Origin of the sequence: Rhizobium sp. SEMIA4064, assembly GCF_003025035.1 — a bacterium.
GTDB lineage: Bacteria > Pseudomonadota > Alphaproteobacteria > Rhizobiales > Rhizobiaceae > Rhizobium > Rhizobium paranaense.
The window spans coordinates 187,501-301,333 of the sequence record NZ_PYJN01000001.1 but is presented as its reverse complement, the minus strand read 5'-3'; the positions used below and the strand labels follow the sequence as shown (position 1 = coordinate 301,333).

Genomic DNA, 113,833 nt, shown 5'->3' with positions numbered 1-113,833 from the left:
TGACCTGATAGCATTGCTGAACTTCCGGCGCCTCCAGGAAGCTGCGCTTTATCGCATTGACAAGGTCATAACGCTCGTTTGCGATATGGACCTCGACGATGATGGTAATCGGCAAACCCACGGCTGCCGGATCGACAACGACGATGTCAGCCTGAATGACGCCACTCGCCTGCATGCGCTTGATGCGCCGCTGCACGGCAGGCGCAGACAGATTGACCAGTTCACCAATCTTGCGCTGCGGAACAGCGTTGTCCTTTTGGAGGATTTCGAGAATCGCCAGGTCGAATTCATCGAGATCGACGGGTTTGCGCATTTCAAAACATCCTTACCGCAAAGAAGAAACAAAATTGCATGAAAACCATCAAAATGGAGCCAAATCCTCTTTCCGCCTGTATTAGCTTTGCGCCACAAATTACCTGACTTGCAAAGGCACGAGAATGTCACAACCGGACACTGAATACGATATGCGCGCCGCAGATCTTGGCGAGACGGCGAATGCAAACCACTCTGCCGCCGGCAAGGCAGGTTCCGACGGCTCGAAAGAGTTCTTTTTCGGCGTCGTGGCGATGCTCCTTGCGGCGCTCGCCATGAGCATCTCCCCAAGCCTCGTCCGTCTGGCCGACGTCGGACCTTTCGCCAGCGCATTCTGGCGTGTCTTCCTGGCCTTGCCGATCCTTTGGATCTGGATGCGATATGCGGAGGTTGCGGACGTCACGGCGCCTCGCGCCAGCTTTACGATACCGACCATTCTCGCCGCCATCGCCTTTACGGGTGACCTGCTCTTCTGGCACCTCGCCATCATGCAGACGACCATTGCCAATGCGACGTTCTTCGCAACCATGGCGCCGCTGTGGGTCGTCATTTTCGGCTGGCTTCTACTGCGGCAGAGGGTTGATCGTGCCACGCTTGTTGGCCTTCTGGTCTGCCTTGCAGGCGGTGCGGCGCTTGTGGCGCAAAGCCTTGCATTCAATCCAAGCCGCGCCGTCGGCGATGCGCTGGCTATCATTACCGGCGCCTTTTTCGGCCTCTATTTTCTGGCGGTCGGCACGGCGCGTCCAAACACAAATGCCGCGCGCGTCACCTTCGAGCTCAGCATCATGACCTCGGCGATCCTATTCCTCGCCGCCTTCTTCTTCGAACCGCGGATATTGCCGCAGTCGATCTCGGGATGGTGCGTGCTTCTGGCGCTCGGCCTTATCAGCCATGCCGGCGGACAGGGGCTGCTCTCGGTGGCGCTTGGAAAGCTGCCAACCGTCTTTTCCTCGCTCGTCATTTTCCTGGAATCGATCGCAGCCGCGCTTTTCGCCTGGTTCCTGTTCAGCGAAAACGTCACGCTGATACAGGCCCTCGGCGGTATCGTCATTATCGCCGGGATCTGGATCGCGCGGCCACGCACACCCTAAAAATACCTATTCGAAGCGAGCTGAGGGTGCCATCGCCTACCGGGTGGTGGCATCCTTTTCGGGCATGTCGGCATTGAGATCGCGCAGCGCCTTTTCGATGACGCGTAGGTCGTCCTGAAGGCCATCATCTATGCTCATCATGCGTTTGCTGCCGGCACGCTGGATGCAGCACGCTTCGCTTTGCAGCTCACGGAGCCGATCGATCTTGCGACTATGCCTCAGATGAGCGTCGCGCAGGATATCCCTGACCACCTGTTCCATCGCCGTAATTGGCATGATGCTTCTCCTCTCGAACAAGACGGGTGTTCAATCGAGGAAATAACGGTTTAGATTCAGGCTGGTTCCGGCCGGCTCTCAACCCGCCAGGCGGCGGTAGCCTGTCGGCTGCTCATAGAGCCAGCCGATGCGCTCGACGGCGGCGGCAAAATCTTCACGCGCCGTGGTCATGGTATGGCCGTTGGCATGCACGATGGTTTTCTCGTCTTCCATGATGGCGACATGGCCTTTCCAGAAGACGAAATCGCCGCGGCGCAATTCCTCGCGGCTGATCGGTTCGCCGAGGCCAGCCGCCTGCATGTCCGTATCGCGCAGCGAGGCGCGGCCCGTCATCAGCAATGCGAGCTGCACCAGTGCGGAGCAATCGATGCCGAGGCCGGACCGACCGCCCCAGAGATAGGGGGTTTCCAGGAACCGCAAGGCGACATCGACATAATCGCCGCCGTCATTGTAACCGATCGGCTGTACATGCTTGGCGAAGATGGCCGTGCCGTCTTCGAGGACGACATAGTGGTTCCCCCGCGTCTCGGCCGTGCCGGTGACGCGCACACGGCTGCCCATGGACAGGATATCGGTATGGGGCTTGCGCAGCTCCGGCTCGGGATAGAGAAACGTCCGCTGTGTCACAACGACATGAGTGGGTGGCGCCTGTTCACTCCGGATCGTATTTTCGGGAAGATAGCCGACATAACCATCCGACAACGCTTTCACCCAGCACCAGCCATCCTTTCGCTCGAAGACATCGACCTCTTCGCCAAACAAGAGTTCGGTATCGATGCCGCGCGCCAGATCCGGCTGCTGGCGAAGCGCGACGACGGGAGCGACGACCTGCGCCCTGGTACCCTCGACAAAACGGTCGGCCTCGACCTTGCCCCGCAGAGAGGCTTCGGCAAGATCGGGCCGAAAGGCGTTGAGGCGGCGGTCGAGCATCATGAGCATGGTCCTCTAGAGCAATTCCAGGAAAAGTGCGTGAGCCGCTTTCCGTCCGTAATTGCGTGAAAACAAAGAGATAGAGCAGTTCAGCGATTCCGTGAAGCGCTGAACTGCTCTAGACTGATAGTTTGCGGCCTTGCTCGATGACGAGATCACCGAGCTTTTCCAGATAGAGCGCGCCTGAGACAGTACGCTTGATGATGACATTGCGGCGATCACGCTCGTCGCGGACGCGGTCGACCAGCCCCATCTCACCCATCGTGTCCAGGGCACGGGTGATGACCGGCTTGGTTACGCCAAGCGTTGCGGCGAGCCCCCGCACCGTATGCGGTGGCGGCACGAGATAGATCTGCAGGAGGATCGCCATCTGCCGAAGCGTCAGATCATGACCCTCGCGACGCACCTGCTCGAGCGCCACGCCTTGCCAGAGGCCAAGAGCCTGCGAGGCAGAGAGTTCAAGCGGCAAGGGCAACCTCGGAGATCGTTACGCTACCGTTTCAGTCTCGGCCAAGATCATGGCGGTTTCAAGGGGAATTCGCCAACCTTCGCCCCGCGATGCGGGGAGAAGGTGGGACCGAGACATAGAGCGGAGCGAAAGGTCGAGGGCTCGGATGAGGGGCTTTCTCGAAAGCAACCCCAAAACGGGAATCTCCGTCTTTTCGGACCGGTTATCGGTGATGGTCAGGCCAGTCCGCCGTTGTCGTGCTTTTGTGCCTGGCCCCTCACCCTAACCCTCTCCCCGCGATGCGGGGAGAGGGGACTATAGGCCTCTACCGCACACTCTGCCGGATATGATGATACAGCGCCCGGATCGCCTGCGCCTCGCCGCCGCCCGGCGAATGCGGGCGTTCGCTCTGTGCCCAGCCGAAGATGTCGAAATGCGCCCAGCTCGGCGTTTTCGTCACGAAGCGCTTGAGGAACAGGGCAGCGGTGATCGAGCCTGCCATGCCACCGGCGGGGGCGTTGGTGATATCGGCGAATTTGGCACGGATATCCTTGTCGTAGCCCATATAGAGCGGCATGCGCCACAGCGGGTCGTCGGTCTCGAGGCTCGCTTCGGTGAGATCGCGGGCGAGATCGTCATCATCCGTAAAGAAGGGTGGCAGGTCCGGGCCAAGCGCGACACGGGCTGCACCGGTCAGCGTCGCCATGTCGATCAACAGATCGGGCACTTCTTCGTCGGCATAGGACAGTGCGTCGGCGAGGATCAGACGGCCTTCGGCGTCGGTATTGTCGATCTGCACGGTCAGGCCCTTGCGGCTCTTGTAGATGTCGCCGGGACGGAAGGCATTGGACGAAATCGAGTTTTCGACGACCGGAATGATGACGCGCAGATCGACCTTCAGCTTGGCGTCCATGATCATCAGCGCCAGGCCCATGACGTTGGCGGCGCCGCCCATATCCTTTTTCATCAGCAGCATGGAAGATGCAGGCTTGATATCGAGGCCGCCGGTGTCGAAGCAGACGCCCTTGCCGACTAAGGTAATGCGGCGATGACCCTTTTTGCCCCAGCGCAGCTCCAGCAGGCGCGGCGCATCGGCGCTGGCGCGGCCGACTGTATGAACCAGCGGGAAATTCTCCTTCAGGAGGTCATCGCCGACGATGACGGACACATCCGCCTTATAATGTGCGGCGAGTGCCCGGAAGGCTGCTTCTAGCTGTTCCGGCCCCATATCGTTCGTCGGCGTATTGATGAGGTCGCGGGCAAGGAAGACGCCGGCGAGCTGGCGCTTGATGTCGGTCGCGTCCGTGTCGCGCGGGATCATCAGCGTCGGCGGAGTTGCCTTTTCCGATTTGTAACGCTCGAACCGGTAGCTGCCGAGGCCGAAGCCGAGCGAAAGCCGGTTTGCCGTGAGCGGTGCGGTCTCGATATGCCAATCGCCGGCCGGCAGGTTGCGCGCCAGCCTGCCAGTCAGGAAGGGCTGTTCCGAAGGGTTGGAGCCAAGGCCGAACAATGCGCCGCCGAGATGGCCTTCCTCGGTCGGAATCAATAGCAACGAACCGCTATCGGCCTTGTAGCCGGCCTTACGCGCCCAATCGAGCGCGATGGGATCGATGGTGCCGGTCTCGATATGCGCCGGAGTGACGGCAAAGATCGGCAACGTCGCACCGCCCTTCGAGTTGAAGGGACTTGCACGCTCGATGAATTGATAGGGGGCCATAACTATCCTTTGGCAATGATTTCCGAGAATCGCAGATTAACTGTCTGTTAGGGTTAACAGATTATTGCTGGAGCGAACATTGCGTCAAACCTTTCCCTGTTCCGATTTGAGGCCAGGCGCAGGACTCAAGCATTCCGGGAATAGGCGCCATGGCCACTTCGTCAACCTCGTCTACATTCAAGACCTTCCTGCTCCACAGTGCTTCGGCAGCGCTCGTGGCGCTTGCCCTCGCCGGCTGCTCGACGACCGGCAAAGACAAAATGACGACCGGCTCCATCCCGACGATGTCGAAGAAGCCAGTCGAAGAGATGAACGGCTCGGATCTCGCGCAGGCGACCCTTAGCCTTGGCAAAGCCTATGACGCCAATCCGAAAGACCGCGATACCGGCGTCAACTACGCCAACGCGCTGCGCATGAGCGGCCGCAACGATCAGGCGCTCGCGGTCATGCAGCAGGTGGCGATCGCACATCCGAATGATCGTGGCGTGCTGGCTGCCTACGGCAAGGCCCAAGCCGCCGCCGGGCAGCTCCAGGACGCGCTCGCGACCATCGATCGCGCGCAGACGCCGGACCGGCCGGATTGGCGGCTGGTTTCGGCCGAAGGCGCGATCCTCGATCAGCTCGGGCGCTCGACCGAGGCGCGCGGCAAATATCGCGACGCCCTGGTGTTGCAGCCGAACGAGCCGTCGATCCTTTCCAATCTCGGCATGTCCTACGTGCTGACCGGCGATCTGAAGTCCGCCGAGACCTATCTTCGCTCCGCCGTCGCTCAGCCGGCGGCCGACAGCCGCGTCCGCCAGAACCTGGCTCTCGTGGTCGGGCTGCAGGGCCGCTTCGCCGAAGCCGAGCAGATCGCCCGCCAGGAACTGACAGCGCAGCAGGCCAACGCCAATGTCGCTTATCTGCGCTCCATGCTGGCGCAGCAGAATTCCTGGCAGAAGCTCGCTGCCGGCGACGCCAAGAAAGCGGTCAACTAAACCTTTTAGCGCCAGATGTGACGCGGCAGGCCTTCCGTGACTAGCCGGGCGCCGAGCGCTCCCATGACGGCGCCTGCGACCCTGTCGATCCAGAGCTTCGCCCCGAGATAGAGCGCGCGTGGACGGTTCGATGAAAAGGCGATGGTCACCACCGTGTACCAGCCCACCTCGATGGCGAAGACGGCCGGCGGCAAAGCGAAAATCAGCCATGCAACGGGCTGCGCGGGGAGAAGCGCGGCAAAGATGCTGCCGTAGAAGATGGCCGTCTTCGGATTGCTGAGCTGCGTTCCAAGCGCGAACCAGAAATTGCGCCGGATACTCCCGCCGCTCGGGGTGGCAGGGGTGTCGATAGCGACGTCATGTGCCGCGCCGCGCCAAATGCGAATGCCGATATAGATCAGATACAGGCCGCCGGCGACCTTCAGCGAGAGATACAGCCATTCGACTTGCATCAGAAGCGCATTCAAGCCGAACAAGGCCAAGGTCGCGAAGGTAACACTGCCCACGCCCATGCCGAGAGCGGCGGCAAGGCCCGCCTTGCGCGACCGGGAAACGGCGATGCGGGAAACGAGAACGAAACTCGGGCCGGGACTGACCGCCCCAATGAAAACCGCAGCGATGATGCTGAAAAAGATGGCTATGGACGACATGCAAATCCTCCCGGACTAGCGTCCGGGCGAGCGGCGCTTTCCTCCCGCGCCGATACCATCCATCTCATCGCCCGTGACGCAGGATTGGAAACTAGTCACGTCCTACGCCGGCGGCAAGTTTGTATGTCAGAATTTATCCATCACCTGGATAGCCGCCGGGCCGAGGATAACGGCCATGAGGACGGGCAGGAAGAAGACGATCATCGGCACGGTCAGCTTTGGCGGCAGGGCGGCCGCCTTCTTTTCCGCTTCGTTCATGCGTTCGTCGCGGCCTTCCTGCGCCAGCACGCGCAGCGCCTGCGAGATGGGCGTGCCGTAACGCTCGGCCTGGATCAGAGCCTGCGTCACCGATTTGACGATTTCGATCTGCGTACGGCTGGCGAGGTTGTCGAAGGCGCTACGGCGATCCTGCAGGAACGAGAGTTCCGCCGTGGTCAACACCATTTCTTCGGCGAGCGGTGCCGACTGCTCCGCCATTTCCTCGGAGACGCGACGCATGCCTGCTTCGATGGAAATGCCCGATTCCACGCAGATCAGCATCAGGTCGAGCCCATCCGGCCAGGCGCGCTTGATGGATTTCTGCCGTTTGGTCATGCGATTGGAAATATAGATATTCGGCGCATAAAAGCCGAGATAGGCGGTGCCGATGACGCCAAGAAGGCGAAACGCGAACGGCTTGGCAGCGAAGTAGCCAAGGACGAAAACGAAAATGACGGCAACCATCAAAAACAGGAACGGCAGCAGAAAACGCGCCACCAGGAATATGTTCAACGCATTTTCCGAGCGCAGACCGGCCGCCCGCAACCGATTGACCGTGTTGGTATCGACCAAGGCCGTGCGGAGATTGAAGCGCTCGACGATCTGACGGACATTGCGGTTGTTCTGGCTGCGCAGCGACGCCTTGCCGCCGTCGGCCGTCAAGCGGGCGCGTTCCCGGGCGCGGATTTGTTCGCGCTCGGTGGAAACGGCCTTCATGCGCTTGTTGAGATCACCGCGCTCCAGGAAGGGCACGGCGATCGTGTAGAAGGTAGCAAAGACCGCAATCGCGACGAAAACGGCAAGAATCATGCCGGGATCGGTCAATTTACTGGCTAAATCGGAGGACATGGCTCGGCGTCTCCTTCCGGTTAAATCTCGAAATTGACCATGTTGCGCATGATATAGATGCCGACCGACATCCAGATGCCGGCGCCCCCCAGGATCAAATGGCCGCGCGGATCGGTGAAAAGGATGATCATGTATTGCGGCGAGGTCAGATAGACGAGCGTCGCGACAATGAAGGGCAGCGAGCCGATGATGACGGCCGAGGCTTTTGCTTCCATCGATAGCGCGGTGACTTTCGCCTTCATCTTCTTACGTTCGCGCAGCACGCGCGCAAGGTTGCCCAGCGCTTCGGACAGGTTGCCGCCGGCCTGCGCCTGGATGGAGATGACGATGGAGAAAAAGTTCACCTCCTGCAACGGCATATGGTTCCTCATGCGCGCGCAGGCGTCGGGCATGCTGAGGCCGACTTGTTGGGCTTCGACGACGCGACGGAATTCGGACCTCACCGGCTCGCGAGCCTCGCTCGCCACGAGCCGTACGGCGTCATTGAGCGGCAGGCCCGAGCGGATCGAACGGGTGATGAGATCCAGCGCATTGGGGAATTCATCCAGAAACTTGTTCTGCCGGCGCTTGATGAGGAAACCGATGACCCAACGCGGCAGGCCGAAGGCCGCGGCGAAGGGAAGGCCGAGTATGACGGCGAGCGGCGCGCCGACCAAGAGGACGACAAGCATGACGAAGAAGCCGAACAGGACGCTGAAGAGATAGAAACGCCCTGGCGTCACGGAGAGGCCGGCTTGCCCGAGGCGCATTTTCAGCGACTGCTTCTGTTTGGTGTTCTCCAACTGGCGCTTTTCCAGCTCCTTCAGCGAATCCTGCATCGATTTGCGCCGTTTCGACAATTCCTGTACGCGGTCGCGCGCCGCCTTGACCTTCGCGCGGTCGGTCTCGGCCGATTTGATGCGGTTGACGCGACCGTCGGTTTTCTTCTGCACCTCGATCCGGGAATAGAGAATGCCGTAACAGACAGCCGCCGCGGAGACGGCTGCAAGCACCACAATCAGAAGCACCATCGGATCGACACCGAACATCGGGAAAGTCCTATTTCGACTTGTTTTCCATTTCGTCGAGGGCAGTCGCCAGGCGCTTTTCCTCGTTGTAATAGCGGGCGCGGTCCCAGAAATTCGGCTTGCCGATGCCGGTCGACATATGCCGTCCGATGATGCGGCCGCTCGCATCTTCGCCTTCGATTTCGTACCGCATCAGATCCTGCGTGATAATCACATCGCCTTCCATGCCCATCACCTCGGTGATCTGGGTAATGCGGCGCGAACCGTCGCGCAGGCGGGCAGCCTGGATGACGACGTCGACGGAAGTTGAGATGATCTCGCGCACCGTCTTTGCCGGCAGGCTGAAGCCGCCCATGGCGATCATCGATTCCATACGGCTCAGGCACTCGCGCGGCGTGTTGGCGTGGATCGTGCCCATCGAACCGTCATGGCCGGTATTCATCGCCTGCAACAGGTCGAAGACTTCCGGTCCGCGCACTTCGCCGACGATGATGCGTTCAGGGCGCATACGCAGGCAGTTCTTGACGAGATCGCGCATGGTGATCTCGCCCTCGCCTTCGATGTTTGGCGGGCGCGTTTCGAGGCGGACGACATGCGGCTGCTGCAGTTGCAATTCGGCCGTGTCTTCGCAGGTGATGACGCGCTCGTCGCGATCGATGTAGTTGGTGAGGCAGTTCAAAAGCGTCGTCTTGCCCGAACCCGTACCGCCGGAAATGACGACATTGCAACGAACGCGGCCGATGATCTGCAGCAGCGTAGCGCCCTCCGGCGTGATGGCGCCGAAGCGGACGAGCTGGTCGAGCGTCAGCTTGTCCTTCTTGAATTTACGAATGGTGAGCGCCGGGCCGTCGATCGACAGCGGCGGGGCGATGACGTTGACGCGCGATCCGTCCGGCAAGCGGGCGTCGCAGATCGGGCTGGATTCGTCGACGCGGCGGCCGACCTGGCTGACGATGCGCTGGCAGATGGAAAGGAGCTGGGCATTGTCTCGGAAGCGGATTTCCGATTCCACCGTCTTGCCGCCGACTTCGATGAATGTCTGGCCTGCGCCATTGACCATGATGTCGGCGATATCGTCGCGGGCAAGCAGCGGCTCGAGCGGACCGTAACCGAGCACGTCGTTGCAGATGTCATCGAGCAGTTCCTCCTGCTCGGAAATCGACATCGCGAAATTCTTGATGGTGATGATGTCATTGACGATGTCGCGGATTTCCTCGCGCGCTGCCTCGGCATCGAGCTTGGCGAGCTGCGACAGGTCGATCGTATCGATCAGCGCGGAAAAGACCTGCGACTTGGTATCGTAATATTCTTCGGTGCGCGCCGGCCGGCGGCGGGTCGGCGTCTGCATCGAAGGCGGCGCCACTTGCTGGCGTTGTTGCGACCCCTCGCGCGCCGGCTCTACCAGCACGGTCGATGCCGCAGGCGCAGCCGCGGACGGTGCACGCGGCGGCGACGGCGGGGGCGTTACGCCGCCGCTTTTTGCAGGACCTTCATTTCCGCGTCTGCCAAACATGCCGTCGATCCAATTCTACGCTAGAGCATGATCTCAAAAATCCGAACCGGCCTTCGAACAAGATCATGCGACATCAAACGATTACTTCCGCTTCAGGAGGCCGAGCAGGCCGCCCTTCTTCGTCTTCTTCAGCGCAACGCGCCCGGTAACGATGTGCGATATCTGCGAGAAGGTCTCGGCGACCGGTGATCTCGGGTCGGTCTCCGAAATCATGCGGCCGCTGTTGGCGGCGTTGCCGAACAGATTGATATCGAAGGGAATGATGGCGATCGGATCGGTCTCCAGCGGCTCGCAGAACTCGGAGGGACCGATTTCCGGACGCTTCGGCATGCCGACCTGATTGAGGATGAGATGCGGTGCCTTGTCATTGGGGCGGAGCTTCCGCAGCGCATCCAGCATGTTCTTGGCGTTGCGCAGATTGGCAAGGTCGGGAGCCGCGCAAATCACGACTTCGTCGACGGCCGACAGCACAGAGCGGGTCCATTCCGTCCAGAGATGCGGCAGGTCGAGCACACTCACCGGCGCGCTGCGCTGCAGGACGTCGAGCACGGGCAAAAATGCCTGCCCGTCGAAATCATAGGCGCGGTCGAGCATGGAGGGAGCAGCGAGCAACGACAGGTGCTGCGAACATTTGGTCAAAAGACGATCGAGGAAAACCTCGTCGAGACGCTCCGGCGCATAGACAGCTTCTGCGATGCCTTGGGCCGGATCCTGGTCGAAATCGATATTGGCAGTGCCGTACGGCAGGTCGAGATCGGCGAGAATGGTCTCGGTCGAAAACAGGCTGGAGATGCCGAAAGCGCAATTATGCGCGATGGTGGACGCCCCTACCCCACCCTTGGCGCCGATGAAGGCAACGCTGCGGCCAATCGGTTCGGCATCGGGATCGACGAAGATGGCCGTCATCGCCGCCATGACATCGACCATGGCAACCGGCTGGACCATATATTCGGAAATACCGTTGCGGATAAGTTCGCGATAAAGGCCGATATCATTGTGATAGCCGACGATCACCACCTTTGTGCTGGGATCGCAGACGGCAGCAAGCGGCGCGAGCTCTGCCAGCAGATTACTCGGATTGGCCCGGGTTTCCAGGATGATCAGATTGGGCGTCGGTGTCGAGGCGAACATGTTTGCCGCCGCCGCCGTGCTGCCGCTGGTGATCCTGAGGCTGACCTTGGACATGCGCCGGTCATTGGCGCATCGGTCCATCACCTGCTGCATCTGCTCGCTTTCGCAAAAGGCGTGCACGGAGATGCGCGGCAATGGCCGCATGTTTTCGAGATCGCCCGCGCGGGGCGCATCTTCGGCCTCCACCTCGGTCTTTCTGATATCGTAATTGATAGCGCTCATGATTCTATCCTGTTCCGCCGGCCAGTTATCCTCATGCTCAGGAACCGCTAAAGCCGCCGATCGTAGCCGTGCTCGTTGGGGTAGTGCCGCTGCGGTAGCTGTCGATCACCTTGCTGCGCTGGTCGGCATCGATCGGCGTCATGGCGCGCGGCGCGATGAGGTCGGTCGGATTGGCGACCTGTGCTGCGAGGTTGTTTTGAGTGGCGCAGCCGAAATTGTAGTAGTTCTGATTGTCGAAGGCATTGGCGGACAGATCTTCCGGCCACTGGCCACAGGCATTGGTGGTCGCCGTCGTTGCCAAGAAGCGGAGCCTGATCGGGGCTGCATCGCCCGGGCCGCTGGTTTGGTAATAACTGTCGACGATGCGCGCCGACGGAATGCCGCTTGCGACAAGCTCCTGCCGGATCTGCCGGCGGAACGCAGAAACCCCAGGCGAATTGGCCGAACCGCTGGGCGCCAGGACTTCGATAGTGCCGGAAGCATGAGCTCTATAATCCTGCACGAAACCGCGAACCGTGTCGCGGGCGCCGGTCGTGATACGGCGATCACCCGCAACGACAGGAATGTCGACGTGATGCTCCTTTTCGGTCAGCACGATAGGATGACGCTGACGATAGTCGTCGGAAATCGCACTGGTCGTCATACCATCCGGCGAACCGGCACATCCGCTGACGGCGGCAGCCATCATGATCAGGGCCAGGGCTGCAAATCGCGGCTTGGTGATGCGGGGCGCATTGCGATCGAGGCTGGCCATTTTTCGGTCTCTCGTTGTTCCGGTTGAAGAGGGGTGCGTCATTGTCCGTCTCCCCTCACTTGTAGATAAAGCCGACGGTGCCGTGGAAATCGGCATCCGCAACCGGCGGCCCATCCCTGTGCCCGTAGATCTTGTTGACACGGTTCATGAAGAAGGCGGCGACATCGTTGCTCGGTGAGAAATTGTCGTCGGGACGAGCGAGTTGAGGACGCGCTACCGGCCGCACCAGATAAGGCGTCGCGATGATCACAAGTTCGCTTTCGTCGCGTTCAAAACTTTTTTGGCGGAAGAGTGCGCCGAGGATCGGGATCTTAGAGGCACCGGGGGTGCCGTTCGTGGTTTGCTGAACGCTATCACTGAGAAGGCCGGCCAGCGCAATGGAACCGCCGGAGGGCAACTCGACCGAGGTATCGGCCGCACGCTGGTTATACGTCGCGGTTCCCGCCGTGCCGACCGGATTCGACACCTGAGTCTGGATATGCAAGCTGATGCGTCCCGCCGAGAGAACCACCGGCGTGAAGGCCAAGCTTACGCCGTAGGTATAGGGCGTGATCGTTACAGTGCCGTCGCTGTTGGTCGTGGAGTAAAGCTGCTGACCACCGGAATTGAAGGTCGCGGCCTGCCCGGAGATTGCCGTCAACGTCGGTTCCGCCAATGTGCGTACCGCGCCGGCCTGCTCCATGGCAGTGAGATAGCTGCTGATATTGTATTTGCCGATCGCACTCTTGAAAAGGGCTGCGATACCACCACCGGCCGTGGCCGTGGCCGCATCACTGCTGACACTACCGAGTTGAGCGACGGTCAGGCCGGAGGAATTACTGACGAGATTGTCGAAGCCGATTTGCTTCAGCACGCTGCGCTTGATTTCGGCAACAGTGACCTTCAGCGTCACTTGATCCTCGCCCTCGATCTGCAGAAGGTTGACGATCTGCGACGTCTGGCGTGCTTCGGCAAAAAGCGCGACGGAATTGTCGCCGCCGCTAGCGCTTGCGGTTTCGTTACGGGTCGTCGCCTCACCGCCCTTGAGGAAGGCTTCGGCGAGCTGTTCGGCGCGCGACGAATCCTGCGGCGTACGAACTGTGCCAGTCATGACGATGTTATCAGAGACGATCTCGACGTTGATGTCGGAGTCCGGAATGAAGCGCTTGATATTGGCCTGAAGACTGGAAATGTCGCGCTCGATCTGGAGGTCGAGGCTGACGATCTCCTTCCCATCGGGGCCGAAGACGAAAATATTGGTCTGGCCGACCGTCTTGCCGAAGAGATAGATGCGACGCGAGGTACGCGTGACCGCATCGGCCATCTTCGGATCGGAGACGAGAATATCGTGGGCGTCCGCCGGCAGGTCGACCACCAGCGCCTTGTTGAGGCCGAGCTTCAGGGTGCGCTTGGTGCCGAGGCCGGCGATGGTGACGATGCTATCGGAACCGTCGGCCTTGGCCGTCGCCATGCGCAGGAAGGCCGGCGCCTCTGTGAAAGGCAGGCCGCCGAAAGCGACAGAAAAGGAGAGAGCCGCAAGCGAGAGGAGGCCGATCGATTTACTGGTCTTGAACATGATCCCGCCCCTTCTCATGGCGTCTTGGCTGCGGCTGTGCCGTTGGTGACGATCGAGCCTGATTTGATGACCTGAACGACGGCAGCGCCGTTATCTCCGGTCAGCAAGTAATCGGCGGCGACCGTATCCGGCTGCTGGGCATCGGCAACGGAGCGCAACGCCAGCGTCAGCCGGTCGGCCAACTGCTGAGCAACCGCAAGCACCTTGGATTGATCCGGCGTCAGCTCAAGCGTTGCGGTCGTGCCGACCACGGCCTTGGTGCCATCCTGCTTTTCCTCGACCTGCTGATCTATGGCGAGCACGCGGACATTGCTGAGCACCGTCTCGGTGACGAATTTCTGGGTATCGCCCTTGCGCACCATGATCACGTCGACCCGGTCATTGGGGAGAATGAAGCCGCCAGCGCCGGTGGCGACGGAAATTTCGGTGGCAACCGCACGTTTCCCCGACGGCAGCAGCGAGGACAGAATGTGGCTATTGGAATCGGCGACCTTCTCGTCGCGAATCGGTTCGCCTTCAAAGATCGGCAGACGGACGACTGCACCGCTGAGGTCCTTCAGTGCATCGGGACGTTCGGTTTCTGTGATGAAACCTTTGACGACGCCGCCCTGCGGCCAGGCCATCCAGTGGATCGACTTCTCATTCAGGCGCGCGCCGACCGGAAGATTGGCTTCGGCGACGAGCACATTGACCGTCGCTTCCTTCTCTACCACCGCTTCGATCTGCGGCACGACATTACGTGAGCCGGCCAGATGCATCGCCAGCAGTCCGGCAAGGCCTGCCGCGACAACTGCTACCGCGAGTATCATTAAGCGAGCGGGTTTCATGATCATTCCTTAGGGAATACGACTCTTCGCCCCGCAGAATGCTCAGGAATTGGTGTAATTATGGTTAATGGTATATTACATTTACAGTTATTTAATAATAACTATTAAAGTGATCTAAAATATAAAATTGGCAATACGCCGTTAACACTTAGAATTATCTAATTTAGATAATGTGCGAAGATGCTGCCGCGACCATAGGCGACGAGGGAAAAGCCAGGAAGCCGCCAATGGCGATGGCAATACCATAAGGGATCTTTTTGGCTACCAGCAGCGAGTTCGGCAGCGGCAGGCCTATGGCCATGATAGAACTCGAATGCGAGCGTATCACCAGAATGGCTATCGTCACCATGCCTCCGAGGAAGGCGACATAGACAAGGAAAGAAAGAAGCGACGGATCGAAGCCGAACCAGAGCGCCGATGCCGCCAGCAGCTTGGCATCGCCACCGCCCATGACGTTCAACGCAAAGAGCGCAAAGCAGACACAAAACACAATGGCCCCGCCGGCGAAATGCATGCCGATGTCAGCCCATGCCAGGCCGAGCAAGGGCGCAAGCACGATAAATGAGCCGAGCAGGATGAGTGACACCCGATTTGGTATCGTCATCGTAAACAGGTCGGAAAAGGCCGCGACCGCAAGGCAGAGCGGGAAGATCAGCAATGTTGCAGCTTCAAGCATCGGATGTCCCCAGCTTAACCTATAAAAGTCAAAAACCGCTCACGATATGGAGCGGTTTTCGAATATCTTACATCACTATACTTCCGCACGATTAATGCGCAGTGGAAGCGTTGTTCATCTTGTCGGAAATGCCATTGAACGTGGTGCTGAGCGTGTTGCCCAGGGTCGTTGCACCGGCAATGATGGCGACGGAGATCAACGCTGCGATGAGGCCGTATTCAATTGCGGTCGCACCGGATTCGTCTTTCAGGAAACGCGAAAAAAGCTTGGTCATAAGGTAGCTCCGCTCACTTAGTTGGCAGCACGCCAGCCAACTGTGCCGTTTTCGATCCAAACATGCCGCCGAGGCGCCGCAATCAATTAGTGTGCGGTAGAAGCGGCGTTCATTTTGGTGGAAATATTATTGAACACGGTGCTGAGCGTGTTGCCCAGGGTCGTTGCGCCAGCGATGATGGCGACGGAGATCAGCGCTGCGATCAGGCCGTATTCAATTGCGGTCGCACCGGATTCGTCTTTCAGGAAACGCGAAAAAAGCTTGGTCATAGGTAAACTCCACTCACTTTGTTGACAGCACGTCCGCCAACTGTTTGCCGTTGATCGGATGAGCTACACGCTAGCGATTGGCCGTTTCCATCGCTTTAAGGAAGTGGGTTAACAGATCGGAAAAACTAAAACCCAAATAGACTAGTTAACGTCAATTCATGTCTTTCCGCGCATTTTTAAAGAAAATCTTCAGCCTCCCGGCAATGATTAGGAGCTTGTATATTAGGATGGCATACGAATTGTTCCGATATATTACAACTCCCGTAGGGAAATCCCAAAATGGGAGAGGCCGAGATGCCGCTGCATCGGAATTGAACGAAAAGCCCTTCTCTTAATTGTTCATTCACCAATCTTTCTCATTCTATTTGGCAATCATTTTCGCCATCAGCTTTACGAGGCCCAGAGACCATGCCAACCCGCGGCAAAATAGCATTCTTTGCCTGCGTCGCCGCAACAGTGGGCCTAGTGCCGCAGTTTTCCCAGGCTGCGGATAACGGCATGCTGCGAGTCTATATGGACCATGCGCGCGTCTTGAAGCTCGATCGTCCTGTCAGCAAGGTCATTGTCGGCAACTCGCAAGTTGCAGACGCCACTGTCGCCGATCCAAAGACCATCGTGCTGACCGGCCGCAGTTTCGGCACGACGAACATCGTCCTGCTCGATTCCGACGGCAATGCCATCGTCGACGAACGTGTCCTTGTCTCGATCGACGAGGGCAATACGGTCCGCGTCTACCGCCAGACCGACCGCTCGGTGCTGTCCTGCACACCCAATTGCGAACAGCATGCCCAACAGAACAGCACTGCAGCCGCCGCATCCACCAGCCAATAGCGGCGATGCCTTCGGACTCACTTACATTCAGTTATACTTAAACAAAGCTCGGCTTTCTTAAATAAATCAAGCATCCCTTCAATATGAAGAGAGATGCGAAACGGATTATCAAGAAACCAGCTCTAGCTTAGCCCCAATTAAATCGCCACGGATTCCGGTATGATGCCAGATGACGATATTCTTGGGGGCAAGACTTTTGCACGGCGCCGTGCAGGTGGACGCGTGCGCGAATTGGTGTGCTCTCGCGACGGCACTGCCGCCATCGAATTCGCGCTGCTGGCGATCCCCTATTTCCTGATCATCTTCGCAATTCTGGAAACCTTCGTCGCCTTCACCGCCGAACAAGTTGTTTCCAACGCCGTCGACACGGTGTCGCGCGAACTCAGAACCGGGCAAATCACCTATAATCACAACGCGACGACCGATATGACCGCGGCGCAGTTCCGCCAGGCCTTCTGCAACGAGATCTCTGTGATCATCGTCTGTTCGGCGGCCGAGTTGGCGACGCCGACCAATCTCTATCTCGACGTCGAAAGCTACGCGACCTTCGCCGCTATGCCGACAACCGTGCCGCGCATGTCGTCAGACCCCTATTCTGATCTGAAGACGACGGGCTTCAGTTTTGCACCCGGCGGCGCCCAGTCGAAGAACATGGTGCGTGCCTACTATCGCTGGCAGGTGATGACCGACCTGCTGCGGCCCTATCTCACCACTATTCGGCCATCCGACGGTTCGATGCCGACGACCTATCTCATCGTCGCGACGGCGGCCTTCCAAAACGAGAATTATCCGTGAGGAAGGTTGCGATGGGTCTAAAAGAGCTGAGAGCTAAGCTTTGCGCTCCCCTGCGGCGCTTTGTTCGCGACGAGAAGGGCGTCGGCGCGATCGAATTCGCCATTCTCTTCCCCGTGCTGCTGATGCTTTATCTTGGCGCCTTCGAGCTCACCATAGCGCTCAGCGTCGAAAAGCGCGCCAGCCGGTCGGCCGGATCGATCGCCGATATCGTGACGCAGCAATCCAGCGTCAGCAAGACAGTGCTCGCCACTATGCCTTCGGTTGCCAGCGCTATTTTCACGCCCTACGACGCGACCGGCCTGACACTGAAGATCACCGGTATTCAGCTCGATGCAAGCGGCAACGCCACCGTTGCCTGGTCTTGGGCGCAGGACGGCAGCAAGCCCTATTCGACCGGCAGCGCCGTCACCGTTCCCAGCGATATCGATCTGCCAAGCACGTTTCTGGTGCGCACCGAACTCGCCATTCCCTATCAGCTCATCAGCTTCGGCTCGGATTTCCTGCCCGCCGGCAGCAGCCAGATCACCATCAGCCGCGAGTATTTCTATCGCCCACGCACCGACACTTCGGTCACCTGCAGCGATTGTTGAACAGTATCGTTGTGAATCCCTGCTATATTCTCCAGATGAACTGGAAATTGCCAAGTTGACGTCGCCGTTATATGGGTGACGTCCAATGCGCTTGACGCTGGACGTCGCGCATTGAGCAATCCTATCGGGTGGACCATGGCGCGCGCCTTTCTCTTCGTTCTTGATTCCTTTGGTGTCGGCGGCAGCCCGGATGCGGCCGCCTATGGCGATGAGGGTGCCGATACGCTCGGCCATATCGCCGAATTCTGCGCGGCTGGCGCCGCAGACCGCGAGGGCCTGCGTTCCGGCCCCTTGTCGCTGCCGAACATGTCAGGCCTCGGCTTGCTGGAGATCGCCAAGGCGGCGACAGGCCGCTATCCGGACGGCATGCCACGGCCGGAGAAGCTCTATGGTCTCTACGGCTGCGCCAATGAGGTGTCGCGCGGTAAGGATACGCCGTCCGGTCATTGGGAAATCGCCGGCACGCCCGTCATGTTCGACTGGGGTTATTTTTCCACCGAGGGCGACGCGTTTCCGCCGGAGCTGGTCGCGGCCATCTGCGAGGCGGCCGATCTCCCCGGCATTCTCGGCAACTGCCACGCATCCGGCACCGAGATCATCGCCAAATATGGCGAGGAACATATCCGCAGCGGCAAGCCGATCTGCTACACCTCATCAGACTCCGTCTTCCAGATTGCCGCACATGAACGTCATTTCGGCCTGGAACGGTTGATCTCTCTCTGCCAGATCGTCCGCACCCTACTTGATCCCTACAATATCGGCCGCGTGATCGCCCGGCCGTTCATCGGCGAGACGCAGGCGACATTCGAACGCACCGGCAATCGCCGCGATTTCTCCGTGCTGCCGCCAGAACCGACCCTGCTCGACCGTCTGGTCCAAGCCGAACGCACCGTGCATGCGGTCGGCAAGATCGGCGATATCTTTGCCCATCAGGGCATCTCCAAGGTTATCAAGGCCAACGGCAACATGAAGCTGATGGATGCGACGCTCAGAACCATGGACGAGGCAGCCGATGGCGATCTCGTCTTTACGAATTTCGTCGATTTCGACATGGTTTATGGTCATCGCCGCGATGTGGCCGGCTATGCGGCCGCGCTTGAAGCCTTCGATGCAAGGCTGCCGGAGGTGCACGAGAAGCTGAAGCCCGGCGATCTCGTCATCCTGACCGCCGATCACGGCTGCGACCCGACCTGGCGCGGCACCGACCACACGCGCGAGCGCGTGCCTGTGATCGCCTATGGACCGGGCGTTCGCTCGCGCTCGATCGGCGTCCGCCAGACCTATGCCGATATCGGCGAAACCGTTGCACGCCATTTGGGAATAGCGGCAGGGCCGCATGGAAGGAGTTTTCTGTGACATCGCATTTGAAGAAGGTCGAGCTGCACTGCCATCTGGAAGGTGCTGCTCCTCCGGCGCTGACGCTCGCGCAGGCACGGAAATACAACGTCGACACCAGCGCCTTCATGCGTGACGGTATCTACCTCTGGAAAGATTTCACCGAATTCCTCGTCTGCTACGACAAGGTCTCCGAGGTCTATCGTACCGAGGAAGATTACGCGCTGCTGACTGAGACCTATCTCGAAGAGCTTGCGGGCATCGGCACGATCTATAGCGAGCTGATCGTCTCGCCGGACCATGGCGACCGTATCGGCCTTGGCGCGGATGCCTATATGGCCGGCGTCTCGGCCGGCATTCGTGCGGCACAAGAAAAGAGCGGCATCGTCGCCCGGCTGCTCGTTACCGGCGAACGCCATTTCGGGCCGGAGCGCGTCATCAAGGCCGCCGAATATGCCGCCGGAAGCGACAACCCGCTGATTACAGGCTTCAATATGGCGGGTGAGGAGCGCATGGGCCGCGTTGCCGATTACGCGCGTGCCTTCGACATTGCCCGCGAAGCCGGCCTCGGCCTCACCATCCATGCCGGCGAAGTCTGCGGCGCCTTCAGCGTCGCCGATGCGGTCGAGCTGGTCCGCCCATCGCGCATCGGCCATGGCGTGCGCGCCATCGAGGATGCCGACCTCGTCAAGCGTCTCGCCGATCTCGGCACGGTGCTGGAAGTCTGCCCCGGCTCGAATGTGGCGTTGAATGTCTTTCCGGATTTCCCGTCGCATCCGCTGCGCAAGCTGCGCGACGCGGGCGTGCGCGTCACCATCAATTCCGACGATCCACCCTTCTTCCACACCTCGCTGAAACGCGAATACGAGCTGGCATCCACGTCCTTCGGCTTCAGCGATGACGAGATCAATGCCATGACCCGCACTGCGGTCGAGGCGGCATTTGTGGACGACGCCACGCGGGCATCCCTGCTCGCCAGATTATGACCGCATTATTTTTAGGTCGCCGACTGGGGATGACGTTCCAAAATGCGGCCTATTTTCTTGCACAAGAGGCGATTTCCGTGAAAGAAACATCCGATATCACGGAATTATTGGAAGGCTGAAACCATGGACGGCGTCACTGTCATCGATCACCCGCTCGTGCAGCATAAATTGACCATCATGCGTAAGAAGGAGACGTCGACGGGAAGCTTTCGCCGGCTTCTGCGCGAGATTTCGACGCTGCTTTGCTACGAAGTGACGCGCGACCTCGAACTGACGATCGAGACCATCGAGACGCCGTTGCAGCCGATGGACGCGCCGATCCTGGAAGGCAAGAAGCTGGTCTTCGCCTCGATCCTGCGCGCCGGCAACGGCCTGCTGGAAGGCATGCTCGACCTCGTGCCCTCGGCCCGCGTCTCGCATATCGGCGTCTATCGCGATCATGAGACGCTGCAGCCGGTCGAATATTACTTCAAAGCACCGGACGACATATCCGAGCGCCTGATCATCGTCGTCGACCCGATGCTGGCAACCGGCAATTCCTCGATCGCCGCGATCGACAAGCTGAAGGAGCGCGGCGCCCATAATATCCGCTTCCTCTGCCTGCTCGCCGCCCCGGAAGGCATCGCCAATTTCTGCAAGGCGCATCCGGACGTCCCCGTCTTCACGGCGGCGATCGACAGCCATTTGAATGAAAAGGGCTATATCGTTCCCGGCCTCGGCGACGCCGGCGACCGGATGTACGGCACGAAGTAAATCCCGCCGTCATATCTGCTTTTTTTGCCTGGCAGCCCCCAACTGCCGGGCTTTTTATTGATCTGTTTAGCGGCCTGTCAGCGAAGCAGTCTTAAACTGGCTGGATCGATGGGCTCGACATGGCGAAGCCCATGGGAAGGATCTCGCCGATGCTCGTTCGCGTTCTTGTGTTTGCCGGTATCATTGCCGCTGCGGCTACGCAGGTTCCCGCGTTGCTCGGCACGCAAACGGCAAGCAACGAAAGCTCGGCGCCCGCAGTCAAGGTTGCCGTGCCGCAGCAGCCTGCCGCGACGCCGGCGGCATATGGGAGCGTGTTGTTGCCCGCAGGCGCCGGTGGTCACTACGAGGGCGACTTCAAAGTCAATGGCCGGCCGGTGCATGGCATGATCGATACGGGCGCAACCTATGTGGCGATCAATGAGAGCACGGCCCGCCGGCTCGGCATCAGCGGCAGCGATCTCGATTATCGCTACACCACGCAGACGGCCAACGGCCCGTCCAAGGTGGCTCTCGTCAAACTCGACCGTCTCGAGATCGGCACGATCAAGGTCCGCGATGTCGACGCCGTGGTTGCGAAAGACAGCGCATTGAGCACGACATTGATCGGCATGAGCTTTCTGAAAAAGCTCAATTCCTATAGTGCCGAAAACGGCTCACTGCGTTTGACGCAATAATTGCCGGTTAAATCCGCGCAACGATCACCGGCGGCAGAACAGGTGCGGCGTCGCCGATCCGATAGTTTGCGCTGAGATCGGCTACGGCTTTTTCAGCGCTCGTCTCGTCGGCAGCATGAACGGTTGCGATGCGATCGCCTTTGCTGACCTTTGTTCCGAGCGGCAGGATATCGCTAAAGCCGACGCGATGGTCGATCTTGTCCTGTGGATGACGGCGACCACCGCCGAGATCGATGACGCTCATGCCGATGGCGCGGGCATCGCAGGCGACAAGCCAACCGTCCGAAGACGCAAGAACAGGCTTCTGCACCGGCGCGGCCGTCAAATATTTGTCCGGGTGATCCAGCAGATCGGCAGGGCCGCCGAGGGCTTGGACCATGCGAGCGAAAAGCTCGGCCGCCTTGCCGGAAGAGAGTGCTTTATGCGCTTTTGCCTCCGCCTCGAGCAATGTCTTTGCGATCCCGGCTTGCGTCAGCATCTCGGCAGCGAAGGCCAGCACGACCGTCTCCAGCCGCGTGTTCGCCTTACCACCCCTGAGGAAATCCAGGCAATTGCGGAGTTCGACGACATTGCCGGCGGCATCTGCCAGCGGCTGATTCATGTCGGTGATCAAAGCCGAGGTCTTGACGCCGGCGCCATTCGCCACCTCGACTAGCGATCGGGCCAGCGTCTCGGCCTCCTCCAGCGAGGTCATGAAGGCGCCATTGCCGATCTTGACGTCCAGCACCAGCGTTTCGAGGCCGGCGGCCAGCTTTTTCGACAGGATCGAAGCAGTGATCAGCGGCACGGAATCGACCGTGGACGTGACATCGCGCACGGCATACAGCTTGCCGTCGGCAGGCGCCAAGGTTCCCGTCTGGCCGATAATGGCGCACCCCACCTCGTCCACCACCTTGCGGAAGTGGCTCGCATGCGGGGTGATGCCGTAGCCTGGGATCGATTCCAGCTTATCCAGCGTGCCGCCGGTGTGGCCGAGGCCGCGGCCGGAAATCATCGGTACGGCGAGGCCGCAGGCAGCGGCGATTGGCGCCAGCATCAGCGACACATTATCGCCGATGCCACCCGTCGAGTGCTTGTCGGCGATCGGCCTGTCGATGCCGGACCAGGAGAGCATATCGCCGGAGCGGGCCATGGCCAGCGTCAGCGCCACGGTTTCCTCACGCGTCATGCCGCTGTACCAGACGGCCATGGCGAAAGCACCAATCTGGCTTTCGGCCAGCTCATCGCGGGCAAGGGCCGCAATGAAGGCGTCGATATCGCTGACGTGAAGCGTGCCGCCGTCCCGCTTCCGCCGGATGATCTCCTGCGGAATCATCGCTCAGTAGCCGGATGCCGCCGCGGTGGACTGCCCGCCGCCGAGCACATTGAGGATATCGTCGAGCAGGCTCGATGCGCCGAAACGGAACGTCGAGGGCATGGCCCAATCCGGCGCCATGATGGTCTCAGCAAGGCTCAGATAGAGAGCCGCATCGGCGACGGAGCCGATGCCGCCGGCCGGCTTGAAACCAACCTTGCGGCCGCTCTGGCGGATCGCCCGCAGCATAATGTCGGCGGCTTCCAGCGTCGCGTTGACGGTGACCTTGCCGGTGGAGGTCTTGATGAAATCGGAGCCGGCCTCGATTGCCAGTTCGGAAGCACGGCGGATCAGCGCCACGTCCTTGAGTTCGCCGGTTTCGAGAATGGTCTTCAGTAGCACCGGCCCCGTGCATTCGGCCTTAACTGCGGCAACCATGTCGGTGACGGCCTGCTCGTTGCCGGCCAGCAGTGCACGATAGGGAATGACGAGATCGATCTCATCGGCACCATCGGCGATCGCCTCGCGCGCTTCGGCGGCGACGTCGGCCACTTCCATATCGCCGGCCGGGAAATTCACCACGGTCGCGATCCTCACCGCATGGTCGGTTCCGAGAATGCCGCGTGCCTGGGCGACGAAACGCGGCCAGATGCAGATAGCGGCGGTGTTGCCATAGGGCGACTGAGCGCGTGCACAGAGCGTCTCGATCTGCGCCGGCGTGCAATCGTCCTTAAGGTTGGTGAGATCGAGAAGGGAAAGCGCAACGGCCGCCGTTTCTCTGAGGGAATGGCTCGTCATTGGTCGTTTCCTCCGTCCGCAATCATTTCTTTTAAGATGGCGGCAAGGCGAGCGCCGCCGACCGGGGCCATGTCCTTCGTCTCTTCATGCGTGAGCTCGGCGCCGGTCATGCCAGCCCCATAATTAGTAATGACGGAGGCCGCTGCAACCCTCAGGCCGAAAAGACGCGCAAGAATAACTTCCGGCACCGTCGACATGCCGACGGCATCGGCGCCCAGAATGCGGGACATGCGGATTTCCGCCGGGGTTTCGAAGCTCGGGCCGGAGAACCACATATAGACGCCATGCGACAGCTTGATCTCGGCCTTTTCCGCCGCCTTGCGCATGCGCATGATCAGGTCGGTATCATAGGCATTGGTCATGCCGACGAAACGCTTGTCGCTTTCTTCGCCGATCAGCGGGTTCATGCCGGAATAATTGATGTGGTCGGTGATCTGCATCACCGATCCCGGCGGCATTTCTTCGCGCAGCGATCCGGCCGAATTGGTGAGGATCAGTGTCTCGACGCCGAGAGCCTTCAGCGTCTCGATCGGCACGCGCATGGCGTTGGCGTCGCCCTTTTCATAATAATGCACACGGCCGGACAGCATGAGGACCGGCACATCGCCGAGATAACCGGCGACCAGCGTGCCGGCATGACCAGAGACGGCACTGACGGGGAAATCGGGAAGATCGGCATAGGGAATGCGCACGGCATCCCTGACCTGATCGACCAGGGAACCAAGGCCGGAGCCGAGGACGACGCCGTAGCGCGGCTGAAGATCACCGAGCTTTGCGGCCAAGAGGTCGGCGGCGGCGGTCATCCGAGTATCTCGGTTTCGAAGCTGAAGGGCAGCATCTCGTCCATGGTCATGGTCTTCTTCACCCCGGTTTCGTCGCAGAGATAGATGCGCGTTTCCTTGCTGGCAAATTCGGCGATCTTCTGCCGGCACCCGCCACAGGGCGGGCAGAGCGGCAGCTTTTCGGCGATGACGGCCATTTCGACGATCTTCTTGGCGCCGGCCATGATCATATGGCTGATCGCGGTCGGCTCGGCGCACCAGCCCTGCGGAAAGGACAGGTTCTCGATATTGGCGCCGGTGTAGACCTTGCCGTCCTCGGCACGGATCGCCGCGCCGACAGGGAATTTCGAATAGGGGGCATGGGCAAACGCCATCGCTCCGCGAGCGGCCTCGAACAGATCATGCGACATGGATCAGCGCTCCTTGGTGTAGGGCACGCCGCCCGCCTTTGGCGGTTTGGCGACGCCGATGAAGCCTGCGAGCAGGATACAGGTCAAGATATAGGGCAACGCCTGGAAAATCTGCACCGGCACTTCACCGATGCCAGGCACCGCCTTGCCCTGCATGAAATTGGCGAAAGCATCGAGAAAGCCGAAGAGCAGGCAGGTGAACATGACCGGCACCGGCTTCCATTTGGCGAAGATCAGCGCCGCGAGCGCGATATAGCCCTTGCCCGCCGACATGTTGTTGATGAAGGCAGCCGATTGGGCAATGGCAAGATAGGTGCCGGAGAAGCCGCAGAGAATGCCGGCGACGATCAGCGACCGATAGCGCAGCCACTCGACGGAGATGCCGGCCGTATCGACGGCGCCCGGATTTTCGCCGACGGCGCGCAGGCGAAGGCCGAAACGGGTGCGATAGAGGATCCACCAGGAAATCGGCACAGCAAGGAAGGCGAGATAGGTGAGGATATTGTTGCCGGAGATGACGTTGGCATAGAGCGGCCCGATGAAGGGCACGTCATGAATGGCGGCGGCGCCCGGCAGCGTGATCGAAGCGAAACGCGCCTCGGCCGGCAGCGTCGGCGTGCGCCCGCCCTGGCCGAACCAGGCCTGGCCAAGCACGATGGTCAGGCCGGCGGTCAGGAAGTTGATTGCAACACCGGAGACGATCTGGTTGCCGCGATTGGTGATCGAGGCGAAGCCATGCAGCAGGCCAAAGGCGACCGATATGACAATGCCGGCGCCGAGACCAGCCCAGGCCGAACCGGAGACGGAGGCGACACAGGCGGCGGCGAAGGCGGATGCCAGCATCTTGCCTTCGAGGCCGATGTCGAAAATGCCGGCGCGCTCGGAAAACAGGCCGGCAAGAGCCGTGAAGATCAACGGAATCGACAGGCGGATGGTCGAGCCAAGTATGCTGATGAGGAGATCATAATATTCCATCGTCCGATCCTCACGTCGTGGCGAATTTTTGATAGGTGCGCACCAGCGCGGGCCGGAACATATATTCGAGGGCGCCGGCGAAGAGGATGACCAGACCCTGGATGACCACGATCATGTCGCGCGTAATGTTGGGCATGTCGAAGGAAAGCGCATCGCCACCCTGATAGAGAATGCCGAACAGGATCGCCGCCAGGATGATGCCGACCGGATGGTTGCGGCCCATCAGCGAGACGGCGATGCCGACGAAACCGGCGCCGAGCACGAACTCGACCTGCAGGCGCGCCGAAGCGCCCATCACCGGATTGAGCGCCATCATGCCGGCCAAACCGCCCGAGAGCAGCATGGCGATGATGACCGTGCGGGCATAGGGAATGCCGGCATAGACGGCAGCCGTTGGGCTCAAGCCCAGCGTGCGCATTTCATAGCCGAGCTTGGTACGCCAGACGAGCAACCAGACGAGGAAGCACATGACCAGCGCGATCAGGAAGGAAACGTTAAGGGGCGCCGCACCGATCGTCGAACCGAAGATGCCCATCAGCCAGTCCAGCTTCGGAAGCTGGCCGCCCGCGAGGAAAGTGCGGGTTTCCGGCGCCATCTTGCCGGGCACGATCAGCACATGCACCAGGATGAAATTCATCATCGCCGAGGCGATGAAGTTGAACATGATGGTGGTGATGACCACATGGCTGCCGCGCTTGGCTTGGAGCCAGGCGGGAATAAGAGCCCAGAGCGCGCCGAAAATGGCTGAACCGATGACCGCGAAAGGCATCGTCACGTACCAGGGCACATACTTATCGAGCGTCAGCGCCACCAGCGCGCAGCCGAGGCCGCCGACGTAGGCCTGACCTTCGGAGCCGATGTTGAACAGGCCGGCATGGATGGCCACGGCCACCGACAGACCGGTGAAAATGAAACTCGTGGCATAGAACAGCGTGAAGCCGATGCCCTCGCCGCTCCCGAGCGCGCCCTGCAGCAGCAGGTTCAGCGCATCCAGCGGGCTTTCACCGATGAACCAGACCACGAGGCCGGAAATCAGGAAGGCGATAATGAGGTTGATGACCGGGATCAGGCCATAATTGATCCAATTGGGAAGCGGAACGGAAGCAGTGCTCATCAAGGCCTCATGCGGCAATGCCGGCCATCATCAGGCCGAGTGTCTGTTCACCGGCGTCAGCCGTTTTCTCGCCGACGATGTGGCCGGCGAACATGACGAGGATGCGGTCCGAAAGCGCGCGGATCTCATCCAGCTCCACCGATACCAGCAGGATCGCCTTGCCGGCATCGCGCATTTCGATGATGCGGCGATGGATGAATTCGATGGCGCCGATATCGACGCCGCGTGTCGGTTGGCCGATCAGCAGGGCCTTCGGATCGCGCTCGATCTCGCGGGCAACGACGATCTTCTGCTGGTTGCCGCCCGAAAAATTGGCTGTTTTCAGCCGGGCGTTCGGCGGGCGAATGTCGTATTTCTCGATCTTCTCCAGCGCATCCTTGCGCATGGCGTCGAGATCGAGCATGCCGCCGCGCCCATATTTGGTGTCGCGGTGATAGCCGAGAATGGAATTTTCATATTCCTCAAACTTGAGGACGAGGCCCATGTGATGGCGGTCTTCCGGGATATGGGCAAGGCCAAGCTCACGCAGCGCTGCCGGGTCGGCGATACCGATCGGCTCGCCATGCAGGTAGATTTCGCCGGACGCCGGCTTACGGATGCCGGCGATCGCCTCCAACAGTTCCGACTGGCCGTTGCCGGCAACGCCGGCGATACCGACGATCTCGCCGGCTCGGACATCGAAGGAAACATTGTCGACCATGGTCACGCCACGGCCATCCTTGACGGTCAGGTTGCGAACGGAAAGCACGACCTCTCCGGGATGGGCGGAGCCTTTTTCGACGCGCAGCAACACGCGACGGCCGACCATCAGCTCGGCGAGCTCTTCGACGGTGGTTTCCGCCGTCTTGCGCGTGGCGACCATTTCGCCGCGGCGCATGACCGATACCGTATCGGTGATCGCCATGATTTCGCGCAGCTTATGGGTGATGAGGATGATGGTCTTGCCCTGGTCGCGCAACACGCGGAGGATTCGGAACAGATTGTCGGCTTCGGCTGGCGTCAAAACGCCGGTCGGCTCGTCCAGGATCAGGATCTCGGCGCCACGATACATGGCCTTCAGGATCTCGACGCGCTGCTGCTGACCGACGGGAAGCTCCTCGATCAAGGCGTCCGGATCGACATCGAGGCCGTAATCCGTCTCCAGGCGCCTCAGTTCGGCGCGGGCGGCCGTGACACCCTTCGCCAACAAGGCGCCGCCCTCGGCGCCGAGCATGACGTTTTCCAGCACGGAGAAATTGTCGACCAGCATGAAATGCTGGTGCACCATGCCGATCCCAGCGGCAATCGCCGTCTGGCTGTCGCGGATGGCGATAGGATTGCCGTTGATGCGAATCTCGCCACTGTCGGCATGATAGAAGCCGTAGATGATCGACATCAGAGTCGACTTCCCGGCACCGTTCTCACCGATGATCCCGTGGATCGAGCCCTTGGCGACGGTCAGGTTGATATCTTTGTTGGCATGAACAGCACCGAACTTCTTGTCGATGCCCACGAGTTCGATGGCAGGCGTTTGGCTCACTACGCAGCTCCAGAAATCAGACTTCCGGATAAGAAAAGGGCGTATGACGTTTTGGATACGTCATACGCCCTTATTTCATATCAGCTCTTCGGGCAGGCGTTGTCGGTCGTGTAGTCGTGGACCTTGATCTTGCCGGCAATGATATCGGCGGTCGCCTTGTCGACGGCAGCCTTCATTTCCGGCGTGACGAGCGGCTTGTTGTTGTCGTCCATGGCCGCGCCGACGCCCTCTTCCTTGAGGCCGAGCTCCTGCGTGCCGGCGGTGAACTTGCCGTTCTTGGAGTCGGTGAAGGCGTTATAGACGGCGAGGTCGACGCGCTTGACGACGGAAGTCAGGACCGAACCCGGATGCAGATAGTTCTGGTTGCTATCGACGCCGACCGAGAGCTTCTTGTTGTCGGCGGCCGTCTGCAGCACGCCGAGGCCGGTCGCGCCGGCAGCCGCGTAAACAACGTCGGCACCCTGGTCGATCTGGTTCTTGGTGAGCTCGCCGCCGCGAACCGGGTCGTTCCAGGCAGCACCGGTCGTGCCGGTCATGTTCTGGAAGACTTCGATCTTCGGATTGGCAGCGCGGGCGCCCTGCTCATAGCCACATTCGAACTTGCGGATCAGCGGAATGTCCATGCCGCCGACGAAGCCGATCTTGCCGGACTTCGAAGCCATGGCAGCCATGACGCCAGCCAGGTAGGAACCTTCGTTTTCCTTGAACTTGACGGAGCGAACGTTCGGCAGATCGAGGCTGTCGTCGATCAGAACGAACTGGGTCTTCGGATATTCAGCGGCAACCTTCTGCAGAGCGGACGTCCAGGCGAAGGAGACGGCGATAACTGGATTGAAGCCCTTGCTGGCGAAGTTGCGCAGTGCCTGTTCGCCCTGGGTGTCGCCCGTCGGCTCGAAGTCGCGATAGGCGACGCCGGTTTCCTTCTTGAACCTTTCGGCGCCGTTATAGGCAGCTTCGTTGAAGGACTTGTCGAACTTGCCGCCGGTGCCATAAACGATCGCCGGCTTGATGTCGGCCGCAAGCGCCGTTGCCGACATGGCAGCCAAGGCGAAAAGGGTCAAAAGGGATTTTTTCATGAGTTGCAGCCCTATTGTTGCTATCTTGTTGGGTCCTCCCGCAAGCCCGTTGACCGGACATGTCTGCGGAACCGCCGGCCTCCCCCGAGGCCAAGCTGGCGCGCATCCTTGCATGGCTGCAGGAAAAATTCACGAGAAATTTTTCAGTTGGTAAAGATTTGTGGGAATTGCCAAAAACCCGCTCAAAGGAGCTGATTTCTGAACATTTTCGCCCTCAAACTGCAATTTTATTAGTCAAGCGAGGGCCGACAACAGATGTCGCAGGAACGACCTCGAAGGTTTACCACGCTCGCGATCAGTTGTCTTGATACCCTCGCGATCTATATCAGCGCGATTGCCTGAAACATGACTCGATCGCTCGATCTTCGGCCGTCGTGTCGAGATCCCAATTCCCAGATCAGAGATTTTTCGTCATCGAAGCCAGAACCTCTTGCAGGCTGGTTCGGCCTCGTCTTACGTCTCCAACCCCTGGCTCGACATCGATCCGCCCGGCATTGTGGGCGTCATACAGTTGACCGGCGCTCCCATATGAATTCCAAGCCGATGAAACGGTGTCGCGGGCAAGTATGTAAGGCCGGCAGTGAAATTCCGGCGCTCTGCCTTTATGCCGAAGGGGCCGAGGTCGTGGTCAAGCAAGTTCCTTCTCCCCTCTCCGGCGCCTGGTTGACTGAATTCAACGCGTCAGCGAAGTCTCAGACGCTGAAGCGGCCTGCGACAGGCGGCTTCTTGTAGGCGATCATCCACAGAAGCAGCGAGATCACCAGGAACACCGCGAACGTCGGCTGGAACAACAGCCACTGCACGGCCAGATCATAAAGGCGCGGATGGATGTAATAGGAAATCAGCGATTGGACGGTTGCAAGCGAGGATGGGCTGACATCGTTCCAAGCGTCCTCCATCGGCGTCACCACGACGGCGGAGGCAGCAACCGATTGAATGGAATCGATAGTTCCGGCGATCACCGCAACGACCAGCGCGACAAGGCTGGCAAAACGCAACAAAAAGCGCATCGTATCCTCCGCATACTCATTACTCCATCGGCCATAAACGACTGGCCGACCGCACTCTGCGCCATCCTTCTTCTTAGATAAGTTGAGAGCCAGACAAGCGCAATGGACCAAAGGTCTGGAGTTTTCTGTCGGGAAGTCAAAAATCTGTCAGATTCGGGTTGATCCTAAGAAATTCATCGGTATATATCGCGGCCGTTCCGACGATTTGCCTCCTGACCGGTTGCGAAACGCCAAAGGACAGGTGGCCGAGTGGTTTAAGGCGCACGCCTGGAACGCGTGTGTACGTGAAAGCGTACCGAGGGTTCGAATCCCTCCCTGTCCGCCATCAAATCAACAAGCGGTTGATTTTTCATCTTATTGTCCTTTCGTTTGTGCAACTTTCCCGCTTTGGTTGGACAGATTTCATGCTGACAGCGATGTCGGCGGCCGCGGCAATGCCCGCCGAAACGTTCCTCAAAATCCCCAGCCTCTGCTCGTCAGACCAAACGCGTTGGCGTTCCTGGCCGGTCAAAATCTCCATGCGTGCCAAAGCTCACCTTCATTACGGAATTAATTCCGTGACTTCGCTGCTTTGCACCCGCTCGAAAAGAAGCGCTCGGGTTTAACAAGCGATCCATTGTGACCAAGCAGACAACCGGTCGAAGTCAGTTCTTATCGGAAGCTCGCTGCCTCTGTGCTTCACCAAAACAAGCGTTGAATCGCTTCTGGTGGTCAACTTGTGAGAAGCACGAGGCTAGTTTTTCGCAATAAGCCGCATCCTCATTAATTTCCGCCTGAACATCGCGGGCATTCATCGAAGCAATAATACTTGCGAACTCCGCTGGATTTTGAGTGCTACTTGGCAATTTTTCTAAGACGTTAACACTCTCGTTGGCGCGCTGCGCATCGGCAGCAATCGTCTGCTTGAATATCTCGGCGGCGGCGTTGACGCAAAGTTGTTCGCTAGCTGACAGCTTCTGCTGGGAGGGCGTAGGGTCCTCCTTGAAGAGAAAATTTGCGCCGACAAGTAACGCTATGATTATAACAGCGCTTAGCGCACCCCCTTTAAGGGCCATGGGCCGTTCCTCTATGTATTTGTCTTTGGTGTAGGTGTCGAAACCGCCCCTACGAACCGAGTGCCTCGGAGAGTTTCATTCCTCCAAGCAATTCGGGTGTCCAATCAAGGAGCCCCCGAAGATCGTGAGCAAAGCCAAATTCTTCGATCCGAAGCCGCTGCTCGGTGAATTTGTGTCCGTTGTCATCTACTTCAGAAAGCTCATGCTCTACGATCCGGGAACCGAACGAGCCAACGCCCACTCCGATAACATTTCCATCGAGTGTATAAACAGGGCAGCCACTCATGCCCGGACTTAACAGAAAGCTAAGTTCGAAACCGTCAGGATGAGATGAGATCATGTCCCGAGGAAGAGTGAGACGTTGAACCTGTCCATTTTGCCCCCTCAAATTGAGCCAGAGGGCATCACCGTCCTTTACATGCACAGATGAAGGATACCCTAGGGATCGGACTTCCTCGAAGATACCAACATGTGCGCTTTTCGCGAACAAAGGCGTGCCCGGAAAGTAGTCCAAACGACCTATCGCGATGTCATAGGGATGGGCAGCGAACTCCCAGAGTGAAAGAGGGTAGATAACGCTATCGACAGATTGCCCGTTATCCGCTTTTGCGCACAAACCAATTAGCCAACCTTCTTTTTCGGCTTCGGCGGTGGCCTGATCCATTACGTGTCGCGCGGTTAAAAAACATCCCTTTGAACCACAAAAGAAAGCACTACCGACCAGCCTCCGCAGACCGGCCTTTCTGCCCTCTTCAGCGTAGAGGCAGACGGGAACGACGTAGGATTGCAGGACATGGTTGATCACTCTCGGAACTCCAGTTTAGTGACTCCACCGTCCTTACCCGGTCGGAAATCGCATTGCTTAAAATGGCGACCTTGGGCTGAAACTTTAGGGCGAACCTAAGTAAGAAGCGATCAAGTTATACTTGATTTCCGACGGAGACGCAGCGATTTTGTTGCCGACGACTCATGGAACTCGCCTAGGCTGTCGTACATCTCAAACAATAGGCGTGCAGTCGCGGCCAACTCATATATCCACGTACTGATATCGAGAAATTTTCAACTTCAAAGATAGGGAGCAATTCCTGCGTATACCCGCTCCGAGCTGCGGTAAGGAGCCAAGAGGCATTTTGCTAAAGGCAGTTCCTGGCAAATTGCCGTATAGACCACCCATCCAAGCCAAGGGATACGATCTAGGATAAATGCTCCAAGCCAATATCTTGAGATCCAACATCGTCTACGATATTCGTGGACTTGTGCCGTAGCCGTGGAAATGGGTTCGAATGCCGCTAAAATCAGAGGTTATTCCAAATCTCGGAGCCGCACCGACGGCGTCCGACATCATCCTTAAGTTCATTCGCGAGTCGATTATCGACGGCACTTTGGACGAGGGCGAGCCCATCCGCCAAGATGACGTCGCGCGGATGTTCAACGTCTCGAAAATTCCGGTGCGGGAGGCTTTGAAGCGGCTTGAAGCGGAAGGGCTCGTCGCATTCCAGCGGAACAAGGGCGCCGTTGTAACGTCTGTTTCCGAACCCGAAATCGTTCAGATTTTCGAGGTCCGCGCAATATTGGAATCCAGCGCAATCCGGTTTTCGATCCCGAATATGACCGAGGCTACGTTCGAGCGAGCGCAAGCCTACTGCGATGCCTTCGCGCTGGAAACCAACGTCGCAAGGTGGGCCGAACTCAACTGGCAATTCCATTCCTGCCTCTACGAGGATGCCGATCGCCCATATCTACTAAGCATGATCAGATCCGTGAATGACCGGATCGAGCGGTATCTGAGGGTCCAGCTTTCCCTCTCAAGCGGACAGGAAACTGCGGACCGAGAGCACAGGCAGATTCTGGACCTATGCCGCAAACGTAACGTCGATGAGGCGGCTGCGCTGGTTCATGCCCACATCATGCGGGCCTGCGAATCTCTGCTGGCGCATCGACCCAAAGCGACCGATAAATCGTAAACCTCCGCTGTCGAGGTGATAGCGGAGTACGACTAAGCCAAGGCGACAGTCGACCGTAGGGGGAGACCCCTACGCTGAGAAAAAGCCGCAAATCGCCTCGAATACGCTGCGAGGCATCTTCAGCCCCTGTGACGACGGCGGAGGGTATGGAATGCCGTCCACACCCGGAATGAACACGCCGTGATCCTGCAGGCGGAGGGCTTGCTTATGCGCGCGGCCAACGCGATCATCACCATCAGGGCCTGGCATGACGGCAATGACCGTCAATCCTACTGCCGGAGATGCGTCGCCCGACCTGAAGTCTGGCGTGTCCAACGACCACGGCCCTCCCGAAAGGCCCGCGGAGAGCATTTCCACCAGCAATGCTACATTCGCGCCTTTGCGGCCGCCGAAAGGCAATAGGGCTCCGGTCAGTGCCTTGGCGGGATCGCGGGTATCCATTCCATTTTCGTCCACCGCCCATCCTTCCGGGATCGGCCGGCCCTCGTTAGCCGCAGCGACGATGTTGACGTAAGCCGTCGCGCTCGAAGCCTGGTCGATGATCAATGGCAGCGATCGATCCCCCAGCGGAAATCCAAACGCCATCGGATTTGTGCTGTAGACGGCCGGGCCACCCGCCTTTGCAACCACCATAGCGTTTGCATTCGTCGCCGCGAGCCCAACGATCCCCTCTTCGGCAAGCCTGCGGACGTAATAACCTAGTTCTCCCGCCGTGTAGCTATTGGTTTGGGTGAAGACGGCAATTCCAAAATTTCGCGCCGCTTCGATTAAACCCTGGAATGCGAGGTCGAAGCCGAGTTGCGCTATGCCCTTGTCGGCGTCGGAGACAAAGAATGCAGGGAAGGGACGCGTTAGGGTGGGCGTTGGATCGCACTTGATGCGCCCTTCACGAAAGCTGTTGAGGTAGTCCACCATATGCGGAAAACCGAGCGTGGCTGGACCGTAGAGTGCGGCGGACAATGTCGCGTTCACAAGCGAGCGGGTACTTGATGGGTCGGCACCGGCTGCGAGACATGCTCGTGTCGCCAGCTCTTCGGCTTCCGCTTGAGTGAGTTCTACCTCTTCATTCATGTCAAATATCCAATTCCGTTTTGTCCGGCTGGCTAGAATCTGTAGCAGCCTTGGCGTTGTGCCAGCACCCCATTTGGTGCGCTGGCATCCAGTTCGGATAGAATGAAATATCAGCTTCCAGCCTGGAGACTAGGCCCAGGTATCTCCGACTGTGAAACCCTCGGTGAACGGATCATCATTGTCCAATACAATTGTATTCAATCCGTAGATCCAGCTCGTACCGGAGACGGTCGGGACGACGGCGCGCTTGTCCCCGATTGTTGCCTCTTCGACAAGGCGACCGGTATAAATGTTGCCCAGAATGCCTTGATGTCGAAACGCCTGATTAAGCGGCAATTCACCTTTTGCATGCAGCACGGCCATTTTTGCGCAGGTGCCAGTGCCACAGGGGCAGCGATCAAGTGCTCCGGTCCAGGTGGCGGGATTGTCCCAGGAAAAATCTCCCGAGGCCATCGTCACCGCATTTTTCCAGTCGGCATTCGGGTCGTCTGTCGGCCCGGAAAGCTGCGAGATCGTGATGCCCACGCCCGGATAGTCCGGATGCATGACCGGCAACTGTTCGATGGCTGCCTGCCTGATCATCGATGAAACGCGCGCAATCTCTCTGCCGTACTCCGGTATCAATTCAAGACCAGGGAACTGGCGGACATCCGCGATGGCATAGAACATCCCGCCCCAGCCAACATCGACAGTGACCTTACCGAGATGTGGCACATCGATTACAGCGTCGAGGTGGGCTGCAAATGCCGGAACATTCTTGAACGTGACGTTCTTGACCTTGCCGTCTTTGCATTCCGCCTTGACGCGGATCAGTCCGGCGGGAGCCTCGAGAACCAGCTCGGTGACGGGCTCTTTCATGGGAAGCATGCCCATTTCCAGCAATACGGTCACCACCGAAATGGTATTGCCGCCAGACATCACGGGATATTCGATCTGCTCCATGATCACATAGCCAGCATCCGCTTCAGGATGGGAGGGCGGCACGATGATATTGCAGCAATGCGCCGAATAGCCGCGCGGCTCACGCAATAGCAGCTTGCGTAGCTGATCGTCGTTGCTTTCAAGCCATTTCATCTTCTCGTAGACCGAGTTCCCAGGGATGTGCGGAATGCCCCCAGTGACAACGCGCATTGGCGTGCCGGCGTGCGTATCAACAGCGTGAATTGTTCTTTTGAACCCCATATCGACCGATCCCTGTGCTTGAGTGTTCATTTGATTTCGTGGGGAACGAGTGCCTGTAGCGCGATGGGCGCAGGGCATTCTTTTCGTTCCCCCCGGGCGTCAACTATCGATATCGTATACGATATCCTTATGTGAATAACGTATACGATCTTCGATCGAGGTCAAGTGGTATTCTCAATTAGGGACCCATTCCGCATTGCGTGCGGCCTGCAGACTTGGCACAACTGGCGGCATGTTCGATCATTCCTCCTGGCTGATCCTCGCCACCGCCTTGACCTTTTTTCTCGCCGGCATCGTCAAGGGCGTCACCGGCATGGGCTTGCCGACGGTTGCCATGGGGTTGCTTGGCACCATCATGCCGCCGGTTGCGGCAGCGGCCCTGCTGATCGTGCCGTCCTTCGTCTCCAATATCTGGCAATTATTCGCCGGACCGCGTTTTGCTGCACTCGCCGGCAGGCTTTGGGCCATGCTGCTCGGTATCCTGATCAGCACGGTTGCCACCTCCTCGCTTCTGGCGAGCGGTAATACTCGCTGGACCACGATGGCGCTCGGGACCGCCCTGATGATCTATGCCGGCTATACCCTATTTGCCCGGCAATTGGCCGTGCCGAAGCGGGCGGAGCCCTGGCTATCGCCCCTGATCGGGCTGATGACCGGCGCTGTCACCGGGGGCACCGGTGTCCTCGTCATTCCCGCCGTTCCCTATCTGCAGGCTCTCGGATTGGGCAAGGACGATCTGATCCAGGCTCTCGGGCTTTCCTTCACGGTTTCGACCATCGCGCTTGCGATCGGCTTGGCCTCGCGCGGTGCTTTTCAGCTCGACAATCTGGCGATGTCCTCTCTCGCTGTCGCGCCGGCGCTGCTCGGAATGTGGCTGGGACAGGCGATCCGGCGGAGGGTCAGCCCCGCAACGTTTCGCCGATGGTTCCTGATAGCCCTCATCCTGCTCGGTGCGGAGCTGGCCCTGCGCCCGTTCTTCTAGCGCAACATCGGCCGGCAAAGCCGCTCTTCCGGGTTTCGAGTTCACGGCGTCATGCGATATAAGGGCGGTGTCAGGGAGGCGGATCAGCATGGAATTCCAGGACGACGATCTCGAAAAATTTGCCGCAGATGGCGCGGCGGCGCTGCCGGCCGCGGATGTCCAGGGTTATGTCGAACACGACGGCGCCCGCATCTGGTATGCGGCCTATGGCGCGGGCATGCCGGTGATCCTGCTGCATGGCGGTCTCGGGAACAGCGGCAATTGGGGGTACCAGGTTCCGGCCTTGATCGAAGCCGGCTACCGGGCAGTCGTCATCGACAGCCGCGGCCATGGGCGCAGCACGCGCGATGTGCGGCCCTATAGCTATGAACTGATGGCGTCGGACGTCTTGGCGGTGATGGACAGGCTGCGCATCGAAAAGGCAGCCGTCGTCGGATGGAGCGATGGGGCGTGCACCGGTTTGATCCTCGCGAGGACCAATCCGGCGCGCATTGCCGGCGTTTTCTATTTCGCATGCAACATGGACCCCAGCGGCACGAAGGGATTCGTGCCAACGCCGATCATCGACCGCTGCTTTTCCCGGCATGTGAAGGATTATGCCGCCTTGTCGGCGACGCCGGATCAGTTCGACGCCTTCGTTCAGGCGGTCGGCCTGATGCAGCGGACGGAGCCGAACTATTCCGCCTCCGATCTCGCGGAGATCGACGTACCCGTCGCAATCGTCCACAGCGAACACGACGAATTCATCAAGCGCGAGCATGCCGACCATCTCGCCCGCAGCATCCCCGGTGCCGAGTTCATCCTGCTTTCCGGCGTCAGCCATTTCGCGCCGCTGCAGCGGCCGGCACAGTTCAACGATACGATATTGGCTTTCCTTCGCAAGATTGCGGCGTAGCCTCCGGCAGCGTTCGTCACCATCGAGTCTTGTTTGCGCGGGATTTGGTTGCGCGCGTCCGATTGTTCGGATAAATGATGATCATCATATTTCGAATGTTCCCCCGACCGAACCGCCGCTGATCGGCCCGTCCGCCCAGGGAGCAAAATCCGCTCCAGGCAGGAGATTTCATGACAGCTACCTTATTTTCGCCGCTCGCCGTCGGTCCTTACGAACTGGCGCATCGCGTCGTCATGGCGCCGTTGACGCGCATGCGGGCAAGCCAGCCGGGCAATGTGCCTTCCGCCATGAACGCCGAATATTATGCGCAGCGCGCCTCGCCTGGTGGGTTGATCATTTCCGAAGGCTCGCAGATTTCGCCGAGCGGACAGGGCATGCCGGCAACGCCGGGCATCCATACGCCGGAGCAGATCGCCGGCTGGAAAGCGGTCACCGATGCGGTTCATGCCAAGCGCGGCCGAATATTCCTCCAGCTCTGGCATGTCGGCCGCATTTCCCATTCCTCGCATCAGCCCGGTGGCCTTCCGCCATGCGCCCCCTCGGCGATCGCGGCTTCCGGAAATGCTTTCACGGCATCATTCGAACGCGTGCCCTTTGAGACACCGCAGGCGATCGATACCGATCTGATGCCGCTACTGATCGACGTCTATGGCCAGGCCGCGGCCAATGCGAAGGAGGCCGGTTTCGACGGCGTCGAAATCCATGGCGCCAACGGCTATCTAATCGAACAATTCCTGCAGGCCCGTTCGAACCACCGCACCGACCAATATGGCGGATCGATCGAGAACCGGACACGCCTGCTGCTCGAAGTGATCGAAGAAGTATCCAGGCTCTGGGGTTCGGATCGCGTCGGTGTCCGCCTCTCTCCCTTCGGCATTGCCAACGACAGCGGCGAGGACGATCCACTGCGGCTCTACGGTCATGTCATTCGAGAGCTCGACCGTCTGCATCTTGCCTATCTGCATCTGATCGAGCCGCGCGCCAGCGGTGCAGGCCAAGCCGAAGTCGACCACAAGAACGTACCGTCGGCAGCCGAGCTCTTCCGCCCCGCCTGGTCGGGAACCTTGATCGCCGCCGGCAATTTCAAGCCCGAAACCGCCGAGGCGGCCCTTGCCGCCGGCCATGCCGATGCCATCGCCTTCGGCCGCCTGTTCATAGCCAATCCCGATCTGCCGGAACGCATTCGCCGCGGCGCGGGCCTCAACTCCTATCACCGCCCGACCTTTTACGGCGGCGGCACGGAGGGCTATACGGATTATCCGACACTGGACGCCAGGGAGGCAGCGGAATGAGCACGCCAAGCGCCATCATCGTTGGAGTGGGAGCGGAACAAGGTCTCGGTGCCGCCCTCTGCCGGCTGCTCGCCGACAAAGGCTACCACGTCTTCATCGCCAGCCGGACGCTGGAAAAGATCACCAAGATCGCCGACGCCATCAACGCCTCCGGCGGCAGCGCCGAAGCCATAGAAACCGATGCGACCGACGAGGCGGCAGTAAAGCGGCTGTTCGAGCATGCCTTTGCGCCGCAGGACGACATTGATCCGCCCGACTTCATCGTTTTCAACGCCGGCATTAACCGCCACATCGGCTTTCGCGGTGTCACCGCCGCCGAGTTCGAGGAATTCTGGCGCATCTGCTGCTTCGGCGGCTTCCTCGTCGGGCGCGAGGCGGCCCGGCATCTCGTCCCCCTCGGACGCGGCACGGTGATCTTTACCGGCGCCTCGGCGAGCCTGCGCGGCAAGGCCGGATTTGCGCAGTTCGCCGCCGCCAAGGCAGGCTTGAGGATGATCAGCCAGAGCATGGCACGGGAATTCGGGCCGCTCGGCCTGCATGTCGCCCACACCATCATCGATGGCGGCATCGACGGCGAAAGATTGCGATCAAGGCGGCCGGACGTGCAGGCCGACACGCTGCTCAACATCGATGCCATCGCTGAGACCTACTGGCATATCCACCGCCAGCATCCCTCCGCCTGGACGCAGGAGATCGACCTGCGCCCCTATAAGGAGACCTTCTGAGGCCGACTGCTAGAGCGGGCTAGCGTTTCACGAAATCGCTTGCCCGCTCTCTTTTCCTGGAATTGCTCTAGCCCGCCTGTTGTTCGCCTTCGATGCCTGCGGTCCGCATCTCGATCACCTGGCGGGCAGCCGCGGCGGCCGCATCCTTCTCGCTTGCAACCTGCACAGTCGGGAACGCAAAATGGATGTCGTTTTCATCGAAGGCCTGCTTGATCATCGCCAGGGCGTTGCGGCGGATGACGGAAACTTCGCCGGGCTTGGTGGTGATCGCCAGCCTGATCTCGATCGCGAAATCGCCGAACTGCTCGACGCCCTTCATCTTCAGTGTCTGGATGATGTTGGGTGCCAGTTCCGGATCGTCGAGCAACCGCTGGCCGATCTCCTTGATGATGCGCTTGGTCTTCGCGAGATCGGTGTCGTAGGTGACCTTCAGGATGATCTTGTCGATCGCCCAGTCGCGGTTCATGTTGTTGACCGCTCCGAGCGCACCGAAGGGAACCGTCGCCAGCGGACCGCGCTGATGGCGAAGTTTCACGGAGCGAAGACTGAAGGATTCCACCACGCCCTTGTGATTGCCGCTTTCGATATATTCGCCGATGCGGAAGGCATCGTCCCAGAGATAGAAGATGCCGCTGATGACATCCTTGACAATGGTCTGCGCGCCGAAACCGACAGCGACGCCAACCACGCCGGCACCGGCGATCAGCGGCCCGATCTCGATGCCGAGACCCGACAGCACCATCATGATGGCGATGATGCCGATGACAACGGCAAGGATATTGCGGAAGATCGGCAGCAGCGTGTGCAGCCGGGCGCGCCGGGCCCTCATCTCCTCGCTGTCGTTGACGAGCGGCGCGGATGCCGACAGTTTGCCGTTGATGTAGGTTTTCGATAGATGCCAGAGCAAATCGGCGGCCAGCAGAATGACGATGCCGCCGAGGATGCCGCGGGCCACGCGGTCGATCGTGGATTCAGGCTGCCTCATCATCATGGCTGCCTCGACACCGAGCATGTGTCCGAGCCAGAGGGCGGCAAGCGCGATGATGACCGCACGGACGCCGCGGTCCAGCATCACCGTCGCAAGCTTGCCGGCACCAAGAACGCCGCTGGCCGCATCATGCAGCGCCTCCACCGCCCGCGAGGACACAGAGAGCGCGCGCGGCAGCAGAATGGCGTAGATGCCAAGCCAGAGCAGGCCATTAAAGCCGGTCACCCACAGGCACCAAAGCGCGGCGAAATAGATCGTCAACAGCCATGAGATGACCTTTCTGCCGTTCGCTCCAGGATGCGCAGGGCGCGCCCAGACTGCCTCGACGGCAATCAGGAACAGGCCGATGCCAAGCGTATAGCCGACAAGAGCGCGGGCGCCATCGGAGAAGCCAAGCGGCAGCATGGCCTGGATCACCGCCCAGCCGCAGGCAAAATAGATGACGAACAGCGTGCCTCGCCTATACCAGTATTTCGCAACCCGCCGCCGCTCGGCGATACGCGCGGCGCCGCCATCCTCGTCGAGAACATCGCTCGCCCGACGCATCGCGATCAACTCCATCAACAATCTACCGAGCGAAACCGCCAGCCGCATGGAGACAATCGCGATCACGCAGGCGATCGCAAAACTTTCGATGATCGGCGGCCAGTCGAAGATGAGCAGCGGAACCAGCATAGCCACGCCGTGGACGATGGCCGGCACCACGCCGCCCATGAACTGAAAGCGCGCCGCCTGCAATTCGGTCTCGACCCCAGCCGCCCTTTCGGTAAGCTGCATATGCTTGGCGTTGATCAGGCGCGCCACCACCAGTTCGGCCACCAGACCGAAGAAAAACAGCACCAGTGCCTGGATGCCGATGCGCAGCCGGCCGGCCGCCTCACCTTCGTTTTCAAGCTTCATAGTGGCCGTCATCACCTCGGAAGGCAACGTCATCGCTGCACCAGACACTAGCTCCAAGTGCCGCCGCGTATGGCCAAGGGTATCCGACAATTCCGACATCTGACCGCCGCCGGAGGCAGGCTTGTCCGCGGAAGCAGGCTTGGCATTGAGCTGCGACGTAAGCCACTGCTTGACGTCAGGCTCATTCATCAACTGAATGAGTTCTCGGACCTTTTCCGGGGGCGGCGCGGCAACCGATGGCTCAGCCGCGCTTTGCGCGTGGACCACGGCCGGTACTGAAAAAGCAATAAGACATAGAAGCAGCGCGCCAATCGACCGTCTGCCACCCCCGACAATACTCATATGCGCTGCCCCTCTCGCAATCGGCCCGTTTTTGCAAACTATACGCCATTTTAGTGCGGAAAAGCAGTCGCTTACGCAAGTCATGCAATCAATTAGATGCTGGCATTGCGCATGAGCCGGGGGCACGCTAGGCTTGCAGCGATACCGTTTGGGGATGTTCGCGTGTTCAACTTCCTGAAAAAGCTCTTCGGCGGAGCCAAACGACCGGACGCGCAGATTGAGCCGCCAGCCCCACAGCCCGCCGGGACGTCGGCGATCAAGAGCCTCGATCTCAACATCCCAGACGAAGCGCTGCAAGACGAGGCCCGCTTTGCCGCCTACCTGCAAGAGCGCCTGCCATTTTTCGGCGAAGTGGTCAAAGTCGACTATGATCCCGGCGCCGGCAGCCTGACGCTGCATAGCCGCAACGGCGACACAATGACGAAATTCTTGAGCAACGCGCTATTGGCGCTGCGTGAAAAGAAGGGACAAGCGCGTGCTCAGGCTCTGCTCAACTATCTGAACATGACCGAAGCCCTGGAAGGCGGCGATGAGCTCGACAAGGTGCTGCCGGTGCTGAAATCGCGCAGCTTCGTCGACGTCGCACGGCGGCAGATGATACAGGCAGTCAAGGACGAACCCGATCCGCCGCAATTCGTCTATCTCGATGAAGCCGAGAATCTTGTCAGGCTTTTTGTCGTCAATGGCGAGACCGCGGTCAGCTATGTGATGACCAACGCATTGGACGACTGGGGCATCGACGTCGGCGAACTGGCGGAGACGGCGCAGGCCAATCTCCATAAATTTCTCACTAAGACCGGCGTACAGGTCGCCAAACGCAGTCGGTTTCAATATGTCGAGATCGACGGCCAGTTTGAATCCAGCGTCGCCTTCCTGCCAAAATTCTGGGCCCAGATACAGGACCAATCCGGCGGTGCAGCACCGATCGCGGCCTTCCTGTCACGGGACAAGGTCTTCTTCACTCACGAAAACGACGTTCAAGGACTGCAACTCCTCGAACTGATCAGCGCCGATCTCAGCGACGTGCCCTATGTGATCTCGCCGGATCAATATCGCTGGGAGGGCGGCAAGTGGTCGCTGTTCAAACGGGTGGGGCGGAGTGTGCAGTAGCATGTGATTTGCCCCCTGGGGCGAACAAATACCGACCAGCGTCAACAGACGCCCACTTGTACGAATGCCTCCACACCAGATTCAATTTTTGGAAGAAAATGGTAGGTTGATTGGCTTGACCGCTTCGGAAGGGCTGTCCTTAGCTGCAGATGACGCTTCTGTATCCGTCGCCCTGCGATACCAGTAAGCCGACGCCGACGCATCAGCGGGATGTGCACGCTCCGCATAGACGGCACTAAGACGCTTTTGCGCCCCTGGGTCGCCTTGTTCCGCAGCCTTCGTAAGCCACTTAATCGCCATGTCGCTATCCTTGCGATCGTATTGCGCATAAGTGTAGATCTCGCCAAGGCAGAGTTGGGCGCCTAGATCGCCTTGCTCCGCAGCCTTTGAGAGCCAGATAATTGCCTGATCTACGTCTCGGCTTACACCTTGACCGTTAAGATACATTTGGCCGAGCCAGTATTGGGCCGAGGTTGTTCCCTGCTCTGCCTGCTCGCGGAAACTACCCATCGCCTTCTGAAACCAGAAGTTCGCCTTCGCGGCATCTGGCTCCGCGCCTTCGCCGTCAGAATACATACCGCCAAGCAAATATTGAGCCATGACATCGCCGTCCTCGGCTACCTTGCTCAAGCCAGCTACTGCCTTCTGAAACCAGATATTCGCCTGTTCAGGGTCCGGAGCTACATCGTCTTCGCCAACCGAATAAACGAGACCCAAGCGACGTTCAGCGTAGGGATTGTTTTGATCGGCCGCCTTGCGGAACCAGAAAATGCCTTGCTTAGAGTCTGGCGGTACACCTAGTCCAAAGAAATAAAGGCGCCCCAGGCCGTACTGAGCCGTTGCGTCACCCTGATCCGCCCGTGGCTGCCAATTCAGCAGTGCCGATCTATAGTCACGCTTTGCGAATGCGGCTGTTCCGTCATCCGTTTGCGCGTAAGCGGGTTGCGAGAGGACAAGGCACAATAACAATCCGTAGCCATAATGATTTCGTACCACGGCTGATCCTTGAGTCGAAACGGTAGTGGGGTCCTAGCTTTACAACAATCGGTAGAGCCGTCACATGCTCTATCGAAAACAAGATGATTACACCAGCACCTCTTGATCCACCCGATCCTCGGCGCCGAAGAACTTCAAATAGCGCTCGACCTCGGCGGGTTCGCCCGTTGCCTTCTGCGGATTGTCCGAGAGTTTGACGGCCGGGCGGCCATTGGCTTCGATCACCTTGCAGACGATCGAGATCGGGTTGAGGCCATGGATTTCGGTGGGCGCGCAGCCTGCAAAATCATTGGTGAGGTTGGTGCCCCAACCGAAGCCCATGCGGACCCGGCCCTCGAAATGCTTGTAGGTGGCGATGATGGCGTCGACATCCAGACCGTCGGAGAAGATCAGAAGTTTCTGGCGCGGGTCGCGGCCCATCTTCTTCCACCATTCGATGATCTTCTCGCCGCCTTCGATCGGAGGCGCGCTGTCGGGGCGGAAGCCGGTCCAGTCGGCCACCCATTCCGGCGCATTGCGCAGGAAAGAAGCCGTGCCGAAGGCGTCGGGCAGAACCACCAACAGGTTGCCGCCGTAAAGGCGATTCCAGTCGCGCAATACCTTGTAGGGCGCCTTTCCAAGCGCCTCATCGGTCTCGGCCAGCGCCGCCGCCACCATCGGCAGCTCGTGCGCATTGGTGCCGACGGCCTCAAGATCGGAATCCATGGCGAGAAGGACGTTGCTGGTGCCGGTGAAAGCATGGCTGACACCTTCCTTCAGCGCTTCCACGCACCAACGCTGCCAGAGGAAACTATGGCGTCGCCGGGTGCCGAAATCGGAAATGCGCAGATTCGGCAGCTCACTCAGCCGCTCGACCTTTTCCCACATCTTCGCCTTGGCTCGCGCATAGAGGACATCGAGCGTGAAAGGACCCAACGCCTTCAGCGCCGCACGCGAGCGGAGCTCGTTGATGATGGCGAGGGCCGGAATCTCCCACATGGTGGTTTCCTTCCACGACCCGTGGAAGTCGAGAATATACTGCCCGTCACGCTTGGACAGCTCATATTCCGGAAGCTGGAAATTCGACAGCCAGCCCAGGAATTCCGGCTCGAAGATCTGGGCACGACCGTAGAAGCTGTTACCCGCTAGCCAGATCATCTCCTTCTTGGCAAGCCTGAGCGTACGCGCATGATCGAGTTGTTCGCGCAACTCCTTCTCGTCGATCACTTCGGCGAGCCGGACGCTTTTCGTGCGGTTGATCAAGGAGAAGGTGGCATTGACGTCCGGATAAAGCTTCCAGATCATCTGCAGCATCAGAAGCTTATAGAAATCCGTATCGATCAGACTGCGGATGATCGGATCGAGCTTCCAGGTATGGTTATAGACACGGGTGGCGATATCCGTTTTCGTCATCTCGTTCCTGCCCGTCTCCCTACGCCCCGGACGTCATGCTTCGCGCCTCCAGCTCGCTGGCGGCGGGTATAATGCTCCTCTTATCAAAAAATGTTGAGCGAAAGTCCAGTCACTGAAAGAAAATTGATACTGAAATAAACGCGCTGATACAGACATCCGCTGCATTGGCTTAGATCGTGGCTGATGGCCGAATTCATTGCGGCTGGGAATTGCCTTGAGCCGGCGGTTTCGGTGTCGCCGTCTGATCTTGGGTCGTCACCGGGGTCGTCGTCACTGGCGTCGTCTGCGTGGGCTTGCCGCCCCATAGTTCCGCCAGCGCCCAGACGATCGCTGTCAGCGCAAGTGCGACAAGAAGCACCGCCAATACACGCCGTCCCATATGCCCCTGTTTGGCCTCGGTCGCCGGCAACTCCTTTTCCTCATGCAGACGGTGATCAGAATCCTCCCAGCGCGTATGGGTTTCCAGCTTCCGTGGCATGACAGCCTCCTTCCAAATTCGCCTTGCGGCGACGTCATTTGGAAAACGGAGGCGGGTCTGGAAGGTTCCGAAGGCGCTTAGTAGCCCCGGCTGCGATCCACGAGGTATTGCAGAGGCTCGCCGCGCTCGAAGCGGGCGATCTGTTCTTCGATATGGCGCATCAGCGAATATTCCTCGGAGACCGCCGCATCGTGCGGGGTGATGACGACATTCTCCATGCCCCAGAGCGGGGCGTCCATCGGCAGCGGCTCGACATCGAAGACATCGAGCGACGCGCCACCGAGTACGCCGGTTTCGATCGCCGAGACGATATCGGCCTGGACCTGGCTCTTGCCGCGTCCAGCATTGATGAATACCGGCTTGCCCAGGGCACCGCCGCGGCGAAGCCTGGAAAAGAGCGCGCTGTTGTAAAACCCCGTCGTCTCCGGCGTCAGCGGTAGCAGACCGACGAGAATATCAGTCCGCGCGAGAAAGGCATCTAGCTCGCCGGCGTCGAACGTTTCCATGCCGTCGATGTGCTTTTTCTGTCGCGACCAGCCGATGACGTCGAAGCCCATGACCTTGAGTTTGGTGGCGGCATCGAGGCCGAGAATGCCGAGGCCCATGACACCGACCGTGACTTCGCGTGCTTCGGGCGCCGAAAGATGGCCCCAGACGCGCTTGCGCTGGTGCCTGAAGTGACCGAAGACGTCGCGCAGATGCATGAGGCATTGCAGCACGACCCATTCCGTCATGCGCACCGTCAAGCTGCGGTCGACGAAGCGGACGATGGGAATGTCGGGGAGACCCTCGATATTCAACATGGAATCGACGCCGGCGCCGCCGGAAAAGATGACCTTGAGGTTGGGCGCGCGCTGAAAGAGATCGGCATCCGGCTTCCACAGAAGGGCATAATCGACCTGGCTCAGATCCGCGCCTTTATTGGCGGGATCGGCGAGGTTGATGCTGCCACGATCGGTGAAAGCGGTTTTAAGGGCCGCGGCGATGGCTTCAGGCGTGAATTTGAGATCGACGAGAACAGGGCTTTTGACCGGCATGGCGATTGTCTTTTATTGCTGGACGGCGGCGGTGGGGACCGCCTCGATGTTGAAGGCGGCTGCGAGAAGCGCCCTAGTGTAATCCTCTTTGGGCGCACGGAAAATCTCCGCCGACACACCCTGCTCCACGACCTTGCCGAAGCGCATGACGATCAGGTCGTTCGCAAGCGCCTTCACGACTTTCAGATCATGGCTGATGAAGAGGTAGGCAAGGTCATGGCGCCGCTGCAGGTCGCGCAGCAGATCGACCACCTGCGCCTGTACGCTCATGTCGAGCGCTGAGGTCGGCTCGTCCAGCATGACGAAACGCGGCTTCAGCACCATGGCGCGGGCAATGGCGATGCGCTGGCGCTGGCCGCCGGAAAATTCATGCGGGAAGCGCCAGCGGGTCGAGGGATCGAGACCCACCTCTTCCAGCGCCCAGCAGACGCGCCGATCGCGCTCTTCCGCCGATAGAGATTGCTCATGCACCTTCAGCCCTTCGGCAATGATTTCGCCGACCGACATACGCGGGCTCAGCGATCCGTAGGGGTCCTGGAAGACGACCTGAAGCTGGTTGCGCAGCGGCCGCATCTCCTTGAAGGAATAGTCCGCAATGTCCTTGCCGACAAAGCTGATGCGGCCTCTGGAGGAGATCAGCCGAGCAAGCGCCAGGCCGAGCGTCGTCTTGCCGGAGCCGGATTCACCAACGACGCCGAGCGTCTGGCCGGCTCTTAGCCTGAGATCAATGCCGTCGACTGCTTTCACATAGTCGACCACCTTGCGCATCAGCCCGGCCTTGATCGGGAACCAGACTTTGATGTCGGAGCCTTCCATGACCACGGGCTTGCTGGTGTCGCCCACCGGCGGCTCGCCGCGCGGCTCGGCAGCCAGCAGATGCCGGGTATACTCATGCTGCGGATGGGTGAAGACCTCCTCGACCGTGCCGGTCTCGACGATATGGCCCTTGGTCATGACGCAGACGCGATCGGCGAATTTGCGGACGATGCCGAGATCGTGGGTGATGAACAGCATCGACATGCCGTGTGCACCCTTGAGCTCGCGCAGCAATTCGAGGATCTGCGCCTGCACCGTCACATCGAGCGCCGTCGTCGGCTCGTCGGCAATCAGAAGCTCCGGCCGGTTGGCGAGCGCCATGGCAATCATCACGCGCTGACGCTGGCCGCCGGACAGCTCGTGCGGATAGGCCTTGAGCCGTTTTTCCGGCTCGCGGATGCCGACCTGATTCAGGAGATCCAGTATGCGGGCACGCGCCTGCTGGCCGACCACGCCCTGGTGCAGCGCCAGGATTTCGCCGATCTGCTTTTCGATCGTATGGAGCGGATTGAGCGAGGTCATCGGCTCCTGGAAGATCATGGTAATGTCGTTGCCGCGGACGGCACGCAGCTCATTGTCAGACGCCTTCAGCAGGTCCTTGCCTTTGAACAGGATTTCTCCCGAGGGATGGCTGGCAGTCGGATAGGGCAGCAGCTTCAGGATCGAGTTGGCCGACACCGATTTGCCCGACCCGGATTCGCCGACCAGCGCCAAGACTTCGCCCTTGGCGATATCGAAAGAGACGCCGTCGACCGCAGTCGAGGTTTGGCCGCCCTGGTGAAAGGCGACGGATAGATTTCGGACTGAAAGCAATGGGGTGTCTGCGCTCATCGGAACGTCTTCCTCGGATCGAATGCATCGCGGACGGCTTCACCGATGAAGATCAGAAGCGACAGCATGATCGACATCGTGAAGAAGGCGGAAAGGCCGAGCCAGGGGGCCTGAAGGTTGGACTTGCCCTGGGCGATCATTTCGCCAAGCGAAGGCGAGCCGGGGGGCATGCCGAAGCCTAAGAAATCCAGCGAGGTCAGCGTCGTGATCGAGCCGGAGAGAATGAAGGGCACGAAGGTCAGGGTCGCGACCATGGCGTTCGGCAGCAGGTGGCGGTACATAATGGTAATGTTGTTGACGCCGAGCGCGCGGGCGGCGCGGACATATTCGAAATTGCGCGCCCGCAGGAATTCGGCACGCACGACGCCGACGAGGCCCACCCAGGAAAACAGAAGCAGGATGCCGAGAAGGATGAAGAAACCGGGCGGCAGGACCGAGGCGATGATCAGCAGGATGTAGAGTACCGGCATCGATGACCAGATCTCGATGAAACGCTGCAGGAGAAGGTCGGTCCAGCCGCCGAAATAGCCCTGGATGGCACCGGCGGCAACGCCGACGACCGCCGAGCAGATGGTCAGCGCCAGGCCGAACAGCACCGAGATGCGGAAGCCGTAGATCATGCGCGCCAGCACATCGCGTGCCTGGTCGTCCGTGCCGAGCCAGTTGAGATTGCTCAGGGTGCAATTCGGATCATCAACGCCCTTTTCATAGCCGGAGCAGCGCTGTTCCTTGCTCATCAGCCAGAAGGGAGCGGTCGGAGCTGAGGTTCCCTTCGGAAGGTTCGAATTGGCGGTCTGGTAGGAATAATGGATCGGCGGCCAGATCATCCAGCCATTGGCGTTGATCTCCTGCCTGATATCCTCTGCGCGATAGTCGGTCTGCGCGAGGAAGCCGCCGAATTTTTCCTCGGGGTAATCGACGAAGACAGGCGTCAGGATCTCGCCCTTATAGGAAATGAGGATCGGCCGGTCGTTGGCGATGAATTCCGCTCCGAGACTGACAACGAACAGGATCAGGAACAGCCAGAGAGACCAGTAGCCACGGCGGTTCGCCTTGAAATTCTGCCAGCGGCGAACGTTGGTCGGGGAAAAGAGGCCCTTGCGCGGCGGCTTTACTACTGCCGGGGCCGTCGAGTTGGTCGCTGCGTCCATCAGACATCCCTCCGCTCGAAATCGATGCGGGGGTCGATCCAAGTATAGATCAGGTCCGAGATCAGGCCGACGAACAAGCCAAGCAGCGAGAAGATATAGAGCGTTGCGAACACGATCGGATAGTCACGCTGGACGACGGAGAGATAGCTGAGGCGGCCGAGGCCATCGAGCGAGAAGATATTCTCGATCAACAGCGAACCGGTGAAGAAGGCGGAAATGAAGGCACCGGGGAAACCGGCGATGACGATGAGCATGGCATTGCGGAAGACATGGCCATAGAGCACCCGCCGCTCGCTCAGCCCTTTGGCGCGGGCCGTGATGACATATTGCTTCTTGATCTCCTCGATGAAGGAATTCTTGGTGAGAAGCGTCGTCGTGGCGAAGGCGGCGAGCGACAGCGAGATCAATGGCAGCACGAGGTGCCAGAGATAATCGATGATCTTCTGCCACCACGTAAGATCGGCGAAATTATCGGAGACGAGGCCACGCAGCGGAAACCAATCGAAGAAGGAGCCACCGGCGAAAAGCACGATCAGCATGATGCCGAAGAGGAAACTCGGAACTGCATAGCCGATGATGATGACACCGGACGTCCAGACATCGAAGGTCGATCCATCCTGTATCGCCTTGCGGATGCCGAGCGGGATGGAGATGGCGTAGGAGAAGATCAGGATCCAGATGCCGAGCGAAATCGACACGGGAAGCTTCTGGCCGATGAGATCGATCACCGTGGTATTGCGGAAGAAGCTTTCGCCGAAATCGAAGCGGATATAATTCCACATCATCTGCCCGAAGCGCGTAAGCGGCGGCTTGTCGAAGCCGAACTGCTTGTCGAGCTTGGCGATCAGCTCCGGATCGAGCCCCTGCGCGCCGCGATATTTCGAGCTGCTGTCGTCGACGTTCTGCTGGCCGAGCAGATCGGTACCGCCGGAAAGACGGCCATTGGCGTTGTCGCCCTGGCCGGTCAACTGCGCGATCACCTGCTCGACAGGACCGCCGGGCGCGAACTGCACGATGGTAAACGAGATCGCCATGATGCCGATGATGGTCGGGATCATCAGCAGCAGACGTCTGAGGATATAGGCACCCATCAGCCCGTCACTCCCTCATCGAGGAATATGCCTGCTCCCGCCTCAATCCATCCGTCGTTCAAGTCGTTTGTTCCCTTCCGCCGAATAGAGCCGGCGCAGTCATTTCAGGCTGAAATTGCCGAATCGGCATGGGGCATTTGGAGCCAGCATGCCCGTCATTGCAAGAGCCGCTCATTTGCCGGCGTTCTTCGACCACCATGTCTCGGGAAAGCCCATCGAATATTCCGGCAGATTGGCCGGATGTTCGAACTTGTCCCAATAGGCGATGTGGAAGCTGGTGGCATAGAACAGCGGAACGACGTAGTGATGGGCGAGCAGAACACGGTCGAGCGCCCTCGCCGACGCCTCCTTTTCGGCGACATCCTTGGCAAAGATGGCCTTGGTGATCAGTGCATCGACACCGGGATCGGCTATGCCCGCATAATTTCGAGAACCTGGACGGTTAACTGAGGCAGAACCCCAGAAATCCGTCTGCTCGTTTCCGGGATTGAGGGTCTGGGCCCACACATTCCAGATCATGTCATAGTCGAAACTGCGGACACGATTGATGTATTGCGAGGAATCGACGGTGCGTACGCGCGCGTCGATGCCAATCTTCTTGAGGTTCTGCGTATAGGGCAGCACCCATTTTTCAACAAATGGGCTGCCGAGAAGGATCTCGATGGAAAAGGGCTGCCCGGTCTTGGCATTGACCATCTGGTTGCCCTTGATCACATAGCCGGCATCCTTGAGAAGCGCGATTGCCTTACGAAGATTGTCGCGAGACTTCTGCTGATCGCCACCTACGGGATTGCTGTAGGGTGTCGTAAAGACCTCGGGCGGCACCTTGTCCTTGATCTCGTTCAGAATATTCAGCTCTTCCCCCTGGGGCAGACCGGAGGAAGCGAGTTTGGTGCCGAAGAAATAGCTGTCGTCACGGTGATATACACCATAAGCGACCGTGCGGTTGATCTCCTCGAAATCAAAGGCGTAGTTGAGCGCTTCGCGTACCCGCTGGTCCTTGAACTGATCGCGGCGCATGTTCGGAACCAGCGCCTGCATCACGCCGGTCGCGCGCAGCGGATTGGGCAAATCTTCCCGCTTGATGCGGCCATCCTTGGCGGCCGGGAAGTCATAGCCCGTTACCCAACGGCTGGCGCTGTTATCCTGCCAGAAATCGACATTGCCGCCACGAAAACCCTCAAATTCCACATCGTCGTCGCCGTAGTAGGCATACGAGATGGCTCCGAAGTTGTTCTCGCCAACATTGACGGAGAGGTTCTTGCCCCAATAGTCGTCACGGAGTTCATAGCGGATGGTAGATCCCGGCGACACCGACACGATCTTATATGGCCCGGAGCCCATGAGCGGCTCCAGCGTCGTACGCGTGATGTCGCGTGGCTTGCCATCGGGACCCGTTGCTTCCCACCAATGTTTCGGCACGATCAGAAGCTGTCCGAGAATGGAGGGCAGTTCGCGGTTGTTCTTCTGGTCGAAAGAGAAGGTGATGTCACGGTCGCCGGTTTTTTCGGCACGCGTCACATGTGAATAGTAGCTCGTCAGGAACGGATTGAGTTCCTTCGATTTTTCGAAGCTGAAGACGACATCGTCGGGGGTGACCGGTGTCCCGTCGGCCCATTTGGCCTCAGCCCGCAGACGGAACGTGGCGCTCGAGACATCTTCCGGATAGGACACGCCTTCTGCAAGCAATCCATACGAAGAGAAGACTTCGTCGTCGGCCGACTTCATCAGGGTATCAAATACCAGGCTGAGCCCCGCTGCGGGGTTACCCTTCAGCAAAACGGGATTGAGCGTATCGAACGTACCGTTGCTCGAAAGCTTCAGCTCGCCGCCCTTCGGTGCGTCCGGATTGACATAGTCGAAATGCTTGAAGCCGGGCTGGTATTTCAGATCACCGAGAATGGCGGTGCCAATACGGAACTGTAACTCGTCGGCGTTGGAGGGCGCCGGCAAGACTAGCAGGCAGAAAAGAGAAGCAACCAAGCCTGCTTTCAACCGCGACAATGCCATTCATGATCCTCTGATGATTTGATGGGAATCAAGCATAGGCCAAATGAGGGCGAAAAGCAGGACGGAATTGCTCATCTGTTCACAAACCCGCCGACTGCCATTCCGCGAAATCAGGCTTTTGCCGCAGCTTCTTCAAGGCGTTTGCGCAGCATCAGGCGAAACTCGTGGACGAGACGCCGGTCGCCTGCCGTTTCCGGCTCGTTGGCGGCGACGACGGCGATGCGCAGCAGTTCGAGAACGATCGCCGACATCAAGGCGACATCATCCGTGATCGGCGGCTCGGCTCGCCGCAGGATGGCGGAAATCAGCTCCTTCAGCTCCGCCCGCGAACGCATCTTTCGGTCCTTCGGCACGTCGCGGCGGGCGGCAACCACCGGAAATTCCGGAAACTCCTCGATGAAAGCGCCCAGCCTGTCGAAGATTGCCTCCCCGCTATCGGCCGCCGAAAGGCCGCCGCTCTTTTCCGCGATGTCCTGAAGCACCGCCTTCAGCCGCTCCAGCCGATCGATATGCAGCGCTTCGGCAAGCAGCGGCTTGGTCGGGAAGAACTGATAGAGCGAGCCGATCGACGAGTGCGCTTCTGCGGCGATCTCCGTCATCGTCGCAGCATCATAGCCCTTTTGAACGAAGATTTTTGCGGCCGCTTCCAGAAGCACGGCAACGCGATCATGGCCGCGGCGGCGCTTCGGAATACGCGTTTGCGGTTCCGCGCTTGATTTTTGCGAGGATTCCCTCATATTTGTCATTGTGAGGATAACCTCATATTTCCCCGGAGCCCCCTGATGCCTCTTTACGATCCCCAAACCACCGCACTTGTCTCCATCGATCTGCAGGGCCTAGTTCTCAGCCGCCCGCTCGCACCCCACTCTGCGCAACAGGTCGTCGAGAATACCGCCGCCATCGCCAAAAAATTGAAAGCCGACGGCGGCACCACAGTCTTTGTGACCGTTGGATTTTCCGCAAACTATGTCGATGCTGTCAACCAGCCCGTGGATGAAACCTTCAGCTTTCCAGAGGGAGGTTTACCGCCCGCAGCTCTCGCCGTACCCGCCGAGATCGCAGCGCTGACACCCGACATCGCCATCGTCAAGCGCCACTGGAGCGCCTTTTACGGCACCGAACTCGATCTGCAACTGCGCCGCCGCGGCATCAAAACACTGATCCTTACCGGCGTCGCCACCAATTTCGGCGTCGAATCCACCGTTCGCGACGGCTATGCGGCCAATTATTCCATCATCGTCGCCGAAGATGCGGTGACGACCCTTTCGCAGGAAATGCAGGATTTCGCCTGCACCAAGGTCTTGCCGCGGCTATCGCGCATCCGCAAGACGGCGGAAATTCTGGCTGGCTGATCATGTACTTAGCGGTCCGAGCGGGCAATTTGCGGCCGCTCATTAGGCTCGAGCGATAAAACACGGATTCACCAAAATTGCTTTTCAAGGTAGATTCGCGCGCAAATCACCTCGGCCATTGCCGGCAGCTTCTTAGGGAACCACATGATTTCTGTCCTGGTTCGGACCTTCAATTTGGTCAGCAAACTTTCCCTCGCCGCCACGATCGGCGCGGGCCTCATCAGCGGCGATGCGCTGGCGCAACAGGCAACCCCGACGCCCGGCAGCGCCAAGGCGATCTTCGGCGCCGTAACGCTGCCGACGCAGGGACCGCCGCAATCGATCGGCTTTTATGCCAAGGGCTGCCTTTCCGGCGCCGTGGCGCTGCCGACCGACGGGCCGACCTGGGAGGCGATGCGCCCGTCGCGCAACCGCCGCTGGGGCCGACCGGAAATGATCACACTCCTCGAGCGCCTGTCGCGCGACGCCGCCAAATATGACGGATGGCCGGGCATTCTGGTGGGCGATATCTCGCAGCCACGCGGCGGCCCGATGTTCAACGGTCATGCCTCGCATCAGATCGGCCTCGATGCCGACGTCTGGCTGACGCCAATGCCGTCGCACACGCTGACAGCGGCCGAGCGCGAAACCTTGCCCTTCACCAGCATGCTGGCGAAGGACAAGTTCCTGACGATCAACGACAAGGTCTGGACACCGGAGCATGCCCGCCTCCTGATGCGCGCCGCGAGCTACCCCGAAGTCGAACGCATCTTCGTCAATCCGGCGATCAAGAAGAAGATGTGCGACACGTGGACCGGCGACCGAACCTATCTCGGCAAGCTGCGCCCCGAATATGGCCATGACTCGCATTTCCATATCCGCATCCGCTGCCCCGCAGGCTCGGCCAACTGCAAGCCGCAGGCACCTGTGGCGGCTGGCGACGGCTGCGACAAGTCGCTCGCCTGGTGGTTCACACCGGCGCCCTGGGCAAAGCCGAAGCCCACCGAGAAGCCGCCGGCAAAGCCGCGCGAAGTCATGGTTTCCGATCTGCCAAAGTCCTGCCGGGCCGTGCTGGATGCACCTTCCGTCGCCTCGGCCCGCGCCGCTACCTTCGGCACCAAGGCTGCTGCGGCCAGCGCCACGACCGGTGCGATGCCGGTTTCCAGCGCCGATACGGGCAACACCCCGCCCGGCAGCGTCCCGCAGCAGTAAAGCGGCTGAACCGGTTTCGACCGGTTCGACCCGTCTTTCAAAGGCTTGTCTCTTGGTATAGAAGGCAGATAAATCGATTAAAAGTCTTGGGCACTAGGTCCTGAGCGGAACGGGAGCTTCATGGCCGGCAAATGCATCGCGCTGATCGCGCATGATCAGAAGAAGGATGCAATGGCGGAATTTGCCCGCCGCAATCAGGATGCGCTTTCCAATTGGCATATCGTTGCCACGGGCACGACCGGCGGCCGGGTGCTCGATGCCTGCCCTGGCCTTACGGTCACCCGCATGAAGAGCGGTCCGCTCGGCGGCGATCAGCAGATCGGCGCCATGATCGCCACCGGCGATATCGATCTGCTTGTTTTCTTCATCGACCCGCTGACCCCTGTGCCGCATGATGTCGACGTGAAAGCGTTGACGCGGCTTGCCGTTCTCTACGACATTCCCATGGCTCTCAACGAAGCCACCGCAGAACGACTGATCAAAACACTGAACCATTAATCCGCCTCGGCGGCAGACCACGGACCTGGCCATGCCCAAGCTCAATCACAGCGAAGCCCCCCTGCCCTTTCCTATTCTGATCGGCGATATCGGGGGAACCAACGCACGCTTTTCGATCCTCGTCGATGTCTATGCCGAGCCGAAGCATTTCCCGAACGTGCATACCGCCGATTTCAAAACAATCGACGAGGCGATCCAGCAGGGCGTCCTCGACAAGACGGCGGTGCAGCCGCGTTCGGCGATCCTTGCCGTTGCGGCGCCGGTTCGTGGCGACGAAATTCCGCTGACCAATTGCGACTGGGTGATCCGGCCGAAGACGATGATCGCCAATCTCGGTCTCGAGGATGTGCTGATCATCAATGATTTCGAGGCACAGGCTCTGGCGATAGCCGGTGTCTCCGAGGAGCATCGCGAGACCATCGGCGAAACCTCCGAAGGCATGATCGCCTCGCGTGCCGTACTCGGGCCTGGCACCGGCCTTGGCGTTGCCGGGCTTATACATGCCCAACATGCCTGGATCCCGGTGCCCGGCGAAGGCGGCCATATCGATCTCGGGCCGCGCAACGCGCGCGATCTTCAGATCTGGCCGCACCTGGAGCCCATCGAGGGCCGTATCTCCGCCGAGCAGGTCCTCTGCGGCCGCGGCCTGCAATATCTTTACAACGCGATCTGCAAGGCAGACGGCATCGAGCCCGTGCTGACGCAACCGGCTGATATCACCACCCATGCGCTTGCCGGCACCAACGCCCAGGCTGAAGAAACCGTGACGCTGTTCGTCACCTATCTCGGTCGTGTCGCGGGCGATATCGCGCTGGTCTTCATGGCGCGCGGTGGCGTCTACCTTTCCGGCGGCATCTCGCAAAAGATCCTGCCGGCGCTGCAGAAGCCGGAATTCCGCGCCGCCTTCGAGGATAAGGCGCCGCATTCCGCGCTGCTGAAAACGATCCCGACGCATGTGGTCACCCATCCACTGGCCGCACTCGCCGGCCTTTCGGCCTACGCCCGCATGCCGGCCAATTTCGGCCTGGCGACGGACGGCCGCCGCTGGCGGCGTTGATCAAGTGGGCTTCGGCGGCGGTCGTCGAGGGGATCGCTCACGACCACGCGACGCCTTTTTGAAGGCGCTGCCTTCCCTTATAATGAGCTTGGCTCCATGACCCGCTTTAACCAGTGCAACAGGCCATATCTAGCCAAAGTCGTCCCAACTCTTTATAGACCCGCGAAAGCTCGTGCCATATGCGGCTCGCTTGGTTTGAGACAGGAAGCCGATATTTGAAGTCACCTGACACCAAAAAAACCGATATCGACAGTGAGACGATCGCCGCTGTGCTGAAGCGTATCATTGCTGAAAACGGTCGCGACCATATCTGGGGCTACTCGATCGCAATATTTTGCCTCGTTGTCGTCGCAGCGTCTACGGCGACGATGGCCGCCGTCATGAGACCGATCGTGAACGGAGCTTTTTACGAGCGCCGCGCCGAGGTTATGTGGCTGATTTGCTTTGCGATATTGGCCGCGTTTGTGGCCCGTGGTTTTGCTGGTTATTTTCAATCGGTCATTCTGTCTAAAATTGGCAATGACATCATTGCCCGTTATCAAAGGCGCCTCTATGCACATTTGATGACATTGTCGGTTGGCTTCTTCAGCGAAGCCCGTTCGGCTCAGATTGCGGCGCGAGTGAGTCAGAACGTTTCCGGTATCCGCGATGTGATGAACCTTATCATCACATCGACCGCGCGTGACTTTTTGTCATTTGTCTTTCTGCTGGCCAATATGGTCTATCAGGACCCGCTACTCAGCCTCCTGTTCTTCGTCATTGCGCCGCCTGTGTTTCTGGCCTTGCGCCACATCTCAAGACGCCTGCGCGCCGTTACGCGCGAGGCGGTCATTCTCAACAGCCGTGTGCTCGGCGCGATGCAGGAGACTATTCAAGGGGTTTCCATCGTCAAAGCCTTCACGATGGAGCGCGAACTCGAACGCAAAGTCGATAAGCTGATTACGGCGGCTGAAAACCGACAAAACCGCATTGCCCGTATTTCCGAGCGTAACGGCCCGCTGATCGAAACGGTCGCCGGCTTTGCCGTGGCCGGTGTGTTTGCCTATGCCGCCTATCGTTCGATCTATGAAAACGTCCCGCCAGGTGCGGTGTTTTCGTTCATCGTGTCGCTGCTGCTCGCCTATGATCCGGCCCGCCGTCTAGCCAAATTGCAGGTGCAGCTAGAGCGGGCCGTCGTCAATGCGCGCATGATCTACGAATTGCTCGACATGGAGCCGCGCCAGCGCGACCTGATCGACGCCAAGCCACTCACTGTCACCCAGGCCCGTATCGAGTTTCGTGACGTTGACTTCGCCTATGGTGACGAGGCGGTTCTGAACGGCGTGAGTTTCGTTGCCGAGGGCGGCGAGACGACGGCATTGGTCGGCCCCTCCGGCGCCGGCAAGTCCACCGTCATCAATCTCATCCCGCGCTTCTACGATCCCAAGGCCGGCAGCATCTTCATCGATGGGCAGGACATCGCCCATGTCACGAAGCAATCATTGCGCGAGCAGACCGCCTATGTCTCGCAGCAGCCCTACCTTTTCGAAGGCACGATCCGCGACAACATCCGTTATGGCCGTCCGGAGGCGACGAATGCCGAAGTCGAGGAAGCAGCCCGGCTCGCCTATGCCCATGATTTCATCCTGGCCCAGCCGCAAGGCTATGACACGCCGGTCGGCGAGAATGGCGTGACGCTTTCCGGCGGCCAGCGCCAGCGCCTGTCGATCGCCCGCGCGCTGGTACGCAACGCGCCGATCCTGCTTTTGGACGAAGCAACCTCCGCGCTCGATACCGAATCGGAAGCAGCCGTGCAGAAGGCGCTGGACGAAGCCATGAGCGGCCGCACCGTCGTCGTCATCGCCCATCGCCTGTCGACGGTCGTGCGGGCGGAAAAGATCATTGTCATGCAGAACGGGCGCGTCGTCGAAGAGGGCAACCACGAGACGCTTGCGACCGCCGACAATGGCCTTTACGCTCGCCTCAACAACCTCCAGCGGCCGGCCGTTTCCGGCACTTCCCGCAAATAAGACGATTGAGAAGACATGACCGATGATGCGATGAAGCTGGTGGTGGTGGGCGCAGCCGGACGTATGGGCCAAGCCCTGATCCGCCTCATCCACGCCACGGAAGGTGTTACCCTGCACGCCGCGGTCGCCCGTCCCGGTTCCGCCTTCATCGGCAAGGATGCCGGCGAAATTGCCGGGCTGGGGCCGATCGGCATTCCCGTCACCGACGATCCGCTTTCAGCCTTCCTGCATGCCGAAGGCGTGATCGACTTCACCACACCGGCCACCAGCGTCACCTTCGCAGGCCTCGCCGCCCAGGCGCGCGTCGTCCACATCATCGGCACGACCGGCTGCTCGGCGGAAGACGAAGCCAAGTTCAAGGCTGCTTCCCGCCACGCTCGCATCGTCAAATCGGGCAATATGGGCCTCGGCATCAACCTCTTGAGCGTCCTTGTCGAGCAGGCGGCGCGAGCGCTTCCGCCGGCAGATTGGGACATCGAAGTGCTGGAGATGCATCACAAGCACAAGGTCGACGCCCCCTCCGGCACCGCGTTGCTGCTCGGCCAGGCGGCGGCGAAGGGCCGCGGCATCGATCTCGACGATCATTCCGTGCGCGTGCGCGACGGCCATACCGGTCCGCGGCCAGTCGGCACCATCGGTTTCGCCACGCTGCGCGGCGGCGCCGTCATCGGCGACCATTCCGTCATCTTCGCCGGCGAAGGCGAACGCCTGACATTGTCCCACAGCGCCGGTGACCGCTCGCTGTTTGCCCGCGGCGCGCTTCAGGCCGCGCTCTGGGCGCGCGACAAGAAACCCGGCCTTTATTCCATGCTCGACGTCCTCGGGCTTTCCACACGCTGATCCCATCCTGGAGTGGTGAACCGCTCCAGCCTTTTGTTCTCACGCAATTCCGCACGGAAAACCGCCACGCACTTTTCCTGGAATTGCTCTATCAAGGAGGAATATTTCATGAGCGGTACTCTCGTCCTCGTTCGCCATGGGCAGAGCGACTGGAATTTGAAGAATCTTTTTACCGGCTGGAAGGACCCCGACCTCACCGAACTCGGCATCCAAGAAGCCAGGACCGGTGGCAAGGCGCTCGCCGATTACGGCATCAAGTACGATGTCGCCTTCACCTCGGCGCTGACGCGTGCCCAGCACACGCTGAAGATCATCCTCGATGAAGTCGGCCAGCCCGGTCTCGAAACCATCAAGGATCAGGCGCTGAACGAGCGCGACTACGGCGATCTTTCGGGCCTGAACAAGGACGATGCCCGCGCCAAGTGGGGCGAAGAGCAGGTGCATGTCTGGCGCCGCTCCTACGACGTCCCGCCGCCCGGCGGCGAAAGCCTGCGCGACACCGGCGCCCGTGTCTGGCCCTATTACCTCACGGAAATCCTGCCGCGCGTGCTCGCCGGCCAAAAGGTACTGGTCGCCGCCCACGGCAACTCGCTGCGTTCGCTGGTGATGGTCCTCGACCGGCTCAGCAAGGAACAGATCCTGTCGCTCAACCTCGCGACCGGCGTGCCGATGGTCTACAAGCTCAACGCCGACTCCACCGTCGCTTCCAAGGAAGTGCTCGGCGACATGTCCGGCGCGCATTGAGCGTAACCAAATAACGCCTGAAAGCCCCTCACCCTAGCCCTCTCCCCGTTTTACGGGGAAAGGGGACGACCTTTGTACCCTCGTCTCGACAGGTTAGTAGAGGGAAGGCTGTGGGGCGCGCGCCCATCCCCTTCTCCCCGCTTGCGGGGAGAAGGGGGCCGACAGGTCGAATGAGGGGCTAGCCCACCCTCAATTCTCAACGGTGAACCGCACTCTGTCGGCGGCGAAGCGGGAGATCGAATATTGCACAGGGATATTGTCGAGATCCGCATTGAGCGCCTGGGCGACCAGCACGATGGCGCCCGGGGATAGTTGCAGGTCGGCCAGATCGCCTTCGTCGGCATGGGTCGCGGTGATCTCGGTGACGACACGCACATAATCCGGTACGCCAAGCTCGCGAAACGCCTTGGTGATCGATCCGGTCGTCCGATAAATCTCGGCAATGGCGCCGAAGCGATCCGCCGGAAACCAGCTTGTGGCGCGCGAAACCGGACGATGATCCGCCTGACCGAGCGTTTCCAGGCGCACCAGCCGGGTGCCGATCTTGATCTTGAGCTGCCGCGCCAATTCCGTACTCGCAGGCTCTTCGCTGGTCGCAAGAAGGACGCTGCGGGTCTCGCGCACCTGATCGCCAATCCCTTGTGAAAATCGCGTCCGCCTCGAAATCGGGAAGCTCAGGCGCTCCTTGCGCTCGATCAGTGTGCCGCGCCCCTGCACGGCCCTGACGATCCCTTCCTGCGCCAGTGCCGCAAGTGCGCTTCGTATCGTGTGGCGGTTGACCCCGAACTGCAGCGCCAGCGCCGTTTCCGGCGGCACCATGCCTGCTTCATCGAAATCGCCGTGATTGATCGAAGTGCGAATCCGGTCAGCAATCTGCCGCCAGAGCGCTACGCCCGTCTGTCTTTGTACCTTCTGCCCCGCCATGTCGCCTGCTGCTAATGTCACACGCTTGTCACGTCTCGCCAATAAATATAAAACTACCTTGTATGGTTGTCTATATCAATAGACATTTTGAGGATGACGCGATGAATTCAGCACAGAGACAAGAGGCGGCGGCGCAGGAGCGGCGGGAACGCAAGCGCGCCGCCGATCTGTTGGCGCGGGCCGAACGCGACGAGCTTGACGCGGCCTGGGAGGCACTGCCCGACAAACCGGTGGTCCAGCCTGTACGAGGTCCGGAAACCGGGCTCGTCATGGTGCGCGGGCGCATCGGTGGCGGCGGTTCACCCTTTAATCTCGGCGAGGTTACCGTGACGCGCGCCACCGTCAAGCTCGGCTCCGGTGCGATCGGCCACGCGCATGCTCTCGGCACCGACCGCGACAAGGTGCGGCTTGCAGCAATCTTCGATGCACTCTGGCATCAGCCCGCCACCAAGGAATTCGTGGAGAAGGCGATCCTGCTGCCGGTTACCGATCGGATTGCCGAATATGACCGCAAACGTGCCGAGGAAACGGCCGCCACCCGCGTCGATTTCTTCACCATGGTCCGCGGAGAAGACAAATGAGCCCTTCCACCACCTCCATGATCGCCGGCAACGAGGCGCTGACCGGCGGTTTTACCGATCCGGTGTTCGACGCGCAGAGCGTCTTCAAGATGATGATGGATGCCATGGCACGGCCGGGCATCATCCAGACCGTTACCTCCGACATCGCTCCGCCCGCCCAGCTCGGCATTGCAGCCGGCGCGATCAGCCTGGCGCTGTGCGACCATGACACGCCGGTCTGGCTGTCGAGCGGTCTTGCCAAATCGGCCATGCCCGCCTGGCTCAGCTTCCACACCGGCACGCCGGTGACACCGGAAAAGATCGAGGCACGCTTTGCCTTCGTCGAGGCCGGCATGGCGCTCGCCTCCTTCAACCAGTTCGCCGTCGGCACGCAGGAATATCCCGACCGTTCGACGACACTGGTTTTAGAAATCGCAGCCCTTGAGGGCGGCAAGGAACTGGCGCTCTCAGGCCCCGGCATCGCCGGTATCCGCATGATCGCTCCGATCGGCCTGCCCGATACTTTTCCGCGCATCTGGAACGACAATCGCGCGCTTTTCCCGCGCGGCGTCGATCTCGTTCTGACGGCGGAACGGCAATTCCTTTGCCTGCCGCGCACCACCAAGATCATCGCGACGGAGATGTGACGCATGTATGTTGCCGTTAAAGGCGGCGAAGCCGCCATCGCCAATGCTCACCGGCTGCTCGCCGATCGTCGCCGCGGCGATCGTTCGCTGCCTGCCATCGGCATCGACCAGATCGTCGCGCAACTGGCGCTCGCCGTCGACCGCGTCATGGCCGAAGCCTCGCTTTACGACCGCACGCTCGCCGCCCTTGCCGTTCGCCAGGCGCGCGGCGACATGATCGAAGCGATTTTCCTGCTGCGCGCCTACCGCACCACGCTGCCGCGCTTCGGCTATTCCAAGCCGCTGGATACCTCGGCGATGAAGATCGAACGCCGCATCTCCGCCACCTACAAGGACCTGCCCGGCGGCCAGCTTCTCGGTCCCACTTTCGACTATACGCACCGCCTGCTCGACCCGAGCCTGCTCACGGATATGCCGGTGGACGAGCCGATGCAGCGGCCGGCGGAAGAAGGCCGCGTGATGCGCGTCTCGGAAATTCTGAGCCAGGAAGGGCTGATCGAAGGCGACGGCGACATGCCGATCGACCACGAAACCGGCGACCTGACGCGCGAACCGATGGAATTCCCGATGACCCGCGATCTGCGCCTGCAGGCGCTCGCCCGCGGCGATGAAGGCTTCCTATTGGCGCTCGGCTATTCGACCCAGCGCGGCTATGGCCGCACCCACCCCTTCACCGGCGAAATCCGCATCGGCGAAGTGGAGGTCGAATTGGATGTGCCGGAACTCGGTTTTGCCGTGTCATTGGGTAGCATTCAGGTGACCGAATGCCAGATGGTCAACCAGTTCAAGGGTTCGGCCAAGGCACCGCCGCAGTTTACCCGCGGCTATGGCCTGGTTTTTGGCCAAAGCGAACGCAAGGCCATGGCGATGTCGCTGGTCGACCGGGCGCTCCGCGCCGATGAACTCGGCGAGGATATCGTCGCACCGGCCCAGGACGAGGAATTCGTCATCTCCCATTCCGACAACGTGCAGGCGACCGGCTTCGTCGAACATCTGAAGCTGCCGCACTATGTCGACTTCCAGGCCGAACTCGACCTGGTGCGCCGCATGCGCCGCGACTTCGAGAATGCACAGAATGCAGGCAAGGACCCGATGACGGAGGCTGCCGAATGACCGAACTCGCCACCTATAACTTCGCCTATCTCGACGAACAGACCAAGCGGATGATCCGCCGCGCCATCCTGAAGGCGATCGCCATTCCCGGTTATCAGGTGCCGTTCGCCTCGCGCGAAATGCCGATGCCCTATGGCTGGGGCACGGGCGGCGTGCAATTGACCGCCGCGATCATCGGGCCGGACGATGTGCTCAAGGTCATCGACCAAGGCGCCGACGACACGACCAACGCCGTCTCTATCCGCGCCTTCTTCCAGAAGGTGGCTGACGTCGCCGTCACCACCCGCACGGACGAGGCAACCATCATCCAGACGCGCCACCGTATCCCGGAAGGCAAGCTTGGACCCAACCAGGTGCTGGTCTATCAGGTGCCGATCCCCGAACCGCTGCGTTTCCTGGAGCCGCGCGAGACCGAGACCCGTAAGATGCATGCGCTCGAGGAATACGGCCTCATGCATGTGAAGCTCTACGAAGACATCGCCCGCAACGGCCGCATCGCCACCACCTATGCCTACCCGGTGAAGGTGGCCGGCCGTTACGTGATGGACCCCTCGCCGACGCCGAAATTCGACAATCCGAAGATGCACATGTCGGATGCGCTGCAGCTCTTCGGCGCCGGCCGCGAAAAGCGTATCTATGCCGTGCCGCCCTATACCGAAGTCGTCAGCCTCGATTTCGAGGATCATCCCTTCGAAGTGCAGCGTTTCGATAAGCCCTGTGCTCTCTGCGGTGCCGAGCAGGTCTATCTCGACGAAGTGATCCTCGACGACAAGGGCGGGCGGATGTTTGTCTGCTCCGACACCGATTTCTGCGAAGACCGCCGCGCCCATGGCCATATCGGCACCATGCTGGCACCCAACCAGGAGGCCGCCGAATGAGCGACACGCCACTCCTCAAGGTCAAGGATATCTCGAAATTCTATGGCAGCCGCATCGGTTGCCGCAATGTATCCTTCGATCTCTGGCCCGGTGAAGTGCTGGCGATCGTCGGCGAATCCGGCTCCGGCAAGACGACGCTGCTCAACTGCATTTCGACCCGGCTGCGGCCGACCACCGGCAGCGTCGAGTACCATATGCGCGACGAGACCTATCGCGAACTCTTCCGCATGAACGAGGCCGAACGGCGCTTCCTGATGCGCACCGACTGGGGCTTCGTGCACCAGAACCCGGCCGACGGCCTGCGCATGACCGTTTCGGCCGGCGCCAATGTCGGCGAGCGGCTGATGGCGATCGGTAACCGGCACTACAGCAATATCCGCAATACGGCCATCGACTGGCTGGAACGCGTGGAAATCGACGCTGACCGTATCGACGATCAACCGCGCGCCTTCTCGGGCGGCATGCGCCAGCGCTTGCAGATCGCCCGCAACCTGGTGACCGGCCCGCGGCTGGTGTTCATGGACGAGCCGACCGGTGGCCTCGACGTATCGGTTCAGGCCCGCCTGCTCGATCTCGTACGCGGCCTCGTCAACGATCTCGGCCTGTCGGCCATCATCGTCACGCACGACCTCGCCGTTGCCCGCCTGCTGTCGCACCGCATGATCGTGATGAAGGACGGGGTGGTGATCGAGCATGGTCTTACCGACCGCGTGCTCGACGATCCGCGCGAGCCCTATACGCAACTGCTCGTCTCCTCGATCCTGCAGGTTTAAAGCCATGGCCACTCCCCTCGTCGTTTCCGAAGTCTTCAAGAGCTTTACCATGCACCTGCGCGACGGCATCCGCCTGCCGGTCGTCGCCGACGTCTCCTTCTCGGTCGCATCGGGCGAATGCGTGGTTCTCGGCGGCCCTTCCGGCATCGGCAAGAGCTCGCTGCTGAAAATGATCTACGGCAACTACGCCGTCGATAGCGGCCAGATCCTGGTGATGCATAAGGAAAGGATCGTCGATCTCGCCGCCGCCGATCCGCGCACCGTGCTGGAAGTCCGCCGCCATACCATGGGCTATGTCAGCCAGTTCCTGCGCACCGTACCGCGCGTTGCTGCCATCGACGTGGTTGCCGAGCCGCTGCTGGCGCGTGGCGCAAGTGCCGAGACCGCCCGCGAAAGAGCAGGCAGCCTGCTGGCGCAGCTCAACCTGCCGGAAGAGCTTTGGCAATTGCCGCCCGCCACCTTCTCCGGCGGCGAACAGCAGCGCGTCAATATCGCCCGTGGCTTCATCACCGATCATGCCATTCTGCTGCTCGATGAGCCGACCGCCTCTCTCGACGCGAGAAACCGTGCTGCCGTCGTCGACATGATCGAAAAGAAGAAAAAGGCCGGCGTCGCCCTCCTCGGCATCTTCCATGACGAGGAAGTGCGCGAGGCCGTTGGCAGCCGCGTTCTCGATGTGTCGCAATTTTCGCCCAGAAAGTCCGCCGCATGAGCCGCCAATTGGGCGAAACGCCCTTCATCAGCCCCTCGGCCAGCGTCAGCAATTCGACGCTCGGCCGCTACACCGAAGTCTCCGACCGCTGCCGCATCGATGAAACCGAGATCGGCGACTATTCCTACATCATGCAGGACGGCGCGGTCTGGTGTGCGACGATCGGCAAGTTCGTCAACATTGCCGCGGCTGTGCGCATCAACGCCACCAACCATCCGACCTGGCGGGCGACGTTGCATCACTTCACCTATCGCGCCGCCGACTATTGGCCGGATGCCGATATGGAGACGGATTTCTTCACCTGGCGGCGCGACAACCGCGTAACCATCGGCCATGACGTCTGGATCGGCCATGGCGCCACCATCCTGCCGGGCGTCACCGTCGGTAACGGTGCGGTCATTGGCGCCGGTGCGGTCGTCTCCAAGGATGTTGCGCCCTATACGATCGTCGGCGGCGTGCCGGCCAAGCTCATCCGCCAGCGCTTCACCGAAGCTGTCGGCGAGCGCATGGACAAGCTTGCCTGGTGGGACTGGGATCACACCACATTGCGTACTGCGCTTGACGATTTCCGCGCCCTTGCGGCCGAGGACTTCCTGATCCGCTACGGCGCCTGACGCCCGCGGCACAATCCTTGCTAGAATCCTCTCCGAAGCCCGAAAACCCTGCGGTTTTCGGGCTTTTGCATGCCGTTACGGGAGGGCGCAAACGGCGGGGATTGTAACAGCAGTTACACAAATCTGACATTGGAGCTTCACGAACGGGGACTAATGCGTTGCCTATGCTCAGCGTATGGCGGTCTCGAGGCTTTTCGAAGCGAAAGCCCATGCGCTCGTCCAACAGGTTTCCGCTGCGCCAACGTCAACGTTTGTTGCGGAGCCGGACAGCCGCGAAAGGGAAGGCCTCATGTTTGAGCTGAAGAATGTTTCGCGCCGGTTCGGAAACAAGCTCGCTGTCGATTCCGTGACGCTGGACATTCCGCAAGGACAGATGGTCGGCATCATCGGCCGCTCAGGCGCCGGCAAGTCCACGCTGCTGCGCATGATCAACCGCCTTGCCGATCCGAGCTCGGGCTCCATTCATTTCGCCGGCATCGAAGTTTCCAAGCTGCGCGGCCGGGCGTTGCGCAACTGGCAGCGCGATTGCGCCATGATCTTCCAGCAGTTCAACCTGGTTCCCCGCCTCGACGTGCTTACCAACGTCATGCTCGGCCGCCTGAACCAGCGCTCGACGACGCTCAGCCTGTTGTCCATCTTCAGCCGCGAAGAGCGTATCGAAGCCATCGCGGCGCTTGAACGCCTCGGCATCGAACAGACCGCGTTGCAGATGGCCGGCACGCTGTCGGGTGGCCAGCAGCAGCGCGTCGCCATCGCCCGCGCCCTGATGCAGCAGCCGAAAATGATGCTTGCCGACGAGCCGATCGCCTCGCTTGATCCGCTGAACGCCAAGATCGTCATGGATGCGCTGCGCGATATCAATGAGCGCGAGGGTATCACCGTCATCACCAACCTGCACACGCTGGATACCGCGCGCAACTACTGCGAACGCATCGTCGGCATGGCGGCCGGCCGCGTGGTGTTCGACGGCAAGCCGGCCGATCTGACGGCCGCCGCCGTCAAGGAAATCTACGGCACCGACAAAGATGGCGCCGGTGTCGACGAGACGATGACGTCGACCGCCATCAATCTTTCCGATCAGCCCGCGCAAGGCGCGGCAAATGCATCTGCCGGCCCGCAACCGCTGGCACTGGCCGGTCTCTGAGGGAGCCGGCCGCGATCGAAGGCCCACGTCAAGGGCGCATTTCTTCTAGACCGAAGACATCCGGGGACACCGGTTAATCAGGAGACGAACCCATGTTGAAGAAGACCCTTCTCGCAGCCACGGCGCTTCTCGCGCTCGCTGGCGGCGCTGCCGCTCAGGACATCAAGGAATTCCGCGTTGGTATTCTCGGTGGCGAAAACGAAGCCGACCGCCTGCGCAACTATGCCTGCCTCTCCGACCACCTGAAGAAGGAGTTCGGTTTCGAGAAGGTATCGCTGTTCCCGGCTGCCGACTATGACGGCGTCATCCAGGGCCTGCTCGGCGGCACGCTCGACTTCGCTGAACTTGGTGCTTCCGGCTATGCAGCCACCTACATCAAGGACCCGAAGGCCGTTACCCCGATCCTGACCACGCAGCAGACGGACGGCTCGACCGGCTATTACTCGATCGGTCTCGCCCTGAAGTCCTCCGGCATCAAGACGATCGCCGACGCCAAGGGCAAGAAGCTCGGCTACGCCGACCCGGACTCCACCTCGGGCTACCTCGTTCCGCTGACGCAGATTCCGAAGACCACCGGCATGCCGAACGACAAGTTCTTCGCTTCCACCCAGTTCAACGGCGGTCACGAGAACAACCTGCTCGCCGCCTATGACGGCAAGGTCGACGTTGCCGTTGACGACTCTTCGGGCCTCGGCGATTTCAAGGACGGCTACACCTCCGGTACCTTCCGCAAGGAAGTCGACAAGGGCGCCGTCGATCCGAACAAGCTCGTCGAAGTCTGGCGCTCGCCGCTAATCCCGAACGGCCCGCTCGTCGTTCGCAACGCTCTCGGCACCGAATGGCAGGCCAAGCTGACCGACTTCTTCCTGAAGCTCCCGACCACCGACGCCAAGTGCTTCTCGGCAATCGAAGGCGGCGACTTCAAGGGTTACGTCAAGGTCAACCCGGACTTCTACAAGGCCGTTGTCGAAGTTCGTAAGGCTGCCATCGGCGGCTGATCCCTATCCAGACTGCGGGGCGGCCGGCGACGGCCGCCCTTTTCCTATCACAAGGGCAGGATTTCATGACGGTTGCCGATACTCAGCTACAGATGCAAGGTGCGCCTCAGAGCGCCAAGGACATCGGCGACGCCTGGAGCAGGATGGTGGCTCGCCGCCGCCTCTATACCGGCATTGGCCTGCTGATCCTGATCACCGCCTTCGTGAGCTCCGTCCGCTTTGCCGACGAGAGCAATGCCGGCCATTTCTTCGACCGCCTGCCGCATCTTTTCGATTTCCTGAGCTGGCTCATCCCCAAGGATTGGTCCGACGTCTATCGTGCGCTCTTCGACCTGCCGAGCCCCAACGGCGCAAACGGCGTCGGCGGCGAGGAATTCAATTTCCCGCTAGGCCGCGTCTATGTCTGGGGCGATTTCTATATCCCTGAATATTTCGAGCTGATGATCATCACGATCAACGTGGCGCTGGTTTCCACCCTCATCGGCTTTGTCGTCGCCCTGCCCCTCAGCTTCTTTGCTGCGCGCAACATGTCGCCGTCGCATCCGGTTCGTCTGGTGACCAAACGCTTCATGGAATTGCTGCGCGCCTTTCCCGAGATCGTCATCGCCGGCCTGTTTTCGGCGATCCTGTCGATCGGCCCGATCGCTGCCATCATCGCCGTCGGCCTGCATACGATCGGCGCGCTCGGCAAGCTCTTCTATGAGGTGATCGAGAATATCGACATGAAGCCGGACGAGGGCATGAAGGCGGTCGGCGCGAGTTGGACGGAGCGCGTTCGCTTCGCCGCGCTGCCGCAGGTTCTGCCGAATTTTATGTCCTACGTGCTGCTGCGCCTGGAGATCAACGTTCGCGCTTCCACCATCATCGGCGCCGTCGGCGGCGGCGGTATCGGCGAGGAGCTGAAGCTTTCGATCTCGCGCGGTTTTGGCGCCAAGACGGTGGCACTCGTGCTGCTGCTTTTCGTCACGATCATCGCCGTCGACCAATTTTCCGCATGGCTCCGTCGCCGTCTCGTCGGCGAACATGCCTTCCTTCTGCAACACTGAGGTTGCCTATGTCCGTCATCGACGCCGGCCGCATGCAGGAAATCGAAGCCCGCTATCCGGAAATCCTGCACCGATCGTTCCGCCAGCGTTTCGGCGCGCTGATGATCTTTCTCGGCGTGATCCTTTACGGCATCTACGCCGTCTGGTTCTTCGACCTGCCGAAGATCGTCGCGGAAGCACATTGGGAACGCGTCGGTATCTATCTGAGTGAATGGGTCAGCTACGACGTGCAGCCGGAGTTCCGCGTTTCCGGTGACAAGATCAGCGTCAAATATCCGCGTTTTTCGCCGCTCGGCGACGATCCACATCCGGATTGGGTGACGAACAATCCTGACGGCAGCCTGACCGTCTCCGTCAGCGGCAGCAGCCGCAGCGTGACGGTTACCAAGACGCAAGCGATCCTGACCGCACATGGCGTCACTGTTCCGATCGACTTCACCGGCGCTGCGCCGAAGGTCCTCGGCTCGGAGCCACTGCCGTCATGGATCACGGTTTATGACGACAATATCCTCGCCAATATGGGCTTTGCCGGCGACGTCAGCATTTCCACCGACCGCGTGAAGATCCGCAAGCGCTTCATCGGCTGGGCAAATTTTGTCTTCGATACGCACTCGCCCTTCTTCGATAAGCCGGCGAGCGAAGTCATCAGCCTGATCGTTTCCGGGCCGCGACTGGAGCCGGACCAGTCCAATCTCTCGCTGGCATTCGACAATATCTGGAACAATGGCGCATGGCAGCATGGCGATGTCTGGACCAAGTTGTTCCAGACGATCGTCATGGCCTTCCTCGGCACGCTGCTCGGTTCGCTCGCCGCTTTCCCGCTGGCCTTCATGGCGGCGCGCAACATCACGCCGAACCGGCTGGTCAATCAGATATTGAAGCGCTTCTTCGATTTCCTGCGTTCGGTCGACATGCTGATCTGGGCGCTTTTCCTGACCCGCGCCTTCGGCCCCGGCCCGCTCGCCGGCAGCGGCGCGATCTTCCTGACGGAGACCGGCACCCTCGGCAAGCTCTATTCCGAAGGGCTGGAGAACATCGACAACAAGCCGCGCGAAGGCGTCAAATCGACGGGCTCCTCGACGGTTCTCGTGCATCGCTACGGGATCATGCCGCAGATCGTTCCCGTCATCGTCAGCCAGACTCTGTACCAATGGGAATCTAATGTGCGCGGCGCCACGATCATCGGCGCAGTGGGTGCCGGCGGCATCGGCCTGAAGCTTTGGGAGGCCATGCGCACCAATGCCAATTGGGAAAACGTTGCCTATATGGTGCTCTTGATCCTCATCGTCGTCTTCCTGTTCGACGCCGCTTCCAATGCGCTACGCTCGCGCCTGATGGGCACGCAAAACGGCAGGTAGAAAGCCTTCGGAAAAATCGCAGCGCATCATCATTTTGTCACGGGAATCCGGTAGCGCAGGTCGGCAAGACAACATTGCTTGAGTTCGCTTTAGCCGGATTCGAGCCGCTGCTGCCTTGCTGCTCTTGCGGTTTGTCGCAAATCACCCAACAGTGTCGTGCGCAGCCGATTTTTCCAAGGAACGCAGCCTTGCGCTATGCTCTCTATTTCACGCCGCCCAAAGACGATCCGTTGACCGCGCTTGCCGCTCTCTGGCTGGGCCGCGATGCATTTTCCGATGACATCTTTTCCGACAAGGCCATGGGTCCCGTGCCGGAAGGCCATGCCGAACTGACCGCCGATCCGCGCCGCTACGGCTTTCACGCCACGCTGAAAGCGCCATTCGAGCTTGCCGGCTCGGTGACCGAGTGCGATCTTCTCGATGTCGCCGCCGAGTTCGCCGCGCGCACCAAGGCTTTCACCATTCCGGAACTGGTGCTCGGCCAGCTCGGTCATTTCTTCGCGCTCGTGCCCGGCTCGCTTTACCAGCCGCTGCGGGATTTTGCCTCGCGTGTGGTCAAGACTTTCGAACCATTCCGCGCACCGCTTTCGGATCACGACATCGCCCGGCGCAAGCCGGAAGGCCTGACAGAACCGCAGCGCGCCAATCTGCTGCGCTGGGGCTATCCCTACGTCAATGACGAATTCCGTTTCCATATGACGTTGACCGGGCGCGTCCCAACCGAACGTCAAGCCGACATGCAAGAAGTCCTGCGCGAGCGCTTCGCCGACTATATAGGCAAGGCACTCGCCGTTTCCGGCCTCGCCGTCTTCATCGAAGAAGAGCGCGGCGCCCCCTTTACCGTCCGTTCCTGGCTGCCGCTTTCCGGCGCCTAATAGCGAAAGACCTGACATGACCAAAGAAACCGTCCTTTCCAACGCCCGCATCGTCCTCGAAGACAAAATCGTCGAAGGCTCCGTGCTGATCCGTGACGGTCGCATTGCCGGCATTTCCGAGGGCAAGTCTGCTATCGGCGAGGATTTCGAGGGCGACTATCTGATCCCGGGCCTGGTCGAGCTGCATACGGACCATCTGGAGGCCCATTATTCGCCGCGCCCCGGCGTGCGCTGGAACAAGACAGCGGCCATCCAGGCGCATGACGCCCAGATCGTCACCTCCGGCATCACGACAGTATTCGACTGCCTGCGCATGGGCTCAGATGAAGACGGCGGTTTCGAGCGCGGCGAGATGCGCGACATGGCCGATGCCATTCAGGCGGCAGAGCGCGAGGACCGGCTGCGCGCCGAACACCTGATCCATCTGCGCTGCGAAGTCTCCGCCGACAACGTCCTCGATCATTTCCAGGATTTCGAGAAGGACCCCTATGTCCGTCTGGTTTCGCTGATGGACCACGCGCCGGGCCAGCGCCAGTTCCAGACCATGGACCAATACATCTTCTACTATCAGAAGAAGCGCGGCTTGAGCGACGAGGCCTTTGCCCGTTTCGTTGCCAAGCGCCAGGAAGAATCGGCCAAATACGCAACGCCGCATCGCGATGTCATCTCCAAGGTTTGCGCCGAGCGCGGTATCACCATCGCCAGCCATGACGACGCGACACTCGCCCATGTCGACGAAGCCATCAATTACGGCGTTCGCCTGGCTGAGTTCCCGACCAGCGTTGACGCCGCCAAGGCGTCGCATGGTGCCGGCATGAGCGTGCTGATGGGCGCGCCGAACATCGTTCGCGGCAAGTCGCATTCCGGCAATATCGCCGCCCGCGATCTCGCCGAACTCGGCGTGCTCGACGTACTGTCGTCCGATTATGTGCCGCTCAGCCTGCTGCATGCTCCCTTCATCCTTGCCGACGAGATCGAGAGCATTTCGCTGCCGCAAGCGATCGCCATGGTGACCGCCACCCCGGCAAAGACTGTCAGCCTGAACGACCGTGGCCGCATCGCCGAAGGCCTGCGCGCCGATCTCGTGCGTGTCCGCCGCGATCATGGCGTGCCGGTGACGCGCTCGGTCTGGCGAGAAGGACGACGTGTCGCATGACGGTCGAGGCCAACATAAAGCCGGCTAATCTTGGCCTGGCCTATGCGACCGCGGGCACGCTCGCCGTCGTCGTCGGGCCGAGCGGTGCCGGCAAGGATACGCTGATGAATCTCGCCGCCCGGTATTTCGCCGGCCGGCCGGATGTCCATTTCGTCCGCCGCGTCATCACCCGCGAAGGCGATGCTGGCAACGAGGATCACAAAAGCGTCTCGGATGCCGATTTCGACGCCATGCAGCGCGCCGGCGCGTTCGCCATCTCCTGGGAAGCGCACGGCTTGAAATATGGTATTCCGGCAGCGGTCCGCGATGAGCTAGCCCTCGGCCATCTCGTCATCGCCAATGGTTCGCGCTCCGTACTCGACCGTTTCCAGACCGCCTTTCCACGGCTTAAGGTCATCAACGTCACGGCGCGGCGCGAGGTATTGGCCGAGCGGCTGATGGCACGAGGCCGCGAGAGCCGTGAGGATGTGCTGAAGCGGCTGGAAAGAAGCTCGCTGACCGTTCAGGGCAGCTATGACATAGCCGATATCGATAATAGCAGCACGCTCGAAGAGGCCGAGCGTGCTATCATTTCGGTGCTGGAAGCGCTGATTGGGAAGTAAGCGGCCGGAGCCGAAGAAGACGAGGCATACGCAAAGGGCCTATCTCGCCCTCCTGAGCTTGTCGAAGGGGCGGGATAGACCGTTTCCAACCCACCGCTCAATGCGCTTCGTCCCAATTGTGAGCCGCGCGCGCGTCGACCTTCAACGGCACGGACATATCGACCGCCGGCATGGCGGCATTTTCCATGACCGAGACGATGATCGGCGTCGAACGCTCGACATCGGCGTCTTCGACTTCGAAGATCAGTTCGTCATGCACCTGCAGCAGCATGCGCACGCGATCGTCGAGGCCGGCGGCCGCAAGTGCCGGCTCCATCTTGATCATGGCGCGGCGGATGACGTCGGCCGCTGAACCCTGGATCGGCGCATTGATCGAGGCGCGTTCGTTGAAGGCGCGCACGGACGGATTGGAGGAGCGGATTTCCGGAAAATGCACGCGGCGGCCGAAGATGGTCTCGACATAGCCCTTGTCGCGCGCTGCCGCCTTGGTGCTTTCCATATAATCGCGGATGCCGGGGAAGCGTTCGAAATACCGCTTGATGTAATCGCCGGCTTCCGAACGTTCGATCGACAATTGGTTGGCGAGGCCGAAGGCGGAAATGCCGTAGATGATGCCGAAATTGATCGCCTTGGCGCGGCGGCGCACTTCGCTCGGCATGCCCTCGATCGGCACGCTGAACATTTCCGAGGCCGTCATGGCGTGAATATCGACGCCGTCGGCGAAGGCCTGTTCGAGTTGCGGGATATTGGCGACATGCGCCAGCACGCGCAGTTCGATCTGACTATAGTCGGCCGAGATCAGCTTGTGACCTGGCGTCGAAATGAAAGCCGTGCGGATCTTGCGACCTTCGGCCGTGCGAACCGGAATATTCTGCAGGTTCGGCTCGGAGGAGGACAAGCGCCCGGTCGTGGTCGAGGCCAGCGAATAGGAGGTATGGACCCGTTTGGTCTCGGGATGGACATAGCCCGGCAGCGCGTCGGTATAGGTGGATTTCAGCTTGGTGAGCTGGCGCCAGTCGACGATCTTGCGCGGCAGTTCGAAGCCGGCGGCCGCCATGTCTTCCAGCACTTGCGCCGAGGTCGACCATTGCCCGGTCTTGGTTTTGTTGCCGCCGGCTAGGCCCATCTTGCCGAAGAGAATGTCGCCGAGCTGTTTCGGCGAACCGATGTTGAAGCGCTCGCCGGCCAACGTGTAAATCTCATCCTCGAGGGCGGCGGCACCCTGCGCCAGCTCGCCGGAAAGGCGCGACAGGATTTGCCGGTCGATGGTCATGCCGCGCTCCTCCATATGGGCGAGAACCGGCACCAGCGGCCGTTCCAGACGCTCATAGACGCTGGTGAGCTTTTCGGCGGACAGCCGCGGCTTCAGCACCAGCCAGAGCCGCAGCGTCACATCGGCATCTTCTGCGGCGTAGGCCGTGGCCCGGTCGATATCGACGAGATCGAAGGTGATGTTGGATCTGCCGCTGCCGGTGACATCCTTGTAGGCGATCGGCTTGTGGCCGAGCCAGCGCTCCGACAGGCTATCCATGCCATGCGTGGCATTGGCGCCACCATCGAGCACGTAGGACAGAAGCATCGTGTCGTCGAAGGCCTTGAGCTCGATGCCATAGCGCTTCATCAGCAGGTAGTCGTATTTCAGGTTCTGCGCGATCTTGAGGACGGAGGTGTCTTCAAGCAGATTCTTCAGCCGCGGAAGCGCATCGCGCAACGAGATCTGATTATCCACCAATCCGCCGCCGAGCAGATCGCCGACGCCGTTCTTGTGGCCGAGCGGCACGTAAGCGGCGCGGATGACCGTACCGGAAGGATCGTTGCGATTATCGGCGATCGCCAGCGAAAAACCGACGATTTCGGCCTGCATGGCGTCGAGCGACGTCGTCTCCGTATCGAAGGCGACGATGCCGGTTTCGCGCGCGTTCGCTATCCACTGGTCCAGAGTAGCGACGTCGCGGATGGTGACATAGGTGGAATGATCGATCGGCGCGGTGGCAAAGCTTGCCGCCCGTGCCTTGGCGAGTTCGCGGGGCTCTGAGGCACTTTCAGACGCCATACGCGCCTTGACCACCGGCGCCGGCACGGAGGCACCTTCGGCAGCCACCTCGCCGCCAGCAACAAGATCGACATTTTTAGCGACATCGAGGTCGGGGCCATGGGCAGTGTCGCCCCGCTCGACCTTGACCTCGGATGGTTCGATCGCAGCCGCATCGCAATCGCAGGCATCGGCGACACGGCGCGTGAGCGAGGTGAACTCCATCGCCTTCAGGAAGCCGATCAGTTTCGGGCCGTCCTGGGATTCCAGCACCAAATCATCGAGCGGCAGCTCCAGCGGCACATCGGTCCTGAGCGTCACCAACTGCCGGGAAATTCGGGCCAGCTCGGCATTGGCGACGATGTTTTCACGGCGCTTCTGCTGCTTGATTTCGCCGGCGCGGGCAAGCAGCGTGTCGAGATCGCCGAACTCTTCCAGAAGCTGCGCCGCCGTCTTCGGGCCGATGCCGGGAATGCCGGGCACGTTGTCGACGGAATCGCCGGTCATGGCCTGCAGGTCGATCATCTTTTCCGGCGGCACGCCCCACTTCTCGATGACATCGGGGATGCCGATCTGCTTGTCCTTCATGCTGTCATACATGTGGACCATGGGGGTGACGAGCTGCATCAGATCCTTGTCGGAGGAAATGATGGTGACGTCGGCGCCGGCCGCCTCGGCTTGGCGGGCGTAGGTGGCGATGATGTCGTCCGCCTCGAAGCCGTCGGTCTCGATGCAAGGCAGGTTGAAGGCGCGCGTCGCCTGGCGGATGAGCCCGAACTGCGGGATCAGCTCCTCCGGCGGTGCCGAGCGGTTTGCCTTGTAGGCGTCGTAGATATCCTTGCGGAATGTCTTCGAGGAATAGTCAAAGATGACGGCAAAGTGTGTCGGCGTAACGCCGACCGAGGTATCGCGCGCCGAGGTCAGCAGCTTCCACAGCATATTGCAGAAACCGGAGACGGCGCCGACCGGTAATCCATCGGATTTGCGCGTCAGCGGCGGCAGGGCATGAAAGGCCCGGAAAATGAAACCGGAGCCGTCGACGAGGAAGAGATGATCACCTTTTTTCATGGAAGCATGGATAGCGTGGCGCACCTCCAACGTCCATATAAAGTTCCAATCAAGCGGTCTGCGGACAGGCTAAATTTCTCACTCAAACGTTACCAATTTTTAATCAATCTAATCTGCGGATTCCCTTGAAAAACCATATTTAGAGCCTCATTTCATACTCACCGGCGATTGATTACGCCGAGGGTCTGGCAACCGGCCTGTCCCCCGCCATGTCAGACTTGGACAAAGGCCTATCCCCCTCTCCGGGCCTTTGTCCCCCCTTTGAAGCCGCCATGGTCCCACCTCCAGACCATGGCGGCTTTTCTATTAGATTTCATTCACATAGTCAGTAAAACAACCCGCCAAATATCACCAGAATTTGGCCTGCATCAGACACATTTCACCCAAGATTTGATGATTGTTTTGCTCCAAAATACGGGCATACTTGCAATCATGGGATTTAATCGCATGGACTCTGCGGCCTACCTTGCCAATCAGATGGCGAAGGGATTTGCCCGCTCGTTGCAACAACGGGCGGCGGGGCTTGGTTTTTCCCCCGGCCAATTTCCGATCCTGCTGGAATTGTGGTCCGAAGACGGGCTGACCCAGAAGCAATTGCTGGAGCGCGTCGACATCGAGCAGGCGACGATGGCCAATACCCTGTCGCGCATGGAACGCGATGGGCTGGTGGAGCGCCGGCCGCATCCATCCGACAAACGCGCGCAACTGGTGTTCCTGACCGGCAAAGCTGCCGCCATGCAGACGGAAGCCGTGCAAGCCGCTATGGCTGCGGACAAGGAGCTGTTTCGAGGCTTCCGCACCTTCGAGCGCGAACTGCTGCTCGAATATATCAGGCGCATCCTGGAAAACGCCAAGCATCTCTAGCACCGCGCGTCTCGTTCAACTGACCGTGCATTCGGAAATTTTCGATTTTCCTGCCTCGAAACCGAACTGGCTTTGGTCTATCGTCCGGCCAATTTTCACGTAAGGAGTCGGATATGACCGATGTATCGCCCGTTCTCGACCGTGCGGATCAGAACCTTCCGTCCAGTCTCGACAATCTGTTCGAACTGCTGCGTATCAAATCCATCTCGACCGATCCGGCCTTCAAGGCGGAGTGCCACAAGGCGGCGGAATGGCTGGTCGCCTACCTGACCTCGCTCGGCTTCACCGCCTCCGTGCGCGACACGCCGGGTCATCCGATGGTCGTTGCCCATCATGATGCAGCGAGCGCCGATGCGCCGCATGTGCTGTTCTACGGTCACTATGACGTGCAGCCGGTCGATCCGATCGAGCTTTGGGAGAGCGATCCCTTCGCGCCTGCCGTCAAGGATATGGGCGAAGGCCGCAAGATCCTGACTGGCCGCGGCACCTCTGATGACAAGGGCCAGTTGATGACCTTTGTCGAAGCCGTCCGCGCTTACAAGGAAATCAAGGGTGCGCTTCCGGTCCGCATCACCATCCTGTTCGAAGGCGAAGAGGAATCCGGCTCCCCGTCGCTGAAGCCGTTCCTCGAAGAGAACGCCGCCGAGCTGAAGGCGGACTATGCGCTGGTCTGCGACACCGGCATGTGGGATGGCGATACGCCGGCGATCTCGGCAGGCCTGCGCGGCCTCGTCGGCGAAGAAATCATCATCAATGCCGCCGATCGCGACCTGCATTCCGGCATGTTCGGCGGCGCGGCCGCCAACCCGATCCACATCCTCACCGACATTCTCGCCGGCCTGCATGACGAGACCGGCCGCGTCACGCTCGACGGCTTCTATGACGGCGTCGAAGAGACGCCGGGCAACATCAAGGCCTCCTGGGAAACGCTCGGCATGACGACGGAAAAATTCCTCGGCGAAGTCGGCCTCTCCATACCCTCCGGCGAAAAAGGCCGTTCGGTGATGGAACTCACCTGGGCGCGACCGACGGCTGAGGTCAACGGCATCACGGGCGGCTATACCGGCGCCGGCTTCAAGACCGTGATCGCCGCCAAGGCGTCGGCGAAGGTATCGTTCCGCCTCGTAGGGCAGCAGAACCCAGATGCAATCCGCGATAGTTTCCGCGCTTACGTCCGCTCGAAGGTTCCAGCCGATTGCTCGGTGGAGTTCCATGCCCATGGCGCCTCGCCGGCAATCCAACTGTCCTACGATTCGCCGGTACTGACCAAAGCAAAGCACGCTCTTTCCAGCGAGTGGCCGAAGCCGGCTATCGTTATCGGCATGGGCGGATCGATCCCGATCGTCGGAGACTTCCAGAAGATGCTTGGCATGGAATCCCTGCTGGTCGGTTTCGGCCTCGCCGACGATCGCATCCATTCGCCGAACGAGAAATACGAGCTGAAATCCTATCACAAGGGCATCCGCTCCTGGGTCCGCATCCTCGACGCGCTCGCCGCTTGAGTTTCAAACGAGGACGCGCGAGCGAGATCGCGCGTCCTCCCCTTCATTTTCGCCTTCCGTCGCAGCGTGCCGCCACCGTGGCCGGCAATAAGATTGCAACCTACCCGCCTCAATTTGGATTCGACAAAAGCCGCCAATTTCTATAGGCGTTTGATTAAACGATTAATCACCCGACGTCCCCATGGTGCACCGACCAGATGGCAACCGCGCGCCCCGGCCCCAATCTCAGCAGGATCGCCGCCTCGCTCGGCGTCTCCGTTGCCACGGTGTCCAATGCCCTTTCCGGCAAGGGGCGAGTCTCGGCTGAACTGGTGGAGCGCATCCGCGCCACGGCGGCCACGCTCGGTTATGTGCCAAGCCAGGCTGGCCGGGCGCTGAGGACCGGGCGCAGCGGCGTTCTTGGGCTGGTTCTGCCCGATATCTCCAATCCACTCTTTCCGCAGATCGCCCAGGCAATCGAACATGCCGCCGCCATCGCCGGCTATGGTGTGCTGATTGCCGATTCGCGCGGTGACGTCGGCACGCAGACCGAGGCGATCCACCGGCTGGTGGAACGCGGCGTCGACGGCATGGTGATCGTGCCGCGGCGCGGCACCCGCATTGCCGATGCCGGCTGTCCCGTGGCCGTCATCGATACGCCCTCGACGCCGGGCAACACGGTTTCCGCCGACCACTGGCAGGGCGGTCGTGAAATCGCCAGTCATCTGCGCAATCTCGGGCACCGCAAGATTCTGTTGATCGGCGGAAGCAGCGCCTCCAGCGTACAGAACGACCGCATCGGCGGCTTCAAATCCGCCCTCGACGCCACGATAAAGACCGAGGTCCTCTGGATCGAAAAGCTGGAGGAACAGGACGGGCCTGGCTGCCTGCTGGGATTGGCGGACAAGGTGCAGCAGGGCTTTACGGCCTTTGCCGCCGTTTCCGACCTGCATGCCTTGCGCGCGCTCACCGAACTGCAACGGGCCGGCATCGCCGTTCCGGACAGCGCCAGCGTCACCGGCTTCGACGATCTCATCTGGTCGCCGGTCGTGACACCCGCGCTCACCACGATACGCATGGACATCGCGGCGATTGCCGAGATCGCGATCACCGCACTGGTCAGCGCCATCCAAAATGGCGAACCGATCAAAAAGGGGAGACCGCGCGAAGCGTCCGCGGACGAGCCGCTGCACGTCAACCGGCTTGTCACGGCGGAGAAATCCCGCGTGCCAATGCAGCTTGTCGTCCGTCAATCTTCCGGTCCGCTCGGGCTGGCAAGCACAAACCTTTCAGCGGGAGAGCTCCTGACATGAAACGATTGCTCCTGGCTTCGGCCACCACCTTGCTTGCTCTTTCATCGCTCGGCGTACAGGCACAGGAACGCACGCTCACCATTTCCGTCTATGCCTTCGCCCAGGACGACTACAAGAAGCTCGTCTACGATCCCTTCGAAGCCAAATGCGACTGCAAGCTGGTGGTCGAGACCGGAAACAGCGTCGAGCGCCTGGCGAAGATGCAGGAAAACAAGGCCAATCCGGTTGTCGACATGGCCGTAATCTCCATGGCGGACGCGCTGCAGGCGTCCCGTGCCGGCCTGATCGACAAGATCGATACCTCGAAGCTCAGCAACTTCAACAAGCTCTACGACCTCGCCAAAGACCCGAACGGCGACGGCATGAGCGTCGGCTATACGTTCTATGCCACCTCGATCGCCTATCGCTTGGACAAGATGAAGATCGATTCCTGGGCCGATCTTCTGAAGCCGGACTATGTCGGCCATGTCGCATGGCCGAACGTTACGACCAACCAGGGTCCGCCGGCGCTCTACATGCTGGGCCTCGCGCTTGGCAAGGATACGCCCGACCTCGCTGCCCCAATCGCCGCCATCGGCGAACACAAGAGCGATATCGTCACCTTCTACGAAAAATCCTCGCAGCTCGTGCAACTGATGCAGCAGGAAGAAATCTGGGCCGCGCCGATCGGACGCTTCTCCTGGGCGGGCTTCACCAAGCTCGACGTGCCCGTCGCCTGGGCAACGCCGAAGGAAGGCCAGACCGGCGGCATGAATGTCATGGTCGTCACCAAGGGCTCGGAGAACCGGGATCTCGCTTTGCAGTTCATGGATTTCTGGATCTCGACGGAGGTGCAGACGGCGCTCGCCACGAAACTCATCGACAGCCCGGCGAACAAGGACGTGAAGCTACCCGACGATGTCGCCAAAAACCTGACCTATGGTGAAGACACGGCAAAAAGCCTGAAGCTGATCCCGTCAGCGGTCGCTCTCGACCAGCGCGATGACTGGGTCAAGGAATGGAATAACAGGGTTGGCCAATAAGGCCATGTCGAAACGATATCCCGAATGCAGCATCGGGATATCCGTCTTCCCCATTTTCATGAAGGTTAGCCTTAATGTTCCAGAATAGGGCCGAAGCTCTGGCGCTTGCCCTGCCTGCGGCGGTCTTCGTCGCAGTGGTTTTCCTCGCGCCGGTGCTGATTCTGCTCTCGGAAGGCTTTCATATCCCCACCAGCGGCTGGACTCTTTCGGCCTATACCGGCTTCTTTTCGGAGGCGCTGAACCAGACGGTCTTCCTGCGCACGCTCCGGCTCGGCGTCGAGGTCACGGCTGTTTCCGCCGTCATCGGTTATGCCAGCGCCTTCGCTATCGTCAACCTGCCGCCGAAGGGCAAGGGCCGTCTGGTTGGTCTCGTCGTCTTGCCGCTGATGATCTCGCCGGTGGCGCGCACCTATGCCTGGATCGTCATTCTCGGGCGTACCGGCATCGTCAACCGGGCCGTTCAGGGCCTCGGCTTGAGCGATGAGCCGCTGCGCCTGCTGTTCAGCGAGACCGCCGTCTTCATCGGCCTTCTGCAGCTCTTCCTGCCGTTGATGATCCTGTCGCTGATCAGCGCGCTCGAGAACATGCCGAAGGATGCCATTCCGGCCGCGCGCGTCCTTGGCGCCAACTGGTTCCAGGTGTTCTGGAAAGTGGTGCTGCCGCTGACGCGCGAGGGATTGGTGATTGGCGGCACGCTGGTCTTCACCGGCTCGCTGACGGCCTATATCACGCCGGCTATTCTTGGCGGCTCGAAAGTGCTGATGCTGGAGACGCTGCTCTATCAGCGCATCTCGGTCTCCAACGACTATGTTTCGGCCAGCGTTATCGCCTTCATCCTCATCGTCATGAGTTTCGGCGCCAATCTGGTGCTGAAGCGGCTCGCCACCGCGAGGAACCGGGCATGATGCGGCGTCTGTTTTCTCCGCTCGTCCTCTTCTTGCTGCTGATCTTCCTCATCGGCCCCTTTGTCATCATCGTGGCGGCATCTCTTTCCGGCGGCGAAACGCTGGCCTTTCCGCCGCAGGGCCTGTCGCTGCGTTGGGTGGCAAAGGTCTTCACCATCGACAGTTTCCGCGAAAGCTTCGCCATGTCGATGTTTCTGGCGATCGGCGGCACGCTTTTCGCGCTGATCCTCGGCATTCCGGCGGCTTACGCACTGTCGCGATACAGGCTGCCGGGCGGCGAGACGATCCGCACGATGGTCTCCCTGCCGATCATCGTGCCGGGGATCATCGTAGGTCTGGCGATCCTGCGCTACCTCGTCGTGCCCTTCTCCTTCGATATCACGCTGGCGCTATTCTTCGCGCATACGGCACTGGTGCTTCCCTATGCCGTGCGTGTGGTCTCGGCCAGCCTCAACAATCTGCGCTCCGATATGGAAGAGGCGGCGGTGCTCCTCGGTTCGTCGCGGCTCGGCGCCTTCTTTCGCGTGGTGCTGCCGAATATTCGCAGCGGCGTGCTCGCCGCCTTCATCCTCGGCTTCGTCACCAGCTTCAATCAGGTGCCGGTATCGCTGTTTCTCGCCAAGCCAGGCATACAGACGCTGCCGATCGACATGCTGGGCTATATGGAAACGACCTACGACCCTTCCGTCGCGGCCTTGTCGGCGCTGCTTGCCTTCCTTTCCATCGGCATCGTCTTCCTTGCCGAGCGCTTCCTAGGATTTTCCCGCTATGTCTGACCCCTCCTACCTTACGCTGGACAGGCTGACGCTCGCCTATGGCGACACGGTCGCGGTCAATGACCTCACCCTGTCGATCGGCAAAGGCGAACTTGTGGCCCTGCTCGGCCCCTCCGGCTGCGGCAAGACGACGACGATGCGGGCAATTGCCGGGTTGCTCGCGCCCGTGTCCGGCAAGATCAAGCTCGATGGCGCCGATATCACCCGCGTCTCCGCCAATAGGCGCGCCGTCGGATTGGTCTTTCAATCCTACGCGCTGTTTCCGCATCTCACCGTCTATGAAAACGTCGCCTTCGGCCTACGTCTCAAGGGTATGCGCGGCAATGATCTCGACGCCCGTGTCGGTGCCGGTTTGAAATCCGTGGGTCTTACCAGCTTCTCCGGCCGCAAGCCCGGCCAATTGTCCGGCGGCCAGCAGCAGCGCGTGGCACTGGCGCGATCGATGGTGATGGAGCCGAAGGTGCTGCTGCTCGACGAGCCGCTGTCGAATCTCGACGCCCGCCTGCGCCTGGAAATGCGCACCGAGCTGCAACGGGTGCAGAAGGAAACCGGCGTGACGATGATTTTCGTCACCCACGATCAGGTGGAGGCGCTGGCGCTCGCCGACCGCATCGTCGTCATGCTGAACGGCGCCATCGAGCAGATCGGCTCGCCGGAGGATATCTATAACCGGCCGGTTTCGGCCTTCGTTGCCGATTTCGTCGGCTTCGAGAATGTCTTTGCGCTGGAGAACGGCAGGCTGAAGACGGCGAACGGCGCCGTTACGCTTTCGTCCCCCGCGCCATCGTCTGCGGCGGGCCTGGCCTGGCGGCCGCGTGCGGTAACCCTGGGCTCAGGTCCTTTCAGGGGCACCGTGCGCGGCACGTCTTTCGCCGGCGACAGCCGCGAATATCTGCTCGATACGCCGCTCGGGCCTATCAAAGCCGAAGTGGACGCGGCCGCGGCCGTTCACGCCATGGGCAGCGAGCTCGCCTTCGACCTGCCGGTCGCAGCAGCAGCTTCGCTTGCAAAACACGGATAGGGCCATGGGGATCTGGATCGATACCGATATGGGGTTCGACGATATCGCCGCCATTCTGGTGGTGGCGCATTCGAGCCTCGTGATCGACGGCGTTTCGCTGGTGAGCGGCAATGCGCCGCTAGCGCAGGTGCGCCACAACGCCGCCAGTGCCGCCGCAGCTTTCGGCTGGGAATTTCCGATCCACACGGGCCGCAAATTGCCGGTGCTTTGCAAGCTGGAAACAGCGCAACGCATTCTCGGACAAAGCGGCATGCCGACCATGGGCAAAAGCTTGCCGCCGGCGAATGAATTGCCGGTAAGCGATGCCTTCGCCGCCCTCTGTGGCTGGCTGGAGCGCGACACGGAGCCGAAACGAATTTTGGCGCTCGGGCCGCTCACCAATATCGCTGCCTTGGCGCTCGCCCGGCCCGATCTTGCCGCCCGCATCGACGAACTCACCTGGATGGGCGGCGGCGTGACCTCCGGTAACCACACGGCCTCCGCCGAATTCAATGCCTATGCCGATCCTGAAGCGCTTGCCATCGTGCTAGCCCATCACCTGCCGCTGCGAATGATCGATCTCGACGTCTGCCGCAAGGTGCTGGCGCGGCCTGACGATGTCGACCTTGTGCGCCAGGCCGCCGGCAAGAACGCCGAGTTGCTTGGCGATCTCCTGGGCGGCTACGTCAATATCGGCATCAGCCGCGGCCGTCCCGCCATGGCGATCTATGATCCGACCGCTGCCGCTATTTTCGTCGCTCCCGACATCGCCACGCTTCAGCATGCCCGGATCGACGTCGAGCTGCAGGGGCGGCACACCCGCGGGCGCACCGTCGTCGAGACACGCGCGTCACATGCGGAGTTCAATGCTTATTTTGCCGCCGAGATCGACGCCGACATGGCGCGCGTCATCATTTTCGGCGCGCTGATCAACGAGGCACGCCGATGATCCGACATTCTCCAAGCGAGCCCGCCGATCTCAATGCACATGAGCTGCGGCTTCGTGCCGTCGAGGTCGCTCGTGGCGATACGCCTTTCGACCTGCTGATAACAGGCGGCCAGCTCGTCGACATGGTGACCGGCCAAATCCGGGCCGCCGATATCGGCATCGTCGGCGCGCTGATCGCGAGCGTGCATGCGCCGGGCGGCCGCACGGACGCCATCAGGACGATCGACGCCAGCGGTGCCTTTCTCTCTCCCGGCCTGATCGACACGCACATGCATATCGAAAGCTCGATGGTGACGCCGGCGGCCTATGCCGAAGCCGTGTTGCCGCATGGGGTGACGAGTGTCGTCTGGGACCCGCATGAGTTCGGCAATGTGCATGGCCTCGGCGGCGTGCGCTGGGCGATCGAGGCGACACGGTCGCTGCCGCTCCGGGTGATCCCGCTTGCCCCTTCCTGTGTGCCCTCCGCGCCCGGGCTGGAGCTGGCGGGCGCCGATTTCGATGCTTCCGCCATGGCCGGCATGCTGGCCTGGCCCGAAATCGCCGGCGTTGCCGAGGTCATGACCATGCGTGGCGTCATAGACGGCGATCTGCGCACAAGCGCGATCGTCAATGCCGGGCTGCAATCCGGCAAGCTCGTCTGCGGCCATGCCCGCGGGCTGGAAGGCGCCGATCTCAATGCTTTCATGGCGGCAGGCGTCACCTCAGACCATGAGCTGACCTCCGGCGCCGATCTGCTCTCCAAGCTCTCCGCCGGCATGACGATCGAGCTGCGCGGCTCGCACGACCACCTGCTCAAGCAATTCGTCCAGGTCATCAACAATCTCGGCTTCATGCCGCAGACGGTGACCCTCTGTACCGACGACGTTTTTCCGGACGAACTGCATTTTGACGGCGGCTTGGACGATGTCGTCCGGCGTCTGGTGCGCGACGGGCTGAAGCCCGAATGGGCATTGAGGGCCGCGACGTTGAACGCCGCCATGCGGCTTGGCCGCAACGATCTCGGTCTGATCGCCGCCGGCCGCCGCGCCGACATCGCCATTTTCGAAGACCTTCACGCTTTCAAGGCGAAGCAGGTGATTGCCAACGGCAGGATCGTTGCCGAGGCTGGCAAGATCATCGGCAGGATCGCTCATCTCGATACCACGCCGCTCCAGAATTCGGTCAAACTCGCGCCTCTCAGCGAAGACGATTTTCGTGTATCGGCCGCCGGCGATCGGGTGCGTCTTGCAACGATCGACCAGCCGCGCTTCACGCAATGGGGCGAGGCAGAGGCCGATGTCGTGGACGGATTCGTCGTGCCGCCTGCGGGGACCACGATGATCGCCGTCGTTCATCGTCACGGCAAGGCGGACGGACGACCGCGCGTCGGTTTTCTGACCGGCTGGGGCGAATGGCGCGGTGCCTTCTGCACAACGGTCTCGCACGACAGCCACAATCTCACGGTTTTCGGCGGCAATGTCAGGGACATGACGGTTGCCGCCAACGCCGTCATCGCCGCCGGCGGCGGAATGGCCGTTGTTTCGAATGGTCAAGTCGACATGCTGCTGCCCCTACCCCTATCCGGGCTGGTGACCGCAATGCCCCTCGAAGAAACCGCCCTCGCCTTCCGTGCCATCCGCAAGGCGATGGAAAAGATCACCAAATGGCGGCCGCCTTACCTCGTCTTCAAAGCCTGCTTCGGCGCGACGCTCGCTTGCAACATCGGGCCGCACCAGACGGATCGCGGGATTGCGGATGTAGTGACGGGGCGGGTGTTGGAGACGCCGGTGCTGCCTTCTCGCCTTGGGTAGAAGGTGCCGCCCTTCGACAAGCTCAGGAGGGTGGATGAGGGACGAGGACCTGCGAAGGGCAACCCTAACGGTGCAACGCCCCTCAACCCGAGCTTCGCTCGGCCTTCTCCCCGCTGGGGCGAAGGTGTTTTTACGAAGGGGCCAGCGGTTTCAACCGGAAAGAGGCTTTCAGCCTACCGCATCGAAGACATGCGCCTTGCCGAGCACGCTGACGTGCACGGTGCTGCCGATCTCCGGCAGGCCGACGCTCGAGCTTTTGATGGTGAGCGGTGAAACGCCTGCGACATTGGCAAGAGCAAGCGTCACCGTGCAGACCGCGCCGCCGAATTCGACATCGATGACATTGCCAGCACATACGGCATCGGAGGCAGTGCCGTCGATCATGCTGAACCGCAACTGCTCGGGGCGCAGCATGATTTCCGCCCGTCCCCGCCGGCCGTTTGCGTCCGTCTGGATGCGGCCAAGCGCGCAATCGGCGAAACCATCGCCCAGTTCGGCCGGCAACAGGATGGCGTCGCCGAGGAAGGTGGCCGTCTCGCGGTCGCGGGGATTGAGATAGAGCGTTTGCGGCGTTCCAGCCTGCACCAATTTCCCCTCGCGCAGCACCGCCACCTGATCGGCGAAGGAGAGCGCTTCCGCCTGATCGTGCGTTACCAGGATCGTGGTGATGCCTGCATTCTGTAGGACGCGGGCAACTGCCTTGCGCATGTTTTCGCGCAAGCCCGTGTCGAGCGCAGAAAACGGTTCGTCCAGCAACATCAGCCTCGGCTTGCGGCCGAGCGCGCGGGCAAGTGCCACGCGCTGCTGCTGGCCGCCGGAGAGCTGGTGCGGGCGGCGATCGAGCATGCCGCGATCGAGCTCCACCATGTCGATCAACGCGTTGATCTGCTCGGCGCGGTTTGCTTGTCCGCGCTCCATGCCGAAGCCGATATTCTCTGCCACGCTCAAATGCGGAAACAACGCGCCGTCCTGCGAAACGATGCCGATGCCGCGGCGATGCGCGGGTATGACGGCCGGCCCATCCGCCAGCAGATGTCCTTCCAGCAGCACCTGGCCGGTATCCGGGGTCTCGAAGCCGGCGATGATGCGCAGCAGAGTCGTCTTGCCGGAACCGGAAGGGCCGACAACTGCAGTGCGGCTGCCTGCAGCGACCGTGAGGCCGATGTCGTCAAGCGCGTGCACCGGGCCATAGTGCTTGCCGATGTTTTTAATCGCCAGAAAGGTCATTGTCCGGCCGTCCGCTTGGATTGTGCATAGAGAAGAAGGGTGAGCGGCAGCGACAGCACCACCATCATGAAGGCATAGGGCGCGGCGGAGACATAGTCGATCTCGCTGGTGAGCGACCAGAATTTCGTCGCCAACGTCTCCGTGCCGTTGGGCGACAGCATTAGCGTCGCCGTCAATTCGTTGGTGATGCCGAGAGCGGCAAGGGCGACGCTCGCCGCAAAACCAGGCGCGGCAAGGCGCATGGTGATTTGCCGCACAGCCTGGCTTGGCGTGCGTCCCAACGCCATGGCGGCGCGTTCGAGCTCGACCGGTGCCTGAGCTATGCTGGAGCGCAAGCCCACCAATGCGCGCGGCAGGAACAGCAGGACATAGGCGAGCAGCAGTGTCGCAAAGGTCTGATAGAGCGGCAATACCAGCCGCACAGTGATCGACACCAGCGCTAGCGCCACCACGACGCCCGGCAGCGAGCCGACATAATAGTGGCAGGCTTCAAGAATGCGCTGCAGCCGGCTCGGCGCGCGCACCGAGAGCCAGGCCATGGGAGCGGCGGCGATGGTGGCCAGCAAGCCGCCGGCAACGGCAAGCGCGATCGTCTGCAGCAAGGCCGAGCCGACCGTATCCATCCGCCAGATGCCGGCGCCGCCAAGATAAAGCCAGCGCGCCAGCGTCACGAACGGCACGCCAAGCGTCAGCACGGCCGCTGCCAGCGGCAGTGCGATGGCCGGGATGACGAGCCAGCCGAGACGGCGACGGTCCGCCGGGCGAGCTGCGCCGGAGCCGACACGGGCGTAACGCTCGTTGCCGCGCACCAAAACCTCGATGCCGAGCAGCAGCAGGCAGCAGAAAACGAGAACCCCGCCGAGCATATTGGCGGCCGGGCTGTTGTAGGCGGATTGGAACTGATCGACGATCGCCGTCGAAAAGGTGTCGAAGCGGATCATCACATAGAGACCGTATTCCGCCAGCAGATGCAGGCCGATCAGCAGCGAGCCGCCGCAGATGGCAAGGCGAAGCTGCGGCAGGATCGCCCGGAAGAAGACGCGCCAGGGACCGAGGCCGAGCGAGGCGGCGGCATCCTCGATCGCCGGATCGAGACGGCGCAACTGTGCAGCCACCGGCAGATAGAGGAAGGGATAATAGGCAAGCACCGATACCAGCACGCCGCTCCAGAGCCCACGCATGCCCGGCAACAGGCTGACCCAGGCATAGCTGTGCACGAAAGCGGGCACGGCAAGCGGCGCGACCGCCAGCCACGACCAGATGCGGGCACCCGGGATATTCGTACGCTCGGTCAGCCAGGCGAGCGTGACGGCAAGCATGATGCAGAGCGGGATGGTACAGACTTCGAGAAGGACCGTATTGGTCAGCAATTCACCGACGCGGCTGCGGAAAATGAGCGCGATGGCTTCGCTCCAGCCGGTATCGACCGTGACCCAGACGATGAAGCCGAGCGGCACAAGGCTCAAAAGCGCGACGACGGATGCAAGGGCGATGACAGAAGCGTGCGGAACACGGCCACCGGACGCAGCGGTCAACGGGGGCAATCGCATGGCAGCGGCCTGAGCGGCCGGCGCGGCATATGTGTTCTTCTGCAGCAAGCCTTAGCTGCCTTTCACGCCCTGAAATAGGAAGGCAATCGCCACCAAAGGCGATTGCCGGGATCGAAATGGCCGAATGGCCATCCGCATGCCCCTAGCAGGGCATGCGGACCGGATGCAAGGACTTAGATCAAACCGGCTTCGGTCATGAGTTCGGTGACCTTCTTGCTGTTCAGCTTGGAAGGCTCGACCTTGGGCGCCTGCAGATCGGAGAGCGGCACCAGCTTCGGGTTCGACTGAGCGCCATTGCCGACGGCATATTCATAGGAATCGCCGTCGCGCAGAACGGCCTGACCGCCCTTGCCGGTGATCCACTTCAGGAACGCCTGAGCTTCCTTCTTGTGTTGGCTGGAGGCGAGAACGCCGCCGCCGGAAATGCTGACGAAGGCGCCCGGATCCTGGTTCTTGAAGTAATGCAGCGTGACGTTCTTGCTGTTTTCGCCCGTCTTCGCCTGATCGCCGAACCAGTAATAGTGATAGATGACCGCGCCCTGGATTTCGCCAGCGTTGACGGCCTTCATGGCAACGCTGTTGCCCTTGTAGGGGGTCGCGTTTGCCTTCAAAGCCTTCAGCCAGGACTTGGTGACGTCCTCGCCCTTCAGTTCAAGAAGCGCACTGACGATCGCCTGGAAGTCGGCACCGGCCGGCGATGCACCCCAACGGCCCTTCCAGGCGGGATCGGCGAGGTCGAGCAGCGACTTCGGCAGATCGCTTTCCTTGAGCTTGGTCTTGTCGTAGGCGAAAACCGTGGAACGGGCGGCAACGCCGACCCAATCGCCATCCGCCGCCTTGAAGGTTTCCGGCACCTGCGCCAGCGTATCGGCATCTACGGGCGCAAAGAGCTTGCTGGCATCGACCAGTGCCATGCCGGGAGAATTTTCCGTCAGGAATATGTCGGCGGGAGATGCCGCACCTTCCTCGACGATCTGGTTGGCGAACTGCATGTCGCTGCCATTGCGGATCGTCACCTTGATGCCGGTTTCCTTGGTGAAGCCATCTGCCCAAGCCTGCGTCAACGCCTCGTGCTGCGCATTATAGACGACGATGCCTTCGGATTCGGCGGCATTGGCCATCAGCGGCGCAACCGCAAGACCTGCGGCAAGCGCTAAGGCGCTGGTGAGATGGGTAAAGGAAAAAGTCATAGGCGTCCTCTCGCTTGAAACCCGTCCGTGACGGTGGTGCGGTAGCCTATATTTTTCTTGACTATCGTTTTCAAGTTTCAGTGTGTCCTTTTTTATCACAAAAGTTTGAAAAGGGAGTCAAGATTTAAGGGATCGCTTGTCGGCGAGGTCCAGCCAGGCGCGGAACGTAGGTGGTTTCGATCGCATCGACGATGCACACGGTCTTATCAAAAGAAAAAGCCGCGGCGCTTTCACGCCGCGGCTTTCAATGTTCCAAAGGTTCGATCAGTTGTCGCGCGTTTCCAGCGTTTTGCTAAAGAAGATCGCAACCAGCGTGCAAACCACGCCGGAGAGCAGGTAGAGGCTGGTATAGACCAGACCGAACTGGCTGGAGAGGGCAAGCGCGACGAAGGGCGCAAAGCCGGCACCGATCAGCCAGGAGAGGTCCGAGGTCAATGCCGAACCGCTATAGCGATAGTTCCGGCTGAAACGCGAGGCGCTGGCGCCGGCGGCCTGGCCGAAGGAGAGGCCGAGCAGCGTGAAGCCGACCACCACGTAGACATGGCGGCCGGTGACACCGCCATCGAGCAGCCAGGGTGCGACGAAAGCAAAGGCCGCGATCAACACGGCACCAACGGCAAGCTGATTGCGGCGGCCGATACGGTCGGCGAGCAGGCCGGAACTGACGATTGCGGCGATACCGCAGATCGCGCCGAGGAACTCCACCAACAGGAACGAACCGGGGGTTTGCGCGCTATAAAGTGTTACCCAACCAAGCGGGAAGACCGTGACCAGATGGAAGGTCGCGAAGCTTGCCAGCGGCACGAAAGCGCCGATCAGCACGTCGCGGCCATGCACACGCAGAAGCTCCGTCATCCTGACCGGCTCCAGCTCATGGCGCTCCAGCAACGCACCGAATTCCGGTGTAGCAACCAGACGGAGCCGGGCGAACAGCGCCACGACGTTGACCATGAAGGCGCAGAAGAAGGGGTAGCGCCAGCCGTAGTCCAGGAAATCCACCGTCGAGAGGTTTGCCACGAAATATGCGAACAGAGCGCTTGCCAGCATGAAGCCGGTCGGCGCGCCGAGCTGCGGGATCATCGCATACCAGCCACGACGGTTGGCCGGCGCGTTGAGCGCCAGCAGCGAGGCAAGACCGTCCCAGGCGCCACCGAGCGCGAGGCCCTGAGCGATACGCAAGGCGGCAAGCAGGACGATCGCATAGACGCCGACTTCGTGGTAGCCAGGCAGGAAGCTCATCGACGCCGTGGACCCGCCCAACAGAATCATCGCGATCGTCAGCTTGACGCCGCGGCCATAGGTGCGGTCGATCGCCATGAAGATAAACGAACCGACCGGGCGGGCGATGAAGGCGAGCGAAAAAACCAGGAAGGAAAGCAGCGTGCCGTGCAGGGGATCCGCGAAGGGGAAGATCAGCTTCGGGAAGACCAGGACGGATGCGATGGCGTAAACGAAGAAATCGAAAAACTCGGACGTGCGACCGATGATCACGCCGATGGCAATACTGCCGGGGTCGACAGTACCGCGAGCATGCATATTGCGAGCATCGCGTTCCAAACCGGCGGACGTTGGATTTAATGATTCATGCGTGGCGCTGACCATATACGGGAGCCTCCCTCTCCGGACGCGAATTCCTCCACGAAGTCGCGTCGAGATAAGATGTTTTATCAAACTTACGAACTTATCAAGTATCGTGCATGGAATAATTCGCGAATTAGCGATTGGATCCGGCCGAATTCGGACCTTTTTGCCAAGACAATGCCGGGTTGGCGTGCCGCCACCGGTAGCCATATCCGCCGATCTCGGTATATTAGCCGCGACAAAGGCAACCGGTCGTTGGAAAACCTTCTGGATTTCTCAGGATTTTCCCGATAGGTGACGTTTGCAGTCGATCCCGCATTGCACCCAAGCTTGCTGCGGTGCGACGAAACACCTCATACCGTTCATGACCGCCGTCCTTTAGTCGCGGTACGGTCAATAACAAAAAGAGCTTTGAGACGTGCCAAGACTATCGAAGATTTTCAGCCTGTTATCCGTCCTGCCGCTCACCCTGCTGCTCTCGGGCTGCAATATGGTGGTAATGGCTCCCTCCGGCGACATCGCCGTGCAGCAACGCGACCTTATCGTCGTCTCTACCGTCCTGATGCTGCTGATCATCGTCCCGGTGATTTTCCTTACCCTGTTGTTTGCCTGGAGATATCGCCAGTCGAACGCGACGTCGGTCTATGATCCGGAATGGCATCATTCGACCCGCCTCGAACTGGTGATCTGGTCGGCGCCGCTGGCCATCATCATTGCGCTCGGCGCGGTGACCTGGATCAGCACCCATCAGCTCGATCCCTATCGGCCGCTCGATCGCGTCAACGCCGGCAAGCCCGTAACGACCACCACGAGGGCCGTGAATGTCGAAGTCGTGGCGCTCGATTGGAAATGGCTGTTCTTCTACCCCGATCTCGGCATTGCCACGGTCAACGAACTGGCCGCGCCGGTGGATGCACCCATCAATTTCAAGATCACGGCCTCCTCGGTGATGAACTCGTTCTTCATCCCGGCACTTGCGGGCCAGATCTACGCCATGCCGGGCATGGAAACGAAGCTGCATGCCGTCATCAACCACCCCGGCGAATATCAGGGTCTGTCCGCCAACTACAGCGGCGCCGGCTTCTCGCATATGCGCTTCAAATTCCATGGCTTTAGCCAAGCCGACTTCGACCGATGGGTCCAGAAGGTGAAGAGCCAGGGCACGGCCCTCGGCCGCACGGAATATCTGGCGCTCGCCAAGCCGAGCGAAAGAGAGCCGGTGCGCTACTTCAATTCGGTCGACGACGGTCTCTATGACGCCATCCTCAATATGTGCGCCGATCCCAGCAAGATGTGCATGGGCGAGATGATGCATATCGATGCCAAGGGCGGCGCCGGCAAGGACAGCCAGGAAAACCGCGAGCGCTTGATCTACGACAACCGCGGTGCGGATGCCGGTGAGGTCACGCCGGTAAAGGCAAGCGACACCACAGCTCACGAGATGCAGCACGGCGACGCCTCCATGCAGGGCATGGACATGGGCAATATGCAGATGGGCAACGGCGCTTCAGCCGGTTCGTCCAGCGCTACACCGACCGCCGGTTCGTCAACGCCGGCACAGCAGCCGAGCAATTGATCCCGTGCGCTCAGTAACAAGACATTTATAAGGACAGAGGCAATCCATGTTTTCCAACCCGGACCTCTATAAATTCATCTTCGGTCGGCTGACGCTCGATTCGATCCCCTATCACGAGCCGATCCTCGTCGCGACCTTCATCGGCGTCGCCATCGGCGGCATCGCCGTGCTCGGCCTGCTCACCTATTTCCGCCTCTGGGGCTTCCTCTGGAAGGAATGGTTCACCAGCATCGACCACAAGAAGATCGGCATCATGTATGTGGTGCTGGCTTTGATCATGCTGCTGCGCGGCTTTTCCGACGCGCTGCTGATGCGTTTGCAGCAGGCGATCGCCTTCAACGGTTCCGAGGGCTACCTGCCGCCGCATCACTACGACCAGATCTTCACCGCCCACGGCGTCATCATGATCTTCTTCGTGGCGATGCCCTTCGTCACCGGCCTGATGAACCTCGTCGTGCCGCTGCAGATCGGCGCACGCGACGTCTCCTTCCCGTTCCTGAACAACTTCTCGTTCTGGATGACAACGGCAGGCGCGATCGTCATCATGATCTCGCTCTTCATCGGCGAATTCGCAAAGACCGGCTGGCTGGCCTATCCGCCGCTCTCCGGCATCGCCTACAGTCCTGACGTCGGCGTCGATTATTACATCTGGGGCCTGCAGGTCGCGGGTATCGGTACGACGCTTTCGGGCATCAACCTGATCGCCACTATCGTCAAGATGCGCGCGCCGGGCATGACCTTCACGAAAATGCCGGTCTTCACCTGGACGTCGCTCTGCACCAACATCCTGATCGTTGCGAGCTTCCCGATCCTGACCGCCACGCTCGCTCTGCTTACCCTCGATCGCTACGCCGGTACGAACTTCTTCACGAACGACCTCGGCGGCAATCCGATGATGTATGTCAACCTCATCTGGATCTGGGGTCACCCGGAAGTCTACATCCTGGTCCTGCCGGCCTTCGGCGTCTTCTCGGAAGTCGTGGCCACCTTCTGCGGCAAGCGCCTCTTCGGCTACGCCTCGATGGTCTACGCCACCTGCGTGATCATGATCCTCTCCTACCTCGTCTGGCTGCACCACTTCTTCACGATGGGCTCGGGCGCCAGCGTCAATTCCTTCTTCGGCATCACCACGATGATCATCTCGATCCCGACGGGTGCGAAGCTCTTCAACTGGCTGTTCACGATGTACCACGGCCGCATTCGCTACGAGCCGCCGATGCTGTGGACCGTCGGCTTCATGGTGACCTTCACCATCGGCGGCATGACCGGCGTCATGCTTGCGGTTCCGCCGGCCGACTTCGTGCTGCACAACTCGCTGTTCCTGATCGCCCACTTCCATAACGTGATCATCGGCGGCGTGCTCTTCGGCATGTTCGCGGGTGTCAACTACTGGTTCCCGAAGGCCTTCGGCTTCAAGCTCGATCCCTTCTGGGGCAAGATGAGCTTCTGGTTCTGGCAGATCGGCTTCTGGTTCGCTTTCATGCCGCTCTACATCCTCGGCCTGATGGGCGTCACCCGCCGCGTAAGCCAGTTCGACGATCCGTCGCTGCAGATCTGGTTCATCATCGCGGCCTTCGGCGCCGGACTGATCGCCATCGGCATCGCCTGCTTCCTCATCCAGCTCGGCGTCAGCTTCATGAAGCGCGAAGAACTTCGCGATCATACCGGCGACCCCTGGGGCGGCCGTACGCTGGAATGGTCCACCTCGTCGCCGCCGCCGGCCTACAACTTCGCCTTCACGCCGATCGTCTACGATCACGACGCGTGGTGGGACATGAAGAACCGTGGCTATCAGCGTCCGACGGAGGGTTTCATCCCGATCCACATGCCGAAGAATACCGGCACGGGCGTCATCCTCGGCGTTCTCTCCATCGCCTTCGCATTCGGCATGATCTGGTACATGTGGTGGCTTGCCGCCATCACCTTCGTCGCAATGATCGCCATTACGATCGGCCATACCTTCAACTATAAGCGCGACTTCTACATCCCCGCCGATCAGGTCGTGAAGACCGAGAACGAGCGTACGAAGCAGCTCGCAGGACAGGTATAAGACCCATGACGACCCATAGCGCACCAGCTCTGAAAGACGGCGAAACGCCCGCCTTCTACCTGAAGGAAGAGCATCATCCCGAAGGCAGCACGATGCTGGGCTTCTGGATCTACATCATGAGCGACTGCCTGATCTTCGCAGTGCTCTTTGCGACCTATGCCGTGCTTGGCCGCAACTATGCGGCCGGCCCGTCGCCGGCTGACCTGTTCGAGCTGCCGGTCGTCGCTCTCAACACGACGATGCTGCTGCTCTCCTCCATCACCTACGGCTTTGCCATGCTGATGATGGAAAAAGACAACAAGTCGGGAACGCTGTTGTGGCTGGCGATCACCGGCCTCTTCGGTGCTGCCTTCATCTATTTCGAACTCAACGAATTCTATCACCTGATCCTGGAAGGCGCCGGCCCGCAGCGCAGCGCCTTCCTCTCCGCCTTCTTCACGCTGGTCGGCACGCACGGCCTGCACGTCACCACCGGTATCGTCTGGCTGATCACGCTGATGATACAGACAAGCCGCCGGGGGCTGATCGTCGAAAACAAGCGCCGTCTGATGTGCCTGTCGATGTTCTGGCACTTCCTCGACGTCGTCTGGATCGGCGTGTTTTCCTTCGTCTACCTCATGGGAGTTCTCGGATGAGCTCGAACGCCAATCCTTCGCATCATTCCGCTGACGCCCACGGTCATGGTCACGATCACGGCCATGGCGGCCACGAGGCCGGCCACGGCACATTCAAGAGCTACATGACGGGGTTCATCCTCTCCGTCATCCTGACAGCCATTCCCTTCTGGCTGGTCATGGCCAAGGTCTTCTCCGATCCGGCCGTCACCGCGGTGTTGATCATGATCCTCGGCGCCATCCAGATCATCGTGCACATGATCTACTTCCTGCACATGAACACCAAGTCGGAAGGCGGCTGGAACATGATGGCGCTGATCTTCACCATCGTGCTGGTGATCATTGCGCTCTCCGGCTCGCTCTGGGTCATGCACCACCTGAATTCGAACATGATGACCATGTCGCCCGACATGATGCGCAACCTGCCATAACGATCGAGCGGCGGGCGTCCCGACGGATGCCCGCCGCCATTCCCGGCGCCAGATATTCGCCGGACGACTGCGCCGCGCCTCCGATGGAGTTTTGCGCCTTGACCGACATCCCCCCCCCCTCCCTTTCCGAAAAGCCGCGCTCCGCGCTCACGCTTGCCATCTGGGTGATCCTGCTTCTGCTGTTGACTGCGGCGCTCATTGCGCTCGGCACATGGCAGGTGAAGCGGCTGTCCTGGAAGCTGGATCTGATCGCCCGCGTCGATGCCCGCGTGCATGCGCCGCCCGTCGCCGCCCCCGGTCCGGCGGAATGGCCCACGATCGATGCCGCCGGCTATGAATACAAGCATGTCCAGGCAACCGGCACCTTCCTCAACGACAAGGAAGCGCAGGTCTATGCCTCGACCGCGCTCGGTGCGGGTTACTGGGTGCTGACGCCGATGAAAGAGGCCGATGGTACGATTATCATCGTCAATCGCGGTTTCGTACCGAGTGACAAGCGCAATCCGAACACCCGCCCCGCAGGCGAGCTGGCCGGCGAGACGACCGTTACCGGCCTGCTGCGGATCAACGAGCCGAAGGGCACGCTGCTGCGCTCCAACGTGCCGGCGGAAGAGCGCTGGTATTCCCGCGACGTCACGGCGATCGCCGCGGCGCGGGGCCTCCAGAACGTCGCACCCTATTTCATCGATGCGGACGACACGAAGAATCCAGACGACCTACCGGTCGGCGGCCTGACGCAGATCGTCTTCCCCAACAATCATCTCGTCTACGCCATCACCTGGTACGGGCTTGCCGTGATGACATCAGGCCTTGCCGCCTATCTCGTCTATTTCGAGGGGCAGCGGGGGAAGGCGCGCCACTAGAGCGCTATCTTGCAGCATTCGGAAAACGAAGCTGCCAGCGGCGGCCATCGCTGGTCATCTCCACGATGCCGAGCGGCTCGATGTCGATGGTCCAGAACGCCGCAGGCGGCGCTTGCAGCACATGGAGAATGGCGGCGCGAATGATGGTCGCATGCGTAACGACGACGGTGTGACCGCCATCGCCGATGTGGGTCTTCATCCAATCTCCGACGCGGGCGAGCACGGCGGACAAGGGCTCGCCACCATGCGGCGCCGCATCGAAATCCAGCATCCACTGCGTCAGCGCTTCCGGATCGCTCTCATGCAGTTCGGTGATCGGCCTGCCCTGCCAGCGCCCGTAGTCGCACTCCCGGAAAGACAGCTCCTCCCTGACGTCGAGCCCGCAAGCCGCAGCCGTCTGCCGAGCCCGCAGCGCCGGGCTCGTCCACGCCCGGTCGACCGTTGCGAGCCCGGACGGCAGTTGAATACGCTCGAGCGCTTTTGCCTCCAGCGGCTCGTCGCCGGGAAAGCGTCCCTCACGATTGGCGCGGGTCGGCCCGTGACAAATCCAGCTCAGACGCCCTTTCATACAGCTCGATAACTCCATCCTTGTCGCGATTTCGCATCGCGATGGCGTTTGATTGACAACTATCTTTGCTGCCAGATATAAACTTAGTGTTACGGGTGTGGAAGCCGGTGCAATCCCGGCGCGGTCGCGCCACTGTAATCGAAGGGCGGATACCGCCCCTAGAGAGCCAGACCCTTCCCGTAAAAAACCCTTCCGCAAATGGAACGCGTTATTCAAAAAAGGGAATACAATGTCTGACACCACATTCGCACCGACCGCAATCCCGACTCCGATCCCGGCTGGCGAAATCCTGCCCTGGGCGATCTTTGCCGGGCTTCTCCTCATGCTGGCGATCTATTTCATCGGCGCAGAAGAAGGCGCGACGGCGCTGTTCTCCGGATCCTACGTGCACGAATTCGTGCATGACGCGCGCCACCTGCTCGGCTTCCCCTGCCACTAAGGGGTAACGCTCATGGTTGGACGCCTTTTGCTCCGCGGCATGCTGGTCGGAGTGCTTGCTGGCATTCTCATTTTCGCCTTCGCGCATACGTTCGGCGAGCCGCTCGTCGATCGAGCGATCGCGTTTGAGGAGCAGGCTGCCCAGGCGGCAGGTGAAATGCCGGAACCGGAGATCGTCAGCCGCGCCACGCAGGCGGGCCTCGGTCTCTTTACCGGCATCATCATCTATGCCGCAGCGGTCGGCGGGCTTTTTGCCCTGGTCTTCGCCTATGTCTACGGCCGTGTCAGCCCCTTTGGCGCGCGCGGCACTGCCGCCCTGCTGGCTATCGCCGCCTTTATCGCCATTTCGTTGGTTCCCGACATCAAATATCCGGCCAATCCGCCGGCAATCGGCACTCCGGATACGATCGGCGCCAGGACCGAGCTGTTCTTCGTGATGATCGTGGCCTCCATCGTCGCCATGGTTGCCGCGGTATCCCTCGCCCGTCAGTTGGCGGCGCGCTACGGATCATGGAACGGCGCGATCTTCGCCGGCATCGCCTACATCGTGTTCATCGGCCTGGTGCAATACCTGCTGCCGGCGATCAACGAGGTGCCGGAGCAGTTTTCCGCCGTCGTGCTCTGGCGATTCCGGATCTCTTCGCTCGGCATGCACGCGATCCTATGGACGACGCTTGGCCTCGCCTTCGGGGCATGGGCCGAACGCGATCTGCCGCAGGTTCGCAACGGCCGCACGGCCATGCGCCGGGCCTGAAATGGCAAGCCTGATATGTCCCCCGCATGTCTTCATGCGTGGGACTCACTTGCTGAAACCAGCCATTCTATTGTCGGTCTTTTACCTGATCTGCATCCTGAGCCTGCCAATAGAGGCGAAGGCGCATACCGGTGGTTCGTCGGGAAGCCAAGCGGGCATTCCTATACCAAGTCTGAGCCATGGTGAGATGGCTGTGATCGCCCCCTACTACGGGCGTATCGTTGCGCTTGCCTCATCGGCATCCGACACCGACGAGGCGTTCCGTCGCGTGTTGAACTTCGCACAGATTCAGCGCGCCTATTGCCTTTGGGGCGTCATGCCGGGAAGCGTCGCGGATGAGGACAGCCCCTTTAACGAATGCTCGCATGCCTATCTCGCCGCGGCCAAGATGGCGCTGCTGCAGATGCGCACGATGAAGGATGAAAAAGCGGCCGCCAGCGATCTCATCTCCGAAATCGACGGCGTGCTTGTACGCAACAATCTATCGCTTGTTCTCTGCCGTTTCAGTGGCGAGGGCTTCAACACGGCCGACCTTGTCCGGCCGCAGCTCGCCGGCATCTTTCTGCACGGCAAAAGCCTTGCCGCGACGATGCTGGCACTGATGACGGCAGTGACCGCGCTGTGGTGGACCGCGCGGCTCCTGCGGATAAAGCCGGTCGTTGCCGACTAGCGCATTCCAGGAAACGTGCGAAACGGTTTTCCGTCTGGAATGCGTAAAAACAAAGAGATAGAGCGGAAAAGCGATTCCATGAATCGCTGCCCCGCTCTAGTAGACGGCACCCGCCGTCACCGGACGGCGACGTGTCTGATTTCACCAATCCCGCGGCCGGCCCCGCCAACCACCGTCCCAGCCGTCACGATAATAGGGGCGATGGCCATACCAACCCCAGCGCGGCGGTGGCGCTCTGTAATATCCCCAGCCATAGCCGCGCGGCGGTCCATAGCGGTTCGGCCGGCATGCGCCGCGAGGCGTCAAGTGCCAGCCACGGCCGCAGGCATAATCGACGTTTACGACCGGCGCTTTAGCTACGGTTCCAACGGCAGCGATAGGCATCGCTTCTGCCGAAGATACGACAAGGCTGCCGAGGACGGCAGCAACGGCAATCACGGACAATCTCATCGTGATGATCCTCTCTTCAAGTCCCTTGCAAGCGGATTTAAACCCCTGCCGTCTGAACGCCGGGTGAACCGAAAAAGGCATTTTCGCGGCGAAATCAAGACGTTGAACGTTAAGTTGAGATGATCCTTCCATAAGCTTTCGCTTAACGCGAAACGCATCTGCCGGCGAGCAAGCACGATACAACCATGACCCGCATAAGTATCTCTTTATGCGTCATTAGAGGTTCATCAACCGCGCTTAAATGGTCAACTTTATTTGTCATAAAGGAGTTTGAGATGGTCGACGTCGTTTCAAGCAATACTGAGGGTAGCAATCACCCTATTCACGGCGCGGGCGGTTCCGCTAAATGGTTTCTGCCGATCTTCGGCATCGTTGTACTTGGCGGCCTTGCCTATGTTGGCTATGCCCTTGGCAGCGATCTTGCCAATGCTGCCGCGGTTCCGTGGATCCTGCTCGGATTGGCGCTGCTGATCGCGCTCGGCTTCGAATTCGTCAACGGTTTCCATGACACCGCCAATGCGGTCGCAACCGTCATCTACACCCGCTCGCTGCCGGCTGAGTTTGCCGTTATCTGGTCGGGCTTCTTCAATTTCCTCGGCGTGCTGACCTCTTCCGGTGCCGTCGCCTTCGGCATCCTGGCGCTGTTGCCCGTCGAACTGATCCTGCAGGTCGGCTCCGGCTCCGGCCTCGCCATGGTCTTCGCCCTGTTGACCGCCGCCATCGTATGGAATCTCGGCACCTGGTATCTCGGCTTGCCGGCATCGAGCTCGCACACGCTCGTCGGCTCCATCATCGGCGTCGGTCTTGCCAATCAGTTCCTCGCCCCTGCCGGTTCCGCCACGAGCGGTGTCGACTGGTCGCAGGCAAGCAATGTCGGCTTGTCGCTGCTGCTGTCGCCGATCATCGGTTTCTGCCTCGCTGCGCTGTTGTTGCTGGTTTCCAAAGTTCTGATCCGCAACAAGGACCTCTATGAAGCGCCGAAGGGCAATGCGCCGCCTCCGCTGTGGATTCGCGTTCTGCTGATCTTCACCTGCACCGGCGTCAGCTTCGCCCACGGTTCGAATGACGGCCAGAAGGGCATGGGTCTGATCATGCTCATCCTCATCGGCCTCGTACCGACCGCTTTCGCGCTGAACCGGACACCCGATATCAACTACCTCGATGCCTACAAGGCAGCCTCGACGCAGGTCGAAACTGTCCTCGGCAAGTATGTGAAGCCCGGCGTTGCCACGCCTGCGGACCCGAAGGCTGTCGTCAGCGATGCCGTGAAGAGCAAGACCTGGACGGACGCAACCACCCCGGCACTGCAGGCCTATATCCACGCCACGAGCGTCGAGATCGCCGCTTATCCGAGCGTCGAAAAGTTGCCGAACGGCCTCGTCGGCAACGTTCGTAACGACATCTATCTGATCGGTGAATCGCTGAAGCTGATCGACAAGCAGAAGCTGCTGCCGATGAGCGCCGACGACCTGAAAGCCGTGACCAACTATCACGCCGCCGTCGATCACGCGACCAAGTTCATCCCGCTTTGGGTGAAGGTTGCCGTGGCGCTGGCACTCGGCCTTGGCACCATGGTCGGCTGGAAGCGCATCGTCGTCACCGTCGGCGAAAAGATCGGCAAGACCCACCTGACGTATGGCCAGGGTGCAGCCGCCGAAGTCGTCGCCATGCTGACGATCGGTGCGGCCGACCATCTCGGCCTGCCGGTTTCGACGACGCACGTCCTATCCTCCGGCGTCGCCGGCACCATGGCCGCCAACGGTTCGGGCCTGCAATGGTCCACCGTTCGCAACATGCTGATGGCCTGGATCTTGACCCTGCCGGCCTCGATCGCGCTTGCCTTCGTGCTCTTCATCGTGCTTCGCCAGGTCTTCTAACTGGCGTCACAAGTTATCGAGCCGGCTGTCGTTTAGCCGGCAAATATCGCTGGAGGTTGATGGCGCCCTTCCCCAAGGGCGCCATTATTCTTGCGGCTTGTTACCGTTGGCGCCGAGGCCGGAGAGTTTGGCGAGTTCCGAACGGCGGTTCGCATAGTTCTGGGCGACCATCGGATAGTTGGGAGCAAGACCCCATTTTGCCCGATATTCCTCAGGCGTCATGCCGTAGTGGACGCGCAGGTGCCGTTTGAGCGTCTTGAAGCGTTTTCCATCTTCAAGGCAGATGATGTAGTCGTTCGTCACCGACTTCTTGAGATCGACGGCGGGAACCGGCCTGGTTTGCTCCAGCGGAGGCGCGGATCCATCCAAAGCCTGCAACGCTTCATGCACATCCGCGATCAACTTCGGAAGGTTGCCGACAAGAATGGGATTGTGGCTGACATAGGCCGAAACAATCTTCACACAGCCATCAAACAGAACATGCATTTGCGGCTGGGGCTGGTCTCTTCTGCTGCTGAAAGCGTCCATCATCGTTTCCCGGATCTCGTGTGGCCTGGTGTGAGCCGCCTCGCGTGATTGCTTCATGTACAAACCCATTCGTGAATCTTGCATTGGTTCAAACTCCACAGGTTTTGGTTTGCGGCATCTTCGGCATCCCTGGATGAGGACGCCTGCTCATTGTCGGTCTTTCTCCACGGGCTCGGCATGGCCGGCCGCATCTGCAAAATCCTCTGCGGCGTCTGCAAAGTCCTTTGCAGGATCGGCAAAATAGGTGGCCAGCTTGGTACATAGGACGATAAGGGGAATGCCGAGCATGAAGGCGGCATAGGTTGGATTGCCGTTGCAGTGACGCAGGGTCTGAAGGATCAGCCTGCGCTCGACATCCTCCACGGTCTGGCCGACGAGAACACCGACGGCGGTGTTCACCGTGTGCGGCGCCAGGCTGTCATCGCAGGCGGAGAGATGTGCGACGATCTCATCGATCAGCCGCTCTTCGCTCGCCGTCGCCAGCACGATGCCGGCGGCACGGTCGAGTTCACAAAAGACATAAAGGCCGTTTTCGGCGTCGATCGTGACCCGTCCGGAGACATCTCCCAACACGTTGCGAATGACGATATGCGGGTCCTCTCCGCCCACAAGGGCGAACGGCAATCCGCTACCAATGTAGGAAGCGCCGGGGAACAGGCCCTGCAACTCCTCGAACAGCAGATTAAGCCGCACTTGCGCCTGCACATCCTGTGCTGTGGAGGCAGCGGAGACATCATAATCCCGATGGAAGGAAGGATATTTGATCATACCGTCACCTCCGCGATTGAGGCGGAAAGAAAGGCAGGCAAGCCGCTTTTCCCGCCGATGAACTCCAAGCCGTCGGTTCGTTTTGCCGCGCAGTTTTGTGGGACGAGGGATGGAATATTCATCCAACCTCCCGCAGGCCGAATTTGCCCTTGGTCTGTGGAAGCTGCTGAAGCGCCACGGGCCTGGACAGAAGAAAACCTTGCACATGCGTCGCGCCGCTCGTGCGCGCCGCCTCCAATTGCGCCTCGGTTTCGATTCCCTCGACAATGACCATGGGAGCAAGGCAGGATGCAAAGCCGACCAGATGATAGAGGCTGTCGCGGCCATCCGGGCCTGGCCTGATATCGCGGACAAAAGACGCATCGACTTTGATGATATCGGCCGAGACCTGCAGCAGGTGCGCTGGCGTCGCAAAGCCGGTGCCAAAATCGTCGATCGCGATGCGGCAACCGAGTGCACGTATCATTTTCAATCGTTCGATGGCGGCACCGACCGGCGGATAAGTCTCGGTAATTTCAACGATAAGCCGGGAGGCGAGTTCGGGCTGTTGGCTGATTCGGCTGAAGATATCGGCAAATTGATCCGGCGCCGACAACGTGGCTGCGGATAGATTGCAGCCGAGTGTCAGTGTCGTATCCGCCGTCAAGGCCGCCAGAATCATGTCCAGCATACGGAAATCGAGGTCGAAGCGGCCGACCAATCGTTCCAACTGCGGCACGAAGGCGCCAGCTGTGTGAACGACGCCTTCGGCATCCGTTACGCGCGCCAGGCACTCGGCATAAAGAATCTCTTCGATGTTTTTGACGTCATGGATCGGCTGTACGACAAAGCTCAGGCCGCCCTTGGCGATTGCCTTCAAAATCAGGGCATTATGCCCCTTGTCAGTCCGGTTTCCTCTACCGCTCATCAAGCCTCCAACGGCTGCAAGATGAGCAGCAAACCGAAATTTGGAAAGAAAGGCCGACGTGTGAAAATGACGCAAACAGGCTGGGAGCATGGGATTTCTGGTGCCCAAAAGCCGCCTTTTCCATCTGTGAGACGCCCTCTAACTCAAGGTAACTAGAGTTTCCCTTCCGCAAGCAGAATATGTCGCGTCAAGGCGACAGCATATTTAGAATCAATATATTCCTAATATGTAAACTAGTATCATCAAACATTCAATTGATGCGATTTTTTTGAGTTACTAATTCAATTATTGCCGAAGCGAGCGGCAACAATCTCCGGCCACAAACCATTGGGCGCTATATTGAGGGATGCGTCGGGCACGTAAGTTCTTCCGGCGGGGCCCGCAACAAATACCAGCGAATCACCTCTGGGGCCGCTTTAATCGGGCTGCGGCCACCAGTTCGCTTGCCTTGCCTCCCGCAAGGCATGATCGAGCGGCGCAAGATCTGCATGCCACAGCCGCTCCCATTCGAGACTCATGACGCCATCATAGCAATCGGCAGCCAATGCGGAGAGCAGCGCCGGCATAGGAAACTCGCCGGCGCCCGGGAGCGCGTAGGTATATGGCAGCTTTCCGCTCGCCTTCGAGATGCTATCCTTCACATGCAGATGCCTGACGTTCTGGCGTACTTGCTTCCAGGTCTCCGCAGGATCTTGTCCGCCTTTGCGCCAGGTGTGATGCGTGTCCCAGAGCAGGGCGCAATCGGGTGCCGCTTCCAGAAAACGGCCGAGCGCGTCCGGGTGCGCCAGAAAGTCGTGTGTCTCCACCATGATATCGGCGGCAAAACCCTCGCGGCTGGCGGTCTCGCGCCACCATTCCAGCGTCGACAGTGCCTCGGACAGTTCGCCGGTATCGCCGGTGCTGCCGCCATCGAAAACGCGCAGCGCCTTTATGCCGGCCGCTTCGGCCCATGGAAGATAGCGCAGGAACTCTTCCTTCGCTTGCGGCGTAGCGCCAACGAGACGCATCGATGTGTTCAGCGCGCAAACGGCCACCGGGGAACGCTCCAGGGCATGGACAAGGCCGGCCGGAGTGCCGAAGCGTTCGGCAAAATAGGACGGCAGATCGATCATGCCGCCGAGCGCGCGAATTTCGATCGCGTCGAGGCCGTGGCGTGCTGCCAGAGCGAGCACCTCGTCCAGTTCCAACTCCGCACAGCCCAGTGTCGAAAATGCCAGCGACATTCTTGCGGCTTTGACATCAATGGCGGTAACCATCGCCTCCTCCGCTTGGTTCCAGGGATATCAATATGTCAGCTTCGCCAACGCGATGTCCCTTGGAGACACGAACCAAGCGCGACGCTAGTAACTAAATGGATAATTGTGAAGCATCCTTCGAGCGTCAAGAGCTTGGCGGTAGTGATCGCGGAAACCTCGCGCATTCGAACAGCGTGAAGACACCGATCGAGGCCTCCACCATGCTTGTCATCGTCCCCACGAGGGAGCTTAGCGAGCGTTTCTGATGCGCCGATCCGCGGCGCCTATAATTTTTATCAGAAGCCGGGAACATTCCCTTCAAATGTTGGTTTTCCGTCCGTGGTCGAGGGCGCCTGAAAATTCCCACAAAATGTTGGCGTCCGCCGGCACACATTCATCGAGACAAAAATTTCCTAAAAACGTTCCTTGATCTGGAGGAGACCATAATGCCGACTGAACAGGCACATGAGTGGATCAAAAAACGTGCATATTCTTTGTGGGAAGAAGCTGGCCGTCCCGACGGCCGCGATCAGGAACATTGGAATCAGGCTGCCGCCGAACGGGAAGATCTTGAGAGAACACGGGCCTCCGTGGACGGCGAGGAAATCCTCATCAGATTCAGAGGGAAAGAGCCGAGTCTCGGTAAAAGAGCCGGACTTCCACCATTCTCCAAATTGACCGGCACGCGATAAGGGCTGGGCATAGAGAGAACAGCCAAGCCAGCCCAGGAAGCCGCCACACATGCCGGTGGCCCTGCAAGGGCGACTTTTCGTTGCACACCCCGTCGCCAATAGCGGCGCAATAATTGCTAGCTGCGGAAGATCGTCCGCATCGCCTTCAGGAAGGCGCGGGCGCTCCGTTCCTCTCCCCCCTTTGTCGAGAGGGGCAGATGGCGAACGTGATCGGCGCGGGCGGAAAGTCTTGCGGCTATTTCCTCCGCCATGGCCGGGCGCGCGTCGAGCAGGGGCGCAAAACTCTGCTGATCGATTTCGTAGACAGTGACGCGCGTGAGCGCCTGCAGCGTGCAGACTTCGCCCATTCCCGCGAGCAAACCGCTCTCGCCGAAGAAATCCCCTGGCGACAGCCGTCTCTGTTCCTGCTCGCCATGACGCATTGCGACGATGCCGGCGCGGATGATCATCATGGAAGCCAGCATTTCTCCCTGATGAACGATGACATCATTCTTCTGATATTCGCGGACCGCACATGATCCGGCGAGGAGCTCCTTCTCGGACCCCGTCAGGCCAACGAAAATGGGAATCGCTTCAATGAGGGCAAGCGGCGTGATCTCGGGCGGCTTGGCGCGCTCTTCCGTGGGCGGTTCGGTCATCAGCGCGATAGCTGATGGTGGCATCGCCAGCAGTAATCCGGCGGATTTGCAGTGGCGATAAAACAGGTCCATCACTTCATTTCGGGCTTTCGTCCGCAGCGATGGGTTCTTTACCGAGAACTGCAGCTCAACTTCCAGGGCAACGGCATCCAAGTTCTTCAGCGCTACCTGCGGGGGCGGCTCCCTAACGATCGAGTTACAGCCGGCCAAGACCGCGTGCATAACGTCCTCGACGATGGAGGGCATTCGCGTCGGCGCGACTCGCACCGTCATTTTGAGGAGATGCGTTTCATCGGGCTGGCTGATATTCGTCAGTCCGAGCTTGGCAAGCACGCTGTTGGGCAGAGCGACGACATTGTTCGCTCCGGTCAGAACCTGCGTCGACCGCCATGTGCTGGCAATGACACGCCCTTCCGTCCCGTCCGCAAGCAGAATCCAGTCGCCCAAGGAGTAGCTGCGGCCGAGCGTGAGAGCGATGCCCGAGAAAACATCCCCCAGGGTGTTTTGGAGTGCCAAACCAAGGACGATTGCAATCACGCCGGACGTGGCGACCAGCGTTCCGATCGGAATGCCAAACACGAAGGCCAGAGCGGACAACGTGACACAAAGGTAGACCAGCCCGACGACGATATCCTGCAGAAGGTGAGCTTCGCGTGGCTTGCCTTCGAGAACCAGATAAATGCGTACGAAGCCGATGATGGCCCATGCGAGATGAAGCCACCACAGCAGCTTCGCCATGATGACGACAAAGGCATGAGCATCTTCAAGACCGTAACCTTGAAACCGGCTGGGCGAGATATCGCTGTAGACAAGAACGGCGGTCATCGCGGCAAAGAAGGCAATCTCTACGACAAGCCGGAGGTTCGCCCGCCAACGCGGGATCAAGTGCCATACGACTATTCCAGCCAGCTCGAGAATGATCAGCCATGCCAGAGAAGCGCGCGCGAGTCCGTCAAGATATGCCTGCAGCATGATGATCATCTCTCGGCGGCGGCAACATTGATAATGATTGAATATCGAGAGGCCGATCTCAGGCCGTTGCCACTTACCTGTAGCCCGTTCCCGCTATGTAATCCGCCAGCATATGCTCCTGGAGCTGTTCCTGTTCAAAGAGCACCTTCATCGCATCGCGGATATCGAGAACGCCAAGAGGCTTCGAATCCGTACCGAGTACCGGCATGTTTTGAAGACGCTGCACCACCATGATCTGCCAGACAGCCAGGAGCTCATCATTGGGATCGCAGGAGACGATATTCCTGCTCATGAGCGTCACCACCGAGGCCTCCGGCTCTCGATCCGTAAGGTGGCGAATAAGGTCGGACTTGCTGAGCACGCCGGTTGCTTTCCCGTTCTCGCCGCTGACGACGGCCAATCCTATCCCAGGATTGGAAAGCGAAAGAGCGGCAGCCTGCAGCGTGGCGTTGATATCGATCACCATCAGGCGAGCCGATGTCATTGTGTAGAGCCGTTCGATGCGCATCATCGCCTCCTGTCGGTGCCCAACGGCCGACTGCCGGGGCAATAGATGTTTCGCTCGCGGCTTCGGCTGCCGAATTCAATGCCTGCCCTCATTCGCCGCAGGCCGCCGATCCCCATAGCCGAAGAGCTCGATCGAAGTGACGCCGCGACGCGACGCCACTTCGAGATGCGGCAAATGTTAGTGGGAGGCTTGCCGCGAGATGATCGAACTCATTTCTCGTAGGTCGTCAGGTTGGTCTCGTTGGTGTCGACAACGAACACGGCAAGCAGGCGAGCAGGCTTCGTCTTGCTACCATTCTCGCTGATACCGTGATGATCGCCCGGGAACTCTGAAAAGCTTTCGCCGGCACGATAGACCTTTACCGGTCCGTCATTGACCTTGCTTCGGATCGATCCCTCAAGGACCGTTGCGTAGATGAAAGCGGAGGCTGGATGCGTATGAGCAGGCGAAGTGCCGCCCGGTTCATATTCGACGAGCACGGCTTTGATACTCTTGCCGGGAACGTTCGGCAGCGCATGCTCGTAGACGAGTTTGGCCGAGTCGCCATGGGCGTTTGCTGTGGTCACGGAAGCGGCGGCCAGCGCCAGCGCACCAAGGAATATCCTGATCATGTGAAATCTCCAATTTGAGAATGGAGGAGAGCGGACGGCCTGGCGACCAACCAGGCCTCGGCAATCCTGATTGTCAGTTCTTGCGGGCAGATTGGCTGAACCAAGTGTCGAAACGGACAGCGCCTATGCGTGGCTTGTCCCCTTCCCGAGGAACGAGCGAACCGTCATCCAACTCCGTACCAAAATAGAGCGCGTGCGGATCCCCTACGACCTTGCGCTGATCGTTGCTCGCTTTCAGGAACCGCCCGACAATGTCGGTGAAGCGCCCACGTTCAGGCCCGGCAATATAGACGATACCGTTCACCGGCGGGGCCAGCGCCACATCCGCCATGACATCAGCAACATCGTCCGAGGCGATGGGCTGAAAATTGACGGCCGGCAGGTGCACGGTGTCGCCGACCGTTGCCGATTGAGCGATCCCGCCCAAGAACTCGAAGAACTGCGTCGAGTGAACGATGGTATAGGGGATCTTGGAAGCCCTGATCAAATTCTCTTGGGCCATCTTGGCGCGCAAATAGCCGCTTTTCGGCAGGCGCTCAGTGCCGACGACCGAGAGCGCGATATGGTGCTTCACCCCGGCGGCTTTTTCCGCGGCAAGCAGGTTTCGGCCGGAGGTTTCGAAAAACTCCAGGACGGCCTTATCCTCGAAGGATGGCGAATTCGCCAGGTCAAGTACGACCTGTGCGCCGGCAAGAGCTGCCGCCAATCCCTCTCCGGTGATGGTATTCACCCCGGTATTCGGCGAGGCAGCGATCACTTCGTGACCCTTCTTGCGCAGCCGCTCCGCCGTCTTTGAACCGATAAGGCCTGTGCCACCGATAATAACGATTTTCATGTCCAGTCTCCCGATTTCCGATTTAGAAATTGCTCTTGCAGTGGTCGTGACCAATGCCGGGGAGAATGCGCCAAGCCGGCGCGCGAGCCTATCGAACGGAAGCATTGGCCACACGATGCCAAAGTGTAGGTTGGCTATATCGGATGATTGGCAATCTTGGCCGAAACGAACTCGAGGCGGCGCCTCTAGGTATTGGCTGGGTTTGCCAGACGGGCAAGCAGCCTGACTGCGCGCTGGGTGTCTGGGCTGTATGCGCGTCTTTATGTTGGCGAGGGCCATTTGATATCGTCGCCGCGACGGCATCCTAAAAACGCAGAAAGCCCCGTGTGGGGCTTTGTGTGTGATCTTTGGCGGCTTTGTTGTGTGGAAGGAAGCTGGATTGGTTGCGGGGGCAGGATTTGAACCTGCGGCCTTCAGGTTATGAGCCTGACGAGCTACCGGGCTGCTCCACCCCGCGCCATCCGAGCAAACCGCTTGCGGTTTGTCCGCCCTCGAGCGAACTGCTTTGCAGTTCGTCTCGACGCAGCAAGCCTTACGGCTTGCGTCATCCGAGCAAATCCGGAGGATTTGTCCGTGTTAGGTGGGCACCTTTTGGAGCACACCTGTTTTCGAGACAACTGTATTTGGGTCTCGAAGTCGTATTTCCAGAAGCGACAAAGGCCGCTTGTTAGCGGCCTATTGTAACACGGCTAGGCCGTTTGTTGATCAGAGAAGATTGTAATCGGACAAACCCTATTGGGTTTGCTCGGAAGTTGCGATTGGCAGACCTGGCAGCGACCTACTCTCCCGCGTCTTAAGACGAAGTACCATGGGCGCAGGGGCGTTTCACGGCCGTGTTCGGAAAGGGAACGGGTGCAGCCACCCCGCCATAACCACCAGGTCGGCAAAGCGCAACTTTGAATGAGAAGCTGGATTTTTTAAACACGTCGTTGGATGCGTTTTCGGACAAAGTCCGCAAGCGCAGAGCGCGTCGCCGGCAGTCCGGCGCGCCGTCCGCAGCATAGGGTCGAAGACCCGTACATGCGTGAGGACAAAACTCATTGCAGATGAACGTTTACGTTCGTCTGATGAGCATGAGCAATGGGAACGATCAAGCCAATCGAGCTATTAGTACCGGTAAGCTTCATGCGTTGCCGCACTTCCACACCCGGCCTATCAACGTGGTCGTCTACCACGGCTCTGATAGGGAACACTCGTTTTCAGGTTGGTTTCCCGCTTAGATGCCTTCAGCGGTTATCCATTCCATATATAGCTACCCTGCTATGCCCTTGGCAGGACAACAGGTCCACCAGAGATATGTCCATCCCGGTCCTCTCGTACTAGGGACAGATCCTGTCAATATTCCTACACCCACGGCAGATAGGGACCGAACTGTCTCACGACGTTCTGAACCCAGCTCACGTACCGCTTTAATTGGCGAACAGCCAAACCCTTGGGACCTGCTCCAGCCCCAGGATGCGATGAGCCGACATCGAGGTGCCAAACAACCCCGTCGATATGGACTCTTGGGGGTCATCAGCCTGTTATCCCCGGCGTACCTTTTATCCGTTGAGCGATGGCCCTTCCACGCGGGACCACCGGATCACTATGACCGACTTTCGTCTCTGCTCGACTTGTCAGTCTCGCAGTCAGGCGGGCTTATGCCATTGCACTCGACGACCGATTTCCGACCGGTCTGAGCCCACCATCGCGCGCCTCCGTTACTCTTTCGGAGGCGACCGCCCCAGTCAAACTACCCACCATACACTGTCCCGGATCCGGATGACGGACCGCGGTTAGACATCCATGACGATAAGGGTGGTATTTCAAGGATGGCTCCACAAGAACTGGCGTCCCTGCTTCAAAGCCTACCACCTATCCTACACATGCCGACACGAATGCCAGTGTAAAGCTATAGTAAAGGTGCACGGGGTCTTTCCGTCTGACCGCAGGAACCCCGCATCTTCACGGGGAATTCAATTTCACTGAGTCTATGTTGGAGACAGCGGGGAAGTCGTTACGCCATTCGTGCAGGTCGGAACTTACCCGACAAGGAATTTCGCTACCTTAGGACCGTTATAGTTACGGCCGCCGTTTACTGGGGCTTCGATTCAGAGCTTGCACCCCTCCTCTTAACCTTCCAGCACCGGGCAGGCGTCAGACCCTATACGTCGTCTTGCGACTTCGCAGAGCCCTGTGTTTTTGGTAAACAGTCGCTACCCCCTGGTCTGTGCCACCCTCACATGCTTGCGCACATAAGGGTCACGCTTCTTCCGAAGTTACGCGTGCAATTTGCCGAGTTCCTTCAACATAGTTCTCTCAAGCGCCTTGGTATACTCTACCTGACCACCTGTGTCGGTTTCGGGTACGGTCTATACGGTGGAGCTATTTCCTGGAACCGCGTCCCTGCAAGATCAATCCAATAAGACCTTACAAGTTGAGCAATCCGTCACTACCACCAGGCCCACGAATATTAACGTGGTTCCCATCGACTACGCGTGTCCGCCTCGTCTTAGGGGCCGGCTAACCCTGCTCAGATTAACTTTAAGCAGGAACCCTTGGTCTTTCGGCGAGAGGGTCTCTCACCCTCTTTATCGTTACTCATGTCAACATTCGCACTTCCGATACCTCCAGGATGCCTCACGGCTGTCCCTTCACTGGCTTACGGAACGCTCCGCTACCACTCCTCAAAGAGGAATCCTCAGCTTCGGTGCATGGCTTTAGCCCCGTTACATTTTCGGCGCAAAGACCCTTGACTAGACCAGTGAGCTGTTACGCTTTCTTTAAATGATGGCTGCTTCTAAGCCAACATCCTGGTTGTTTTGGGATCCTCACATCCTTTCCCACTTAGCCATGACTTGGGGACCTTAGCTGGAGGTTAGGGTTGTTGCCCTTTTCACGACGGACGTTAGCACCCGCCGTGTGTCTGCCGAGTAGTACTTCCCGGTATTCGGAGTTTGGTTAGGATCAGTAAGACGGTGAGTCCCCATAGCCCATCCAGTGCTCTACCCCCGGGAGTATTCGCTCGACGCTCTACCTAAATA

General features: G+C 60.2%; 110 protein-coding genes, 2 tRNA genes, 2 rRNA genes and 1 pseudogene (2 of these 115 running past the window's edge). 57 read left to right on the top strand and 58 right to left on the bottom strand.

All coding sequences use genetic code 11. The features are described 5' to 3' along the window. A protein-coding gene (locus C9E91_RS01455) for an Lrp/AsnC family transcriptional regulator (protein ID WP_107106596.1) crosses the window boundary here: on the bottom strand, positions 1-313 show its 5' portion. Its footprint begins 167 nt before the window's first position; only the first 313 of its 480 coding nucleotides appear in the window; the start codon lies at positions 311-313; the stop codon falls past the left edge of the window. A 124-nt stretch (positions 314-437) separates the two neighbouring features. Between C9E91_RS01455 and C9E91_RS01450 the strand changes: the two genes are divergently transcribed. Further along, entirely contained in the window at positions 438-1,403 is a 966-nt protein-coding gene (locus C9E91_RS01450; protein WP_107106595.1) for a DMT family transporter, read from the top strand. Positions 1,404-1,439: 36 nt separating this feature from the next. Here C9E91_RS01450 and C9E91_RS01445 read toward each other — a convergent pair whose 3' ends face one another. The 4 genes from C9E91_RS01445 to C9E91_RS01430 all read right to left on the bottom strand — a co-directional run bounded on the left by C9E91_RS01445 (position 1,440) and on the right by C9E91_RS01430 (position 4,774). Beyond that, positions 1,440-1,679, bottom strand: coding sequence for a hypothetical protein (locus tag C9E91_RS01445; RefSeq protein WP_107106594.1), 240 nt, complete (start codon positions 1,677-1,679; stop codon positions 1,440-1,442). 78 nt (positions 1,680-1,757) lie between these two features. Next, complete coding sequence (locus C9E91_RS01440; RefSeq protein WP_107106625.1) at positions 1,758-2,612, bottom strand: C40 family peptidase; 855 nt, start codon at positions 2,610-2,612, stop codon at positions 1,758-1,760. 115 nt (positions 2,613-2,727) lie between these two features. Beyond that, positions 2,728-3,078: a MarR family transcriptional regulator gene (locus C9E91_RS01435; protein WP_107106593.1), complete on the bottom strand. Its 351-nt coding sequence runs from the start codon at positions 3,076-3,078 to the stop codon at positions 2,728-2,730. A gap of 304 nt (positions 3,079-3,382) precedes the next feature. Continuing rightward, positions 3,383-4,774: a leucyl aminopeptidase family protein gene (locus tag C9E91_RS01430; RefSeq protein WP_107106592.1), complete on the bottom strand. Its 1,392-nt coding sequence runs from the start codon at positions 4,772-4,774 to the stop codon at positions 3,383-3,385. 149 nt (positions 4,775-4,923) lie between these two features. Between C9E91_RS01430 and C9E91_RS01425 the strand changes: the two genes are divergently transcribed. After that, entirely contained in the window at positions 4,924-5,751 is an 828-nt protein-coding gene (locus tag C9E91_RS01425) for a tetratricopeptide repeat protein (protein ID WP_107106591.1), read from the top strand. 5 nt (positions 5,752-5,756) lie between these two features. Here C9E91_RS01425 and C9E91_RS01420 read toward each other — a convergent pair whose 3' ends face one another. From C9E91_RS01420 to C9E91_RS01370, 11 genes are all read right to left on the bottom strand, one after another. Further along, on the bottom strand, positions 5,757-6,401 hold the full coding sequence (locus C9E91_RS01420) for a LysE family translocator (protein WP_107106590.1): 645 nt from the start codon (positions 6,399-6,401) through the stop codon (positions 5,757-5,759). 126 nt (positions 6,402-6,527) lie between these two features. Continuing rightward, positions 6,528-7,508, bottom strand: coding sequence for a type II secretion system F family protein (locus C9E91_RS01415; protein WP_107106589.1), 981 nt, complete (start codon positions 7,506-7,508; stop codon positions 6,528-6,530). 20 nt (positions 7,509-7,528) lie between these two features. Next, positions 7,529-8,536 (bottom strand): type II secretion system F family protein, encoded by a 1,008-nt coding sequence (locus C9E91_RS01410; RefSeq protein ID WP_107106588.1) that lies wholly within the window; start codon positions 8,534-8,536, stop codon positions 7,529-7,531. 10 nt (positions 8,537-8,546) lie between these two features. After that, on the bottom strand, positions 8,547-10,028 hold the full coding sequence (locus C9E91_RS01405) for a TadA family conjugal transfer-associated ATPase (RefSeq protein WP_107106587.1): 1,482 nt from the start codon (positions 10,026-10,028) through the stop codon (positions 8,547-8,549). 81 nt (positions 10,029-10,109) lie between these two features. Next, positions 10,110-11,381, bottom strand: coding sequence for a CpaE/TadZ family protein (locus C9E91_RS01400; protein WP_107106586.1), 1,272 nt, complete (start codon positions 11,379-11,381; stop codon positions 10,110-10,112). Between the two features lie 37 nt (positions 11,382-11,418). Next, complete coding sequence (locus tag C9E91_RS01395; RefSeq protein ID WP_107106585.1) at positions 11,419-12,135, bottom strand: CpaD family pilus assembly protein; 717 nt, start codon at positions 12,133-12,135, stop codon at positions 11,419-11,421. A gap of 55 nt (positions 12,136-12,190) precedes the next feature. Then, positions 12,191-13,690 carry a type II and III secretion system protein family protein gene (locus tag C9E91_RS01390; RefSeq protein WP_107106584.1) on the bottom strand — a complete coding sequence of 500 codons (1,500 nt, stop codon included), beginning with the start codon at positions 13,688-13,690 and terminating at the stop codon, positions 12,191-12,193. 14 nt (positions 13,691-13,704) lie between these two features. Beyond that, positions 13,705-14,517, bottom strand: a complete 813-nt coding sequence (gene cpaB, locus C9E91_RS01385) for a Flp pilus assembly protein CpaB (protein WP_107106583.1) — start codon at positions 14,515-14,517, stop codon at positions 13,705-13,707. A gap of 163 nt (positions 14,518-14,680) precedes the next feature. Beyond that, on the bottom strand, positions 14,681-15,193 hold the full coding sequence (locus C9E91_RS01380) for an A24 family peptidase (protein WP_107106582.1): 513 nt from the start codon (positions 15,191-15,193) through the stop codon (positions 14,681-14,683). Positions 15,194-15,284: 91 nt separating this feature from the next. Then, positions 15,285-15,467: a Flp family type IVb pilin gene (locus C9E91_RS01375; RefSeq protein ID WP_107106581.1), complete on the bottom strand. Its 183-nt coding sequence runs from the start codon at positions 15,465-15,467 to the stop codon at positions 15,285-15,287. An 86-nt stretch (positions 15,468-15,553) separates the two neighbouring features. Continuing rightward, entirely contained in the window at positions 15,554-15,736 is a 183-nt protein-coding gene (locus C9E91_RS01370; protein WP_107106580.1) for a Flp family type IVb pilin, read from the bottom strand. 408 nt (positions 15,737-16,144) lie between these two features. Between C9E91_RS01370 and C9E91_RS01365 the strand changes: the two genes are divergently transcribed. From C9E91_RS01365 to C9E91_RS01335, 7 genes are all read left to right on the top strand, one after another. Continuing rightward, positions 16,145-16,567 (top strand): pilus assembly protein N-terminal domain-containing protein, encoded by a 423-nt coding sequence (locus C9E91_RS01365; RefSeq protein ID WP_107106579.1) that lies wholly within the window; start codon positions 16,145-16,147, stop codon positions 16,565-16,567. Between the two features lie 159 nt (positions 16,568-16,726). Continuing rightward, the gene (locus C9E91_RS01360; protein ID WP_107106578.1) at positions 16,727-17,362 is read left to right on the top strand and encodes a TadE/TadG family type IV pilus assembly protein; all 636 of its coding nucleotides are present in this window, start codon (positions 16,727-16,729) and stop codon (positions 17,360-17,362) included. 11 nt (positions 17,363-17,373) lie between these two features. Continuing rightward, entirely contained in the window at positions 17,374-17,952 is a 579-nt protein-coding gene (locus C9E91_RS01355) for a TadE/TadG family type IV pilus assembly protein (protein WP_107106577.1), read from the top strand. Positions 17,953-18,087: 135 nt separating this feature from the next. Further along, complete coding sequence (locus C9E91_RS01350) at positions 18,088-19,308, top strand: phosphopentomutase (RefSeq protein ID WP_107106576.1); 1,221 nt, start codon at positions 18,088-18,090, stop codon at positions 19,306-19,308. Then, positions 19,305-20,273, top strand: a complete 969-nt coding sequence (locus C9E91_RS01345; RefSeq protein WP_107106575.1) for an adenosine deaminase — start codon at positions 19,305-19,307, stop codon at positions 20,271-20,273. Before C9E91_RS01350 ends, C9E91_RS01345 begins: the two co-directional genes overlap by 4 nt. A gap of 123 nt (positions 20,274-20,396) precedes the next feature. Further along, a complete protein-coding gene (upp, locus tag C9E91_RS01340; protein WP_028754397.1) occupies positions 20,397-21,026 on the top strand; it encodes a uracil phosphoribosyltransferase in 630 nt (209 codons plus the stop codon). A gap of 149 nt (positions 21,027-21,175) precedes the next feature. Further along, positions 21,176-21,700 (top strand): TIGR02281 family clan AA aspartic protease, encoded by a 525-nt coding sequence (locus tag C9E91_RS01335; protein WP_107106624.1) that lies wholly within the window; start codon positions 21,176-21,178, stop codon positions 21,698-21,700. A gap of 7 nt (positions 21,701-21,707) precedes the next feature. On the opposite strand, the gene deoA is transcribed toward C9E91_RS01335, so the two are convergent. From deoA to C9E91_RS01295, 8 genes are all read right to left on the bottom strand, one after another. Beyond that, entirely contained in the window at positions 21,708-23,015 is a 1,308-nt protein-coding gene (deoA, locus tag C9E91_RS01330; RefSeq protein WP_107106574.1) for a thymidine phosphorylase, read from the bottom strand. 3 nt (positions 23,016-23,018) lie between these two features. After that, positions 23,019-23,792, bottom strand: a complete 774-nt coding sequence (deoC, locus tag C9E91_RS01325) for a deoxyribose-phosphate aldolase (protein WP_107106573.1) — start codon at positions 23,790-23,792, stop codon at positions 23,019-23,021. After that, on the bottom strand, positions 23,789-24,595 hold the full coding sequence (locus C9E91_RS01320) for a purine-nucleoside phosphorylase (protein ID WP_107106572.1): 807 nt from the start codon (positions 24,593-24,595) through the stop codon (positions 23,789-23,791). Before C9E91_RS01320 ends, deoC begins: the two co-directional genes overlap by 4 nt. Continuing rightward, complete coding sequence (locus C9E91_RS01315) at positions 24,592-24,984, bottom strand: cytidine deaminase (RefSeq protein WP_104821630.1); 393 nt, start codon at positions 24,982-24,984, stop codon at positions 24,592-24,594. Before C9E91_RS01315 ends, C9E91_RS01320 begins: the two co-directional genes overlap by 4 nt. A 3-nt stretch (positions 24,985-24,987) precedes the next feature. Then, positions 24,988-25,959: an ABC transporter permease gene (locus C9E91_RS01310; RefSeq protein ID WP_107106571.1), complete on the bottom strand. Its 972-nt coding sequence runs from the start codon at positions 25,957-25,959 to the stop codon at positions 24,988-24,990. A gap of 10 nt (positions 25,960-25,969) precedes the next feature. Beyond that, positions 25,970-27,073 (bottom strand): ABC transporter permease, encoded by a 1,104-nt coding sequence (locus C9E91_RS01305; protein WP_107106570.1) that lies wholly within the window; start codon positions 27,071-27,073, stop codon positions 25,970-25,972. A gap of 7 nt (positions 27,074-27,080) precedes the next feature. Further along, a complete protein-coding gene (locus C9E91_RS01300; RefSeq protein ID WP_107106569.1) occupies positions 27,081-28,592 on the bottom strand; it encodes an ABC transporter ATP-binding protein in 1,512 nt (503 codons plus the stop codon). An 80-nt stretch (positions 28,593-28,672) separates the two neighbouring features. Continuing rightward, on the bottom strand, positions 28,673-29,668 hold the full coding sequence (locus tag C9E91_RS01295) for a BMP family lipoprotein (RefSeq protein WP_107106568.1): 996 nt from the start codon (positions 29,666-29,668) through the stop codon (positions 28,673-28,675). 59 nt (positions 29,669-29,727) lie between these two features. On the opposite strand from C9E91_RS01295, the gene C9E91_RS19620 reads away from it, so the two are divergent. Further along, positions 29,728-29,976 (top strand): hypothetical protein, encoded by a 249-nt coding sequence (locus C9E91_RS19620; RefSeq protein WP_146143967.1) that lies wholly within the window; start codon positions 29,728-29,730, stop codon positions 29,974-29,976. Positions 29,977-30,360: 384 nt separating this feature from the next. On the opposite strand, the gene C9E91_RS01290 is transcribed toward C9E91_RS19620, so the two are convergent. Beyond that, positions 30,361-30,678 carry a hypothetical protein gene (locus C9E91_RS01290; RefSeq protein ID WP_107106567.1) on the bottom strand — a complete coding sequence of 106 codons (318 nt, stop codon included), beginning with the start codon at positions 30,676-30,678 and terminating at the stop codon, positions 30,361-30,363. 235 nt (positions 30,679-30,913) lie between these two features. On the opposite strand from C9E91_RS01290, the gene C9E91_RS01285 reads away from it, so the two are divergent. Continuing rightward, positions 30,914-31,003: transfer RNA gene (locus C9E91_RS01285), tRNA-Ser, on the top strand. 319 nt (positions 31,004-31,322) lie between these two features. On the opposite strand, the gene C9E91_RS01280 is transcribed toward C9E91_RS01285, so the two are convergent. Then, on the bottom strand, positions 31,323-31,733 hold the full coding sequence (locus C9E91_RS01280) for a hypothetical protein (protein ID WP_107106566.1): 411 nt from the start codon (positions 31,731-31,733) through the stop codon (positions 31,323-31,325). Between the two features lie 49 nt (positions 31,734-31,782). Next, positions 31,783-32,538, bottom strand: a complete 756-nt coding sequence (locus C9E91_RS01275) for a S1 family peptidase (protein WP_107106565.1) — start codon at positions 32,536-32,538, stop codon at positions 31,783-31,785. 478 nt (positions 32,539-33,016) lie between these two features. Here C9E91_RS01275 and C9E91_RS01270 point away from each other — a divergent pair, with 478 nt between their 5' ends. Continuing rightward, on the top strand, positions 33,017-33,697 hold the full coding sequence (locus C9E91_RS01270) for a GntR family transcriptional regulator (RefSeq protein WP_107106564.1): 681 nt from the start codon (positions 33,017-33,019) through the stop codon (positions 33,695-33,697). A gap of 69 nt (positions 33,698-33,766) precedes the next feature. Here the strand turns inward: C9E91_RS01270 and C9E91_RS01265 are convergent, their stop codons facing one another. After that, a complete protein-coding gene (locus C9E91_RS01265; protein ID WP_107106563.1) occupies positions 33,767-34,768 on the bottom strand; it encodes an Ldh family oxidoreductase in 1,002 nt (333 codons plus the stop codon). Positions 34,769-34,897: 129 nt separating this feature from the next. After that, a complete protein-coding gene (locus tag C9E91_RS01260) occupies positions 34,898-35,980 on the bottom strand; it encodes a proline racemase family protein (protein WP_245407397.1) in 1,083 nt (360 codons plus the stop codon). A 202-nt stretch (positions 35,981-36,182) separates the two neighbouring features. Between C9E91_RS01260 and C9E91_RS01255 the strand changes: the two genes are divergently transcribed. The 4 genes from C9E91_RS01255 to C9E91_RS01240 all read left to right on the top strand — a co-directional run bounded on the left by C9E91_RS01255 (position 36,183) and on the right by C9E91_RS01240 (position 39,844). Beyond that, positions 36,183-36,932: a sulfite exporter TauE/SafE family protein gene (locus C9E91_RS01255; protein WP_107106562.1), complete on the top strand. Its 750-nt coding sequence runs from the start codon at positions 36,183-36,185 to the stop codon at positions 36,930-36,932. Between the two features lie 88 nt (positions 36,933-37,020). Then, a complete protein-coding gene (locus C9E91_RS01250; protein ID WP_107106561.1) occupies positions 37,021-37,827 on the top strand; it encodes an alpha/beta fold hydrolase in 807 nt (268 codons plus the stop codon). A 170-nt stretch (positions 37,828-37,997) separates the two neighbouring features. Further along, a complete protein-coding gene (locus C9E91_RS01245) occupies positions 37,998-39,119 on the top strand; it encodes an alkene reductase (protein ID WP_107106560.1) in 1,122 nt (373 codons plus the stop codon). Further along, entirely contained in the window at positions 39,116-39,844 is a 729-nt protein-coding gene (locus C9E91_RS01240; RefSeq protein WP_107106559.1) for an SDR family NAD(P)-dependent oxidoreductase, read from the top strand. Before C9E91_RS01245 ends, C9E91_RS01240 begins: the two co-directional genes overlap by 4 nt. A gap of 67 nt (positions 39,845-39,911) precedes the next feature. On the opposite strand, the gene C9E91_RS01235 is transcribed toward C9E91_RS01240, so the two are convergent. Then, positions 39,912-42,074, bottom strand: coding sequence for a mechanosensitive ion channel family protein (locus tag C9E91_RS01235; RefSeq protein ID WP_107106558.1), 2,163 nt, complete (start codon positions 42,072-42,074; stop codon positions 39,912-39,914). Positions 42,075-42,236: 162 nt separating this feature from the next. On the opposite strand from C9E91_RS01235, the gene C9E91_RS01230 reads away from it, so the two are divergent. Continuing rightward, on the top strand, positions 42,237-43,184 hold the full coding sequence (locus C9E91_RS01230) for a DUF1444 domain-containing protein (RefSeq protein ID WP_107106557.1): 948 nt from the start codon (positions 42,237-42,239) through the stop codon (positions 43,182-43,184). Between the two features lie 81 nt (positions 43,185-43,265). Here C9E91_RS01230 and C9E91_RS01225 read toward each other — a convergent pair whose 3' ends face one another. The 9 genes from C9E91_RS01225 to C9E91_RS01185 all read right to left on the bottom strand — a co-directional run bounded on the left by C9E91_RS01225 (position 43,266) and on the right by C9E91_RS01185 (position 53,732). Next, on the bottom strand, positions 43,266-44,180 hold the full coding sequence (locus C9E91_RS01225) for a tetratricopeptide repeat protein (protein ID WP_107106556.1): 915 nt from the start codon (positions 44,178-44,180) through the stop codon (positions 43,266-43,268). 87 nt (positions 44,181-44,267) lie between these two features. Next, entirely contained in the window at positions 44,268-45,572 is a 1,305-nt protein-coding gene (gene pncB, locus C9E91_RS01220) for a nicotinate phosphoribosyltransferase (RefSeq protein WP_107106555.1), read from the bottom strand. A gap of 193 nt (positions 45,573-45,765) precedes the next feature. Next, positions 45,766-46,050, bottom strand: a complete 285-nt coding sequence (locus tag C9E91_RS01215) for a hypothetical protein (RefSeq protein ID WP_107106554.1) — start codon at positions 46,048-46,050, stop codon at positions 45,766-45,768. A gap of 77 nt (positions 46,051-46,127) precedes the next feature. Beyond that, complete coding sequence (locus C9E91_RS01210) at positions 46,128-47,087, bottom strand: 2-hydroxyacid dehydrogenase (protein ID WP_107106553.1); 960 nt, start codon at positions 47,085-47,087, stop codon at positions 46,128-46,130. 12 nt (positions 47,088-47,099) lie between these two features. Further along, positions 47,100-48,734: an ABC transporter ATP-binding protein gene (locus C9E91_RS01205; protein ID WP_107106552.1), complete on the bottom strand. Its 1,635-nt coding sequence runs from the start codon at positions 48,732-48,734 to the stop codon at positions 47,100-47,102. Then, complete coding sequence (locus tag C9E91_RS01200) at positions 48,731-49,885, bottom strand: ABC transporter permease (RefSeq protein WP_107106551.1); 1,155 nt, start codon at positions 49,883-49,885, stop codon at positions 48,731-48,733. Before C9E91_RS01200 ends, C9E91_RS01205 begins: the two co-directional genes overlap by 4 nt. Beyond that, the gene (locus C9E91_RS01195) at positions 49,885-50,976 is read right to left on the bottom strand and encodes a microcin C ABC transporter permease YejB (RefSeq protein ID WP_107106550.1); all 1,092 of its coding nucleotides are present in this window, start codon (positions 50,974-50,976) and stop codon (positions 49,885-49,887) included. Before C9E91_RS01195 ends, C9E91_RS01200 begins: the two co-directional genes overlap by 1 nt. Positions 50,977-51,147: 171 nt before the next feature. Continuing rightward, positions 51,148-52,986: an extracellular solute-binding protein gene (locus tag C9E91_RS01190; protein WP_107106549.1), complete on the bottom strand. Its 1,839-nt coding sequence runs from the start codon at positions 52,984-52,986 to the stop codon at positions 51,148-51,150. A gap of 110 nt (positions 52,987-53,096) precedes the next feature. Beyond that, positions 53,097-53,732 (bottom strand): TetR/AcrR family transcriptional regulator, encoded by a 636-nt coding sequence (locus tag C9E91_RS01185; protein WP_107106548.1) that lies wholly within the window; start codon positions 53,730-53,732, stop codon positions 53,097-53,099. A gap of 36 nt (positions 53,733-53,768) precedes the next feature. On the opposite strand from C9E91_RS01185, the gene C9E91_RS01180 reads away from it, so the two are divergent. The 7 genes from C9E91_RS01180 (at position 53,769) to C9E91_RS01150 (ending at position 60,677) form a co-directional block, all read left to right on the top strand. After that, positions 53,769-54,338: an isochorismatase family protein gene (locus C9E91_RS01180; protein WP_107106547.1), complete on the top strand. Its 570-nt coding sequence runs from the start codon at positions 53,769-53,771 to the stop codon at positions 54,336-54,338. A 144-nt stretch (positions 54,339-54,482) separates the two neighbouring features. Then, positions 54,483-55,529 (top strand): penicillin-insensitive murein endopeptidase, encoded by a 1,047-nt coding sequence (mepA, locus tag C9E91_RS01175; RefSeq protein WP_107106546.1) that lies wholly within the window; start codon positions 54,483-54,485, stop codon positions 55,527-55,529. Positions 55,530-55,649: 120 nt separating this feature from the next. After that, positions 55,650-56,027: a methylglyoxal synthase gene (locus C9E91_RS01170; protein WP_107106545.1), complete on the top strand. Its 378-nt coding sequence runs from the start codon at positions 55,650-55,652 to the stop codon at positions 56,025-56,027. A 31-nt stretch (positions 56,028-56,058) separates the two neighbouring features. Then, on the top strand, positions 56,059-57,084 hold the full coding sequence (locus C9E91_RS01165; RefSeq protein WP_107106544.1) for a glucokinase: 1,026 nt from the start codon (positions 56,059-56,061) through the stop codon (positions 57,082-57,084). Between the two features lie 215 nt (positions 57,085-57,299). After that, positions 57,300-59,093, top strand: coding sequence for an ABC transporter ATP-binding protein (locus C9E91_RS01160; RefSeq protein WP_107106543.1), 1,794 nt, complete (start codon positions 57,300-57,302; stop codon positions 59,091-59,093). Positions 59,094-59,108: 15 nt separating this feature from the next. Then, positions 59,109-59,933 carry a 4-hydroxy-tetrahydrodipicolinate reductase gene (dapB, locus tag C9E91_RS01155; RefSeq protein WP_107106542.1) on the top strand — a complete coding sequence of 275 codons (825 nt, stop codon included), beginning with the start codon at positions 59,109-59,111 and terminating at the stop codon, positions 59,931-59,933. Between the two features lie 108 nt (positions 59,934-60,041). Beyond that, on the top strand, positions 60,042-60,677 hold the full coding sequence (locus C9E91_RS01150) for a 2,3-bisphosphoglycerate-dependent phosphoglycerate mutase (protein WP_107106541.1): 636 nt from the start codon (positions 60,042-60,044) through the stop codon (positions 60,675-60,677). Positions 60,678-60,866: 189 nt separating this feature from the next. Here the strand turns inward: C9E91_RS01150 and phnF are convergent, their stop codons facing one another. Continuing rightward, positions 60,867-61,601, bottom strand: a complete 735-nt coding sequence (gene phnF / locus C9E91_RS01145; RefSeq protein ID WP_107106540.1) for a phosphonate metabolism transcriptional regulator PhnF — start codon at positions 61,599-61,601, stop codon at positions 60,867-60,869. A gap of 101 nt (positions 61,602-61,702) precedes the next feature. Between phnF and phnG the strand changes: the two genes are divergently transcribed. The 14 genes from phnG (at position 61,703) to phnN (ending at position 74,077) form a co-directional block, all read left to right on the top strand. Next, positions 61,703-62,182: a phosphonate C-P lyase system protein PhnG gene (gene phnG / locus C9E91_RS01140; protein ID WP_107106539.1), complete on the top strand. Its 480-nt coding sequence runs from the start codon at positions 61,703-61,705 to the stop codon at positions 62,180-62,182. Then, positions 62,179-62,808: a phosphonate C-P lyase system protein PhnH gene (gene phnH, locus C9E91_RS01135; protein ID WP_414124898.1), complete on the top strand. Its 630-nt coding sequence runs from the start codon at positions 62,179-62,181 to the stop codon at positions 62,806-62,808. Before phnG ends, phnH begins: the two co-directional genes overlap by 4 nt. Positions 62,809-62,811: 3 nt before the next feature. Next, entirely contained in the window at positions 62,812-63,921 is a 1,110-nt protein-coding gene (locus tag C9E91_RS01130) for a carbon-phosphorus lyase complex subunit (RefSeq protein ID WP_107106538.1), read from the top strand. Then, positions 63,918-64,799 (top strand): alpha-D-ribose 1-methylphosphonate 5-phosphate C-P-lyase PhnJ, encoded by an 882-nt coding sequence (locus C9E91_RS01125; protein ID WP_107106537.1) that lies wholly within the window; start codon positions 63,918-63,920, stop codon positions 64,797-64,799. Before C9E91_RS01130 ends, C9E91_RS01125 begins: the two co-directional genes overlap by 4 nt. Further along, on the top strand, positions 64,796-65,572 hold the full coding sequence (gene phnK, locus C9E91_RS01120; protein WP_107106536.1) for a phosphonate C-P lyase system protein PhnK: 777 nt from the start codon (positions 64,796-64,798) through the stop codon (positions 65,570-65,572). The genes C9E91_RS01125 and phnK overlap by 4 nt, the downstream gene beginning before the upstream one ends. A 4-nt stretch (positions 65,573-65,576) precedes the next feature. Continuing rightward, entirely contained in the window at positions 65,577-66,284 is a 708-nt protein-coding gene (gene phnL, locus C9E91_RS01115; RefSeq protein WP_107106535.1) for a phosphonate C-P lyase system protein PhnL, read from the top strand. Then, complete coding sequence (locus tag C9E91_RS01110; RefSeq protein ID WP_107106534.1) at positions 66,281-66,898, top strand: DapH/DapD/GlmU-related protein; 618 nt, start codon at positions 66,281-66,283, stop codon at positions 66,896-66,898. The genes phnL and C9E91_RS01110 overlap by 4 nt, the downstream gene beginning before the upstream one ends. 289 nt (positions 66,899-67,187) lie before the next feature. Then, positions 67,188-68,042, top strand: a complete 855-nt coding sequence (gene phnC / locus C9E91_RS01105; RefSeq protein WP_107106621.1) for a phosphonate ABC transporter ATP-binding protein — start codon at positions 67,188-67,190, stop codon at positions 68,040-68,042. A 92-nt stretch (positions 68,043-68,134) separates the two neighbouring features. Beyond that, positions 68,135-69,040, top strand: coding sequence for a phosphonate ABC transporter substrate-binding protein (gene phnD / locus C9E91_RS01100; protein WP_028754441.1), 906 nt, complete (start codon positions 68,135-68,137; stop codon positions 69,038-69,040). 65 nt (positions 69,041-69,105) lie between these two features. Beyond that, a complete protein-coding gene (gene phnE, locus C9E91_RS01095; protein WP_107106533.1) occupies positions 69,106-70,086 on the top strand; it encodes a phosphonate ABC transporter, permease protein PhnE in 981 nt (326 codons plus the stop codon). Between the two features lie 8 nt (positions 70,087-70,094). Then, the gene (gene phnE / locus C9E91_RS01090) at positions 70,095-71,444 is read left to right on the top strand and encodes a phosphonate ABC transporter, permease protein PhnE (RefSeq protein ID WP_107106532.1); all 1,350 of its coding nucleotides are present in this window, start codon (positions 70,095-70,097) and stop codon (positions 71,442-71,444) included. A gap of 188 nt (positions 71,445-71,632) precedes the next feature. Then, the gene (locus C9E91_RS01085; RefSeq protein ID WP_107106531.1) at positions 71,633-72,319 is read left to right on the top strand and encodes a DUF1045 domain-containing protein; all 687 of its coding nucleotides are present in this window, start codon (positions 71,633-71,635) and stop codon (positions 72,317-72,319) included. Positions 72,320-72,335: 16 nt separating this feature from the next. Further along, positions 72,336-73,475, top strand: coding sequence for an alpha-D-ribose 1-methylphosphonate 5-triphosphate diphosphatase (locus C9E91_RS01080; RefSeq protein WP_107106530.1), 1,140 nt, complete (start codon positions 72,336-72,338; stop codon positions 73,473-73,475). Next, complete coding sequence (gene phnN, locus C9E91_RS01075) at positions 73,472-74,077, top strand: phosphonate metabolism protein/1,5-bisphosphokinase (PRPP-forming) PhnN (RefSeq protein ID WP_107106529.1); 606 nt, start codon at positions 73,472-73,474, stop codon at positions 74,075-74,077. Before C9E91_RS01080 ends, phnN begins: the two co-directional genes overlap by 4 nt. Positions 74,078-74,174: 97 nt before the next feature. On the opposite strand, the gene polA is transcribed toward phnN, so the two are convergent. Further along, the gene (polA, locus tag C9E91_RS01070; protein ID WP_107106528.1) at positions 74,175-77,177 is read right to left on the bottom strand and encodes a DNA polymerase I; all 3,003 of its coding nucleotides are present in this window, start codon (positions 77,175-77,177) and stop codon (positions 74,175-74,177) included. A gap of 447 nt (positions 77,178-77,624) precedes the next feature. On the opposite strand from polA, the gene C9E91_RS01065 reads away from it, so the two are divergent. The 9 genes from C9E91_RS01065 (at position 77,625) to C9E91_RS01025 (ending at position 87,277) form a co-directional block, all read left to right on the top strand. Continuing rightward, positions 77,625-78,041: a MarR family winged helix-turn-helix transcriptional regulator gene (locus C9E91_RS01065; RefSeq protein ID WP_107106527.1), complete on the top strand. Its 417-nt coding sequence runs from the start codon at positions 77,625-77,627 to the stop codon at positions 78,039-78,041. Between the two features lie 113 nt (positions 78,042-78,154). After that, positions 78,155-79,543, top strand: a complete 1,389-nt coding sequence (locus tag C9E91_RS01060) for a M20/M25/M40 family metallo-hydrolase (protein WP_107106526.1) — start codon at positions 78,155-78,157, stop codon at positions 79,541-79,543. A 197-nt stretch (positions 79,544-79,740) separates the two neighbouring features. Next, the gene (locus C9E91_RS01055; RefSeq protein WP_107106525.1) at positions 79,741-80,835 is read left to right on the top strand and encodes a LacI family DNA-binding transcriptional regulator; all 1,095 of its coding nucleotides are present in this window, start codon (positions 79,741-79,743) and stop codon (positions 80,833-80,835) included. Next, positions 80,832-81,857, top strand: a complete 1,026-nt coding sequence (locus C9E91_RS01050; RefSeq protein WP_107106524.1) for a polyamine ABC transporter substrate-binding protein — start codon at positions 80,832-80,834, stop codon at positions 81,855-81,857. Before C9E91_RS01055 ends, C9E91_RS01050 begins: the two co-directional genes overlap by 4 nt. A gap of 74 nt (positions 81,858-81,931) precedes the next feature. Then, positions 81,932-82,762, top strand: a complete 831-nt coding sequence (locus tag C9E91_RS01045; RefSeq protein ID WP_107106523.1) for an ABC transporter permease — start codon at positions 81,932-81,934, stop codon at positions 82,760-82,762. Beyond that, positions 82,759-83,538 carry an ABC transporter permease gene (locus C9E91_RS01040; protein WP_107106522.1) on the top strand — a complete coding sequence of 260 codons (780 nt, stop codon included), beginning with the start codon at positions 82,759-82,761 and terminating at the stop codon, positions 83,536-83,538. The genes C9E91_RS01045 and C9E91_RS01040 overlap by 4 nt, the downstream gene beginning before the upstream one ends. Beyond that, positions 83,531-84,559, top strand: coding sequence for an ABC transporter ATP-binding protein (locus C9E91_RS01035; RefSeq protein WP_107106521.1), 1,029 nt, complete (start codon positions 83,531-83,533; stop codon positions 84,557-84,559). The genes C9E91_RS01040 and C9E91_RS01035 overlap by 8 nt, the downstream gene beginning before the upstream one ends. Positions 84,560-84,563: 4 nt before the next feature. Beyond that, positions 84,564-85,487: a nucleoside hydrolase gene (locus C9E91_RS01030; protein WP_107106520.1), complete on the top strand. Its 924-nt coding sequence runs from the start codon at positions 84,564-84,566 to the stop codon at positions 85,485-85,487. Further along, positions 85,484-87,277, top strand: a complete 1,794-nt coding sequence (locus C9E91_RS01025) for an adenine deaminase (protein ID WP_107106519.1) — start codon at positions 85,484-85,486, stop codon at positions 87,275-87,277. The genes C9E91_RS01030 and C9E91_RS01025 overlap by 4 nt, the downstream gene beginning before the upstream one ends. A 168-nt stretch (positions 87,278-87,445) precedes the next feature. Here the strand turns inward: C9E91_RS01025 and C9E91_RS01020 are convergent, their stop codons facing one another. The 4 genes from C9E91_RS01020 to C9E91_RS01005 all read right to left on the bottom strand — a co-directional run bounded on the left by C9E91_RS01020 (position 87,446) and on the right by C9E91_RS01005 (position 92,846). Next, positions 87,446-88,504, bottom strand: coding sequence for an ABC transporter ATP-binding protein (locus tag C9E91_RS01020; RefSeq protein ID WP_107106518.1), 1,059 nt, complete (start codon positions 88,502-88,504; stop codon positions 87,446-87,448). Continuing rightward, positions 88,501-90,054: an ABC transporter permease gene (locus C9E91_RS01015; RefSeq protein WP_181315985.1), complete on the bottom strand. Its 1,554-nt coding sequence runs from the start codon at positions 90,052-90,054 to the stop codon at positions 88,501-88,503. Before C9E91_RS01015 ends, C9E91_RS01020 begins: the two co-directional genes overlap by 4 nt. A 173-nt stretch (positions 90,055-90,227) precedes the next feature. After that, positions 90,228-91,244 (bottom strand): iron ABC transporter substrate-binding protein, encoded by a 1,017-nt coding sequence (locus C9E91_RS01010; protein WP_107106516.1) that lies wholly within the window; start codon positions 91,242-91,244, stop codon positions 90,228-90,230. A 264-nt stretch (positions 91,245-91,508) separates the two neighbouring features. Further along, the gene (locus C9E91_RS01005; RefSeq protein WP_107106515.1) at positions 91,509-92,846 is read right to left on the bottom strand and encodes an MFS transporter; all 1,338 of its coding nucleotides are present in this window, start codon (positions 92,844-92,846) and stop codon (positions 91,509-91,511) included. A gap of 397 nt (positions 92,847-93,243) precedes the next feature. Here C9E91_RS01005 and cyoA point away from each other — a divergent pair, with 397 nt between their 5' ends. The 5 genes from cyoA to C9E91_RS00980 all read left to right on the top strand — a co-directional run bounded on the left by cyoA (position 93,244) and on the right by C9E91_RS00980 (position 98,359). Next, on the top strand, positions 93,244-94,401 hold the full coding sequence (cyoA, locus tag C9E91_RS01000) for a ubiquinol oxidase subunit II (RefSeq protein ID WP_107106514.1): 1,158 nt from the start codon (positions 93,244-93,246) through the stop codon (positions 94,399-94,401). Between the two features lie 46 nt (positions 94,402-94,447). After that, a complete protein-coding gene (gene cyoB, locus C9E91_RS00995; protein WP_107106513.1) occupies positions 94,448-96,451 on the top strand; it encodes a cytochrome o ubiquinol oxidase subunit I in 2,004 nt (667 codons plus the stop codon). A 5-nt stretch (positions 96,452-96,456) separates the two neighbouring features. Further along, positions 96,457-97,086, top strand: coding sequence for a cytochrome o ubiquinol oxidase subunit III (cyoC, locus tag C9E91_RS00990; RefSeq protein ID WP_107106512.1), 630 nt, complete (start codon positions 96,457-96,459; stop codon positions 97,084-97,086). Continuing rightward, entirely contained in the window at positions 97,083-97,496 is a 414-nt protein-coding gene (gene cyoD, locus C9E91_RS00985) for a cytochrome o ubiquinol oxidase subunit IV (protein WP_107106511.1), read from the top strand. Before cyoC ends, cyoD begins: the two co-directional genes overlap by 4 nt. Before the next feature lie 107 nt (positions 97,497-97,603). Next, positions 97,604-98,359, top strand: a complete 756-nt coding sequence (locus tag C9E91_RS00980) for an SURF1 family protein (protein ID WP_442967413.1) — start codon at positions 97,604-97,606, stop codon at positions 98,357-98,359. Between the two features lie 4 nt (positions 98,360-98,363). Here C9E91_RS00980 and C9E91_RS00975 read toward each other — a convergent pair whose 3' ends face one another. Further along, entirely contained in the window at positions 98,364-98,927 is a 564-nt protein-coding gene (locus C9E91_RS00975) for a histidine phosphatase family protein (RefSeq protein WP_107106509.1), read from the bottom strand. A gap of 229 nt (positions 98,928-99,156) precedes the next feature. Here C9E91_RS00975 and C9E91_RS00970 point away from each other — a divergent pair, with 229 nt between their 5' ends. The 3 genes from C9E91_RS00970 to C9E91_RS00960 all read left to right on the top strand — a co-directional run bounded on the left by C9E91_RS00970 (position 99,157) and on the right by C9E91_RS00960 (position 100,789). Further along, the gene (locus C9E91_RS00970) at positions 99,157-99,366 is read left to right on the top strand and encodes a CbtB domain-containing protein (RefSeq protein ID WP_107106508.1); all 210 of its coding nucleotides are present in this window, start codon (positions 99,157-99,159) and stop codon (positions 99,364-99,366) included. 12 nt (positions 99,367-99,378) lie between these two features. Further along, the gene (locus tag C9E91_RS00965; RefSeq protein ID WP_107106507.1) at positions 99,379-100,119 is read left to right on the top strand and encodes a CbtA family protein; all 741 of its coding nucleotides are present in this window, start codon (positions 99,379-99,381) and stop codon (positions 100,117-100,119) included. A gap of 187 nt (positions 100,120-100,306) precedes the next feature. After that, entirely contained in the window at positions 100,307-100,789 is a 483-nt protein-coding gene (locus C9E91_RS00960; RefSeq protein WP_348626953.1) for a hypothetical protein, read from the top strand. A gap of 141 nt (positions 100,790-100,930) precedes the next feature. On the opposite strand, the gene C9E91_RS00955 is transcribed toward C9E91_RS00960, so the two are convergent. Continuing rightward, entirely contained in the window at positions 100,931-101,239 is a 309-nt protein-coding gene (locus C9E91_RS00955) for a GCG_CRPN prefix-to-repeats domain-containing protein (RefSeq protein WP_107106505.1), read from the bottom strand. A 275-nt stretch (positions 101,240-101,514) separates the two neighbouring features. Between C9E91_RS00955 and C9E91_RS00950 the strand changes: the two genes are divergently transcribed. Continuing rightward, positions 101,515-103,116 (top strand): inorganic phosphate transporter, encoded by a 1,602-nt coding sequence (locus tag C9E91_RS00950; protein WP_107106504.1) that lies wholly within the window; start codon positions 101,515-101,517, stop codon positions 103,114-103,116. Positions 103,117-103,200: 84 nt separating this feature from the next. Here the strand turns inward: C9E91_RS00950 and C9E91_RS00945 are convergent, their stop codons facing one another. The 4 genes and pseudogenes from C9E91_RS00945 to C9E91_RS00930 form a co-directional block, all read right to left on the bottom strand. Continuing rightward, a complete protein-coding gene (locus tag C9E91_RS00945; RefSeq protein ID WP_210203674.1) occupies positions 103,201-103,644 on the bottom strand; it encodes a Ros/MucR family transcriptional regulator in 444 nt (147 codons plus the stop codon). Positions 103,645-103,791: 147 nt separating this feature from the next. Continuing rightward, positions 103,792-104,022 (bottom strand): annotated as a pseudogene (locus tag C9E91_RS20130) (helix-turn-helix domain-containing protein); the annotation flags it as partial. A gap of 508 nt (positions 104,023-104,530) precedes the next feature. After that, a complete protein-coding gene (locus C9E91_RS00935; protein WP_107106503.1) occupies positions 104,531-105,319 on the bottom strand; it encodes an EAL domain-containing protein in 789 nt (262 codons plus the stop codon). Positions 105,320-105,735: 416 nt separating this feature from the next. After that, positions 105,736-106,575, bottom strand: coding sequence for a sugar phosphate isomerase/epimerase family protein (locus tag C9E91_RS00930; RefSeq protein WP_245407396.1), 840 nt, complete (start codon positions 106,573-106,575; stop codon positions 105,736-105,738). Between the two features lie 425 nt (positions 106,576-107,000). On the opposite strand from C9E91_RS00930, the gene C9E91_RS00925 reads away from it, so the two are divergent. Beyond that, positions 107,001-107,246: a DUF2934 domain-containing protein gene (locus C9E91_RS00925; RefSeq protein ID WP_107106502.1), complete on the top strand. Its 246-nt coding sequence runs from the start codon at positions 107,001-107,003 to the stop codon at positions 107,244-107,246. 116 nt (positions 107,247-107,362) lie between these two features. Here the strand turns inward: C9E91_RS00925 and C9E91_RS00920 are convergent, their stop codons facing one another. The 7 genes from C9E91_RS00920 to C9E91_RS00890 all read right to left on the bottom strand — a co-directional run. Further along, positions 107,363-108,856, bottom strand: a complete 1,494-nt coding sequence (locus tag C9E91_RS00920) for a cyclic nucleotide-binding domain-containing protein (RefSeq protein ID WP_107106617.1) — start codon at positions 108,854-108,856, stop codon at positions 107,363-107,365. Between the two features lie 73 nt (positions 108,857-108,929). Further along, the gene (locus C9E91_RS00915) at positions 108,930-109,364 is read right to left on the bottom strand and encodes a CBS domain-containing protein (protein WP_107106616.1); all 435 of its coding nucleotides are present in this window, start codon (positions 109,362-109,364) and stop codon (positions 108,930-108,932) included. Between the two features lie 209 nt (positions 109,365-109,573). After that, positions 109,574-109,975 (bottom strand): cupin domain-containing protein, encoded by a 402-nt coding sequence (locus C9E91_RS00910; RefSeq protein WP_107106501.1) that lies wholly within the window; start codon positions 109,973-109,975, stop codon positions 109,574-109,576. Positions 109,976-110,048: 73 nt separating this feature from the next. Next, complete coding sequence (locus tag C9E91_RS00905) at positions 110,049-110,810, bottom strand: SDR family oxidoreductase (protein WP_107106500.1); 762 nt, start codon at positions 110,808-110,810, stop codon at positions 110,049-110,051. A 380-nt stretch (positions 110,811-111,190) separates the two neighbouring features. Then, a tRNA-Met gene (locus C9E91_RS00900) sits at positions 111,191-111,267 on the bottom strand. Positions 111,268-111,575: 308 nt separating this feature from the next. Beyond that, a 5S ribosomal RNA gene (gene rrf / locus C9E91_RS00895) occupies positions 111,576-111,690 on the bottom strand. A 206-nt stretch (positions 111,691-111,896) separates the two neighbouring features. Further along, positions 111,897-113,833, bottom strand: a 23S ribosomal RNA gene (locus C9E91_RS00890) (it continues 977 nt past the right edge of the window).

Bases quoted from the DNA above. Each gene is read 5' to 3' on its own strand.
- C9E91_RS01450 (WP_107106595.1), top strand. From the start codon at position 438: ATGTCACAACCGGACACTGAATACGATATGCGCGCCGCAGATCTTGGC.
- C9E91_RS01445 (WP_107106594.1), bottom strand. From the start codon at position 1,679: ATGCCAATTACGGCGATGGAACAGGTGGTCAGGGATATCCTGCGCGAC.
- C9E91_RS01440 (WP_107106625.1), bottom strand. From the start codon at position 2,612: ATGATGCTCGACCGCCGCCTCAACGCCTTTCGGCCCGATCTTGCCGAA.
- C9E91_RS01430 (WP_107106592.1), bottom strand. From the start codon at position 4,774: ATGGCCCCCTATCAATTCATCGAGCGTGCAAGTCCCTTCAACTCGAAG.
- C9E91_RS01425 (WP_107106591.1), top strand. From the start codon at position 4,924: ATGGCCACTTCGTCAACCTCGTCTACATTCAAGACCTTCCTGCTCCAC.
- C9E91_RS01420 (WP_107106590.1), bottom strand. From the start codon at position 6,401: ATGTCGTCCATAGCCATCTTTTTCAGCATCATCGCTGCGGTTTTCATT.
- C9E91_RS01415 (WP_107106589.1), bottom strand. From the start codon at position 7,508: ATGTCCTCCGATTTAGCCAGTAAATTGACCGATCCCGGCATGATTCTT.
- C9E91_RS01410 (WP_107106588.1), bottom strand. From the start codon at position 8,536: ATGTTCGGTGTCGATCCGATGGTGCTTCTGATTGTGGTGCTTGCAGCC.
- C9E91_RS01405 (WP_107106587.1), bottom strand. From the start codon at position 10,028: ATGTTTGGCAGACGCGGAAATGAAGGTCCTGCAAAAAGCGGCGGCGTA.
- C9E91_RS01400 (WP_107106586.1), bottom strand. From the start codon at position 11,381: ATGAGCGCTATCAATTACGATATCAGAAAGACCGAGGTGGAGGCCGAA.
- C9E91_RS01395 (WP_107106585.1), bottom strand. From the start codon at position 12,135: ATGGCCAGCCTCGATCGCAATGCGCCCCGCATCACCAAGCCGCGATTT.
- C9E91_RS01390 (WP_107106584.1), bottom strand. From the start codon at position 13,690: ATGTTCAAGACCAGTAAATCGATCGGCCTCCTCTCGCTTGCGGCTCTC.
- cpaB (WP_107106583.1), bottom strand. From the start codon at position 14,517: ATGAAACCCGCTCGCTTAATGATACTCGCGGTAGCAGTTGTCGCGGCA.
- C9E91_RS01380 (WP_107106582.1), bottom strand. From the start codon at position 15,193: ATGCTTGAAGCTGCAACATTGCTGATCTTCCCGCTCTGCCTTGCGGTC.
- C9E91_RS01375 (WP_107106581.1), bottom strand. From the start codon at position 15,467: ATGACCAAGCTTTTTTCGCGTTTCCTGAAAGACGAATCCGGTGCGACC.
- C9E91_RS01370 (WP_107106580.1), bottom strand. From the start codon at position 15,736: ATGACCAAGCTTTTTTCGCGTTTCCTGAAAGACGAATCCGGTGCGACC.
- C9E91_RS01365 (WP_107106579.1), top strand. From the start codon at position 16,145: ATGCCAACCCGCGGCAAAATAGCATTCTTTGCCTGCGTCGCCGCAACA.
- C9E91_RS01360 (WP_107106578.1), top strand. From the start codon at position 16,727: ATGATGCCAGATGACGATATTCTTGGGGGCAAGACTTTTGCACGGCGC.
- C9E91_RS01355 (WP_107106577.1), top strand. From the start codon at position 17,374: ATGGGTCTAAAAGAGCTGAGAGCTAAGCTTTGCGCTCCCCTGCGGCGC.
- C9E91_RS01350 (WP_107106576.1), top strand. From the start codon at position 18,088: ATGGCGCGCGCCTTTCTCTTCGTTCTTGATTCCTTTGGTGTCGGCGGC.
- upp (WP_028754397.1), top strand. From the start codon at position 20,397: ATGGACGGCGTCACTGTCATCGATCACCCGCTCGTGCAGCATAAATTG.
- C9E91_RS01335 (WP_107106624.1), top strand. From the start codon at position 21,176: ATGCTCGTTCGCGTTCTTGTGTTTGCCGGTATCATTGCCGCTGCGGCT.
- deoA (WP_107106574.1), bottom strand. From the start codon at position 23,015: ATGATTCCGCAGGAGATCATCCGGCGGAAGCGGGACGGCGGCACGCTT.
- deoC (WP_107106573.1), bottom strand. From the start codon at position 23,792: ATGACGAGCCATTCCCTCAGAGAAACGGCGGCCGTTGCGCTTTCCCTT.
- C9E91_RS01320 (WP_107106572.1), bottom strand. From the start codon at position 24,595: ATGACCGCCGCCGCCGACCTCTTGGCCGCAAAGCTCGGTGATCTTCAG.
- C9E91_RS01315 (WP_104821630.1), bottom strand. From the start codon at position 24,984: ATGTCGCATGATCTGTTCGAGGCCGCTCGCGGAGCGATGGCGTTTGCC.
- C9E91_RS01310 (WP_107106571.1), bottom strand. From the start codon at position 25,959: ATGGAATATTATGATCTCCTCATCAGCATACTTGGCTCGACCATCCGC.
- C9E91_RS01305 (WP_107106570.1), bottom strand. From the start codon at position 27,073: ATGAGCACTGCTTCCGTTCCGCTTCCCAATTGGATCAATTATGGCCTG.
- C9E91_RS01295 (WP_107106568.1), bottom strand. From the start codon at position 29,668: ATGAAAAAATCCCTTTTGACCCTTTTCGCCTTGGCTGCCATGTCGGCA.
- C9E91_RS19620 (WP_146143967.1), top strand. From the start codon at position 29,728: ATGTCTGCGGAACCGCCGGCCTCCCCCGAGGCCAAGCTGGCGCGCATC.
- C9E91_RS01290 (WP_107106567.1), bottom strand. From the start codon at position 30,678: ATGCGCTTTTTGTTGCGTTTTGCCAGCCTTGTCGCGCTGGTCGTTGCG.
- C9E91_RS01280 (WP_107106566.1), bottom strand. From the start codon at position 31,733: ATGGCCCTTAAAGGGGGTGCGCTAAGCGCTGTTATAATCATAGCGTTA.
- C9E91_RS01270 (WP_107106564.1), top strand. From the start codon at position 33,017: ATGCCGCTAAAATCAGAGGTTATTCCAAATCTCGGAGCCGCACCGACG.
- C9E91_RS01265 (WP_107106563.1), bottom strand. From the start codon at position 34,768: ATGAATGAAGAGGTAGAACTCACTCAAGCGGAAGCCGAAGAGCTGGCG.
- C9E91_RS01260 (WP_245407397.1), bottom strand. From the start codon at position 35,980: ATGAACACTCAAGCACAGGGATCGGTCGATATGGGGTTCAAAAGAACA.
- C9E91_RS01255 (WP_107106562.1), top strand. From the start codon at position 36,183: ATGTTCGATCATTCCTCCTGGCTGATCCTCGCCACCGCCTTGACCTTT.
- C9E91_RS01250 (WP_107106561.1), top strand. From the start codon at position 37,021: ATGGAATTCCAGGACGACGATCTCGAAAAATTTGCCGCAGATGGCGCG.
- C9E91_RS01245 (WP_107106560.1), top strand. From the start codon at position 37,998: ATGACAGCTACCTTATTTTCGCCGCTCGCCGTCGGTCCTTACGAACTG.
- C9E91_RS01240 (WP_107106559.1), top strand. From the start codon at position 39,116: ATGAGCACGCCAAGCGCCATCATCGTTGGAGTGGGAGCGGAACAAGGT.
- C9E91_RS01235 (WP_107106558.1), bottom strand. From the start codon at position 42,074: ATGAGTATTGTCGGGGGTGGCAGACGGTCGATTGGCGCGCTGCTTCTA.
- pncB (WP_107106555.1), bottom strand. From the start codon at position 45,572: ATGACGAAAACGGATATCGCCACCCGTGTCTATAACCATACCTGGAAG.
- C9E91_RS01215 (WP_107106554.1), bottom strand. From the start codon at position 46,050: ATGCCACGGAAGCTGGAAACCCATACGCGCTGGGAGGATTCTGATCAC.
- C9E91_RS01210 (WP_107106553.1), bottom strand. From the start codon at position 47,087: ATGCCGGTCAAAAGCCCTGTTCTCGTCGATCTCAAATTCACGCCTGAA.
- C9E91_RS01205 (WP_107106552.1), bottom strand. From the start codon at position 48,734: ATGAGCGCAGACACCCCATTGCTTTCAGTCCGAAATCTATCCGTCGCC.
- C9E91_RS01200 (WP_107106551.1), bottom strand. From the start codon at position 49,885: ATGGACGCAGCGACCAACTCGACGGCCCCGGCAGTAGTAAAGCCGCCG.
- C9E91_RS01195 (WP_107106550.1), bottom strand. From the start codon at position 50,976: ATGGGTGCCTATATCCTCAGACGTCTGCTGCTGATGATCCCGACCATC.
- C9E91_RS01190 (WP_107106549.1), bottom strand. From the start codon at position 52,986: ATGGCATTGTCGCGGTTGAAAGCAGGCTTGGTTGCTTCTCTTTTCTGC.
- C9E91_RS01185 (WP_107106548.1), bottom strand. From the start codon at position 53,732: ATGACAAATATGAGGGAATCCTCGCAAAAATCAAGCGCGGAACCGCAA.
- C9E91_RS01180 (WP_107106547.1), top strand. From the start codon at position 53,769: ATGCCTCTTTACGATCCCCAAACCACCGCACTTGTCTCCATCGATCTG.
- mepA (WP_107106546.1), top strand. From the start codon at position 54,483: ATGATTTCTGTCCTGGTTCGGACCTTCAATTTGGTCAGCAAACTTTCC.
- C9E91_RS01170 (WP_107106545.1), top strand. From the start codon at position 55,650: ATGGCCGGCAAATGCATCGCGCTGATCGCGCATGATCAGAAGAAGGAT.
- C9E91_RS01165 (WP_107106544.1), top strand. From the start codon at position 56,059: ATGCCCAAGCTCAATCACAGCGAAGCCCCCCTGCCCTTTCCTATTCTG.
- dapB (WP_107106542.1), top strand. From the start codon at position 59,109: ATGACCGATGATGCGATGAAGCTGGTGGTGGTGGGCGCAGCCGGACGT.
- C9E91_RS01150 (WP_107106541.1), top strand. From the start codon at position 60,042: ATGAGCGGTACTCTCGTCCTCGTTCGCCATGGGCAGAGCGACTGGAAT.
- phnF (WP_107106540.1), bottom strand. From the start codon at position 61,601: ATGGCGGGGCAGAAGGTACAAAGACAGACGGGCGTAGCGCTCTGGCGG.
- phnG (WP_107106539.1), top strand. From the start codon at position 61,703: ATGAATTCAGCACAGAGACAAGAGGCGGCGGCGCAGGAGCGGCGGGAA.
- phnH (WP_414124898.1), top strand. From the start codon at position 62,179: ATGAGCCCTTCCACCACCTCCATGATCGCCGGCAACGAGGCGCTGACC.
- C9E91_RS01130 (WP_107106538.1), top strand. From the start codon at position 62,812: ATGTATGTTGCCGTTAAAGGCGGCGAAGCCGCCATCGCCAATGCTCAC.
- C9E91_RS01125 (WP_107106537.1), top strand. From the start codon at position 63,918: ATGACCGAACTCGCCACCTATAACTTCGCCTATCTCGACGAACAGACC.
- phnK (WP_107106536.1), top strand. From the start codon at position 64,796: ATGAGCGACACGCCACTCCTCAAGGTCAAGGATATCTCGAAATTCTAT.
- phnL (WP_107106535.1), top strand. From the start codon at position 65,577: ATGGCCACTCCCCTCGTCGTTTCCGAAGTCTTCAAGAGCTTTACCATG.
- C9E91_RS01110 (WP_107106534.1), top strand. From the start codon at position 66,281: ATGAGCCGCCAATTGGGCGAAACGCCCTTCATCAGCCCCTCGGCCAGC.
- phnC (WP_107106621.1), top strand. From the start codon at position 67,188: ATGTTTGAGCTGAAGAATGTTTCGCGCCGGTTCGGAAACAAGCTCGCT.
- phnD (WP_028754441.1), top strand. From the start codon at position 68,135: ATGTTGAAGAAGACCCTTCTCGCAGCCACGGCGCTTCTCGCGCTCGCT.
- phnE (WP_107106533.1), top strand. From the start codon at position 69,106: ATGACGGTTGCCGATACTCAGCTACAGATGCAAGGTGCGCCTCAGAGC.
- phnE (WP_107106532.1), top strand. From the start codon at position 70,095: ATGTCCGTCATCGACGCCGGCCGCATGCAGGAAATCGAAGCCCGCTAT.
- C9E91_RS01080 (WP_107106530.1), top strand. From the start codon at position 72,336: ATGACCAAAGAAACCGTCCTTTCCAACGCCCGCATCGTCCTCGAAGAC.
- phnN (WP_107106529.1), top strand. From the start codon at position 73,472: ATGACGGTCGAGGCCAACATAAAGCCGGCTAATCTTGGCCTGGCCTAT.
- polA (WP_107106528.1), bottom strand. From the start codon at position 77,177: ATGAAAAAAGGTGATCATCTCTTCCTCGTCGACGGCTCCGGTTTCATT.
- C9E91_RS01065 (WP_107106527.1), top strand. From the start codon at position 77,625: ATGGACTCTGCGGCCTACCTTGCCAATCAGATGGCGAAGGGATTTGCC.
- C9E91_RS01060 (WP_107106526.1), top strand. From the start codon at position 78,155: ATGACCGATGTATCGCCCGTTCTCGACCGTGCGGATCAGAACCTTCCG.
- C9E91_RS01055 (WP_107106525.1), top strand. From the start codon at position 79,741: ATGGCAACCGCGCGCCCCGGCCCCAATCTCAGCAGGATCGCCGCCTCG.
- C9E91_RS01050 (WP_107106524.1), top strand. From the start codon at position 80,832: ATGAAACGATTGCTCCTGGCTTCGGCCACCACCTTGCTTGCTCTTTCA.
- C9E91_RS01045 (WP_107106523.1), top strand. From the start codon at position 81,932: ATGTTCCAGAATAGGGCCGAAGCTCTGGCGCTTGCCCTGCCTGCGGCG.
- C9E91_RS01040 (WP_107106522.1), top strand. From the start codon at position 82,759: ATGATGCGGCGTCTGTTTTCTCCGCTCGTCCTCTTCTTGCTGCTGATC.
- C9E91_RS01035 (WP_107106521.1), top strand. From the start codon at position 83,531: ATGTCTGACCCCTCCTACCTTACGCTGGACAGGCTGACGCTCGCCTAT.
- C9E91_RS01030 (WP_107106520.1), top strand. From the start codon at position 84,564: ATGGGGATCTGGATCGATACCGATATGGGGTTCGACGATATCGCCGCC.
- C9E91_RS01025 (WP_107106519.1), top strand. From the start codon at position 85,484: ATGATCCGACATTCTCCAAGCGAGCCCGCCGATCTCAATGCACATGAG.
- C9E91_RS01020 (WP_107106518.1), bottom strand. From the start codon at position 88,504: ATGACCTTTCTGGCGATTAAAAACATCGGCAAGCACTATGGCCCGGTG.
- C9E91_RS01015 (WP_181315985.1), bottom strand. From the start codon at position 90,054: ATGCGATTGCCCCCGTTGACCGCTGCGTCCGGTGGCCGTGTTCCGCAC.
- C9E91_RS01010 (WP_107106516.1), bottom strand. From the start codon at position 91,244: ATGACTTTTTCCTTTACCCATCTCACCAGCGCCTTAGCGCTTGCCGCA.
- C9E91_RS01005 (WP_107106515.1), bottom strand. From the start codon at position 92,846: ATGGTCAGCGCCACGCATGAATCATTAAATCCAACGTCCGCCGGTTTG.
- cyoB (WP_107106513.1), top strand. From the start codon at position 94,448: ATGTTTTCCAACCCGGACCTCTATAAATTCATCTTCGGTCGGCTGACG.
- cyoC (WP_107106512.1), top strand. From the start codon at position 96,457: ATGACGACCCATAGCGCACCAGCTCTGAAAGACGGCGAAACGCCCGCC.
- cyoD (WP_107106511.1), top strand. From the start codon at position 97,083: ATGAGCTCGAACGCCAATCCTTCGCATCATTCCGCTGACGCCCACGGT.
- C9E91_RS00975 (WP_107106509.1), bottom strand. From the start codon at position 98,927: ATGAAAGGGCGTCTGAGCTGGATTTGTCACGGGCCGACCCGCGCCAAT.
- C9E91_RS00970 (WP_107106508.1), top strand. From the start codon at position 99,157: ATGTCTGACACCACATTCGCACCGACCGCAATCCCGACTCCGATCCCG.
- C9E91_RS00965 (WP_107106507.1), top strand. From the start codon at position 99,379: ATGGTTGGACGCCTTTTGCTCCGCGGCATGCTGGTCGGAGTGCTTGCT.
- C9E91_RS00960 (WP_348626953.1), top strand. From the start codon at position 100,307: ATGGCTGTGATCGCCCCCTACTACGGGCGTATCGTTGCGCTTGCCTCA.
- C9E91_RS00955 (WP_107106505.1), bottom strand. From the start codon at position 101,239: ATGAGATTGTCCGTGATTGCCGTTGCTGCCGTCCTCGGCAGCCTTGTC.
- C9E91_RS00950 (WP_107106504.1), top strand. From the start codon at position 101,515: ATGGTCGACGTCGTTTCAAGCAATACTGAGGGTAGCAATCACCCTATT.
- C9E91_RS00945 (WP_210203674.1), bottom strand. From the start codon at position 103,644: ATGGACGCTTTCAGCAGCAGAAGAGACCAGCCCCAGCCGCAAATGCAT.
- C9E91_RS00935 (WP_107106503.1), bottom strand. From the start codon at position 105,319: ATGAGCGGTAGAGGAAACCGGACTGACAAGGGGCATAATGCCCTGATT.
- C9E91_RS00930 (WP_245407396.1), bottom strand. From the start codon at position 106,575: ATGGTTACCGCCATTGATGTCAAAGCCGCAAGAATGTCGCTGGCATTT.
- C9E91_RS00925 (WP_107106502.1), top strand. From the start codon at position 107,001: ATGCCGACTGAACAGGCACATGAGTGGATCAAAAAACGTGCATATTCT.
- C9E91_RS00920 (WP_107106617.1), bottom strand. From the start codon at position 108,856: ATGCTGCAGGCATATCTTGACGGACTCGCGCGCGCTTCTCTGGCATGG.
- C9E91_RS00915 (WP_107106616.1), bottom strand. From the start codon at position 109,364: ATGCGCATCGAACGGCTCTACACAATGACATCGGCTCGCCTGATGGTG.
- C9E91_RS00910 (WP_107106501.1), bottom strand. From the start codon at position 109,975: ATGATCAGGATATTCCTTGGTGCGCTGGCGCTGGCCGCCGCTTCCGTG.
- C9E91_RS00905 (WP_107106500.1), bottom strand. From the start codon at position 110,810: ATGAAAATCGTTATTATCGGTGGCACAGGCCTTATCGGTTCAAAGACG.